We start from the raw sequence: 96,216 nt of genomic DNA on the forward strand, positions 1-96,216 counted from the left end.
CCGCCCGGACCGGTGCCCTCGGCCTGATCATCAGCGACCTCACCAACCCCTTCTTCACCGAGCTGGCCGACGCCGTCGAGGACGAGGCCCGCAGCCTCGGCTACAGCTTGGTCATCGGCAATGCCGGCGAGCGCCCCGCACAGCAGGACGACTACATCCGCACCCTGCTCGACCGCCGGATCGACGGTCTGCTGGTCAGCTCGGCCGGCACCGGCTCGGCGATGCTCCGCGAGGTCGTCGCCTCCGGCACCCCGCTGGTGCTGCTGGACCGCACCGTGCCCGGTATCGACGCCCCCTGCGTACGCGCCGACGGCCGCACCGCGCTCACCGAGCTCGCCGCCCACCTCGCCGCCCACGGCCGCAGCCGGCCCGCGATCATCGTCGCCCCGGCCGGCACCCCGACCGGCGACGAGCGCCTCGCCCTCTTCCGTACGGCGCTGGCCGGATACGGCCTCACCCTGCCCGACGAGCGGGTCGGCGCCACCCCCGACCTCCAGCACACCGGGGGCCGGCAGGTGATGAGCGACTTCCTCGACCTCGCCGAGCCGCCGGACGCGGTGCTGGCCACCGACAACCTGATGGCGCTGGGCGCGATGGACGAACTCCGCGCCCGCGGGCTGCGGGTTCCCGACGATGTGGCGCTGGTGGTCTACGACGACGTGCCGTGGTTCACCCACACCGACCCGCCGCTGACCGCCATCGCCCAGCCCACCCGCGAACTGGGCCGGGCCGCCGTACACACCCTGCTGGAGCGGATCGAGGGCCGGCCCGCCGCCTCGGTGCTGCTGCCGGCCCGGCTGGTCGCCCGCCGCTCCTGCGGCGAGCTGCCCACCCCCTGAGCAGGCCCGCCCGGCGCCCGGACCGGCACTCCGGTCCGGCTCCCCCGGCCGGGCGGGCCACCCGAGCCGGCCTTCACAGGCCACCCGAGTCAGTCACCACACGAGTCATCCGAGGAAGAGAGGGGCAGCGCATGACCGGCGTCAACGACGACGTACCGGGCGGCCGCGAACTGCTGCGCGTCGAGGGGGTGACGAAGTCGTTCCCGGGCGTCCGCGCGCTGGACGGCGTGGACCTGACCCTGCGCACCGGTGAGGTGCATGTCCTGCTCGGCGAGAACGGCGCGGGCAAGAGCACCCTCATCAAGATGCTCTCCGGCGCCCACCGCCCCGACGAGGGCCGCATCCTCGTGGACGGCGACGAGGTCACCATCCGCTCGGCGCAGGACGCCGAACGGCACGGCATCGCCACCATCTACCAGGAGTTCAACCTCGTCCCCGGGCTGACCGTCGCCGAGAACATCTTCCTGGGCCGCCAGCCGCGCACCGCGCTCGGCCTGGTCGACCGGAAGACGATGCGGGCACGGGCCGCCGAACTGCTGCGGCGCGTACGCCTCGACGTCTCCCCGAACACCCCGGTCGCCGAACTGGGCATCGCCCGCCTCCAGATGGTCGAGATCGCCAAGGCGCTCAGCCTGGAAGCACGCGTCCTGATCATGGACGAGCCGACCGCGGTCCTGACCTCCGAGGAGGTCGAGACCCTCTTCGGGATCGTCCGCGAGCTGCGGGACACCGGCGTCGGCATCATCTTCATCACCCACCACCTGGACGAGATCGGCGCGCTCGGCGACCGGGTCACCGTCCTGCGCGACGGCCGGTCCGTCGAGGAGGTACCGGCCTCGACGGACGAGGACGAACTGATCCGCCTCATGGTGGGCCGCGACATCGCCGAGCAGTACCCGAGGCAGCGCCCCGGGACGCCGGGCGCGCCCCTGCTGCGCGTCCGCGGTCTGACGCGCAACGGCTCGGTGGCCGGACCGGTCTTCGAGGGCATCGACTTCGAGGTCCGGGCCGGTGAAGTCGTGGGTCTCGCCGGGCTGGTGGGCGCGGGCCGCACCGAGGTGGTCCGGGCGATCTTCGGCGTGGACCGCTATGACGCCGGTACGGTCGAGATCGACGGCAAGGAACTGGCCCGCGGCGATGTCCGCGCCGCCATGCGCGCCGGGCTCGGCCTCGTACCGGAGGACCGCAAGGGCCAGGGCCTGGTCCTGGACGCCTCGCTCCAGGACAACCTCACCCTCGCCCGGCTCGACCGCGACACCCGCGGCGGGCTGGTGGACCGGGGCGCGCAGCGGCGCGAAGCGGCCACCGTCGCCGAGCAGTTGAAGGTCCGGATGAGCGGCCTGGGACAGAGTGCCCGCACCCTCTCCGGCGGCAACCAGCAGAAGATCGTCATCGGCAAGTGGCTGCTGGCGGACACCAGGCTGCTGATCCTCGACGAGCCGACGCGCGGCATCGACGTCGGCGCCAAGGTCGAGATCTACCAGCTCATCAACGATCTGACGGCGTCCGGCCGCGCGGTGCTGATGATCTCCAGCGATCTGCCCGAGGTGCTCGGTATGAGCGACCGGGTGCTGGTGATGTCGCAGGGCCGGCTGGCCGGTGAGCTGTCGGCCGAACAGGCCACCCAGGACGCCGTGATGGAGCTGGCGCTCCAGTCCCCGCACGGCACGAGCACGAGCACGAGCACGAAGCACCACGACAAGAGCGCGATGGAGGGCTCCGATGTCCACTGAGGTGAAGACAGGAGCCGCCGCCGAGGCGGTGGGACGGGCACCGGACCGGGACGGCGCGGGAGCGTGGTTCTCCCGGGCGGTCCTCAGAAACGGCCCGCTCGGCGGACTGATCGCCCTGGTCGTGGTGATGGCGGTGCTGTCCAGGGACTTCCTCAACGGCCAGAACCTCCTCAATGTCGGTGTCCAGGCGTCGGTCACCGCGATCCTCGCCTTCGGCGTCACCTTCGTGATCGTCTCGGCCGGTATCGATCTGTCGGTCGGCTCGGTCGCCGCGCTCTCCGCCACCGTCGTCGCCTGGGCGGCCACCGGGGAGGGCCTGCCCGTCTGGATGGCGGTGCTGCTCGGCCTGGCCACCGGCGCGGCGGCCGGTCTGGTCTCCGGCGCCCTGGTCTCCTACGGCAAGCTGCCCGCCTTCATCGCCACGCTGGCGATGCTCTCGATCGGCCGCGGTCTGGCCCTGGTCATCTCCGGCGGCTCCCCGATCCCCTTCCCCACCTCGGTCGGGGCGCTCGGTGACACCCTCGGCGGCTGGCTGCCGGTGCCCGTCCTCGTCATGATCGCGATGGGGCTGATCGCCGCGCTGATCCTGGCCCGTACGTACTCCGGCCGGGCGATGTTCGCGATCGGCGGCAACGAGGAGGCGGCCCGGCTCTCCGGCATCAACGTCAAGCGCCGCAAGCTCGCCATCTACGCGCTGTCCGGCGTGTTCGCCGCGGTCGCCGGCATCGTGCTCGCCGCCCGGCTCACCTCCGCGCAGCCGCAGGCCGCCACCGGCTACGAGCTGGACGCCATCGCCGCCGTCGTCATCGGCGGGGCCAGCCTCTCCGGCGGCTCCGGCAAGGCCTCCGGCACCCTCATCGGCGCGCTGATCCTCGCCGTCCTGCGCAACGGCCTCAACCTGCTGAGCGTCTCGGCGTTCTGGCAGCAGGTGGCCACCGGACTGGTGATCGCGCTGGCGGTGCTCCTGGACACGCTGCGCCGCCGGAGCGCGCGATGAAGGCCCGTACGAACGTCCCGAGGAACGCCCGGGGGAACGCCCGGATCAAGGCGTCGCTGGCGGCCGGGCTGGCCGCGACCGTCGCCCTGGGGCTGGCCGGCTGCGACCGCGGCGGCAACACCGACCTGGGGCTCGCGCTGTCCACGATGAACAACCCGTTCTTCGTCGGCATCAAGAAGGGCGCCCAGGCCGAGGCGGACGCCCGCGGTCTGCACCTCAACATCACCGACGCCCAGAACGACCCCACCCAGCAGATCAACCAGATGGAGACGTTCACCAGCCAGAACGTCAAGGCGGCCATCATCAACCCGGTCGACTCCGACGCCGCCGTACCGGCCGTCGGCGTCGCCAACCGGGCGAAGGTGCCGGTCATCTCCATCGACCGCGGGGTCAACGGCGGCAAGGTCGGCTCGACCATCGCCTCCGACAATGTCGCGGGCGGCCGGCTCGCCGCGAAGACGCTGGCCGAATCGCTCGGCGGCAAGGGCAAGGTGGCCTTCCTGGAGGGGCAGGCCGGCACCTCCGCCGCCCGCGAGCGCGGCAAGGGCTTCGAGGAAGGCATCAAGAAGTACCCCGGCATCGAGGTCGTCGCCCGGCAGCCCGCCGACTTCGACCGCACCAAGGGCATGGACGTGATGACCAACATGCTCCAGGCACACCGCGGCATCGGCGGGGTGTTCGCGGCCAACGACGAGATGGCGCTGGGCGCGTCCAAGGCGCTGGGCGGCCGCTCCGGCAAGGACGTGAAGGTGGTGGCGTTCGACGGCACCCCGGACGGCGTCAAGGCGGTGCGGGGCGGCACGCTGACCGCCACCGTCGCCCAGCAGCCGGAACTCCTCGGCAAGCAGGCGGTGGACTGGGCGCTGAAGGCCTCCCGTGGTGAGAAGCTGCCGCAGTCGGTCAGGGTGCCGGTGGTGCTGGTGACGGCGAAGAACGCCGCGAAGTTCGACGGCTGAGAGCGCGGCCCCGGCGGGCCGCACGGCAACGACAGGTGAGTGAAGTGGGAGAGCGGTGCATGTATGACGTCCTGGTGGTCGGCTCGGCCAACGCGGATCTGACGGTTCGGGTCGAGCGGCGGCCCGGCGCGGGCGAGACCGTCACCGGTACGGACCTGGTCGAGTCGGCCGGCGGCAAGGGGGCCAACCAGGCGGCCGCCGCGGCCCGGATCGGCGGGCGCACCGCGCTGCTGGCGCGGGTCGGCGGCGACGCGTACGGCGAACTGCTGCTGCGCGCCCAGCACGACGCGGGCACCGATGTCTCGCCGGTGATCGTGGACGACGCGGCCCGTACCGGCACCGCAATGATCATCGTCGACCCGGACGGCGACAACAGCATCGTGGTCTCGCCCGGCGCCAACGCCGCCCTCACCCCGCAGGACGTGGCCGCCGCGAAGGACACCATCGCCGCCGCCGCGGTGGTCTCCCTCCAGCTGGAGATCCCCATGGAATCCGTACGGGCCGCCGCCACGGCCGCCGAGCAGGCCGGCACCCGCGTCGTCCTCAACCCCTCCCCGACGCCCGAGGCGGCCGCGCTGGCCCCCGAACTCCTCGCGGTCGCCGACCCGTTGGTCGTCAACGAGCACGAGGCGCGGCAGCTCTCCGGGCTCGCCGACGGCACGCCCGCCGAGTGGGCGCAGGCGCTGCGCGAGAGGGGCGCTCGCTCCGTCGTGGTCACCCTCGGCGGCGACGGTGCGCTGGTCCTGGACGCCTCGGGGGCCGCGGAGGTCCCGGGCGTACGGGTCAAGGCCGTGGACACCACCGGCGCCGGCGACGCCTTCACCGGCGCCCTCGCCACCCGCCTGGCCCGCGGCGACGCACTGCCCGAGGCGGCGCGCTTCGCCGTACGGGTGGGCGCTGCCGCCGTCACCAAGCCGGGCGCCCAGCCGTCCTATCCGACCCGGGCGGAACTGGAGGCACTGGCGCCCGAGCTGCCGCAGGGCTGAGCCCCGGCGTGTTCGCCGCGCACGGGCCCGCGCACCGCCGAGCGGTACGAGGGCCGGGTGCGCGGCGGCACGTCACCGCCCGTCCCCCTCCGTCGGCCCGTCTCCCTCCTTCGGCCCGTCCCCCTCCGTCGGCCCGTCCCCCTCCGTCGGCCCGTCCCACTCCTTCGGCCCGTACAGCGCATGGTCCGCGCCGGTCGTCAGGGCCCAGTAGCGGTCGCCGTAGGACCAGTGCCACCACTCGGTCGGGTAGTTGACCAGCCCGGCGGAGTGCAGGGCGGCGTTCAGCACCCGCCGGTGGGTGCGGGCGGCGGGACTCAGATCCGGGGCACCTGTGTAGCAGGCGCCGTTGCTCTCCTCCGGACTGGCATTGATCGGTGTCCCCATGTCGACATCCTCGCCCGCCGTGGTGACGAGGGTGAGGTCCACCGCGCCTCCGGCGCTGTGCGGGGCGATCCCGGGCGGCGACACATAGCGGCTGGCGGCCTGATGGAGACGCCCGGCATCCCGGTCGGGGTGCAGGGCCCGCAGTTCGTCCACGTACCCCTCGAAGTAGCGGCGTTGCAGCTCCAGTGGCCGGTAGCCCTCGACGACCTTCAGCCGCAGCCCGTCCGGCAGGGCCCGCTGCGCCGCCAGCAGCCGCTTCAGCACCCCCTCGCGCAGCTGCGCGTAGGCGCCCCGCTCGTCGTCCCGGAGGTCGGCCACCAGCAGCTCGGGTGCCGCGGTCCGCACATCCACCAGCGGCTCACCGCACTCCTGGACGGGGATCGCGGCCACCGCCGGGTCGGCCATCAGCGTGATCAGGTCGCGGACATCGCTCAGCACCAGCTCCGCGCCGTCACCCGGCACCGGCCCAGTCCACTCGGCGGCCGCCGCCACCCGCTCGCCGGACGGCAGCCAGACGCCGCTGAGGCCGCACCCCGGACCGGAGTGCCCGGTCCCCGTGCCGTTGGCGAGCAGTACGTGCAGCCCGTGCTCGCGCGCCAGTTGCCCGTACTGCGCCACCCGCTGTGCCGAGTCGTGGAAGGAACTGGCGAGATACACCCGGCAGCCGTCCGCCGCGGCCCGCGCCGGCACCTCGGGGAAGCTGTTGTCGAAGCAGGTGGCGAGGGCGAACCGGATGCCGCCCAGGGTGAAGCGGCCGTCGGCGGTGCCCGGCGCGAAGAGCGCGCTCTCGCTCTCCCCTTCGCTCGCTCCTTCGCCCTCTCCCTCGCCCTCGAACAGATGGATCTTGTCGTAACGGGTGAGCAGCGTGCCGTCCGGTCCGAGGACGAACGAGGAGATCGCCGGACGGTCCCCGTCACCGCCGGTCCGACCCGCCGCGTTCACGACCGCCGCGACCCCGGTCGCCCGGCACGCCTCCCGTAGGGGAGCCAGCCGGGCATCGTCCTCCGTGACCGTCAGGCCCGCCGGGTCGGCGGCTATCAGGTGCCGGTCGTAGTGCGTCAGCGCGAGTTCGGAGAAGAGCACCAGGCCCGCGCCGCGCTCGGCGGCCTCGGTGAGGAGCGTGGCCATCCGTGCGGCGTTGGCCTCGATGTCGCCCGGTACGGGGGTGAATTGTGCGGCGGCAATGATCATTCGCCCATGATGCCGGGGGGCGGCACGGGGCGGCACGGGGCGGGATGGAACGGAGCGGACGGGGGCGGCTACGAGGACGGGACGGGGCGGGGGCCGGGCGGGCCGGGCCCCGGGGCAGCATTTCGCCGCGCCCGCCCGCCCGCGCCCGCGCCGTCCCGCCCCCCGCCTCCGGGACGTCCGGCTACCCCCGTGCGCCCCGTGCCGCCGCGGTCTGCGACGCCGCCACCGTCACGATCGCCCGTACCTGCCCGGTGATCGCGACCCGGTTCTGCACGAAGACCGGATCGGTGACCTGCCCGTTCGCCGGGTCCGTGTTGCCGGGGCCGAACTCCAGCACGGGGGTGTGCAGATGCCCGCCAGGGAGCCCCGGGCGCACCGCGTCCCTCAGCAGGGTCGCCCGGTAGGCGATCTCGTTGGACAGATAGTCCCCGCCGCCCCCGGCACGGGCCGTGGAGCCCGGCGTCGGGCCGTCCGGCCGTACGACCGGTCCGGTGCCGCCCGCCGGGATCTCGGTGACCTCGGTGTGGTCGGCCACCGGGAACGGCCCGGTCCCGGCCGCCACGATCCGCGCGTACGGCAGGCTGGTGGTCGTCCACTGCGGCTGCGGCCGTACGGTCGGCACCCCCGCCGGGATCGGCACGGTCTCCGTACGGGAGTCCCGCGCGTTGTCCGGATAGCCGCCCCGCCAGGCCCCGTTGGTCCGCTCGACGTCGAACCGGCCCGGCCGCCCCTGGCTGACCGTCGTGAACAGGTCGGCCTGCCGCGGCCCGCTCCGGAAGTGCGGCAGTAGCGTGCGCTCCACGGTGCCGTCGGCGAAGTCGGCCCACCGTACGGGGAAGACCGCGGTCTCGATCCGGGCCTGCTGCCCCGAGGCGGTGCGCACCGTCGTCCCGTCCAGGGCGAGCGCCGCGGCCCCCGACGGGTTGCTGCGCCGCGCGTCGGCGTCCAGCTGGAACGGGTCGAACCCGGTCACCACGATCCGCAGGATGTGCTTGCCGGCGGGCAGTTCGACGGAGTTCTGGCCGCGCGCACCCCGCTCCAGCGACCCGAGCAGGGTGCGGCGCGCGGACTCGGTCAGTCCGAAGTCCGGCTGCCACTGCCGTAGTTGCTTCGTCATCCCCAGCCGGGCCCAGTACAGCGGCCGGTCGTCGTCCCGGCTCAGGTCGCCGCCGTCGGGCCCGCGCCCCTGCGCCCGGTCCACGGCCCGCCGCCACAGCGCCCGACCCTCGTCCGCGACATAGCGCCGGGCCTGCTCGTACGTGGTCACCCGCGCCAGCCCGCGCCCGAACTCCCGCTCCGCCGCGTCGAATCCACTGCGCCGCAGGATCTCCTGCGGCGCGGCCTGCGACAGCCGGCCCTCCTCCACCGTGACATCCGCCGGGGCGGCCGCGGCGGCCGGCGCCGTCAGGGACAGCGGGACGGTGGCCAGCAGCGCGACACCCAGCGCGCCGATCCTGGTACGTATGCGTCTCATGGGGCGAGTAAAGCGGTGCGCGCCGCGGGGCGGTAGGGGTCCTGGCCTTTGCCCGGCGCCCTGAACCGCACCCGCCGTCCGGCCGCGGATAGGGTTCCTGGTTCAGTCCGCCCCGGTACGCCACCGCGTCCGGCGATATCCACGAGACTCAGGGGGATCTCTGTGGCCACCCCGCCACCACCACACGGCCCGTACCCGCACGCGCAACCGCCCGCGGGGTCCTACCCGCAGCAGCCCGCGGGCCCCTACCCGCAACCGCCCGCGGGGCCCTACGCGCAACAGCCCGCCGGTGCCGCTCCGCACCAGCCGCCGGGTGCCTACCCGCACCAGCCTGCCGGCCCGTACGCCCCGCAGCCGGGACACCCGGCCCAGGCCCCGTACCCGTACGCCCAGCAGCACCCGCACGCGCACCCGCAGCAGCACCCGCAGGCGTACGCCGCCGCCCCGGGGTGCCGGCTCTGCGGTGCTCAGCCCGCCGTGCAGGCCACCGTGCGCGGGCATCAGGGCCTCCTCTTCCTGATGCGGTTCCTCAGCCGCCGCGGCATGTTCTGCCGCTCCTGCGGGCTGGCCACCTACCGCGAGATGTCCGCGAAGACGCTGTGGCAGGGCTGGTGGAGCCCGCTGTCCGTGGCCATCACCCCGCTCACCCTGCTGATGAACCTCGGTCCCCGCAGCCGCTTCCGCAAACTGGCCGCCCCCGTAGGCGGCTTCGGACCCTCGCTCGACCCGGGCAAGTCACTGCTGCGCCGGCCGGAGGCGCTGCTGTTCCTGGTGCCGATGGCCCTCGTGGTGCTGGCGATCCCGACCTTGTTCGTACTCGGCGCGTTCGTCCAGGGGGCCGGTATCGGGAAGGTGCCCACCCTCGCCGTCGGTGACTGCGTACGCAACGAAGGCGACTGGAAGGACCAGGACCTGGAGGTCGTGGACTGCGGTTCGGCCGACGCGGAGTACAAGGTGACCCGCAGGCTCGACGCCCCCAAGGACGAGTGCGCCGACGGTGAGCTGCTCGCCGACCTCGAATACAGCCCGGACAAGATGACGGTTTCCTGTCTCGCCCCCGCCCGCTAGGGGCAGAGCGGCACGGGACACCGCGGCACAGGGCATACGGCTATGGGGTCAGCCCCCGGCCGAATCCTCGCCGGATCCGTCGCCGCCGGATCCGTCGCCGCCGGACCCGTCGCCGTCGGCCTCCCCGCGTCCGAGCAGCGCCAGGAAGTCCCGGAACGCCGCCGGCATGTCCACCTCGTCCGGGTCCAGCAGCCATTGCAGTTGCAGCCCGTCCATCACGGCGGTCAGCAGCGGCGCCGCCCGCTCCGGGGTCAGGCCGCCGGGCAGGGTGTCGCCGTACTCGGCCCGCAGCACCTCGGCCATCGACGCCCGTACGGTGCGGAAACGGGATTCGAAGAAGGCACGGGCGGGGTGGTCCTCGGTGACGCTGTCGGCGGACAGCACCGTGTAGGTCCGGACGATGCCGGGGCGGGTGGCGTTGTAGTCGACGAGCTGGGCGAGGGCGTCGGTGCGCAAGGTGTCGGACGCCGCGGCGGCCGAGGCCAGGTCCCAGCGGTCGCGTGCCTCCAGCACGCCGACCAGCAGCAGTTCCTTCGTCGGGAAGTGGTGCAGCAGCCCCTGCTGGGTCAGTCCGGCGCGCTCGGAGACGGCGGCGAGCGAGGTACGGCGGTAGCCGCGTTCGGCGATGAGCTCCATGGCGGCCTCCAGGAGGGCCTCGCGCCGCTCCGCGCGCTGGGCCTCCCGCCCGCCACCGCCCTGCCGGGTGCCCGCCCCACCGCGGCGGGGTCCGTCCTGGTCGTGTGCAGTCACCGGCCGAGCGTAACTCTCGCGTGGAGATCCCGTACGACTGGTGTAACGGAAAAGTAACGACACCTACCGACCGGGAGGTGGGGCGGCAAGAATCCGGGACAGGGGGCCTGCCCGTCCACTGAGGAAGCACCGGAGAGCCGCATGACCGACGCCCAGCCCCACGATCCCACTGATCCCACTGGTGGTCCTACTCATCCCGCCGATGCCGACGCCGGCCGCCCTGCCCGTGGCCGCGCGCAGGACCACACCGCAGCGGTGGAGCGGGCGCTCGCCGCGCTCGACCTCGACACCAAGGCCGGACTGCTGTCCGGCCAGGACATGTGGACCCTGCCGGCCGTGCCCGCGATCGGGCTGCGGTCGCTGGTGATGTCGGACGGTCCGGTCGGTGTACGGGGCCAGGAGTGGAACGCCGAGGACCCCTCGGTCGCCCTGCCCAGCCCCACCGCGCTGGCCGCCACCTGGGACCCCGGGCTCGCCCGCCGGGCCGGCCACCTCCTCGCCCAGGAAGCCCGCCGCAAGGGCGTGCACGTGCTCCTCGCGCCGACGGTCAATCTCCACCGCTCACCACTGGGCGGCCGCCACTTCGAGTGTTATGCGGAAGACCCGCTGCTCACCGGCGTGATCGGCGCCGGGTATGTGCGCGGTGTGCAGGAAGGCGGTGTGGGTACGACGGTCAAGCACTTCGTCGGCAATGACGCCGAGACCGACCGGTTCACGGTCGACAACCGCATCGCCCCGCGCCCGCTGCGCGAGCTCTATCTCGCACCCTTCGAGCACATCGTCGAACACGCCCGCCCCTGGGGCGTCATGACCGCCTACAACCAGGTCAACGGCGCGACGATGACCGAACACCGCGCGCTCGTGCAGGACGTCCTCCGCGGCGAGTGGGGCTTCGACGGCGTCAACGTCTCCGACTGGACGGCCGCCCGCGACACCGTGCGCGCCCTGCGCGGCGGCCTGGACGTGGCGATGCCGGGGCCCCGTACGGTCTACGGGGCGCCGCTCGCCGAGGCCGTCCGTGCGGGTGAGGTGGCCGAGTCGGAGGTGGACGACGCGGTGCGCCGGGTGCTGCTGCTCGCCGCCCGTACCGGATGCCTGGAAGGGGTGCCGGCCGCGGTCGGCCCGGACGGGGTGCCGCAGGGGATCGACGGCCGGGCGGTGGCCCGCGAGATCGCCCGGCGGGGGTGCGTCCTGCTGCGCAACGAGCCGGTGGGCGCGGCGCGGCGGGCGCTGCCGGTCGACGCCTCGGCCGTCCGCAGGGTCGCCGTCATCGGGGCGGCCGCCGGTGACGCCCGGGTGCTCGGCGGAGGTTCGGCAACGGTCTTCCCGGACGCGGTGGTCTCCCCGCTGGAGGGGCTGCGCGCCGCGCTCCCCGATGACGTCGAGGTCACCTTCGCGCTCGGCGCGGAGCCGCGCACCCGGGTCCCGTACGCCCGCGAAGGCTTCACGCTGCGTGCCCGCTATCTGGCCGCCGACGGCCAACTGCTCGCCGAGATTCCCCAGTTCGACGGCCAGGTGCGGGTAATGGGCCGTCTCCCCGCGGGCGTCACCCGGCAGAACCTGGGCTCCGTCGAGCTGACCGGCGGCTTCACCCCGCGCAGCACCGGCCGCCACACCCTCGCCGTCTCCGGCACCGGCGCGCTGCGGCTGACCGTCGGCGGTGCGGTCCTCTTCGACGACCGCTGCGCGCCGGACGGCAACGACCCGTTCGAGGCGTTCATGCACCCCGTCGAGCGGCGGCTGACGGCGGAGCTGACGGCGGGCGAGAGCGTCGGGGTCACCCTGCGGTTCGTGCCCGGCGGCCCGGACCTCGGCGAGGGCCTGGACGGGCTGAACTTCGCCCTCGGCCACAGCGCACCGCAGCTCGATGACGACGCGGAGATCGTCGAGGCCGTCCGCGCCGCGGCTGCGGCCGATGTCGCGGTCGTGGTCGTCGCCACCACCGACGAGGTCGAGTCCGAGGGCTTCGACCGCCGCGATCTGCGGCTGCCCGGCCGCCAGGACGAGCTGGTCACCCGGGTCGCCGCCGCCAACCCGCACACCGTCGTCGTCGTCAACTCCGGCTCCCCGGTGGAGCTTCCGTGGCGCGAGCAGGTGCCTGCCGTGCTGCTGAGCTGGTTCCCCGGCCAGGAGGCCGGCGCGGCGCTGGCCGACGTCCTGCTCGGCGCCCACGAGCCGGGCGGCCGGCTCCCCACCACCTGGCCGGCCCGCCTCGGCGACGCCCCGGTCACCGCCGTCACCCCGGCGGACGGCCGACTCACGTACTCCGAAGGGGTGCACATCGGCTACCGCGGCTGGCAGCGGTCCGCGCCCGCGCCCGCGTACCCCTTCGGCCACGGACTCGGCTACACCGACTGGGAGTACGAGTCGCTGGACACCACCCCCGACTCGGTGCGGGTGCGGGTGCGCAACACGGGCGACCGGACCGGCCGCGAGGTCGTCCAGATCTATCTGGCGCCCACCGCGGACGCCGCCCCTGACGCTCCGGAGCGCCCGGCCCGCTGGCTGGCCGGCTTCGCCGTCGTCGAGGCCGGTCCCGGTGAGAGCGCGGAGGCCGAGATCCCGCTGCCGGACCGGGCCTTCGCGGTCTGGGACGAGGGCGCCGGCGGCGGAGGAGCGGGGGACGTCGGGGTGGCGGAGGAGGGCGGCTGGCGCCGGGTCAAGGGTGTCTACCTCGTCGAGGCGGCGCACAGCGTCGACGACCGCAGGCTGACGGCCGAGGTCACGGTCGGCTGACGGGGCCGGGTCCGGCGACGGGGCCGGGCGCGGGGCCGGGGTCGAGGCCGGAGACGCGGCCAAGGCCGGAGACGGGGGCGCTCCTCCCCAGGAGAGCCCCCTGCGTCCCTTGCGTTCCCCGCGCTCCCTGCGTCCCCCGAGCCCCCGGCATCCCCCGCGCTCCCTCATGAGGTCACCACCGACACATCACCGCCGCTCGTCCGGGCCGTTACCTTGTGCGCGGAGTTTCCGTCCGTCGGGACGGAGACCTTGCGGGTGCCGCCGCTGGTCGTGGCGTTCACCGCATAGGAGCCCTTCGGGAGGCGGATGGTGACATCGCCTCCGCTGGTCCGGCCCGACACCTCGTCGGGCGCCGCGGACAGCGCGAGGTCTACATCTCCGCCGCTGGTCTTCGCCTTCGCCGTGCGGGCCGTGGAGTCCGCGACGGTGATGTCGCCGCCGCTGGTCTCCGCGGCGATCCCGCCCGCGGCGCCGTGGACGGTGATGTCCCCGCCGCTGGTGTGCAGGTCGACCGAGGCGTTGCGCGGCAGCAGGACCCGGTAGTTCACCTCGCACTTGCGCCCCATGCCGCACTCCTCGGCCTTGAGCGTCAGCCGGCCGTCCTTGACGCCGTGTTCGGGATTCGGCTTCTGGTCGTTGTACACGTACCTCTCCGTCACCTTGACCGACCCGCCGGCGTCGACCGGTACGACCTCGATGTCCCCGCCGTGTGTCGTCGCCCACAGCGCGGTGACCGTGCCGCGCACGGTGTACGTGCGCTCCGCGTCCTTCGTCGGGCCGTAACCCGACAGCGAGCAGCCGGTCGTCAGCACGGTCAACGCCGCACAGGACAGCACGAGATGGGGAACGCGGAGGCGGGCCATGGTGAGAGGTCTCCCGGAGCAGGCAACGGACACGGAGACCGGATATCCGGTCACTGCTCATCGTTCCTTCTCCGCCGCCCCGCGTCGTCGCCGCACAGTATGACCTTGTGCGGCCCCGCCCTTAGGGGTGCCCCGCACTCAGGGGGTCCCCGCACCCCCTGGCCGCACCGAGAACGCGTACACCGTCTCCGAGCGATAGCTCTCGCCGGGCCGCAGCACCGTGCTGGGGAAGTCCGGGCGGTTCGGGGAGTCCGGGAAGTGCTGGGTCTCCAGGGCGAGACCGGCCGCCGGGCCGTAAGGGACGCCCGACGTACCGGTCAGGGTGCCGTCGAGGTGATCTGCGGTGTAGAGCTGGAGTCCGGGCTCGGTGGTGGCCAGCTCCAGAGCGCGGCCCGAGCGCGGGTCGTACAGCTCCGCGACCGTGCGCGGCGCCTCGCACACCCCGCCGTCCAGCGCGAAGTTGTGGTCGTAGGCGCCTGTCACCGCGCGCGCCGCCCGGAAGTCGAAGCGGGTGCCGGTGACGTCGGCGGGCGCGCCGGGCACCGGAATGCCGGTGCCGTCGACCGGCGTGTACCGGGAGGCCGCCAGCCGCAGCTCATGACCGGTGGCGCTGCCGCTGCCGTCCCCGCCCAGATTGAGGTACGTGTGGTTGGTGAGGTTGACGACGGTCGGCGCGTCGGTCGTCGCGCGCGAGACGATACGCAGCGCGCCGGGGGAGAGGGTGTACGTCACGCGCACGTCCAGCGCGCCGGGGAAGCCCTCCTCGCCGTCCGGGCTGACCCGGTGCAGCTGCACACCGCCGTCGACCTCCCGGGCGTCCCACACCACCCGGGAGAAGCCGCCCGGCCCGCCGTGCAGACTGTGGCGCCCGTTGTTCGGCGTCAGCGCGCGGGTCCTGCCGTCGAGGACGAAGGACGCCCCGGCGATCCGGTTCGCGTACCGCCCGACCAGCGCACCGAAGTGCGACCCGCCGTGCGCGGCATACGACGCGAGGTCGGCGAAGCCCAGCGCCAGCTGCCCCCACACCCCGTCCCGGTCCGGCGCCTCCACCGTCTGGACGATCCCGCCGTAGGTGAGGATGCGGACCCGTAGCCCTGCGGGGCCCGACTCCAGGGTCCAGCGGTCGACGCGGGTGCCGTCGTCCAGCGTGCCGAAGGGTTCCCTGCCGACCTGCGTCCTCATGCGCGTGAGCCTATGCCCGCGGCCCGGCGGCCGGTGCCCGGGGAGCGCGCACAGGCGCTACGGCCGTGCCCGGGTGATCGTGCGGAACGCCATTGCCGCCAGCTGCTTCTGACCGTTGGCTCCCGGGTGGAACCAGTCCCAGGTGCTCAACTGGCGCCCCGTGAAGCGGTAGTCGAAGACCGACTGGTCGAAGCGGCACAGCGGGTCCTTGCCGCACACCTCCGCCAGCGCCGAGTTGTAGGCCCTCACCTGCTCCTGCACCGCCGCCCGTCGGTCCTGCGCCGTCTTCGTCAGATCGTCCGGATCGCGCAGCATGGACCCGCAGATGCCCAGCTTCCACACCTGTTTGCCGAGCGGGTTCTTGCGCCCCTCGGACCACAGCCGCAGCAGATCAGGGACCGCCGCGACATACACCTGGGTGTGCGGCAGCGCGCGCCGCAGATACTTCATGGACCGCGCGAAGTCGGCCTGGAAGGCGGCCTTCGGGGTCATCGCCGCGACATCGCGCCGGCAGGCGTCGTTGGCGCCGATGAGGACCGTGACCAGCTCGGGCCGGTGGCCGACGGCCTTGGTGAACTGGTCCGGCAGATCGCTCATCAGCGCACCGGTCCTGGCGAGGTTCCAGCTGTGCGTGGCGGGGTGTTTGACCAGCCGTCGGGTGAGGCTGTCGACCCTGGGATCGGTGCCGGTGGCCCAGGAGACCTGGGGGCAGTCGGAGAGCAACGTACAGGCGTCGAAGCCGACGGTGATCGAGTCGCCGAGTGCCGCGATCGAGCGGGGGGCGGTGCGCCAGACGGGCGCCGGCTCGGCGTGCCGCTTGCCAGGGTCGCCGCCGGAGCTACAGGAGGTGAGGGCGATCACCAGCGCGGACGCGACGGCGACGGTGCGTGAGGATCGGAGGCCGAAACGGCGGTGCCGGGGGCGAAAGGGCCGATCGATCCGCGCCATCCCCTGTCCCCTCCGGCGTGCGAGTGATATCTCTTCGGGTACCGACGGTACGTCACCCCCTCGACCGGCACCGCGCGGTAGCTTTGCCCCGTGCCTGCCGGGCGGTGACCCAATGTGGCCGGTGCAGTCGGCACAGACAAATTACATCACGTCATTTCCTGTCCCTTTTGCGGCAAATTCCGCCCAATGGTGTTTACTGTAGGTCACCAGCATGCTGGTGCCGAAGTGACCACTGGGGCAGAATGACAACTGTCCCGGCCGCAACCGGAACGGGCACGAGGCCGCTGGGGAAGGCGAACCTCGAACCGCACTGGAGGTCCCGGTGACGACACGTGGAGTTCTGTACGTCCACTCCGCTCCGCGCGCGCTGTGCCCGCATGTCGAATGGGCCGTCGCGGGCGTCCTCGGTGTGCGCGTCAATCTCGACTGGATCCGCCAGCCGGCGTCCCCGGGCACCTGGAGAGCCGAGTTCTCCTGGCAGGGGGAGGCCGGCACGGCCTCCAAGCTGGCCTCCGCGCTGCGCGGCTGGCATCTGCTGCGCTTCGAAGTGACCGCGGAACCCTGCTCCACCGCCGAGGGCGAGCGCTACAGCGCCACCCCCGAACTGGGCATCTTCCACGCCGTCACGGGCATCCACGGCGACATCCTCATCCCCGAGGACCGGCTGCGCGCCGCGGCCGCCCGCTCGGCGCGCGGCGAGACCGAGCTGGCCGCCGAGGTCGACAAGCTCCTCGGCAAGCCCTGGGACGACGAACTGGAACCGTTCCGGTACGCGGGCGAGGGCGCCCCCGTCCGCTGGCTCCACCAGGTCGTCTAGGGCCTGTCTTCAAAGTCCCGTCGTTCGCCCGTAGGGCGGGCCTCGCGGCGTCTGGTGCGTGCGATCGCAAGGCGGAGGGTCGTCCCGGTACTGGGTGTACCGGGATGATCCCGACAACGCGGCGAGCGTGCGTGCCAGACGCCGCGAGGCAGGCGGGACTTTGAAGACAGGCCCTAGCCCCCCTGGGTCGCGACACGCGGCAGTGGTCGCCCTGGAGTCCGCTCCACCGCCTAGCGTGCCGTCATGGCCGACAACAACTCTTCCGACGCCCTTTCCGTGGCGGTGCTCGGCACCGGAATCATGGGTGCGGCGATGGCCCGCAACCTCGCCGGGGCGGGCCACGACGTCCGTGCCTGGAACCGCACGCGCGCCAAGGCCGAGCCGCTGGCCGCCGACGGGATCCGCGTCACCGGCACGCCCGCCGAGGCGGTGGACGGCGCCGATGTGGTCCTCACGATGCTGCTCGACGGCGATGCCGTCCTCCAGGCCGTCGGGCAGGCCGCCGCCGCGCTGCCGGCCGGCGCCCTGTGGCTCCAGACGAGCACGGTGGGCACCGAAGCGCTGCCGTCGCTCGCCCGGTTCGCCGACGCGCACCACCTGCGGTTCGTGGACGCCCCCGTGCTCGGCACCAAGGCGCCCGCGGAGAAGGGGGACTTGACGGTCCTGGCGGCCGGCCCGCAGGACGTACGGGAGCGCGCCGGGCGGGTTTTCGACTGCGTCGGGAGCCGGACCCTGTGGGTCGGTGAGGACGCTGCGAGCGGAGCGGCGAGCCGTCTCAAGCTCGTCGTCAACAACTGGGTGCTGACGGTCATCAGCGGTACGGGTGAGTCCGTGGCGCTCGCCCGTGCGCTCGGTGTGGACCCCCGTGACTTCCTCGACGCGGTCGCCGGCGGGGCGCTCGACATGCCGTATCTCCGGCTGAAATCCGAGCTGATCCTGGCCGAGAACTACCCCGCGAGCTTCACGGTGTCCGCGGCCCGCAAGGACGCCCGGCTCATCCTGGAGGCCGCCCGGGACACCGGAGTGCGGATGGATCTGGCGACGGCTGCCGCGGAACGCCTCCGCCGGGCCGAGCAGCAGGGCCACGGCCAAGAGGACGCCGCCGCCGCGTACTTCGCCAGCTTCGACGGCTGAGACATGCACAGGGCCCGTCCCGGTGACGTATCACCGGGACGGGCCCTGACGGTGCGGGTCAGACCGTCCGGAAGGCCAGCACCACGTTGTGGCCGCCGAAGCCGAACGAGTCGTTCAGGGCCGCGATGCGGCCCTCGGCGGGCAGCTTGCGGGGCTCGCCGCGGACGATGTCCGCGTCGACCTCCGGGTCGAGCTCGTCGACGTTGATCGTCGGCGGTGCCACCCGGTGGTACAGCGCCAGGATCGCGGCGACCGTCTCGACACCGCCGGCGCCGCCCAGGAGGTGGCCCGTCATCGACTTCGTGGCGGAGACCGCCATGTGGTCGGTGTCGTCGCCGAAGACCTTGCGCAGCGCCTTCAGTTCGGCCAGGTCGCCCTGCGGCGTGGAGGTGGCGTGCGCGTTCACGTGCACGATCTCCGCCGGGTCGAGGTCGTTGGAGTCCAGGAGGTTCTGGAGGGCGTGTGCGATGCCGTTGCCGGACGGCTCGGGCTGCACGATGTCGTGGCTGTCGGCGGAGATGCCCTGACCGACGGCCTCGGCGTAGACCCGGGCGCCGCGCTTGGCGGCGTGCTCGGCCGACTCCAGGACGATCACGCCGGCGCCCTCGCCCATGACGAAACCGTTGCGCGCGGTGTCGAAGGGCCGGGAGGCGCCCTGCGGGTCGTCGTTGGACTTCGACATCGCCATCATGTTGCCGAAGGCGGCGATCGGCAGCGGGTGGATGGCCGCCTCCGTACCGCCCGCGATGACGATGTCGGCGCGGCCCGTACGGATCATCTCGATGGCGTAGCCGATCGCCTCGGAGCCGGACGCACAGGCGCTGACCGGGGTGTGCACACCGGCGCGGGCGTTCACATCCAGGCCGACGTTGGCGGACGGGCCGTTGGGCATCAGCATCGGCACGGTGTGCGGGGAGACGCGGCGGACGCCCTTCTCCTTGAGCACGTCGTACTGGCCGAGCAGGGTGGTCACGCCGCCGATGCCGGAGGCAATGACGGCGCCGAGCCGGTCGGGGTCCACCGAGGTGTCCTCACCGGCCCTGGCGGTGAAACCGGCGTCCGCCCAGGCCTCGCGGGCCGCGATCAGCGCGAGCTGCGCCGAGCGGTCCAGCTTGCGGGCCTGCGCCCGGGGGAGGACCTCCGACGGGTCCACGGCCGCCTGTGCGGCGATCCGGACGGGAAGCTCGGCCGCCCAGTCCTGGTCGAGCGTGCCGACACCGGAACGTCCGGCGAGCATGGCCTCCCAGGACGAAGCGCTGTCGCCACCCAGCGGTGTGGTTGCGCCGATACCGGTGACGACCACGGTGCGATTGGTCGCGTTCACGGGAATTCTTACTCCACGGGTAGAGGGGTCTGAATCGACGGCGCCACCGCGGGGTGGCGACATGCGCAAGGGCTGGATCAGCCCTGGTGCTTCAGGATGTACTCGGTCGCGTCGCCGACCGTCTTGAGGTTCTTGACGTCGTCGTCCGGGATCTTCACGTCGAAGCGCTCTTCGGCGGCGACGACGACCTCGACCATGGACAGCGAGTCGACGTCCAGGTCGTCGGTGAAGGACTTGTCCACCTGGACGTCCTCGGTGGGGATCCCGGCGATCTCGTTCACGATCTCGGCGAGACCGGCAACGATCTCTTCCTGAGTGGCGGCCATGATGGCGCTCCTTCGGTCATTTTATGGGGAAACTGCGTTACTTGCGGTGAAGATCCGTGCGACGGCCGACACGTCCGAGGACATACGGCGCTGCGCAGATCTTGCCTAGGGGAGGGTAACGACCGTCGCGGCGTAGACGAGACCCGCCCCGAAGCCGATGACCAGCGCGGTGTCGCCGCTCTTGGCCTGTCCGGTCGCCAACAGTCGCTCCATGGCGAGCGGAATGGAGGCGGCCGAGGTGTTGCCGGTGGTCTCCACGTCGCGGGCGACCGTCACGCTCTCCGGCAGCTTCAGAGTCTTCACCATCGAGTCGATGATCCGCATGTTGGCCTGGTGCGGGATGAAGACGTCCAGGTCGTCCGGGCTGACTCCGGCCGCGTCCAGCGCCTGCTGGGCGACCTTCGCCATCTCGAACACCGCCCACCGGAAGACCGCCTGGCCCTCCTGCGTGATGGCGGGGTAACGGATCTCCTCCGGAGCGGGGCGGCCCTCAGGGGCGTCCCCTCCGGGGAGCGGGTGGGAGCGGTAGACGTCCCAGCCCAGGGTCTGCTTGATGGTCTCGGACTTGTCGCCCTCCGAGCCCCACACGGTCGGGCCGATCTCGGGCTCCGTGGCCGGGCCGACGATCACCGCGCCGGCACCGTCACCGAACAGGAAGGCCGTCGCGCGGTCCTCCAGGTCGGTCAGGTCCGAGAGCCGCTCGACGCCGAGGACCAGGACGTACTCCGCCGAGCCCTCGGTCACCAGGCCCTTGGCCAGGGTCAGGCCGTAGCCGAAGCCCGCGCAGCCCGCCGAGATGTCGAACGCGGCCGGCTTGCCGGCACCGATGCGGTGCGCGATCTCGGTCGCGATCGCCGGGGTCTGCTTGAAGTGCGAAACGGTGGAGACGATCACGGCGCCGATCTGCTCGGGCGTGATCCCGGCGTCGGCGATGGCCTTGCCGGACGCCTCGACCGACATGGTCGCGACGGTCTCGTCGGGGCCCGCCCAGTGGCGGGTCGCGATACCGGACCGCGAGCGGATCCACTCGTCGGACGAGTCGATGTGCTTGAGGATCTCCTCGTTGGGCACGACCCGGGTCGGGCGGTAGCCGCCGACGCCCATGATCCGCGCGTACGGGGCGCCCTTCGAGGGCTTGATCTTCGAGGTCATGCGCTTCGGACTCCTATTCGGCCGGTGCAGATTGCTCGGCGATCAGCGTGCGGGCCGCGTCGAGGTCGTCGGGCGTCTTGAGGGCGAGGGTCCGCACGCCGGGCAGCGCGCGCTTGGCCAGGCCGGTGAGCGTGCCACCGGGAGCCGCCTCGATGAGCGCGGTGACCCCGAGCTCCTTGAAGGTCTCCATGCACAGGTCCCAGCGCACGGGGTTGGCCACCTGGCCCACCAGCCGCTGCACCAGTTCCCGGCCGTCGGAGACCAGCTGCCCGTCCTTGTTGGAGACGTAGCGGGTGTGCGGATCGGCGACCGACAGCTCGGTGGTCGCGGATTCCAGGGCGGAGACGGCGGGTGCCATGTGGTGAGTATGGAACGCGCCGGCCACCTTCAGCGGTACGACCCGGCGAGTGCCCTCCGGCTTGTTCTCGACCAGCGCGGCGATCTGCTCGGCGGTGCCCGCGGCGACGATCTGTCCGGCGCCGTTCACATTCGCCGGGGTCAGGCCCAGCTGCTCCAGATGCGGGATGACGACGTCCGCCTCGCCGCCCAGCAGGGCGGCCATCCCGGTCTCGGTGACGGCGGCGGCCTCGGCCATCGCCAGGCCGCGGCGGCGCACCAGCGCCATCGCGGCCTCGTCGGAGACGGTGCCGGTCAGGGCGGCCGCGGCCAGCTCACCGACGCTGTGGCCGGCCGCCGCGCCGACCTGCGCGGCAACGTCGTCGGCCGTCGCGAACAGCTGCCGGGCGGAGATCAGGGCGGACGCCACCAGCAGCGGCTGCGCCACCGCGGTGTCGCGGATCTCCTCCTCGTTCGCCTTGGTGCCGTAGTGGACCAGGTCCAGGTCGATGGCGTCCGACCAGGCACGGAGCTGGTCCTCGACACCGGGGAGGTCGAGCCAGGGAGTCAGGAAGCCGGGCGTCTGAGCGCCTTGGCCGGGAGCGACGAGTACGAGCACCCTCACACTCTCTCTTGTGGGTGGTTCCGCCCGCCCGTGGGGACAGGGACGAAGAACCATCGGGGGAATTGTTGATGTCCGACAAAAGTCTAGGGTTGCGCCTCACCGTCAGCCAGACGCCCCAGAATCAAAGCGATACGGAGGGTGAACGCCGAGCGCACATCGGAGGGTGACCAGCCGGTGACGTCCGTCACACGTCGCAGCCGATAGCGCACGGTGTTGGGGTGCACGAACAGCATCCGGGCGGCGCCCTCCAGACTGCTCGCCTGCTCCAGGTAAACGCTCAGCGTCTCCAGAAGTGCCGACCCGGCTTCCTCCAGCGGTCTGTAGATCTCCTCCACCAGCTGGTCGCGGGCAACCGGATCAGAGGCCATCGCGCGCTCCGGAAGCAGGTCGTCCGCGAGTACCGGCCGCGGGGCGTCGGGCCAGGCGGCACACGCCCGCAGCCCGGCGGCCGCGGCCTGGGCCGAGCGGGTCGCGGCCAGCAGATCGGAGACCACCGGACCGGCCACCACGGCACCGGCGGCATACGGGCCGATCAGCGCCTTCGCGGCCTTCAGCGGATTGTCCGAGCCGCCCGCGATCACCACCAGGCGGGAGCCCAGCACACCGGTCAGCACCTGGAGCTTGGCGTGCCGGGCGGCCCGCCGGATCGCCTCCACGGTCAGTTCGCTGTCCCCGTCCGGGGCGGTGCCCAGCACCACGCACACATGCTCGGGGGAGTTCCAGCCCAGCGCCGCCGCCCGGGAGACCGCGCCCTCGTCGGCCTCGCCCGACAGCACCGCGTTGACCACCAGCGACTCCAGCCGGGCGTCCCACGCGCCGCGGGCCTCGGCGGCCTGGGCGTAGACCTGGGCGGTGGCGAAGGCGATCTCCCGGGCGTAGACCAGCAGCGCCTCGCGCAGCACGGACTCGTCGCCCGGGGCCGCGACCTCGTCGATCGCGGACTCCATGACCTCGATCGTGGTGCGGACCATCTCCACGGTCTGCCGCAGTGTGATCGCCCGGGTCAGCTCGCGCGGCGCCGTGCCGAAGACATCGGTACTGATCGCCTGCGGGGTCTCCGGATGCCGGAACCATTCGGTGAAGGCGGCGATACCGGCCTGGGCCACCAGGCCGATCCAGGAGCGGTTCTCCGGGGGCATCGCGCGGTACCACGGCAGCGTGGCGTCCATGCGGGCGATGGCCGCGGCCGCCAGTTTGCCGGAGGAATTCTCCAGGCGCCGGAGGGTGGCGGAGTGCGGGTGCGCGTCGCGCGATGCGGGTTCAGACACGGGACAAGCCTGCACTATCGGGGCGGGGAGGTGAGGGGGCGGGGCTACGGTGGCCCCATGATTCAGGTGCGTAGAGGCCATGAACGGTATCCGGGCGGGGACGCGGAGGCCGGGATCGAGTCGCGCCACGCGTTCTCCTTCGGGCCTCATTTCGACCCGGAGAATCTGCGCTTCGGCGCGCTGATCGCCTGCAACGAGGAGCGGCTGACGGCCGGCGCCGGCTTCGACGAGCATCCGCACCGCGACACGGAGATCGTGACCTGGGTGGTCGAGGGCGAGCTGACCCACCGCGACTCGGCCGGCCACGAGACCACCGTACGCCCCGGTGATCTCCAGCGGCTCAGCTCGGCCGGTGGCGTACGGCACGTGGAGCGCAACGACGGGGCGCGGCCGCTGCGCTTCGTCCAGATGTGGCTGGCGCCGCTCGAACACGGCGGGGAGCCGTCGTACGAGGTGGTGCGAGGTATCGCCGACGGCACCCCGTATGCGGTCGCACGGGCCGGTGCCCTGCTGCATCTGCGCCGCCTCGCCGAGGACGAGCGCACCGCGGTCCCGGATGCCGCACGGGCGTATGTGCACGTGGTGCGCGGCGCCGTACGGATCGGTGCGGAGCGGCTGGAGGCCGGTGACGCGGCGCGGATCACCGACGGGGTGGGACAGGAGCTGAAGGGGCTGACGGCGGCGGAGTGCCTGGTGTGGGAGATGGGGGCGGAGTCGGCATCGGGGTGAGAGCCGGGCCGACGGACGGGTGAGAGACGGGTGAGAAGGGCCGCGGGCCCGGAGCCCACCGGTACCGCTCCGGGCCGTACGGCGCCGTCAGGCGCTCTGTGCCAGCTCGGCCAGCACCGCGTCGGTCAGCTGCGGCCAGGCCTCGACGGCCCACGGCCCGAAGGCCCGGTCGGTCAGCGCCACACAGGCCGCGCGCGCGTTCGGGTCCACCCACAGGAACGTGCCGGACTGCCCGAAGTGCCCGAAGGTGCGGGGCGAGGAGGCGCTGCCCGTCCAGTGCGGTGACTTGCCGTCGCGGATCTCGAAGCCCAGCCCCCAGTCGTTGGGCTTCTGGTGGCCGTAGCCGGGCAGCACACCGGTCAGGCCGGGGAAGGCCACCTCGGTCGCCGCCGCGAGCGTCTGCGGCGCGAGCAGCCGCGGCGCTTGGAGCTCCGCGGCGAAACGGGCCAGGTCGGCGACGGTGGAGACGCCGTCCTTGGCGGGGGAGCCGGGAAGGTCCGTCGCGGTCATCCCGAGCGGTGCGAGCACCGCCTCGTGCAGATACTGCGGGAAGGGGATGTCGGTGGCCTTGGCTATGTGGTCGCCCAGCGCCTCGAAACCGGTGTTGGAGTAGAGCCTGCGGGTGCCCGGCTCGGCCATCGTGCGCTGCTCGTCGAAGGCCAGCCCCGAGGTGTGGGCGAGGAGATGACGGACCGTGGACCCCTCGGGTCCGGCCGGCTCGTCCAGCTCGACGGCGCCCTCCTCGACGGCCAGCAGGGCGGCGTACGCGGCCAGCGGCTTGGTCACGGACGCCAGCGGGAAGCGGTGCTCCAGGGGGCCGTAGAATCCGGCCACCGATCCATCGGCTCGTACGACGGCGGCCGCAGCGGTGGGCACCGGCCAGTTCTCGATCATCCGCAGGCTCTGCATGCCCACGAGCCTAAAGGCTGTCCGGACCCGGCCCACGGACAGGCCCGCGCTCCCCAATTTCCGGTCAAGTCTGCCCGTGATCCGCACTTGCCTGGAGTGCACTCGAAGTCTCTAGCGTTGAAGACGTCGAGAGGCACCCGGCGAAGAAGCCGGGAGACATCCGGCGATCCAGGGGAGACGGGGCATGACGGTAACGCAGAGCGAACGGGTCACGAGCGGGGCCGCGGCCGGGAGGCTGCCGGCGAGGCCGCGCGACTGCGTTCCCACGCTCTCGCACCCGCGGCCCGCCGGCCGGGACCAGTACACGATCAGCGAGGTGGCGGACCACACCGGGCTCAGTGCGCACACCCTGCGCTGGTACGAGCGCATCGGCCTGATGCCGCACGTGGACCGCACCCACACCGGCCAGCGGCGCTTCACCAACCGCGATCTGGACTGGCTGGGCCTGGTGGCCAAGCTGCGCCTGACCGGCATGCCGGTCGCGGACATGGTCCGCTATGCCGAGCTGGTGCGGGCCGGGGAGTGCACCTTCGCCGAGCGGGAGCAGCTGCTGACCGCGCATCGCGAGGACGTACGGCAGCGGATAGCCGAGCTCCGGAGCACGCTGGACGTACTCGACTACAAGATCGACATCTATGCCGACGCCCGTCGGGCGTCCGAGAGGTTCTGAGATCTCCATGGGTAGCAACAAGATCGAGACGGTCGAGCTGGGCACCGGCGGACCGCGGGTCGGGGTGCAGGGCCTCGGCTGTATGGGCATGAGCTTCGCCTACGGCCCGACGGACGCCGACGAGGCGCGGGCCACGCTGGAGCGGGCCCTGGAGCTGGGCGTGACGCTCTTCGACACGGCCGACATGTACGGCATGGGGGAGAACGAGAAGTTCATCGCCCCGTTCATCCAGGCGCACCGCGACGAGGTCGTGGTGGCCACCAAGTTCGCGATATCCCCCGACCCGGACCACCCGGACGACCCGTACAAGCGCGTCATCCGCAACGACCGGCCGTACATCCGCCAGGCCGTCGAGGGCAGCCTGAAGCGCCTGGGCGTCGACGAGATCGACCTGTACTACATGCACCGGCGCAAGGTGGACGTCCCCCTGGAGGAATCGGTCGGCGCCATGGCCGAGCTGGTGGCCGAGGGCAAGGTCAAGCACCTGGGGCTGAGCGAGGTGACCGGCTCCGAGCTGCGCGCGGCGCAGGCCGTGCACCCGATCGCGGCGCTCCAGTCGGAGTGGTCGCTGTTCAGCCGGGACATCGAGGACGGCGTGGTGCAGACCGCGGCCGAGCTCGGTGTCGGTCTCGTTCCGTATTCGCCGCTCGGCCGGGGCTTTTTGACCGGTGCGTTCGTGAGCGCCGACAAGGAGCTGACGAAGGATGACTTCCGGCGGACCCAGCCCCGCTTCACCGGCGACAACGCGACCGCCAACGCCGCGCTGCTGGAGCCCGTCCGCACGGTCGCCGACGCCCATGGCGCGACCCTCGGCCAGATCGCGCTGGCCTGGTTGCAGCACCAGGCCGCGGCCCGCGGCCTGGCCGTCGTGCCGATCCCCGGCACCCGTAAGCGCAGCCGCGTCGAGGAGAACACCGGGGCGGGCCGGATCGCGCTGACCGAGCAGGACCTGGCGCTGCTGGAGCCGATCGCCGGCCAGGTCGCGGGGGCGCGGTACGCGGACATGACGCTCACCTCGGCGGGACGGGAGTAACACCTCGGGTACGGGGCGGGGCAGGGTTTCCGCCCTGCCCCGCCCCGTTTCGCTGTGGCCCGCCCGGCCGCCTCGGGGGATTCCGCGGCGGGCGAGCGTGCCGCACGGCCGCCCGCCCGGGGTCCCGTCGGGTACGCACGCGGTACTCACGCCAGCCGCAGCGCGAAGACCGCGAACCCGGCGGCCAGCAGCGTCGCGGCAGCCCGGCGGGACCGGGTGACGCCGGTCCAGGGGGCCTCGAAGCGGCGGGTGGTGCGGCCGATGAGGAGCAGTGCCGCGGCGAAGACCGGCAGCCAGGCGAGCCGGGCGAGGAGCCAGCCGAGGCCGGCGGGCGACGCGGTCAGTCCGGGGACCGCGCCCAGGAAGGACGCGGGCACGGCCGCCGAGAGCATCGCCGTCTGGTGCCAGCACAGGACCGTCATCGCGGAGAGGTTGACGATCGTGACCGGTGCCCACAGGGCAGGCCGCCGCAGGAGCCGGCCGAGCCGGTCACGGAGCAGGACGGCGGCGCCGGACTGGGCGGCGGCCAGCGCCAGGACCAGCAGCGACGGCGGGTGGGAGTTCGTCCGGCCCTGACCGGGGACACCGACCATGCTCGCCGGGTAGTGGAAGAACAGCAGCAGCGCGGCGAACAGCGCGGCACCGCCGAGCAGCAGCGACCAGGCCGCGCGCCTGCCGAGCCGCCGCTCGCCCCAGGAGACCCCGAGCTGATACGCGAACAGCCAGCCGGGCAGCAGATTGAGCAGACTCAGCCAGGACGGCATGGCGTCGGCGAACGGCCCGTAGCGCAGGAAGTCCACGACGGCCACGGCCGCCGCCAGCGGTGCCGCGGCCCAGGCGCCCGTCCGCCGGGCGGCACGCACGCAGTACGGCGTCAGCGCGGTGACCGCCGCATACACACCGACGAACCACAGCGGCTGGATCACCAGCGTCGCCCCGCTCCGCAGCGTCGCCTCCGGCACCCCCAGGCCGTACAGGACCGGGAGCAGCATCGCCCAGACGGCCGTCACCCCGAGCACCGGGCGGCCCAGCCGGGCGATCCGGCCGCGCAGCCAAGTGCCGGTGGGCTCCCCCCGCTCGGTGGCGCGCCGCAGGGACAGCACCGACGCATGGCCGCCGACCAGGAAGAAGATGCCCAGCATCTGCAACACCCAACTGGCGGGCGAGAGCGCGCCGAAGGCCGTCAGCAGGCTGGCGTTGTGCAGTCCGCCGTCGGCGTCGCGGGTGAAGCCCTCGATCAGCCAGTGGCCGACGGGCACGGCGACCAGCGCCAGCGCGCGCAGCCCGTCGAGGGCGCGGTCGCGGTCCGCGGGCGTGCGGTCCTCGATCGTGCGGACCGTCGTACGGGCTGCGCCTGTGAGGCGCGCGAGGAAAGCGGTGTCCATGAGGCGTCCTTGAGTCCTTGGACCGGTGGGGTGAGGAGCGGCGGAGGGGCCGGGGAAGGAACGGCCTCCCGGGGCGGCCGGCGTGCGTCGGCGGCCGGCGCACGGGCGCGTCGGTGTCAGTGCACGGCGCCGTAGCGGCCCAGCACGATGGCGGCGAAGTTGCGGAGGGAGTCCGTACCGGGGGCGAGATAGCCGGTGTGGCCCACGGCCCGCTCGGCGGGGACCCGGCGGGCGCCGAAGGCGGGGTCGGTGGGATCCGCGCCGTGGCCCAGGCCCAGCAGTTCGACGTTCGGGATGTCGCCGATCCAGTCGGAGGCGTCCCGTGCCGCCCAGACCCGGGCCGAGGTGTGCAGCTCCGCCACGTTGTCCCGGCGGATACCGGGGGAGCCGAAGACGACCAGGTCGGCTATGCCTCCGCCGTCCAGCCGCGGTACGGCCAGCCCGCAGACCACCGAGCCGTAGCTGTGGCACAGCACGGCCGGTGCCGGCGCGCCGACGGCGGCCAGGCCGGACAGGAAGCGGGCCAGCCGCGGCGCTCCGGCGTCGGCGAGCCGGCCGGTGGTGGCGTCCGGAGCGATGCCGACCGGCGTGGTGTATCCCGCCCAGGCGATGACCGCGGTACGGGCCTGCGGCGCGTCGGCGGCCAGCCGGGTCCGCAGCGACCTGGCCATGCCGGCCGGAGTGCCGTAGGGGTCCCTGGCACGGTCGAAGGAGGAGAGGTCGATGTCCGAGCCCGGCACGATCACGGCGGTGCGTTCGGCGGCGGCCAAGTCGCCGTACACCTCGGCCACTTGGCCGCGGCCGCGGGGGTCGAAGGCGAGGATCCGGCGGCCGGGGGAGAGCAGTGAGGCACAGCGGGCGGCCGCCTTCCTGGCATGCCGGTGGTCCTGTACGGTGCCGGCCGGATCGGTGGCGCGGGCGAGCTGGCGGTCCCGTTCCGCCTTCAGCGCACGGGAGTTGGCCGCGTACCGCAGTGCGGGGGGCGCACCGTCGAGATTGCCGACGGTGAGCGGGTGCCGGGCCACCAGCGCCTGGCGCTGCCCGTCCGTCAGCGTGGTGAAGAAACGGGCGACATCGGCGGGCCGTGCGGTCGCCGGGTCCGGCAGCCGGACGCCGAGGGAACGGTCGGCGCGCCAGGCGGCGGCGCCGGGAGCCGGGCCCGTGACGGCACTCTGGGCGTTGCCGAACGCCCAGCCGCCGGTGGCGGCGACCACGGCCACCGCGAGCGCGGCGCCGATGAAGGTACGCCGGCCGCGTCGAGCGACGGTTCGCAGCCTGGACATGGTGGGGTTCCCTCCCGTTGGTGTGGCGGAGGGAAACGTAGGAAGAGGGCGTATGACGTGGCGTCACACCGCGGAGCCAACTGCCGGGTGATACCGGGGTACGGGGGGAGCGGCCTCCCTCGTCCTCAAGGAGGAGCGGCGCGGAGGGGGCCGTCAGGGGCGCGCCACCACCCCCGTTACCGCTCCTGCCGCGCCCGTTACCGCTCCACCGCTCCTACCGCTCCCCGGGCGACACCAGCCCCGACTCGTACGCGAAGATCACGGCCTGCGCACGGTCCCGCAGCGCCAACTTGGCGAGCACCCGGCTGACATGGGTCTTCACGGTCTGTTCGGCGACGATCAGCGCATCGGCGATCTCCTGGTTGGACAGACCGCGGGCGATCAGCTCCAGGACCTCCGTCTCGCGCGGGGTGAGCCCCTTCAGCCGGAGCGCGTCCCGGCCCTTGCGGGGCGCCGGCCGCCGTCGGGCGAAGTCGGCTATCAGCCGCCGCGTCACGGACGGCGCGAGCAGCGCCTCCCCGGCTGCCACGACCCGGACCGCGGAGATCAGATCGCCCGGCGGCGCATCCTTGAGCAGGAACCCGGACGCCCCCGCGCGCAGCGCCTCGTAGACGTAGTCGTCCACATCGAAGGTGGTCAGCATCAGCACCTTCGGCCGGTGCAGCACACCGGGAGGCGGATCGAGCAGCCGCCGGGCCGCCTCCAGGCCGTCCATCTCCGGCATCCGGACATCCATCAGCACCACATCCGGGTGCGTACGACGGCTCAGCTCCACACCCTGCACCCCGTCCGGCGCGTCGCCCACCACCTCGAAATCGCTCTGCGCGGCGAGGAGGGCGGCGAAGCCCGCGCGCACCATGGCCTGGTCGTCGACGATGATCACGCGCGTGGTCATACGGAGCCGGAGTCCTTCGGTGAAAGGGAAGCCGCCGCGGCGGGCGGCGGGGTGAGGGGGAGCTGCGCGGCGACCCGGAAGCCGCCGTCGGGGAGCGGCCCGGTGTCGAGCGACCCGTCCACCAGCCGCACCCGCTCCCGCATACCGATGAGGCCATGGCCGGTGCCGGTGGTCTCCAGCGGTGCGGACGGTGCGGACGGTGCGGGCGGCGGGGAGTTGACGACCAGCACGGTCAGCCGTGAGCCGTCCGCCGCCGTCGTCACCGACACCCGGGTCCGGGCGCCCGGGGCATGCCGCACGACATTGGCCAGCGCCTCCTGCACGATGCGGTACGCCGACAGATCCACCGCAGGTTCGAGCGGTACCCGGTCCTCGGGCAGCGACAACTCCACCGGCACACCCGCCCGTACGGTCCCCTCGACCAGCTTCGGCAGCATGCCGATACCGGGCTGCGGCGCCTTCTCCGGGCCGCCGTGCCGCTCCGTCTCCTCGCTGCGCAGCACCCCGAGCAGCCGGCGCATCTCCGCCAGCGACTCGCGGGCGGTCGCCGCGATCGACCCGAACTCCTCCTCGGCCTCCCGGGGAAGCCCGCTGAGGCGGTACGGGGCGCTGTCCGCCTGGACCGTGATCACCGACATGTGGTGGGCGACGACATCGTGCAGCTCACGGGCGATGCGGGTGCGCTCCTCCAGCAGCGTGCGACGGGCCCGCTCGGCCTCGCTGATGGTCTCCTGCTCGATCAACTTCCGCTGGGCGTCGCCCCGTTCCCGCAGCGTGGCGCCCATCATCAGCACCACACCGGTGAGGACGAACAGCAGCACCCAGGTGCCGTCGCTCCCGTCCGGTGTCCTCGGTTCGAAGAGGATGCCCGCCACGCCGGTCGTCAGCCAGACGGCGATCAGGGTGCGGCTGCGCTCGCGCAGCGACAGCGCCACCATCAGCGCGAGATAACCGACGATCACCATGGGCGGCCAGGGCCAGGCGCGGCCCGCGACGCCGTCCGCGCCGGTGAGCGCCAGGGCGCAGAGGATGTCCGCCGTGAAGATCACCCACCAGGCCTGGAGCGGCCGGGTCACCGCGAGCAGCAGCGGCGCGGTCTGCGCCGTGGCCAGCGCGCCGGCCAGTCCGCCGTCCAAGCCGTAGTCGTGGCTGAGGATGGTGATCGTCGTCGGCAGCAGGGACACCGCGAACCCGAACGCGACGAGATACGGCAGCCGGCGCAGCCAGGGCTTCTGGACGCCGCCGAACAGCGGGGTGCCGGGCTCGGTCGGGGTGCCGAGTTCGACGACGACGATGTGCAGCGCCTGCCGTGCGGCGCGCAGCACCCGTTGACGGGTCGGCTCGTGTGCTGGGGTGGGAGAGGGTCCGCTCATCGCGCCCTCCATCTAAGCGGAGCCCGGCGGCCACGGCGTCATACCAGGGTCCGGGCTTCCACCCCCTACCACGGTATGAGTCCCCCGGCCGGTCCCCGGCTCCGGCACGTCCCGCAACGCTTCCCCGCCGACTCCGGGAGCCGAGCCGCCATGATCCGTGCGGCGCCCTGGGTGCGTTGTCCGGACCGGCCCTAGAGCTCGGCCAGCAGCTCGGCCTTCTTCGTGCTGAACTCGTCGTCGGTCAGCAGGCCGGCCCCGTGCAGCTCACCGAGGTGCCGTATCCGGTCCGCGATGTCGGCGGGGTCCCGGCGCGCGTCCCCGGTCCGGCGGCGCGGCTCGCCCTCCGGCGTGTCCCCTTCCGGTTCGGCGGCACGTACGGCCTGGAGCACCGCGGCCGCGAACGGCAGCGACTCATGGACGAGGCCGTAGCCCAGTCCGAACACCACCGCGGCCGGATCCTGGTCCGGCTCGCCCGTTCCCGGCTCGTGGGCGCCGCGCTCCAGCAGGCGCAGATAGCCGTTGAGGATCTCCGGTGACCGCCACTCGACCCCGGCCAGCTCGCCGACCGTGAAGCTCTGGTCGCCGCACTTCCACTTCGCCGAGGACGCACCCGTCCAGAACCACCGGAAGGCGACCGAACGCCCGTCGAAGGACGCCTTGCCGTCGTACGCCTTGAAGTGCAGCGGTGGCTCCGGAGCGGCTACCAGATGGCGGTCGGCGGGCTCCTTCGCGTCGGGGCCGAGCACCGTGCGCAGCTCGTCGGCGTAGTACTCGGCCAGCGTCTCGCGCTCGGCCGGCAGCACCAGCCGGTACGGGTCGGAGTCCTCCTTGAGCTGCCCGTCCGCCGCCTCCATCAAAGGATCGGCGCCGGGCCGGGGCACGGCGTGCAGCACCACCGTGCCGCGTCTGCCCCCGGTCACCTCGACGGAGCTCAGCGCCTCGTACGGAATGCGTCGCTCGCCGAGCGCCTGGAACAGCTTCGGCTTACGGATCCCCCGTTCGAAGCGGATGAGTACGGAGTCCGCGTCGAACTCCCAGACGGCATGAAAACCGGCCAGCACATCACCCATGCGGCTCATCGTATGCGGGCGGTTGCCCGCCCGTCCCCCTTCCGGAAAGCTCGGGGGCGTCCGCCGGAGCCGCGCGCCTCGCTCCGGTCTCCCGCCTCGTCCCTTGCCTCGTGGACGTCCCGGGCGCCGCGGACGGTTCCCGCGGGCACGGCCCGTCCCCGGGCGCCGGGCCGTGCCCGCGGCCCGCCGGTCATCGGGCCTTGAGGCCTCAGAGCAGGTCCGAGCGGCAGTGCGGGTCGGCGGAGGCGCAGGCGACCGTGCCGGTCGCGCCGACTCCGAGCAGGGCGAAGTTGCGCAGGCTGCCGGTGCCCGGCGCGAAGTAGCCGGCGTGCCCGACGGCGCCGTCGGCCGACAGGATCCGGGAGCCGAAGGACGGGTCGACCGGGTCGGCGCCGTGGCCGAGACCGCCGACCTCCAGGTAGGGCACGTCCTGGATCCAGTCGTCGGAGTCCCGCATGGCCCAGACACGGGCATGGGTGCCCAGTCCGGCGCGGTTCCCGGCCCGCATGCCGGGGCTGCCGGCCACCGCGATGTCCTCGACGTTGGACGGCAGGTCACGGGCCGCGACGCCGCACACCACGGACCCGTAGCTGTGGCAGAACAGCGAGACGGTGTCGGAGGAGGGCAGCGAGCCCACCAGGGCGCGCAGCCGGACCGCACCGGCCTCGGCGAGCTGCCCGGTGGCGGCCTCGACGCCCATGCCGGCCGGTGAGGTGTAGTCGGCCCAGGCGATCACCGCGGTACGGGTGCCGGGCCGGGCCTCGCGCTCGGCGCCGTAGAGGGACTGCGCCATGCCGACGGGGGCGGTGTTCGCCCGCGCGGTGCGCTCGAAGGTGGAGAGGTTGGTGTCCACACCGGGCACCACGACCGAGACCCGTTGCGCCGCCGGGAGGTTGCCGAAGACCTCGGCGGCCCGGCCGCCGCCCGCCGGATCAAAGGCCAGGATCTGCCGGCCGGAACTCATCATCGACTCGAGGCGGTGCATCAGCCGGCCCGCTTCCTGACGGCCGACGGGCGTGAGCCGGTGGTCGCCCGTCCGCTGTTCCTCGATGCGGCGGGCGTCGTCGATCGCCATCCGGTTGGCGCGGTAGCGCAGCTTCACGGGGGCGCCGTTCATATTGCCCACGACCAGCGGATAGCGGTCGGCGAGCTGCCGCTTCTCGGCCCGGCCGAGCGTGGCGAAGAAGGCCCGCAGCGCGGCCGGCGAACCGTTGGCGTCGGGCAGCGGGCGGCCGTGGAAGGTGGCGTGCTGCCAGGCGGTCTTGGCGGTGGCCAGCGGGTTGGCGTCTCCCTTGGTACCTCTCACGGCAGTCCAGCCGGTCGTGGCAAGCATCACGAACACCACCGCCAGGGCGAGCGCGGCGCGCCAGGGGGAGGACTGGAGGAAGCTGGAGGAGGGGCCGAGGGCCGGGAAAGAAGTCACCGCGAGCCACCCTAGGAGACACGGCAGGCTGCTCGCTGTGACCGTGAGTGAGATCACGTTCCACAGTGGGTATTTCGACCAAACCGGACACTTGTCGGTCGTTTCCGGTGCTCAGCCGTGCATAGGTGGTCTCATGGGACAGCGGAGATGATCGCTTAGCGGTGAATTTCCGTTACGGAGAGTGGGGGCGTCGGCACGGGCCGGCTTTCGGGCGGGTCGGCCACTGGGCCCGCTCACCGGGCCTGTCAGTGGCGTTCGCGCCCCGTCCGCCAGTCGTCGTCCATCGACGGCCCGAGGTGGTCCAGATAGGACTGGGTCAGCTCGCGGATGGACGCCACGGTGCAGTCCTGCCCCTCGCCCCACACCTTGCCCGCCACCCGCATCACCCCGCTGAACGCGGCGACCAGCACCCGCGGCCGCGGATCGGCGTCCACGTCCAGCCCCTCGCGCCCGGCGATCAGCCGCGCTATCTGCTCCTCCAGCTCGGAGGAGCGCCGCAGATGCGCGGCGACCAGCGCGGGCGTCGACTCGATCATCTGGAACGAGCGCATGTACAGCTCCACCGGGATCACCGACTCGATCGCGCTGCCGATGTCGTCCCAGGCCACCATCACGGCGCTGCGCAGGGCGATGAGCGGCGCCTCCGCCGCGGGCCGCGCGCGCAGCTCGTCGAGGAAGCGGGCCTCGACCATTTCCTGGACGGCGAAGGTGACGTCCTCCTTGTTGGCGAAGTAGCGGAAGTACGTCCGCTGGGAGACATCCACCGTCTCCGCGATCTCGTCGATCGTCGTCGCCTCGTAGCCCTGCTCCGTGAACAGTTCGAGCGCCGCGCGGATCAGCGCGTCGCGGGTGCGCTGCTTCTTGCGTTCCCGCAGGCCCGTAGGTGCCGTATGCGGCGTCGGGGTCGCCATCCTGAGCCGCCTCTCCGTGGTGTTCTCGCTGCTCAGGTTACCTGTGAGCGAGATGACAGTTACCGACTCATGAATTGCTTTGTCAACTGTCAGTGGCTGACATTAGCCTCGTCGTATGAGTTCTCAGACCCCGGTTGCCGTCGCTGCGCCGGACCTTCCCGCACCGGAGCCCCCGAAGGGGCTGCGCGGCCATCCGTGGCTGACCCTCTTCTCCGTCGCCATCGGCGTCATGATGGTCGCCCTGGACGGCACGATCGTCGCCATCGCCAACCCCGCCATCAAGGAAGATCTCGGCGCCTCGCTCGCCGACGTGCAGTGGATCACCAACGGCTACATGCTCGCGCTGGCCGTCTCACTGATCACGGCGGGCAAGCTCGGTGACCGCTTCGGCCACCGCCAGACCTTCCTCATCGGCATCCTCGGCTTCGCCGCCGCCTCCGGCGCGATCGGGTTCTCCCACGAGGTCTCGCTGGTCGTCGCCTTCCGCGTGCTGCAAGGCCTGTTCGGCGCGCTGCTGATGCCCGCCGCGCTGGGCCTGCTGCGCGCCACCTTCCCGGCCGAGAAGCTCAACATGGCCATCGGCATCTGGGGCATGGTCATCGGCGCCTCCACCGCCGGCGGCCCGATAGTCGGCGGACTGCTGGTCGAGCACGTCAACTGGCAGTCCGTGTTCTTCATCAACGTCCCGGTCGGCGTGCTGGCCCTGGTCCTCGGCCTGGTGATCCTCAAGGACCACCGCGCGGAGAACGCCCCGCGCTCGTTCGACATCCCGGGCATCGTGCTGCTCTCCGGAGCGATGTTCTGCCTCATCTGGCCGCTGATCAAGGCGTCGGAATGGGGCTGGGGCGACATGAAGACCTGGGGCTTCCTGATCGCCGCGGTGGTCCTCTTCGCGCTGTTCGCCGTACTGGAGACCAAGGTCCGCGAACCGCTCATCCCGCTGCGGATGTTCCGCTCCCTGCCGCTCACCGCCGGCACGGTCCTGATGGTGCTGATGGCCTTCGCCTTCATGGGCGGCCTGTTCTTCGTGACGTTCTACCTTCAGAACGTCCACGGGATGACCCCCGTCGACAGCGGTCTGCACCTCCTTCCGCTCACGGGCATGATGATCGTCGGCTCGCCGCTCGCCGGCGCCCTGATCACCAAGTTCGGCCCGCGCATCCCGCTGGTCGGCGGCATGGTCCTCACCGCCGTCGCCATGTACGGCATGTCCGGCCTCGACACCCACAGCAGCACCGGCCCGATGTCCCTGTGGTTCGCGCTGCTCGGCCTGGGCCTCGCGCCCGTCATGGTCGGCGCCACCGAGGTCATCGTCGGCAACGCCCCGCTGGAGCTCTCCGGCGTCGCCGGCGGTCTCCAGCAGGCCGCGATGCAGGTCGGCGGCAGCCTCGGTACGGCCGTGCTCGGCGCGGTGATGGCCTCCCGTGTCGACAACGACCTCCCGGGCAACTGGAAGGCGGCCGGCCTCCCGCCGGTCCCGCCCGCGAAGATGTCCCAGGCGGCGGACGCCGTCTCGGCCGGTATCGCGCCGGTCCCGAAGGGCACCCCGCCGGAGTTCGCCCAGAAGATCACGTCCGTCGCCCACGACACCTTCGTGTCCGGCATGGGCCTGGCCTTCACGGTCGCCTGCGGTGTGGCGGTCGTCGCCGCCGTCGTCGCCGTCTTCACCAAGCGTGGCGCGAACGCCGAGGCGGGCGCAGGCGTCGGCCACATCTGACCGGCGTCCCGGCCGTAGGGCACTGGAACCGCGGCCGGGTAGTCGCCGCGGGGCGTGGCACGGTCCGCGGCGCCGAGGCACGGCGCGCGGCGTGTGGCACGGCCCCCGGCGCGTGGCACGACCGGCAGGCACCACCGTGCGGCGCCGGCGCGCGGCAGGCACGAGGCTTCTTTCCTCGTCCGGCCGCGCGCCGTCGCATGCCGCCGTCAGCACCGGGCGTCAACCGGCCGTCCCGGACCGCTCCCGGCCCCTCCCGCCGTGCGCCCCGCGGCAGTTGGCCGCCGCCGGAGCGCCGCATCCCTCATCCGGATGAGCCCTTCCGGGAACCGGACCGGGCACCGGCCGCCTCCGGGGACGGCGCACCCTTCCCGAACCCCGGCAGGCCAGGGGACGAACGGTTTCCGCAGCCGGCCGCCGCTCCCTCCCCTTCGTCAACGCCGTGCACCGGCGCCCCGCTCCGCGCCGTGGCGCGTATCCACATACCTGATCCGGGTGGCGGTCCCGCCACGGCCTTGGCAACCGCGCCGCGCCCTCGCGAAGCTCGACACGCAGCACCCGCCGCGGGCAGACCGCCCGCCGCGGAACGTCATCGTCGTACTTCACGGGGGAGATTCCTATGCGTCTGCGTCTGCGCACGTCCCACACCACCGCGCTCCTGACCGGCCTCGCCGCGCTCACCGCGGCCCTCGCCGTCCCGCCCGCCCTCGGCACCCCCGCCGCACACGCGGCCGGCGGCGGCCGTACCGCGGCCGCCGCGGGCGACTGCGCGGCCGGACAGCTGTGCCTCTGGCCGAAGGCCGACTTCGGCGGCGAGCGGCGCACCTACGAGCTGTCCGACACCGACATCGAGAGCTGTGTCCGGCTGCCCGGGAACACCAGCGCCGCCGCGCTCGCCAACCGCACGGGCCGGCCGGTCACCACCTACCAGAGCGCGGAATGCGCCGAGACCGCCGAGTTCGACACCTACCCGGGCGGCGGCAGCTGGGTGCCCCGGTCGCCCTACCAGGTACGGGCGTTCAAGGTGTGGGAGCGCTGAGCCGGCCGCCCGCCGGCCGCCCCGTACGCACCCTCCGGCCCCACCGGACACCACCGCGCCCCCCGACCGGCGGAGAACGCTGGTCGGGGGGCGCGGCGGAAGGGACGCGGCGGACGGCCGCGGAGAGATCAGGCGTCGCCGCCGGCCTCTCCGGCCTCGGCGGCCGAGACGTCCAGCAGCTGGTAGCGGTCGATCGCCTGCTTCAGCAGCGACCGGTCGACCTTGCCCTCCTTGGCGAGCTCGGTGAGCACGCCCAGGACGATGGACTGCACGTCGATGTGGAAGAAGCGACGGGCCGCGCCACGGGTGTCCGCGAAGCCGAAGCCGTCGGCGCCCAGCGACTGGTACGTGCCGGGAACCCAGCGCGCGATCTGGTCCGGCACGGACCGCATCCAGTCCGAGACCGCGACCTTCGGGCCCTCGGCGTCCTGGAGCTTCTGCGTCACATACGGGACGCGCTGCTCCTCCTCCGGGTGCAGAAGGTTGTGCTCCTCGATCTCCACCGCGTCGCGGCGCAGCTCGTTCCAGGACGTCGCCGACCAGACATCGGCCTTGATGTTCCACTCGTCCGCGAGGATCTGCTGGGCCTCGACCGCCCACGGCACCGCGACACCGGAGGCGAGGATCTGGGCCGCGTGCTCGCCCTTCTCCCCGGCCTTGATGCGGTGCAGACCCTTGAGGATGCCCTCGACGTCGGCGTCCGCCGGCTCCGCCGGGTGCTGGATCGGCTCGTTGTAGACGGTCAGGTAGTAGAAGATGTCCTCGGCGTTCTCGCCGTACATCCGCCGCAGACCGTCCTTGACGATGTGCGCGATCTCGTAGCCGTAGGCCGGGTCGTAGGCGACACAGGCCGGGTTGGTCGAGGCCAGCAGCTGGGAGTGGCCGTCGGCGTGCTGGAGACCCTCACCGGTCAGCGTCGTACGGCCGGCGGTCGCGCCGAGCACGAAGCCGCGTGCGAGCTGGTCGGCCATCTGCCAGAACTGGTCGCCGGTGCGCTGGAACCCGAACATCGAGTAGAAGACATAGACCGGGATCAGCGGCTCGCCGTGCGTCGCATAGGCCGAGCCCGCCGCGATCAGCGACGCGGTGCAGCCCGCCTCGGTGATGCCGTCGTGCAGCATCTGGCCGGTCGGCGACTCCTTGTACGCCAGGAGCAGTTCGCGGTCGACCGACTCGTACTGCTGGCCCAGCGGGTTGTAGATCTTGGCCGACGGGAAGAACGCGTCCATACCGAAGGTGCGGTACTCGTCGGGCGCGATCGGCACGAAGCGCTTGCCGATCTCCTTGTCCCGCATGAGGTCCTTCAGGACACGGACGAACGCCATGGTCGTGGCGATCTTCTGCTGCCCCGAGCCCTTCTTGGCACCCGCGTAGGCCTTGTCGTCCGGCAGCTTCAGCGGCTCGGCGCGCACGACACGGGTGGGTACATAGCCCCCCAGCCCCTTGCGGCGGTCGTGCATGTACTGGATCTCTTCGGAGTCGCGGCCCGGGTGGTAGTACGGCGGCAGGCCGTCCTCCAGGTCCTTGTCCGGGATCGGCAGGTGCAGCCGGTCACGGAAGCCCTTGAGGTCCGCGACCGTCAGCTTCTTCATCTGGTGGGTCGCGTTGCGGCCCTCGAAGTTCGGGCCGAGCGTCCAGCCCTTGACGGTCTGCGCGAGGATCACCGTCGGCTGGCCCTTGTGGGCCTTGGCCGCCGCATACGCCGCGTAGATCTTCTTGTGGTCGTGACCGCCGCGGCCCAGGTGCAGGATCTGGTCGTCGGTCATGTTCTCGACCATCGCGCGCAGCCGCTGGTCGTCGCCGAAGAAGTGGTCGCGGATGTACGCACCGGTCTCGGTGGCGTACGTCTGGAACTGACCGTCCGGCGTGCTGTTGAGCTTGTTGACCAGGATGCCGTCGCGGTCCTGCGCGAGCAGCGGGTCCCAGCTGCGGTCCCACACCAGCTTGATGACGTTCCAGCCGGCGCCGCGGAACTGCGACTCCAGCTCCTGCATGATCTTGCCGTTGCCGCGGACCGGGCCGTCCAGCCGCTGGAGGTTGCAGTTCACGACGAAGGTCAGGTTGTCCAGGCCCTCACGGGCGGCGATGGACAGCTGGCCGAGCGACTCGGGCTCGTCCATCTCGCCGTCGCCGAGGTAGGCCCATACGTGCGACTTGGAGGTGTCGGCGATGCCGCGCGCCTCCATGTAGCGGTTCATCCGCGCCTGGTAGATCGCGCCGAGCGGGCCGAGGCCCATCGAGACGGTCGGGAACTCCCAGAAGTCCGGCATCAGCCGCGGGTGCGGGTAGCTGGACAGACCGTTGGGAGCCTTGGACTTCTCCTGCCGGAAGGCGTCGAGCTGCGGCTCGGTCAGCCGGTCCAGGAGGAACGCGCGGGCGTAGACACCGGGCGAGGCATGGCCCTGGAAGAAGATCTGGTCGCCGCCGTCACCCTCGTCCTTGCCCCGGAAGAAGTGGTTGAAGCCCACGTCGTAGAGGGAGGCGGAGGAGGCGAAGGTGGCGATGTGGCCGCCGACGCCGATGCCCGGACGCTGGGCGCGCGAGACCATCACGGCGGCGTTCCAGCGGGTCGCGTTAAGGACCTTGCGCTCGATCTCCTCGTTGCCCGGGAAGAACGGCTCGTCCTTGGTCGCGATGGTGTTGACGTAGTCCGTGCTGCGCATCTCCGGCACGGCCACACGCTTCTCGCGCGCACGCTCGATCAGGCGGAGCATGAGGTAGCGGGCACGTTCCCGGCCCCGCTCGTCGACAGCCGCGTCGAGCGAGTCGAGCCATTCCTGGGTCTCTTCGGGATCGAAGTCCGGGACCTGGCTGGGAAGGCCGCCAATGATGATCGGGTTTCGATCGGATCCGGAAGCCACGCTGTTCCTTCGTGTTCGGTTCGTGTCGTGCTTCGCAAACTATTGATGCTGCACACGGGACGAATGCTGTCGCTGCCTTGGTGTCGCGCCGTCTTCCATCGTGTACCGAGCCACAGGGATACGTCACCTCTACTGATGGGTAACCCATCCGTAGAGAGATGGCGCTGAAAAGGCCGATTTCTCGGGTCGGCCAAATCGCAACCATACGCCCATGTCGAAAGTGCTTCGCGTACGGACGTGCGGCACCCGAAATGAGGTCCGGAACCGGCCGCCGCCCCCCGAAGGGACCAGTCCGGCGCGAGTACCCGATAAACTTCACAGAAAGCTGTGGTGTGAATCACTTCAGCCTGGCCTGCTGGGGTCGCGCTTGCGGCGAGACGCCTCGAAACGTCACCGTTTCGGCGGTCTGAACCGCCGGGTACTTGCGCGATCCGCCCGGCCCGTGTGGACTACGCCCAATGCTCCGCGCACGCGCGGGGTCCCCGAGCATTTCCGAAACATGACAGGAGGCAATCCGTGAGCGCGACCGCGGACCACGCGGAGGAGCGGACCAACCCTGCCGCCAGGCTGGGGTTCGAGCCCGGACAGGTGGTCCAGGAGATCGGATACGACGACGACGTCGATCAGGATCTCCGCGAAGGCATTGAGACCGTGATCGGCCAGGAGCTCGTCGACGAGGACTACGACGACGTGTGTGACGTCGTTCTGCTGTGGTTCCGCGACGAGGACGGCGACCTCACGGACGCGCTGGTGGACGCCATCGGGCTGATCGACGAGGGCGGGCAGATCTGGCTGCTGACCCCGAAGACCGGCCGCGACGGCTACGTCGAGCCGAGCGACATCAATGAGGCCGCGCAGACCGCGGGTCTGTCCCAGACCAAGAGCATCAACGCGGGCAAGGACTGGGCCGGCAGCCGACTGGTCACCCCAAAGGCCGGCAAGCGCTGAGCCGTACCGTCCCCAACATTCGCCACCGAGCCCCCTCCGCCCTGTTCCGGAGGGGGCTCGGCCCTGTTCAGGACAGGTTCCCCGGACGTGCACCCCGGCGCGTAGGGTTGGTCGCGTCCTGTTGCGAGTGAGCGGAAGGGAAGCACCCCATGGCGATCGAGGTCGGCACGAAGGCTCCGGATTTCGAGCTGAAGAACCAGCACGGCGAGCTGGTCAAGCTCTCCGACTTCCGCGGCGAGAAGGCCGTCGTCCTCCTCTTCTACCCCTTCGCCTTCACCGGTGTCTGCACCGGCGAGCTCTGCGCGCTCCGTGACGAGCTGCCGAAGTTCGTCAACGACGACGTCCAGCTGCTGGCCGTCTCCAACGACTCCCCGTTCTCGCTGCGTGTCTTCGCCGAGCAGGAGGGCCTGGAGTACCCGCTGCTGTCGGACTTCTGGCCGCACGGCGAGGCCTCGCGTGCGTACGGCGTCTTCGACGAGGAGAAGGGCTGCGCGGTGCGCGGCACGTTCATCATCGACAAGGAGGGCGTGGTGCGCTGGACGGTCGTCAACGGCCTGCCCGACGCCCGCGACCTGAACGAGTACGCCAAGGCGCTCGACACCCTCTGAGACGGGCGCGCCCCCAGGCACCGCCGCGCCCGCCCGGCCGACATCCGCACCGATCCAGGTGCGATACCTGCGATCGGCGGGAACCGGTCACTAGGATCAATTCGTTGATCCGATGCCATGCACGATGGGGGCGCAAATCTTTACGTACCCCTCGAATCTATGGGAGGACTCGTGGGAGTCAGCCTCAGCAAGGGCGGCAACGTCTCGCTGACGAAGGAAGCCCCCAATCTGACCGCCGTCGTCGTCGGTCTGGGCTGGGATGCGCGTACGACCACCGGTACGGACTTCGACCTGGACGCCAGCGCCCTGCTGGCGAACGACCAGGGCAAGGTGGCCAACGACCAGAACTTCGTGTTCTTCAACAACCTGAAGAGCCCCGACGGTTCGGTCGAGCACACCGGCGACAACATCACCGGTGAGGGCGAAGGCGACGACGAGCAGATCAAGGTGAATCTGGCCGCGGTGCCGGCCGATGTCTCCAAGGTCGTCTTCCCGGTGTCGATCTACGACGCCGAGACCCGCCAGCAGAGCTTCGGCCAGGTCCGTAACGCCTTCATCCGCGTGGTCAACCAGGCCGACAACGTCGAGCTGGCCCGCTACGACCTGAGCGAGGACGCCTCGACCGAGACCGCCATGGTCTTCGGCGAGCTGTACCGCAACGGCGCCGAGTGGAAGTTCCGGGCCATCGGCCAGGGCTACGCCTCGGGCCTGCGCGGCATCGCGCAGGACTTCGGCGTCAACGTCTGACCGAAAGATTCGCCATCTGATCGTCGACGTCCGGGCCGGGCAGCGATGCCGCAGCCGCTGCCCGGCCAAGAGTGACCGCGTCCGGCGCCGTACGCCCCTGCCCGGGGAGTGCGGCGCCGGACGCGCTCGAAGGGTTACGGGCCGCGCCGGACACGGCCCGCACCGACACCGGGGAGGAAGCGAACGATGAGTGTCACGCTTGCCAAGGGGGGCAATGTCTCCCTTTCCAAGGCCGCTCCGAATCTCACACAGATCATGGTCGGCCTCGGCTGGGACGCACGGTCCACGACCGGCGCACCGTTCGACCTCGACGCCAGCGCGCTGCTGTGCCAGTCGGGGCGGGTGCTGGGGGACGAGTACTTCGTCTTCTACAACAACCTCAAGAGCCCCGAGGGCTCCGTCGAGCACACCGGGGACAACCTCACCGGTGAGGGCGAGGGCGACGACGAGTCGGTCCTGCTGGATCTCTCGCAGGTGCCCGAGCAGGTCGACAAGATCGTCTTTCCGGTCTCGATCCATGAGGCCGATGCGCGCGGCCAGAGCTTCGGCCAGGTCAGCAATGCCTTTATCCGCATCGTCAATCAGGCCGACGGCTGTGAACTCGCCCGTTACGACCTCAGCGAGGACGCCTCCGGCGAAACCGCGATGATCTTCGGCGAGGTGTACCGCTACAACGGCGAATGGAAGTTCCGGGCCGTAGGACAGGGGTACGCGTCAGGCCTGCGGGGCATCGCTCTAGACTTCGGGGTCAACGTTTCGTAAAGCGCCGCGCGCACCGCGCGGGGGACCCCATACAGCGAGGGATTGGGTAGGCAGTGATCCTGAAAACCTTTGGCTGGTCGTTCGCCATCACGGTGGCCGGCCTCGCCTTGGCGGGCGTGCTCTGGGGGTGGCAAGGGCTCGCGATTGTCGGGATCCTGTCCATCCTGGAGATCTCGCTCTCGTTCGACAACGCCGTCATCAACGCAGGCATCCTGCGCAAGATGAACGCCTTCTGGCAGAAGATCTTCCTCACCGTCGGCATCCTCATCGCGGTGTTCGGCATGCGGGTCGTGTTCCCGGTCGTCATTGTCGCGATCACCGCGAAGCTGGGGCCGATCGAGGCGGTCAACCTCGCCATCAACGACAAGGCGCACTACGAGGAACTGGTCACCAGCGCCCACCCCGCCATCGCAGCCTTCGGCGGGGTCTTCCTGCTGATGATCTTCCTCGACTTCATATTCGAGGAGCGCGACTACAAGTGGCTGTCGTGGATCGAGAAGCCCATGGCCAAGTTGGGCAAGCTCGACACGCTGTCGGTGATCATCACGCTGGTCGTCCTGATGGTGAGCGCGATGACGGTGGCCACCGCCGCCGCGCACGGCGCCGGTGACAAGAGCGCCACGGTCCTGCTGTCCGGGGTCGCGGGCCTCATCACGTATCTCGTCGTCGCCGGCGTCTCCGGCTACTTCGAGGACAAACTCGAGGACGAGGACGAGGAGAGCGAGGAGCCCGCGGCGGCTCCCGCGAAGAAGGGCAACGGCGCGGTCGTGGGCCTGGCCGGCAAGGCCGCGTTCTTCATGTTCCTCTACCTCGAGGTCATCGACGCGTCCTTCTCCTTCGACGGCGTCATCAGTGCCTTCGCCATCACCAACGACATCTTCGAGATGGCGCTGGGTCTGGGCATCGGCGCGATGTACATCCGTTCGCTGACGGTCTACCTGGTCCGCAAGGGGACCCTGGACGACTACGTCTACCTCGAGCACGGCGCGCACTACGCGATCGGCGCGCTGGCCGTCATCCTGCTCGTCACGATCAAGTACGAGATCCCCGAGGTCATCACCGGCCTGGTGGGCGTCGCCCTGATCGGCCTCTCCTTCGCTTCGTCGGTGATCCGGAACCGGCGCGAGGGCAAACCGGGAGATTCCTCGGGAGCGAAGTCGGAAGTCGCCAGCGGAGTGTGACGCGACGCTGATTGAGGAACGCTCTCTGCGGGGCGGCCCTGAGGTGCAGACCTCGGGCCGCCCCGCAGTGATGTGGGGTCTAGCAATGGGGTGGGCAACGTGTCGTTCCTGGGGAACCTGTGGCGTGGTGGCACGTCGAAGTTCGACTTCGACAGCGGCGGGGCGTCGTATGTCGTCGAGCTGACGAAGCGGAATCCGGCGGTCTCGCTGACCAAGCAGGGGGCGGCGACCGGACATCTGCGGGTCAATCTGCACTGGCAGATGCGGACGTCGGACCTGCATGAGCGGGGCGGACCCGGCAAGGGCAGTCTGCTGCGGCATCCGGGCAAGCTGTTCAAACCCGAGGTGGTGCAGGCGCAGGGGCCTGCCGTGGTCAATGTCGACCTGGACCTGGCCTGTCTGTACGAGCTCAAGGACGGCACCAGGGGCGTGGTGCAGCCGCTGGGCAACTTTCTGGGCGACCTCAACGGGCCGCCCTTCGTCAAGCTCAGCGGTGATGACCGCTTCGGTTCGGGCTCCGGCGAGACGCTCTACATCAACCTGGACCACCGCGATGAGATCAAGCGGCTGCTGATCTTCGTCTACATCTACGACGGCACACCGGCGTTCGACCGTACGCATGCGGTCGTGACGCTCTATCCCAGCAGCGGACCACGGGTGGAGCTCAAGCTGAACGAGCGGGCGCCGCAGGCCCGCTCCTGCGCCGTCTTCATGCTCGAGAACGTCAAGGGCGAGCTGATGGTGCGCCGCGAGGTGAAGTACGTCTACGGCTTCCAGGCGGAGCTCGACCGGCTGTACGGATGGGGGCTCCAGTGGGGGCGGGGTTACAAGACCACCGCGTGAGCCGCGCGTGCTGCGGTCCGCCGGTGCCGCGGACCGCTGCTGCGGCGTCCGGTCCGTCCGGCGTTCCGCCCGCCCCGCGACCGCGCCGTCAGGGGGCCCGGCCGGGTATCCCTAACGGCGCTGGAACTGCGGGCCCTGGGGCGGCAGGACGAAGGACGGGTCCGGCACGAAGGGCTGCTGCAACGGGTAGCCGTACGTCGAGGCCGGGTGCGGCTGTTGTTGCTGCGGCGGAACGCCGTACGGGGCCTGCGTCGGCTGCTGGGGCTGGTACTGGGGTGGCGGCCCCGGGTAGCCGTAGGCGGGCTGGGCCGGGGGCTGCGTGGGCGGTGGCGGAACGTTCTGGGGGTAGCCGTAGCCGCCGTCCGTGGGCGCCGGCGCCGGCGGGGACGTCGTGGCGGACGACGGCAGCGGGGCGGACGAGAACGGCTCCGGCATGGCGTCCGGCACATGCTGGGTGACCGCTTCCGGGTCCGACGCCGGAGGTGCCTGCGGGTCCGCCGCGGACGGGGGACTGGAGGCCTCCTCGGGCCAGGTGCTGGGCGGCGGGGTCGCGGCGGACGCGGGCGGGCTGCTCGCCTCCGCCGGGGCGGCGGTGGCCGGGTCGGTGGAGGGGCCGGGTTCGTCCCGGGGAGCCGGGTCGGCGGGCGCCGCGGGCTCCGAGCCGGGGGGCGCCGACACCGGTGCCTCCGAGGACGGCGGACCGTCGGCGGCCGCTTCGTTCTCGTCCACCGAGATCCCGAACTCGGTCGCCAGACCGACCAGGCCGCTCTCGTACCCCTGGCCCAGGGCGCGGAACTTCCAGCCCTCGGCGCGACGGTACAACTCCCCGCAGATCAGGGCCGTCTCATCGCCCGTCTCGGGCACCACGTCGAAGACCACGAGCGGCTCGCCGTCGCTCGCCGCCGCGTCGTACAGCAGGACCCGCAGATCCGTGACGCCCGCGAACGCGCCACCGTCCGACGACGCGGCCAGCACCACCCGGTCCACCGACGCGTCCAGCGCCGTCAGATCCGCCTCGATGGTGTCGGCAAGACTGTCCTCGACCCGGGTCTTGGGCAGATGCCGCACCCTTCCGCTGGGGTGCCTCGGTTGGTTGTAGAAGACGAAGTCCTCGTCGGATCGCACGCGTCCCTCCGGCCCCACCAGCAGAGCCGAGGCGTCGACATCAGGAACACCGGCGCCGGGCGTCCAGCGCAGGACAGCCCGGACAGCCGTGGCATCGAGGGGTACGTTCGACCCTTTCAGCATCGCGTGCGTCATGCGGCAATCCTGCCTTCCCTGAGGTCGCAGCGACAACGCGGGGGGCCGCGAGCCGTGCCGGGGGCGCGGGAGCGGATACCTGGATGCCTCGTGCGGGTTACGTGATTTTCACTCACGTGGGAACTAACCACGCCCCCACACACGTACGATTACCGGCTGGATCCAGACAGCGAGACGCAGCGGGGGTGCCCGGGTCCCGCATGGAGACGGGGAGAAATATGCGTCATTTTGGGCACCTTCCGCCCGACATCCGGAAGGCACTGTTCCACAAGGAGCCGGTGGAGTTCACCGCCGACTCCCCGGCCCGCACGCTCGCGGTCGCCCTGGGGGCCACGCTCTACAGCCCTGCCACCCGCCCGCGGCTCGCCGCCGATGTCCTCAAGCAGGCCGGTCTTGGCGTGAAGTCCATGGTGCTGTGTCTGGAAGACTCCATAAGCGACGGGGATGTCGAGGCCGGCGAGGAGAACCTCGTGCGGCAGCTCGGCCTTCTCGACGAGGCGGCCACCGCGGGCTCGGACCTGCCGCTGCTGTTCGTCCGCGTCCGCACACCCGGTCAAATGCCGGACCTGGTGCGCCGGATGGGCGCTGCCGTCCACAGGCTGTCCGGATTTGTACTTCCGAAGTTCACCGAGGAGCGTGGAGTCCCCTTCCTTGAGGCGCTGACCACGGCCGAGTCCGACTGCGCCCGGCGGCTGTATGCGATGCCGGTGCTGGAATCCCCGCAGCTGCTGCATCTGGAGAGCCGGGCCGAGACCCTCCAGGGCATCGCCGGGACCGTGGACAAATACCGGGACCGGGTGCTGGCCCTGCGGCTCGGCGTGACGGACTTCTGCTCCGCCTACGGACTGCGCAGAGCCCCCGACATGACGGCGTACGACGTCCAGATCGTCGCCTCGGTGATCTCCGACGTGGTGAACGTGCTGGGGCGGGCGGACGGCACGGGCTTCACGGTCACCGGCCCGGTGTGGGAGTACTTCCGGCTCCAGGAGCGGATGTTCAAGCCGCAGCTGCGACGCAGCCCGTTCCTCGGACGCGCCGAGGAGCTGCGTACGGCGCTGATCGAGCACGACATGGACGGTCTGCTGCGCGAGATCGAACTCGACCGTGCGAACGGCCTCCAGGGCAAGACCTGCATCCACCCCTCGCATGTCGCGCCGGTGCATGCCCTCTCCGTCGTCAGCCATGAGGAGTTCAGCGACGCGGTCGACATCCTGCGGCCCGAACGCGGCGACGGCGGGGTGCTGCGCTCCGCCTATACGAACAAGATGAACGAGGTCAAGCCCCATCGCGCCTGGGCCGAGCGGACCTTGCTGCGCGCGGAGGCGTTCGGGGTCGCCCGGGAGGGCATCGGGTTCGTGGAGCTGCTGACGGCGAGCCTGCCGCAGACGTGAAATGCGGTGGATGACGTGAACGCTACGACGGAGGAGACGGAACGCGTGGTCTGGACAGGAGAATGGGTCGCCGGTCGGCTCGGAGTCTCGCTGAGCGGCGGGGACGAGCTGCCGGAACTGCTGGGACTTGCACTGCGGCGCAACCCCAAGCGGGCCCATCTGCTCGTGTCGAACGTGCTCGGCAAGCACGTGCCACAGCGGCCGGGTGTGGTCCATGGCGCCGGCTACGGGCTGGGGCTTCAAGTGCGGAAGCTGCTGGGTGACGAGGCCGCGGCCCGCTCCGTCGTCCTGGGGTACGCAGAGACCGCCACCGGCCTGGGGCATTCGGTGGCCGACGGCCTGGCGCTCGCGCCGTATCTGCACTCCACCCGCCGGCCCGTGGCGGGCGTGGCGCAGGTGGGCGGGTTCGAGGAGGAGCACAGCCACGCCACCTCGCATCTGCTGCTCCCCGAGGACCGCGAACTCCTCGCCGGGGACGGCCCGTTGGTGCTCGTCGACGACGAGTTCTCCACCGGCAGGACGGTCCTGAACACCATCAAGGCGCTGCATGCGCACTTCCCCCGCGAGCGGTATGTGGTCGTCGCCCTCGTCGATATGCGCTCCGACGCGGACCGCAGCCGTCTGGAGAAGTTCGCCGCGGAACTGGGCGCCCGCGTCGACCTCGTGGCACTGGCCGCCGGCGGCGTACGCCTGCCCGCGGACGTCCTCACCCGCGGCCAGGAACTCGTCGCCGCGCAGGAGGCCCTTGCGGCGCAGGCTGCCCCGGCGCCGGTCACGGGGGGCACGCCAGGGAGCATGTCCGAGGGCGTGGGCGCTGTGTCCGTCGGCTCCGCGCCCCTTGGTTCCGAGCCCGGTTCGGCGGGTGCTCCGCCGGCGGCCGGCGGCCGTGGCGCGGACGTCGTACGGGTGGACCTCGACTGGCCCGCCGGGCTGCCGGACGGCGGGCGGCACGGTTTCACACCGGCGCACCGCGAACGGCTGGAGGCCGCGCTTCCGGGCATGGCGATCCGGATCGCCCAGGAGCTGGACGGCGCCCGCCGCATCCTCGTCCTCGGCAACGAGGAGTTGATGTACGCGCCGCTGCGGATGGCCGAGGCGCTGGACGCTCTCGTGACCGGGGAGGAGCGCGGCGCCACCCCGACGACGACGGACGACGGCACCGGCGCGGGGGACGGCGCCGTCGCGCCACGCCCCGGTCGGCTGTCCGCCTCCACCGGGGGCACTGGCATCTTCTTCTCCACCACCACCCGATCGCCGGTGCTCGCCGTCGACGACCCGGGGTACGCGATACGGACCCGGCTCTCCTTCCCCGCCCACGACAGGCCGGCCGACGGACCGGGGGAGCGGTACGCCTACAACGTCGCGGCCGGCACCGACCCGGAACGCCGCTTCGACGCCATCGTGGCCGTCGTCGACTCGCACGGCGACCTCCCGGAGCTGCACGCCACCGACGGTCTGCTGGACCGGCTCGCCGCACACACCGACCGGCTGCTGCTCGCGGTCGTCCCCTCGTACGCCCCGCAACCACTGGCCGGATCCATGCCCCTCCCCGAGCCGCTGCGCGGCCCCGCCTTCTCCTCCTACACCGCCGACGAGGTCGGCTGGCTGCTCCAGGACCTTTCCGACGTCACCCTGGAAGCGCCGACCGAGGAACGCGAGGAGGCGATTCAGCGCGGTGGTGCCCACTACGCCGAGTCGCTGCCCGTCGAATACCAGCCGAACGAGCAGTACCAGGCGCTGTTCCACAGCGCGCTGGAGACTTCAGCGCGCCGGATCGCGCGGGCCGTCGGGACCGTCACCGAGACCGTGCTCGCGGAACGCAGCCCACGACCCGTGCTGGTGTCGCTGGCGCGGGCCGGCACACCCGTCGGGGTGCTGATGCGCCGCTGGGCGCTGCACGCCCACGGCCTGGAGGTCCCGCACTACGCGGTCTCGATCGTCCGCGGCCGGGGCATCGACACCACCGCGCTGCGCTGGCTGGCCGCCCATCACGACCCGGCGGATGTCGTCTTCGTGGACGGCTGGACCGGCAAGGGCGCCATCACCCGCGAACTCGCCCAGGCCCTGGAGGACTTCCCGGGCTTCGATCCGCGGATCGCGGTGCTCGCCGACCCCGGCGGCTGTGTCGACACCTACGGCACCCGGGACGACTTCCTCATCCCGTCCGCCTGCCTCAACTCCACCGTCTCCGGCCTCATATCCCGCACCGTCCTGCGCGACGACCTCGTGGGGCCGGACGACTTCCACGGCGCGAAGTTCTACCGCGACCTGGCCGCGACCGATGTGTCACGCGCGTTCCTGGACGCGGTCAGCGCCCGTTTCGACGACGTGGCCGCGGAGGTCGCCGCGGAGGTGAAGGAGCTGGCCGCCGCCGACCGGGCTCCCACCTGGGAGGGCTGGGCGGCCGTCGAGCGGATCAGCGAGGAGTACGGCATCCACGACGTCAATCTCGTGAAGCCCGGGGTCGGCGAGACCACGCGCGTCCTGCTGCGCCGGGTCCCCTGGAAGATCCTGGCCCGGCAGGGCGCCGGGGCCGACCTCGATCATGTGCGCCTCCTGGCGGAACAACGGGGCGTGCCCGTCGAAGAGGTCGACGAACTTCCCTATACCTGTGTCGGGCTGATCCACCCCCGCTTCACCCGCGGAGCCACGGGTGCCGACGGCAAGGCGGTGACCTCCTGATGAGCGGCCGGCCCCTCGCCCACCACCCTTCCCTGGAAGCGCTGCGCGCTGCCCCTCTTTTGGTCGCCAGCGACCTGGACCGCACGCTGATCTATTCGGCCGCCGCGCTGGGCCTCGCCATGCCCGACGCCGAGGCCCCCCGGCTCCTGTGCGTCGAGACATATGAGCGCAAGCCGCTGTCCTATATGACGGAGACGGCCGCCGGGCTGCTCGCCGAACTCGCCGGCAGCACCACCTTCGTGCCGGCCACCACCCGCACCCGGGAGCAGTACGGCCGCATTCATCTCCCGGGACCGGCGCCGGAGTTCGCCATCTGCGCCAACGGCGGCCATCTGCTCGTACGGGGCGAGTCGGACCCGGACTGGCAGCGCACCGTCGCCGAGCGCCTCGCCTCGCAGTGCGCCCCTCTGGACGAGATCCGCGCGCACCTCGTCCGCACCGCCGACCCGGCCTGGCTCCTCAAGGAGCGCATCGCCGAGGACCTCTTCGCCTATCTCGTCGTGGAGCGGCCGCTGCTGCCCGACACCTGGGTGAAGGACCTCACCGGCTGGGCGGATGAACGCGGTTGGACCGTGTCCCTGCAAGGCCGCAAGATCTATGCCGTGCCGCGGCCGTTGACCAAGAGCGCGGCCGTGGCGGAGGTGGCGCGCCGTACCGGGGCGTCCGAGATCCTCGCGGCCGGGGACTCTCTTCTCGACGCCGATCTGCTGCTGGCCGCGGACCGCGGATGGCGGCCCGGCCACGGCGAACTGGCGGACTCCGGCTGGCACGCCCCGCATGTCACGGCGCTCGACGAACGGGGTGTCGCGGCGGGCGAGGAGATCGTGCGGGCCTTCCTCCGCGGCGCCGCATCCCCGGCCCACGCCGGCTGACCCGGGCGGCCACAAAGACCGCCACCGCCAGCGCGACCGCCACAAGGGCCACCTTCGAATGCACCTCCACGGGCGAGGGCTCGGCACGCGGGGGCAGCGGGCGAATAGCGGCCGGTGGAGGTGGGCCTCGGGTTAGTCTCGCGAGGAGGTCGGCTGCATCGTCCGGTGACCGGCCGAGACCGCAATCCTTGATCAAGAGGAGAGCCCGTGGCTGAGTCCAAGAGCGCGCCGATCACGGCGGAGATGTACGACTACATCCTCGCCCACAACCCACCGTTGGACGCCGTACAGCGGGACATCGTGGAGATCACCCGCCAGCAGTTTCCCGAGGCGGCGGGGATGCAGTCGGCGGAGGAGCAGGGGCCGCTGCTGGCGTTCCTGGTGCGGCTGATCGGGGCCCGGCATGTCGTCGAGGTGGGGACCTTCACCGGGTTCTCGGCGCTGTCCATGGCTCAGGCGCTGCCCGCGGACGGCACGCTGATCGCCTGCGATGTGTCCGAGGAGTGGACGGCGTACGGCCGGGAGGCATGGGCCAAGGCCGGTGTCGGGGACCGCATTCAGCTGCGGATCGCGCCCGCGCTGGAGACCCTGCGGGCGATGCCGGCCGGCCCTCACATCGATCTCGCCTATCTCGACGCGGACAAGGGCGGCTATATCGCCTACTGGGAAGAGCTGGTGCCCCGGCTGCGGCCGGGGGGCCTGATCGTGGCGGACAACGTGCTGTACCACGGGGAGGTCGCCGACCCGTCCGCGACCGGGAACGCCCTGGCGATCAGGGCGTTCAACGACCACGTCGTGGAGGACCACCGTATGGAGGCGGTGATCCTCACGGTGGCGGACGGCGTGACGCTGGCGCGCAAGCGGTAGCGCGCGGAGGCGTCAGGAGCACGGCAACGGGCATGGCCTCGGACCGCGGTCCTGGCCCTGCCCCGGACAGGGCGGGGCCGCTCCGGGGTGCGCCGCCGGGACGTGTCACGGCCGGGACCCAGGGCGCGCCGTGGCCTCAGCCTCGGGCCTCGACCTCAGCTTCGGGCCTCAGCCGCAGCAACCGCCTCCGCAGCAGCCGCCGCCTCCGCCGCCCCCGCCCTTCGGGGCAGGAGCGGTCGCGGAGCCGCCGACGGCGACCGTGGAGAGGAGCTTCACGGTGTCCTCGTGCCCCTGGGGGCAGACGGCCGGGGCGGAGGACTCGGCCATCGGCCGGTTCAGCTCGAAGGTGGAGCCGCAGGGGCGGCACCGGTATTCGTAACGGGGCATGGGCACAGGTTAGCCGTGGCGCTCCTCAGCGGACGACGGTGCCGGGCGGCGCGCCCAGCATGCCCAGCTCCGAACGGGTCGGCGCGCCTTCCCAGTCGCCGTGGGACGCGACCGCGAACGCTCCGGTGGTGACGGCGCGCTCCAGGCATCCGGCCGGCTCCTCGTCGTCGAGCAGTGCCGACAGATAGCCCGCCACGAAGGCGTCGCCGGCGCCCACGGCATCCACGGCGCGTACCGCCTTGGCGGGCTGGTGCAGGGAGCCGCCGTGGGTGAAGGCCGTCGCCCCGTCCGCGCCGAGTTTGACCACGACCTCGCCGACTCCCAGGTCCAGCAGGAGCTTGGCCTGCGAGGCGAGGGTGGCGGCGGCGCCGTGGGTGGCTCCTTGGGATGCGCTCTCGGCTCCCTGTGCCCCCTCGGCCCCGTGCGCCCCCTCGACTCCCTCTGCCTCTTCGGCTCCCTGTGCCTCGTCGACTCCATGGGACCCGCCCGGCGACCCTGCCTCATCCGGTGGCCCGGCCTCATCCGGCGACCCCGCCCCGCCTGCCCCTTCCGGCAGGCAGAGCGGCAGCTCGTCATCGGAGGCGATCAAGACATCCACGTAGGGAATCCACTCGCGCAGGATTCCGGCGGCCTGCTCGGCAGTCCACAGCCGAGCGCGGAAGTTGACATCGAGGCAGACCAACGAGCCGTGGTCCTTGGCAAGTTGGAGGGCATGCCGGGCCGCCGAGTGGGCCGTGGGGCTCAGGGCCGGGGTGATGCCCGTCAGGTGCAGCACGCGAGGCGGGGCGGCGGCGAAGGCGCGCTCGACCACGCCTGCCGTGAGCCGTGAGCCGGCCGATCCCGCACGGTAGTAGTGCACCCGGGTGACCTCGGGCAGCCGCGGCTCGAAGAGGAGCAGCCCGGTCGGGGCACCGGGATCGGTCGCGGCGCCGGACACCCCGATGCCCTCGGCGCGCAGCGTACGCAGTACCAGCTCCCCGGCCTCGTCCTCGCCGACCGCGCCCGCCCACCGGACGTCGTGCCCGAGCCGGGCCAGGCCGATCGCGACATTGCTTTCCGCTCCGGCGATGGAGACCTGCATCGTGCCGCCGAGCTTCAGCGGTCCGCTGCCGCGGAGCGCGACCATGGTCTCGCCGAAGGTGAGGACATCCGGGCGCCCCGGTTGCCGGGGAATCAGTGGACGGTCAGAGGCGGCCCCGGGGAGGGGAGCGCCGCCGCCTCGCTGCGCATCCTCCCCGCCGCCGGAATGCGGCTGCGCCGTCATCGTGCGCACACCGCCCTGAACTCCGCGGCGCGCTTGCGCAGCCCGTCCAGATCGCCGCCGTCCGCCGCGTCCCCGACCAGCGGCGAACCGACACCCACCGCGACCGCCCCGGCGGCGAAGTACGCCTGTGCGGCGGCCGCGTCCACGCCACCCACCGGCACGAACGGCAGCTCGGGGAAAGGAGCGCGCAGCGCCCGCAGGTACGCGGGCCCGCCGACCGACGCCGGGAACAGCTTCAGTGCCGAGACCCCCAGCGCATCGGCCGCGATCACCTCGGACGGCGTCATCACTCCGGCGAGCGTCGGCAGCCCCTGGCGTACGGACTCCTCCAGACCGGCTCCCAGACCGGGCGTGACGATGAGATTCGCCCCCGCTTCGGCGGCGCGCCGGGCGTCGGATGCGGTCAGGACGGTGCCGGCGCCGAGCCAGGCCGCGTCGCCGAGCTCGGCGCGCGCCCGTCGGATCACGGTCAGGGCGTCGTGTCCGCTGAGCGAGATCTCGATCAGCGGCAGGCCGGCTTCCGCAAGCGCCATGACCGTGCGGAAGGACGCCTCCGCATCCTTGCCCCGGATGATGGCGACCAGCCGCTCGGTCCGGAGCGCTGTGCTGAGGTCCATGGCGTTTCCTGCTTTCTCCTGCACCCCGCCGCGTGCGTACTGCGCGGCTGGGTCGTTCGGGCGCGCGGGTGACACCTTCGATTATTCCGGGCCGGAGGGACGGGCGGGTGGAGTGTGCAGCATGGGACAAGCCTGGAGCGTTCGGGTTGACCTGCGTGTTCGCCGCCGGTACCGGGTCGCGGGTGCTGGGCACCGGGGGCGGTTGCACCGGCGGGCCGGAGTTACGGGTTCCCCACGACGGGGGACAGGCCTTCCCTTACGGGGACAGGTCTTCCCTTACGGCAGCAGGTCTTCCCATACAGGGACAGGTCTTCCCCGGTGGGCGCAGGTCTTCCCCTACGGGGACCCCTCACCATTCCGCGAACGCCCCGTCCTCATGGCGCCACACGGGGTTCCGCCAGGTATGGCCCCGCTCGTCCGCCGCCCGCACCGCGGTCTCGTCCACCTCCACACCGAGCCCGGGGCGGTCGGTCCGCAGCAGTGACCCGCCGTGGAAGCGGAACGGCTCCGGGTCCAGCACATAGTCCAGCAACTCGGCGCCCTGGTTGTAGTGGATCCCGATGGACTGTTCCTGGATGAGGAAGTTCGGGGTGGTGAAGGCGACTTGGAGGCTCGCGGCCAGCGCGACCGGGCCGAGCGGGCAGTGCGGGGCGAGCTGCGCCCCGTACACCTCCGCGAGCGCGGCGATCCGGCGCAGCTCGGAGATGCCGCCCGCATGCGAGATATCGGGCTGGAGGATCGCGACGCCGGCCTGGAGAGGCGCAAGGAACTCCCGCCGGGTGAAGAGACGTTCACCGAGTGCGATCGGGATGCTGGAGGCATTGACCAGATCAGGGAGGGCCTGCATGTGATCGGAGAGGACCGGCTCCTCGACGAACATCGGGGCGCAGTCGGCCAGCAGGGGGAGGAGCCTGCGGGCGTTGGCGGGCGAGACCCGGCCGTGAAAGTCGAGGCCGAAGTCCCGTTCGTCGCCGAGGACTTCGCGGGCGGTCTCGGCGCGCAGCAGGCATTCCCGTACCTCGGCGCGGGTCGCCACGGGCGTCATCCGCCCGCAGCCGTTCATCTTGACGGCGGTGAAGCCCGCCTCGACCTGCGCGGTGACCGCGTCGCGGATGGCATGCGGTTCATCGCCGCCGACCCATGCATAGGCGCGGATCCTCTCGCGGACCGGCCCGCCCAACAGCTGATGGACCGGGACACCGTGCCGCTTCCCTTTGATGTCCCACAGTGCCTGGTCCAGGCCGGCGACGGCGGACGACAGGACGGGCCCGCCGCGGTAGAAGCCGCCCTTGGTCATGACCTGCCAGTGGTCCTCGATGCGCGCCGGATCCTGGTCCAGGAGGTACTCGGACAGCACCTCCACGGCCGCCCTGACCGGCTCGGCCCGCCCCTCGACCACGGGCTCACCCCAGCCGACGACGCCCTCATCGGTCTCCACCCGTACGAACATCCAGCGCGGCGGGGCGAGGAACGTCTCGATGCGGCTGATCTTCATGGACCGGTCCGTCCTTTCGGCGTGCGGCGTGCGGCGGGCGGCGTGCGACGGCGGCGTGCGAGGTGCGGCGTACGGCAGGGCGCGCGCGATGCGTTCCATGCCGTCGGGCCCGTGCGGCGCGTTGCGCCCGGCCCGTGCGCGGTGTTCTGCCCACCGAGGTCATCGCGGTAACCGGTGCCGCCCTGCTGCCGCCCCGGAAGCCCCCCGCCCCCTACGGCCGCCCCCTACGGATGCTCCCGCGCCGACTACGGATGCTCCCGCGCCGACAGATCAAGCAGTTCGAGCATCGCCATATAGGCCCCGTCGACGTCCCGGTTCCGTACGGCCTCGACGACCGCGGCATGGACCGCATGCGGATGCTCGAAGGCGCCGTCCGCGGTGAGCACCGCCCGGTCGCGCTGGACGAGCACCGGCACGATCACCCGGTGCATCTGCGCGTAGAAGCGATTGTTCGACGCGATCAGCATCGCCGTGTGGAACGACGCATCGGCGCGGACGAGCAGCACCGGATCGTTGTCGGTCGCGGCCATCGCGCTGAGTGCGGCGTCCAGTGCCGCCAGATCGTCGTCCGTACGGCGCTCCGCGGCGAGCGCGGCCGCCGCGGGCTCGATGGAACGGCGCAGTTCGAGCACATCGGCGAAGAAGTCGGACGACACACCGGCCGCGAGCTTCCAGCGCAGTACGTCCGCATCCAGGAGGTTCCAGTCCTCGCGGGGGCGGACGAACGTGCCACGCTTCTTGTCGGTATCGAGGAGGCCCTTGGTGGTCAGCACCTTGACCGCCTCACGCAGTACGGTCTGGGTCACGTCCAGCTCCGCCCGCACCTCCGGCATGACGAGGCTGTCGCCCTCGCGGTAGGTGCCCTTCAAGATCCGCCTGGCGAGCGCTTCGACCGCCACACTGTGGCTCCCGTGCCCCATGGAGGAGTCGGCGTCGTGCCCCGAACGGCTCATCGTGTGCTCCCTGCTCCGCTCCCCGTGCTCGCCGGCCCGGCCGTCCCGCCCGCGCCGTCCCGCCCGCGCCACCGTGCCGGACCAGCCGTCAGGGCGTACCGAGCACCCCAATCCCACCTCGGTACGCCCTGACGTCTCCTCGCCCCGGCTCAGGACTTCTTGCCGCCGGTGCCGGTGCCCGTACCGGTACCGGAACCCGTACGGGATCTGCTTCCGCTGGTGCCGGCGCCGAGCGAACCGCGTCCGGCATGCGAGGCGCCCTGCATCTTGACCCGCGCGGCCTGCCGTGCGGCCGTCATGCCGGAGACGGGACGCAGCTGTCCGCGGTCGAACCGCTGCGCTTCCTCCGGGTGCCGGGCGCGCCAGTACGGATTGTCGTGGGGAAGGCCGCCGCTGACCCGTCCGTACATCCCGAAGACCAGCAGCATCAGCCCGACCACGAAGCTGAAGAGGACGTTCTGGAGCTGGAAGGCGAGGAAGTTCGCGTCGGTCTCCAGCAGCGCCAGGTTCACAAAGCCGCTCAGAAGGAAGAGGCAGCCGAACACGATGTTGAGGGTCGAGGCGAAGTTCCCGCCGAGCGCCATGCCCGCGACGAGAATCGCTCCGAAGACGATCGAGAGCACGCTCAGGGCACCGTTGGTGTTCAGCCCGGCCACGGTGTCGCCGCCGGTGTCGAAGAACCCGATGTGGTGGGTCAGTCCGAGCACGCCGAATGCGACCAGGACCAGGCCCATCAGCCCCGCGCCGATGCGGTAGACCTTGCTGAGCCGGTGGTCCACGGGCAGATGCTCATCGAGCCGTGTGTGGTGGGTCTTCACCCGGTGCAATGGGTTCGAGGGCCCGTGCAGGGTCTGGCCAGTAGCCCCTGTAGCCATCTCCGGCCTCCTTTGCGCAGGTGTGCCGCCTGGGCCGTGCTTCTCTCCAGGATCCGTCCACGGGGGACATCACGCCATCGCGCCCGGACAGCGAGCACAGCAGGCCGGGCCCCGCGGGTCCCTCAGCCGTAGGCCGCGGTCCCTCAGCGGTCGGCCGCGGTCCCTCAGCCGTTGGCCCCGGTGCCGCCCCTGGCGTCGCGAATCTCCTGCACCACCCGGGCCGCGGTCTGCCGTACCGCCTCGGTCTCCGTCAGGAAGTGCCACCAGTCCGGATGCCGCCCCTCCAGATCCGCCACGGCACGGTCCAGCCGCGCCACCGCATCGTCCAGGGGCCCGGCATGCCGCGGATCGGGGGTGCTGCGTCCGGCCATCGCCAGCCGCTGCGCGTCCCGGATCGCGAAGCGCGTCCGCTCGATCTCCTTCTGCCGGTCGAACGACACCGCATCCAGCCGCTGCAACCGGTCACCGGCCGCCGACACCGCCTCGTCGGTGCCGTCCAGCAGCGCCCGTACGGTCGCCAGCAGGCTCGTGGCGTCCGCCCAGCGCTGCTCGTCACGCGCCTGCTGCGCCTCCCGCAGTTTGACCTCGGCCTGCTGCACGGACTGTGTGGCCTGCTCCGGTACCTGCTGAAGGTCCTGCCAGCATGCCGCGCTGTACCGCCGGCGCAGCTCGCTGAGGACCGGGTCGACCTTGCCGGCACGCGTCGTGATCGCCTGCGCCCGGGTCCGCAGCGACACCAGCCGCTTGTCGAGCTCCGCCGCCTTCCCCGGCAGCCGCTCGGCCTCGGCCCGTACGCCCTCGGCCTTGCGCAGCACATCGTCGGCGCGCCGGATCGTCTCCTGCACGCCGTGCTGTCCGGCACCCTGATTGAGCTTGGTCAGCTCGGGCCCGAGCGCCGCCAGCCGGGTCGCGAGATCATCGGCCCGCAGCCCCTGCGCACGGACCGCGTCCAGCGCATTGCTCGCCGCCAGCAGGGCCTGCCGCGCCCGCTCCACGGCCGGGGCCAGCCGCGCCAGCTGTGTCTCGGCGGTCTGCATCAGGGGCCCGAGCCCCTGCGCGAACCGTTCGAGCTCGCCCTTGACGCGGTCCAGCTCCTCCTTGGCACGGGTCAGATCGGCGCGGGCCCGCGCCACCGCGGCGCCGTCCAGATCGTCACGGTCCAGATCGTGGGAGTCGACCGCGGTGATGTACCGCTGACTCACCTCGTCGATCCGCCGGCCGAAGCCCTCGTAGTCCTCCGCCGCTTTCCGCGCGGCCGGCGAACTGTCGACCGCGGTGATCGTCTCTATGGAGATCCGCAGGTCACGGTGGGCGGTGTCCAGCTCGTAGAACGCCGCCGCCGCGGCATCCTTGGCGGCCTGCGCATCGGCCCGCTGACTCTCCCCGCGCCCGAACCAGCGCCGGGTCCCGCCGCTCGCGAACGACATCGGCACCATCGCCACCAACAAGGGCAACGGCAGCAACACGAGCCCCACCACATCCCGGAGCGGGCTCCCACGGCCGCGACGGCGTTCTCGCTGCTCGTGCGGCTGCGTGTCTGTCGCCGTCACTTCCCTCTCCCGATCGGATCGCCCCAGAACCGAATGTCATTCTCCCACTCACCGGAAACGAACACACCGGCCGGTAAGTTCGCACTTCGAGCACTGGTTTGCAGTGCAGCCCAGAAGGCAAGGTAGTCTGTCGGCTCGGCCAGGGCGCATAGCTCAGCGGTAGAGCGCTGCTCTTACAAAGCAGATGTCGGCGGTTCAAATCCGTCTGTGCCCACTTACCACGTAAATGACAAAGGCCCAGGTCATCCGGTATGAACCCGGAAACCTGGGCCTTGATCATTTATTCCTCGGAGTGGTCGTGAAAGCTCCTGAAGTGGCTGGAGCCACTCGCCGGACGGGGGCCTCGGCCAGTCGAGGCTCATCCCTCGGGCGTCCCTCGCATGTCCCCCAAGCGTCCGCGCGTCGACGGTCGCCGCTCGCTACCCGAGCGGATACCCCTGCTCGAACGCCCAGCGGTGGGGCGGATAGGCCGCCTCCACGAACTCCAGAGGGTGATCGGTGAGGTCGTAGACGAGGTGGTGCACGATCAGCACCGCCGACCCCGGATTCAGCTCCAGGCCGGAGGCCTCGTTCCCAGTGGCGGGGCGGGCGCACATCCGGTCCTCGGCGTGGCTTCCCTGACGTCCGGTCATGTGCTCGACGTACCTCAGCGGTCCGTCCGGGATCCGGTCGGGATCCAGGAGCTTCGGCGCGCGGTCGCCCACGTCAGGAGCGAACCAGGAGGTGGAGAGGGCGATCGGCCCGGAATCGTTCCTGGTGACCCATTGGCGGTGCACCGCGCGGGCGCCGGCCGTCAGGTTCAGCGACTTCGCCACGTGATCCGGGGCTTCTGAGCGGCCCGCCGACGTCATCACCGCGTGCTCGCCCGGCGGGGAGATCTTCGCGGGCGGCTTGGTGCGGCCGTGCAGGTCATGGGGGCGGCGATGGGCCGACGGGCCCCGGACATAGGTGCCCGATCCCTGCCGCTTCTCGACCAGCCCCTGGTGCCTCAAGGTCTCCAGCGCACGCGCGGCGGTCGGCCGCGACACTCCCCAGTCCGCCGCCAGTTGGCGCTCCGACGGCACTTCGCCGCCGGGCCGCAAGTCGCCCCGCAGGATCTGATCGCGGAGGTGGTGGGCGATCTGAAGGTACTTCGGCCGGGTCTCCTCGATCTTCGGCATCCGTTCCCCTGAGGTAAGTGGCTATGGCCACTGGCCACTATAGAGTGAGTGGCCAGCACGGCAGCCCGTACGCTGACGCACGTGGCGCGCTTGATCGTGGCAGCAGGAGGAGGCGGTGACGCCGTCGCCGCCGCGATGCTGGACGCGGCCCTCTACGGGGGTGAGACTCCGGCGGTGGTGTTCACCTACGCATGGGACCGCCGCCTGGTCGACCCCGTGCCGGGCCCGAGGGGGCCGGCCAACTTCACCGGCCTTCGCCCCCTCACCCGAAGCGTCCGGGCCGTTCCCGCCGACGCCGCCCCGATCGCCCCCGCGGGCTCCACCCTTCCCCGGCTGGCCGCGGAGCTCCCGCAGTCCTTCGCGCTCATCGACCCGCACCATGGCGCCGAGGGCATCATTCGCCAACTCGAAGAGCTCGTTCAGCACCTGGAGCCGGACACCGTGGACCTCCTGGACGTGGGCGGCGACATCCTCGCGCACGGCGACGAACCCACCCTTCGCAGCCCCCTTGCCGACGCGCTCACCCTTGCTGCGTGCTGTGAACTCAACTTTCCGGTACGGCTTCTGGTCGCCGGCCCAGGTCTCGACGGTGAGCTCCCCGCCGACGTCCTGCGCGACCGGCTGGGCCCCGTGGCCCTGACCTTCACCGCCGAGCACGTCCAGCCGGTCGGCCCGGTGCTGGAGTGGCACCCTTCCGAGGCCACGGCCATGCTGGCCGCCACGGCACGGGGCGCGCGAGGTATGTGCGAAGTGCGGGACGCCGGGCTCCCGATCCCGCTCACCGACGAGGGTCCCACCGTGTACGAGGCCGACCTCGACGCGGCCCTCGACCGCAACCAGCTCGCCGGTGCCATCCTCGCGACGGAGAACCTGCACGAGGTCGAGCGGCGCAGCCGCGAGATCTGCGGCTTCTCCGAAATCGACGACGAGCGCGAAAAGGCGGGCCGGTTCGGCAGCCGGCCCGCCCGGCAGCTCGATCCGGAAGCCGTGGGCCGCCGGCTCGACGAGTTCGAGGCCGGGGCGCGGGGCCGCGGCATCACGCACACCACGTTCCGCCGGCTCACCGAGGCGTTCGGGCTCAGCGGCAACCAGCGCCAGGACCTCAGGTCCCTTCTGCTCAGCAGCCGCCCGGAGCAATATCAGGCCCCGCTCTGGCGCATCCCGTCCGGAGCCTGAGTCACCGCAAGCGCAACCTCCTACACCTCGGTTTCCGCGAGTTGCTCGATCAGGAGGTCGGCGAATGCGCTGACCACCGCCGGGAGTTGGCGGCCTGCCATGGCTTGGATCTGGATGGTGCGCAGGTGCATTTCCGGGTTGAGGAGGGGGATGGCTTTCAGGCCTTCGATGCGCAGGCGTTCATGCACGCTGATGTGGCCGGTCAGCGAGACGGCGTTCGTCTCCTTGACGAAGGTCGCCAGGGCGGTGGAACTCGAGCTGACCAGCAGGGGTTCGAAGGTGATGCCCTCGATGGAGCAGCAGAGGTCGAAGAGGCGTCGGTTCGTGGTGCCCACTTCGGTGAGTGCGACCGGGTAGGGGAGGAGGTCGTGGAGGCGGATCTCGTCGAGCTGGGCCAGTGGGTGATCGGATCTGACCATGGCCTGGAGCGGGGCCCGCTGGGCGTGTATGACACGGACGTCGGGTGCCGGGGCGAGGCTGAAGGTGACGGCCAGGTCGACCGAGCCGTCCTGGACCATTTGGGTGGCCAACGAGGGCGCCACCACGGGCAGTTGGAAAGTGGTGCCCGGATTTTCCCTGCGGAATTCGGCCATGACGTGCGGGAGGAATTCCTGCGCGGCGCCCTGTGAACTCGCCACACGGACGACGCTTCCCACCCGGCCGCGACCGCGGATATCCGCGAGCACCTGGTCGGTTTCCAGTGCGGCGCGGCGCGCATAAGCGGCAAGGAGGGCACCTGCCTCACTGGGCACCATTCCGCGTGGCCGGCGCTCGAAGAGCGGGACGCCGATTTCCTGCTCCAGCTTGCCGATCTGCCGGCTGATGGCCGAGCCGGCGACCAGCAGTCGTCTGGACGCCTCGTTGACCGATCCGGTGCGGACCACCTCGAGGAAGTACTCAAGAGCCGGACTGTTCAGCATGGCGCCAGCTTATGGAGCTATTGCATTGAGGGCAACGGTTTGTTCTATAAATTGCGATTGTGCGAATGGTCGGGGCGTGCCTACCGTCGTCCTATGCCCTGCGGGCTCACCGGCCGGGCGGACCACACGGCGAAATGAGCGCCCCTCCTCCTTGCGGCGTCCTCGTCGATCAGCGGTCGGCCCAGGCTCCCTCCGCCGCCCAGGTGTGCATCCTCCCCCGCAGGCAGCCGAGTCAGGGGAAAACGATGAATGCGACAGCCCCCAGTGAATTCACCGGCTCGCACGCGATGCCGTACCGGGACACGGATTTCCTCTGTCCGCTGCCGCATATCCCGGAGGCTGTCGGCTTTGTGCGCCGCCGTGCGCAGACGGTCCTGACCGGCTGGAATCTGCCTCCCGCCACCATTGAGGACGCGGTTTTGGTGATCTCGGAACTGGTGACCAATGCGGTCAGCCATGCCCTTCCCCCGGCTGTGCTGCAACTGTCGCGGACGGGCGCCGAAGGGCCCCGTGCGCTGCGTATCGAGGTCACCGACGCCGGTCCCGCGGCGGGTGCCCGGCGACCGGCCGAGGGCGGGATGCCGGAGGAGCACGGGCGGGGGAGCGGCATCGTCACCGCTCTGTCCGTCCGGCACGGCATCCGGGCCCACCGCGGCTGGATCACGCGCTGGGCGGATCTTCCGGCGGCGTGAGAGCGTTCACCGCCGCGTTGCCGTCTGGGCAATCAGGTGTTCTAGAAGTTGCGATTGTGTGAACGCTCCGGCGCCTCTAGCGTCATCGCTCAGCGAGTTCACGAGTCCCCGTCTTCCGCTTCGGACTCACCCATCGGCGGTACCACCCTGCGCGACAGTTCGCCCTGCTCGATTCGAGGGAGTAACACTCATGACGACCGCTAGAGAGACAGGTCAGATGATTGCCGAAAAGCCCCGGGGCAAGAATCGGGCGAGGCGTGCCGTACTCGCGGCAACGGCCGGAAACACGCTCGAATGGTACGACCTGACCTCGTACGGATTCTTCGCGGTGTCGATCTCCAAAGCGTTCTTCCCGGCCGGCGACCCGGCCGTTTCCCTGATGCTCGCCTTCGGCACGTTCGGGGTGTCGTATCTGGTCAGGCCCTTGGGCGCACTCGTCCTGGGGACTTATGCGGACCGCACCGGGCGTAAGGCCTCGCTGCTGCTCACGATTCGGCTCATGATGATCGGCACCTTGCTGATCGCCTTGATGCCCACCTACGAATCCATCGGCATGGCCGCACCGGTCCTGATTCTGGTGGCCCGCCTGTTGCAGGGATTCTCGGCGGGCGGCGAATTCGGCAGTGCGACGGCCTTCCTGGCCGAACAGGCGCCGGAGCGGCGCGGTTACATGGCGAGCTGGCAGTTTGCCTCTCAGGGCCTGGCGACTCTGCTGGCCGCGACCTTCGGCACCGTACTGAGCCTGACGCTGTCCGGACCGCAGCTGGATTCCTGGGGCTGGCGCATTCCCTTCCTCATCGGCCTGCTGATCGGCCCGGTCGGGTATGTGATTCGCCGCCAGGTCCCGGAGACTCCGGAATTCGTCGATGCCGCCGAGGCGGGGGAGGTCGCGACGACGCCGGTCCGGCAAGTGCTCCGGGACCAGAAGCTGCGGGTGCTCCTCATGGTCGGCGCAATGGTGATGTCCACCGCCGTGACCTACGTGATCGTCTACATGCCGACCTACGCGCACGAGGTCCTCGGTCTGCCGCCCTCCGCCGGCTTCATCGGGGCGGCGGTGTCCGGTGTGGCGCTGACGACCGTGACGCCCCTGGTCGGTCACCTCTCGGACCGGGTCGGCCGTATCAAGATCATGCTCCTTGCCGGGATCGCGATGGTGCTCAGCATCTACCCCCTGTTCCTGCTGCTGTCGGGGAGCCCGTCGCTGCTGGTCATGGGCGTGGTGATGTTCATCCTCGGTGTGCTGAAGGCCTGCTACTTCGGTGCGCTGCCCGCGTTGATGTCCGAGGCGTTCCCGACCGCGACCCGTAGCACCGGTCTGTCCCTGAGCTACAACATCGGCGTGATGTCCTTCGGCGGCTTCGCTCCCGTGATCATCACCTGGATGATCGGCGCGACCGGCAGCCATCTCTCGCCGAGCTTCTACATCATGGTGGCCGGCGTCCTGAGCATCGCCTCCCTGCTGGCGAGCCGGCGCTTCCTCGCCCTGCGCTGACCCGGCAGCCGGGTGCCGCGGCCCCGTGCCCGACGGGACAGCCGACCCCGCCGCCCGACGGGACATCCGGACCCCCGCCCGACGAGGCAGCCGGACCCCGCGCCCCGTCACGCGCGAAGCCCGCGGACCCGCACCCGGTGCCCGACGAACCCACCCCTGCCGGCCCCCGAGCCCGAGGGCGCCCGACGCCCGACGACCCCACGAAAGAAGAGGCCCACCATGACGGACGCTTCCCCGATCCGCGCCCAACTCCCCGGCACACCGCGCTCCCTTGTGGACGCGTGCCAGGACGAGCTGATCGCCGGACTGATGGACTACGTCAGCCAGCCCGCGGTGAGCGCGACCGGCGAAGGGTTTCCCGCCGCGACCGACCGCGCGCTCGAAGAGGTCAAGCGGGCCGGGCTGACCCCGACTGTGCTCGTCGGCGACGGCCGGCCGCTGGTCGTCGGCCATCGTGCCGGGCCCGCCGGAGCGCCGCATGTGCTGATCTACGGCCACTACGACGTCCAGCCGACCGGCCCGCGCGAGTTGTGGGACTCCGACCCCTTCGCCCCGGTCGTACGCGACGGGCGGATCTGGGGGCGCGGCACCGGTGACAACAAGGGGCAGCATTACGCGCACCTCCAGGCGCTGCGCCTGTTCGACGAGCATGTCGGCGCGCTGCCCTGCTCGGTCACGGTGGTGCTCGACGGGGAGGAGGAGATCGGCAGTCCCTCACTGGCGGGCATCCTGCGCGCGCACCCCGAGCGGTTCGACTGCGATCTCGTCGTCTGGAGCGACCGTTCGGTGCACGAGTCCGGGGAATGGTGCGTCTCGCACGGGGTGCGCGGCATGCTCCGTCTCGGGCTCCGGGCGACCGGCGCCGGCCGTCCCCTGCACTCCGGCAACTTCGGCAATGTCGCGCCCAATCCGGCATGGCAGCTGGTCCAGGCGCTGGCCTGCCTGAAGGACGCCGGCGGCCGGGTTCTCGTCGAGGGGTTCGAGGACGGGCGCGAACCGCTGTCCGACACCGACCGTGCCGCGTTCACCGCGCTTCCGCTCGATCTGCCGCAGGTCCTCGGGGACATCGGGCTGACCGAGATGGACCCCGCCTTCAACGGGCTGTCCTTCTACGAGCGGCTGGCCGACCGTCCCACGCTGACGATCAACGGGATCACCACGGGTGACGTGGACCGGACCATCATCCCCGACACCGCCGAGGCGGGCATCGACATCCGGCTGACGGCGGGCCAGGATCCGCAGACCGTCTTCGAGCGCGTGGCCGCACACCTGCGTACCCATGCCCCCGAGGTGACGGTCACCAAGAAGGGTGGCGTACCGGCCTCCCGGACCCCGATCGACAATCCGTACACGCCCAGGGTGGCGCGTGCCATCTCCCGGGTCAGCGGGCGCGACCCGCTGCTGATTCCCGCGTACGGCGGCACCCTTCCCGACTGGATCTTCACCGGGATCCTCGGCGTGCCGAGCATCGGTCTGCCGCTGGCCAACGCCGACCAGGCCAACCACGCGCCCAACGAGAACCTGCGCGTCGACTACTTCCTCGACGCCACCGCCATCTGCATGGAGCTGCTGCTCGAACTGGGCGACTGACCTTCGGACGCGACTGACCTTCCGGACCCCCGGCGACACCACAGGAACAGAACAGAGGCGTGACACCGCAATGCGCACCACACCCCACCCCCCGCCCTGGCTCGTCCACGACGGCGTACTGACCGGTCTGAAGATCCTCGATCTCTCCCGCATCCTGTCCGGGCCGTTCTGCACCATGATGCTGGCCGATCTGGGCGCCGATGTGATCAAGGTCGAGGACACCGTCTCCGGCGACGACACCCGCGCCTGGGGTCCCCCCTTCCAGGGCGAGGACGCGGCGTACTTCCACAGCGTCAACCGCAACAAGCGGGGCATTGCCGTCGACCTCAAGGACCCCGACTGCCTGCGCCTGATACAGGAGCTGGCCGACAGCGCCGATGTGATCGTGGAGAACTTCCGGCCCGGCACCGCGGCCCGCCTCGGCCTGGGCTACGAGGACGTCCGCGTCCGCAATCCCGCCGTCGTGTACGCGTCCATCAGCGGTTACGGGCAGACCGGGCCGTACCGGAGCGAGCCGGGCTACGACGCGATCGCGCAGGCGGTCAGCGGCGTCATGAGCGTGACCGGGGAACCCGCGGGCCCGCCCGTGCGGTTCGGGGTGTCCCCGGCCGATCTCGCCGCCGGGATGTGGGCCGCCATCGGGGTCCTCGCGGCCCTGCGCAACCGCGAGCACACCGGCAGCGGCGAGTGGGTCGATGTCTCGCTGCTGGACGGGCAGGTGGCCTGGCTGAGCTATGTCGCCGCCGGGTACTTCGCCTCCGGCAACGTGCCGCAGCGCTACGGCTCGGCGCATCCGACGATCGTGCCCTACCAGGCGTTCCCCACGGCCGACGGTCACCTCATGGTCGCCGCAGGGAACGACGGCCTGTGGCGCCGCTTCGCCACCGCGATCGGACTCGCCGCGCTGGCCGACGATCCACGGTTCGCGACCAACCCCGACCGGGTCCGCCATCGTGAGGAACTGCTCCCGCTCATCGAACGGGCGCTGAGCGCACGCGGTGCCCAGGAGTGGGCCGAGCTGCTCACCGAGGCGGAGGTGCCGGTCGGCCCGATCAACACCGTCGACCAGGCCCTGCGGCACCCGCAGGTCCTCGCGCGCGAGATGGTCGCCGAGATCGAGCACGCCGACGCCGGCACCCTGCGCACCGTCGCCTCTCCCATCAAGCTGTCCGGCAGTCCGGCGGCCGTGCGCACCCCGCCGCCCCGGCACGGGGAGCACACCGCGCAGGTCCTGACCGGCCTCGGCGTCGGCCCACGGCAGTTGGCCGCTCTCCGCGAGCGGAAGGCCGCGAAGTGACCTCCCGGCCCGCTCCCGAACCCGCCATCGCCACGTCCTGGTCCGGCGGCGTCGCGGAGATCCGCATCGGTGACGGCAGCCGGCGCAACGCCCTTCCCGGCCAGGCCTGGGCGCAACTGGCCCGCCAGGTAGGGGAGTTGGGAGCAGACTCGTCGCTGCGGGTGCTGGTGATCCGTGGGCACGGCGACACGTTCTGCGCCGGCTCGAACATGACCGATTGGGTGGATGCGGATTCCGGATACGTCGAGGAGTCCTTCGCCCACATGGAAGCGGCGTTCACCGCGATCGAGGACTGTCCCGTTCCGGTGATCGCCGAGATCCGCGGTGTCGCCGCCGGGGCGGGCTGTCAGCTCGCTCTCGCCTGCGACCTGCGGTTCATGGCGGACAGTGCACGCATCGGGATGCCGATCGCCCGGCTCGGCATCCTCGCCAGTCCGGCCTTCGCGGCACGCATGGTCGCGCTGGCCGGACCTGCCGCGGCGCGGGAGCTGCTCTACACCGGCCGACTGGTCGATGCCCGTAGCGCGGTGGACCTCGGGCTCGCGGACGACAGCGTGCCCGAGGAGCGCCTCGCCGCCCGCACCTCCGGCCTCGCCGCCGCCGTCGCCGAGCAGCCGCCCGCGGCGATCCGGGCCGCCAAGCTGGCGGTGGCCGCGGCACTGGCGCCGCAGCGGGAGGCGGCCGCCGCCAATCCGCGGCCGGCGGTGGCACGGTCCGACTTCGACCGGGCGATCGCCGCGTTCCTCGGGCAGCGGTCGGCGGCCGCGGCGGTCCCGCCCGCCGCACCCTGACCGGTGCCGGGCCGGGCAGGCGGGGTTCACGGGAGGGCGTGGGGCGGGCGGGGGATGTTCTCGGGGCCGGCGCTACGCGCTGTTATTCGCCATGGGGCCGCTGTGTATCGTCGGGATGTGACTTGAAGTTTCAAGTAATTGTCCGCGGCGCCTCGCGGACCCGTCCCCGACATGCGAAAGAGCGCTCCCCATGACCTCCCCCCTCGGCACTCTCCAGTCCGCCCGTATCGGCACCCCGACGCGCCACGCCCCCTCGCCGCACGGCTACGACACCGGGCTGTTCCTGCTGCGGATCGCGCTCGGACTGACCATGGCCGCCCACGGCGCCCAGAAGCTGTTCGGCTGGTTCGGAGGTCCGGGGCTGGACGGGACCGCGCAGTTCTTCACGATGAGCGGCTATCCGGCGGGCAAGACGATGGCCGTCGTCGCCGGGCTGAGCGAGACGCTCGGCGGGCTGGGGCTCGTGGCCGGGCTGCTCACGCCGCTCGCCGCGGCAGCGGTCGTCGGCACGATGATCAATGCCCTCGCCGTGAAGTGGGGCGGGGGCTTCTTCGCGCCCAAGGGCGTGGAGTACGAGCTGCTGCTGACCGCCGGTGCGGCGGCGCTGGCGCTGACCGGGCCCGGCCGCTACGCCGTCGACCGCGTCCTGCCGGGCCTGCGCGCCCATCGGGCGGGCTACGGCGTGGCCGCGCTGGTGCTGGGCGGGGTGCTGGCAGGCGTGGTGCTTCTGGTCCGGAAGTGACCCGACCCCGGACCTCGGCCCTCGGCCCTCGGGCCGGAGACCCTCCGGATACCGGCCCGGGGATTCCGGGCAGGGACGGGACGGGCGGGGTAGAGCAGTGTGGGGAGGGCGCAGCGGCCCCTGGTCGTACCGCTGCGGCAGAAACGGAGAGCAGGCTTCATGTCCGTACGACGTCTTAACCACGCGGTGCTCTACGTCCGCGATGTGGCGCGGTCGGTCGCTTTCTACACCGACACCCTCGGGCTCGAGGTGGGGACCGAGATTCCGGGACGGGCCGCGTTCCTCCGCGCGCCCGGCTCGCTCAACGACCATGACCTGGCGCTGTTCGCGGTGGGACCGGACGCACCGGGGCCCGAGGCCGGTCGGGTCGGGCTCTACCACCTGGCCTGGGAGACCGGCACGCTCGGCGAACTCGTCGCGGCACATGCACGGCTCGTCGAGCGGGGCGCGCTGGTGGGGTCGAGTGATCACCTCGTCGCCAAGTCGCTGTACGCCAAGGACCCGGACGGCATCGAGTTCGAGGTGATGTGGCGGGTCCCGCGGGAGGACTGGCCGGGCCCGGACCAGCCGGACCGGCTGCTGCCCCTCGACCTGGCGGCGGCGCTGGAGCGCTGGGGGCCGGATCTGATGACGGGCGCGGCGGCCGGTTCGGCCACCTGACCGGGCAGCCGCGCCCGGGCGGCGGTACGGGCACGGGCGGTGATACGGGCGGCGGCTGCGTACGGGGCTGCTGGGGCTGAGGTGCCTCAGGCGCCCGGCGCGGCCTGCTCCACCTGCTCTGCCTGCTCCGCCTGCTCTGCCTGTTCCGTCGGCTCCGCCTGCGGCGTCGGCTTCGTTCGCGCCGCCCAGCGCTTCTCGACGCCGGCCAGTCGCCAGTACGCCAGCGCCGCGGCCCACACCACCACGAAGAGGCCGACGATGAGGAAGCCGACATTGTCGAGGTCGAGGCCGGAAATCCAGCCGGTGAGCGGGTCGTTGAGGGCGAGCTTGTCGTGCAGCACGGTCACCAGCTCGATCGTGCCGATGAAGAAGGCGACGGCGATCGACAGGCCGGTGATGGTGAGGTTGTAGTAGACCTTGCGCACCGGGTTGGAGAACGCCCACTGGTAGGCGAAGTTCATGAAGGTCCCGTCGAGGGTGTCGAACAGGCTCATCCCGGCGGCGAAGAGCAGCGGCAGACACAGCACCGCGTACCAGGGCAGGCCGGCCGCGGCGCCGCTGCCCGCCATCACCATCAGGGTCACCTCGGTCGCGGTGTCGAAGCCGAGCCCGAAGAGGAAGCCGAGCGGGAACATCTGGCCGGGACGGGTGATCGAGCGGGTGAACCGGCCCAGGAAGCGGTTCATGAAGCCGCGTGCGTCGAGGCGCTGTTCCAGCTCGGCCTCGTCGTAGTGGCCGTTGCGCATACCGCGGAAGACCCGCCAGATCCCGGCCAGCGCGATGAGGTTCAGGGCGGCGATGAGGTAGAGGAACGTACCCGAGATCGTCGTGCCGATCGTGCCCAGGATCTGGTGCGTACGGGATTCGTCGTTGAGCAGCGTGCCCGCGAGCTGGGCGCCGCCCGCCACCAGGGCCGCCATCGCGACGACGACACTGGAGTGCCCGAGGGCGAACCAGAAGCCGACCGACACCGGCCGCTTTCCGTCGGCCATCAGCTTGCGGGTGGTGTTGTCGATCGCGGCGATGTGGTCGGCGTCGAAGGCGTGCCGCATGCCGAGGGTGTAGGCGGTGATGCCGAGCCCGACACCGAAGACCTGGCTGCCCACGGCGTAGTGATGGGGGACCACGAGCAGGAAGAGCACGCCGAAGGCGACGACGTGCAGACCGGCTATGACGGCCATCAGGCCCGCGGTGCGGACGGTGTCCTGCCGGCGCCAGCGGAAAGCGGCGGAAGCAGGGGTGTTGCGGGTATCGGTGGACAGGGCCATCCGGCGGTCACGCTCCAGCACCTCGTGGATCAGTTCGTGAGATGCCGTGGCCGGTCTCCTGGCTTGGGGGTACCACCCTGCTCCTTGAGAGCTTGGGGGAGGGTGTACGCGTCCGCCCCCGCCTTCCCGGCCGCGGGCTGCGGTCAGTGGCGCCACCGGCGCGTCGTGCGCCGGTGGAAGGGGCGAAGACTCCCCGATCACAGTGGCGAGGGCCGCTCCGGACTGGGACCACACGGTCCGTCACCGGTCTTCCCGTACACCACGGCCCGGTCACTCTAACTGCCGCCCGGGAGGTGCGAGGTTCGCGGGGCCGGGCCCTGGGCGGTGGGCGATCGGTGGTCGCGGGGCGTCAGTACTCCAGGGCCGAGAGGAAGGCATGGAGTTCGTGGTCGAAGAGCGCGGTGTTCTCCAGATTGACCATGTGGGCCGCGCCCGGTATCCGGACTCTTCGGGCGCCGGGGACGGTCAGCGCTATCGCATGGGCGTTGGCGGAGATGTCGCTGCTGTCGAGGTCACCGTCGAACACGACCGTCGGCACCCGGATCTCGCCGAGGCGGTCGGCGGCGCCGACCTCAAGGGGCATACCGGCGCCCGCCCCGTCGGCATGCACCTCCACATTGGCCTCCGCCGAGGCGCGCATCCGCTCACGGAATCCCGGGTGCACCGCGGACGGTTCGCGATGCGGTCCGTCCACCCACATCCGCAGGAAGTGCTCGACATAGCGTTCCGCGCCGTCGGGGGCGCCGATCGCCGCCACCTGCGCCTTGATGTGCTCCAGGAGGAAGGGGTCGGTGAAGGCGCGGCCGCTGATCCCGGGGGAGGCGAGCGCGAGGGCCGTCACCCGGTCCGGGTGGGCTATGGCGGTGTCGAGCGCGACCCGCGCACCATGGGAGAGGCCGACGAGGACGGCGTCGGGGACATCGAGCGCGTCGAGCAGGGCGCACAGGTCGTCGTGGTTGGCGTAGTCGCCGGCCACGGTGGAGGACAGTCCATGGCCGCGGAAGTCGTAACGGATCGCGCGCAGGCCGGAGTTCACCAGCCAGGCGAACTGCTCGTCCCACATGTGCTGGTCGAGCATGCCGCCGTGGAGCAGCACCACCGCGGGGCCCGAGCCGGCCGTCTCGTAGAACAGCTCGCCGTCGTCGACCGGCACGATGCCGTTGTCGATCTCGGACCAGGCGGTGATTCCTCGGGTCATCTTGCGGGCCGTCCTTTGTGTACCTGATGCGGTGAAGCGGGCGTGATGCCATTGTCATCGCTATTGCCGTCACTGCCGCAACTGCCCTGACTGTCGCTTTCCTCCGGCGCACTGCGCGGGCCGTTCGCCAGATGCCGGAATTCCTCGCCGAGCCGGTCCAGTACATGCAGTGCGGTACGGACGTCCCCGGCGGGCAGATCGGCCAGCCGCCGGCGCAGCTCCGACGCCTCGAACGCCTGGATGCCGCCTATCGCCGCCGTGCCTTCGGCGGTGAGCCGGATCAGGGAGGAGCGGCGGTGTGCGGGGTTCGGGGCCGTCACGACCAGACCCAGCTCCGCGGCGTGGTTCACCCAGCGCTGCACCGGCTGCCGGTCGAGCCCCATGGCGCGCGCCAACTGCGGCACGGTCTGCGGGCCTTCGCTGCGCAGCGCGTCCAGCAGGGCGTGTTCGCCGGCCGTCATGCCCGTGCCCGCCAGCTCGTGCTCCACCGCGCGGACGACCGTGCGGTGCAGTGGCCACAGGCGTCGGATGACGCCGTACAGCAGGTCTTCGGCGGGCGTCGGATCCCCGCCGCCGGCACGCTCGGTATGGCTCGCGACGACACTCACGGCGTCCCCTTCGACATCCTCTTCGGCAACCTCGTCGACGCTCCCTTGCACATCCCCCTCAATGACACTCATGATGTCATGATGACATCGGCGATGTCGTTTGGGAAGAGGGTTGCCGCGGAAAGGAGTTGATGAGGCGGTGGGCATGACGGAGCCCGCTCGGACGGTGGACGAGAAAGGTGGACGGCCCATGAAGGTCGGTCTGTTGCGTGCGGTCGGGGTGGCCACGGCCGTGTACGGAGTGGCGGTGGCGGTGGCGCCCGATCTGCTGGCGCGGCCCTCGGGGCTGGTCGACGCCGAGGGGCGGACCGAGCCGGCGACCCGGACCTCGCTGCGCCCGCTGGCCTGGCGGGATGCGGTGAGCGGGCTGGCGATGGCGCTGGCGCCGGAGGGCCAGGCGCTGCGCACCGCCGCGTATGTGCGGATGGCGGCGGACTTCGGGGACGCCGTACTCCTCGGCGCGACGCTGCCGGGCCGCGACCGCAAGCTGAAGGCGGCCGCGGTGTCCGCGGGGTGGGGCGCGCTGTCGGTGGCCGGGCTGCTCGCCGGAAGACAGCGGCGGGGGAGCGGGGTTATGCGGTCGGCGGAGGTGGGGCCTCTTCGGGTGCGAAGGTGATGACGAGGTCGGCGCGGTCCCGAGTGGCCGCCACGACACGGGCGTTGGCCTCGTCCGAGGCGTGCACGAACCGCTCGGCTTCGGCGCGCGGACGACCGAAGCGCTCATGCCGGTCGACCAGCCGCCGGATCCGCTCCGGCGTGTCCAGCTCCACGTACCAGACCTCGTCGAGCAGCGCCCGGACCCGCGGCCACGGGGCGGATTCCAGGAGGAGGTAGTTGCCCTCGGTGACGATGAGCGGAATGTGGGGTGCCACGGGAATGCTGCCGGCGACCGGCTCCTCGATACGGCGGTCGAAGGCCGGGGCGTAGACGGCGGTGTCCGGCTCAGGGGAGCGCAGGCGCGCCAGCAGTGCGGCATAGCCGGCCGGGTCGAAGGTGTCCGGCGCGCCCTTGCGGTCCGTACGGCCCAGCCGGCGCAACTCCGCCTCGGCGAGATGGAAGCCGTCCATCGGTACGAGCGCCGCCTGCCCGGCCAGCTCCGCCACGAGGTGGGCGGCGAGGGTGGACTTGCCGGCGCCGGGCGGTCCGGTGATGCCGAGCAGCCGGCGCCGGCCGGGAGTCGCGGAGGCGGCGAGCCGACGGGCGCGGGAGAGGAGGTGCCGGGAATCCATGGTGCGTCCATCGTGCCTGAGGGGCGGGGCGCCGGCCGTACGCCCCCGGTCGGTGGCCAGGCCGGTGGCAGGCCGGGATGCTCAGAGGTACGGCAAAACGGGCGGGGCGGCCCCGAGGAGCGTGCCCTCAGGGGGACGGTCCTCGGGGCCGGACGGGCGGGGCATGCCCTACTGGAGAGACGCACCCCGGTCCGCGAGGCCCAGCCGCCACAGGGAGGTGACCTCGGCCGCGCGGGCCACATGCAGCGGGTCGGAGGTGTCGCGGGCGCGCGGATGGCGCGGGGTGATGTCGAGCCGGTCCAGGACCGTGAGGCCGGCCTTGGCGAAGGCGTCGAGGAGTTCGGCGTGCGGGCGCAGGCCGAGGTGTTCGGCCAGGTCGGAGAGGATCAGCCAGCCCTCGCCGTCCGGGGTCAGATGGTCCGCGAGGCCGCTCAGGAAGCCGTGCAGCATCCGGTTGCCCGGGTCGTACACCGCGTGCTCCACGGGGGAGGTCGGTTTTGCGGGCACCCACGGGGGGTTGCAGACGATCAGCGGGGCACGGCCGGCCGGGAACAGGTCGGCCTCGATCACCTCCACCTGACCGGCGACGCCCAGGCGTTCGGTGTTCTCGCGGGCACAGGCCAGCGCCCGCGGATCCTGGTCGGTGGCCACGACCCTGCGCACACCGCGCCGGGCGAGCACCGAGGCCAGTACGCCGGTGCCGGTGCCGATGTCGAACGCCAGCTCGTCGTGGGGCAGCGGCGCCTCGGCCACCAGGTCCACATACTCGCCGCGGGCCGGGGAGAAGACGCCGTAATGCGGGTGGATACGGTCGCCGCCGAGCGCCGGGATCTCGACGCCCTTCCTGCGCCATTCGTTGGCGCCGACGAGCGCGAGGAGTTCGCGCAGCGAGACGAGGGAGGCGGTCGGGTCCGGGCCCTCGGTGCCGTCTGCGGCTTCCGCTGCGGCTTCCGCGGCGGCGGGCTCGCCGGGGCCGTACGCCCTGGCGCAGGCCTCGCGGACGTCGGGGGCGCGGTGCAGCGGGACGGCGAGGGTCGCGTCGAGCGGAACCAGCAGCATGCCCAGGATGCGGGCGCGGTGATTCTGGGCGGCGCGGTGCACATGGAACGCCTGGGTGGCATCGGCGGGCGGCGCCTTGCGCGGGCGGCGGTCGATGCGGCGGGCCAGCGCCGTCAGCAACTGGCGGGCGTTGTGGAAGTCGCCGCGCCACAGCAGCGCGGTGCCCTCGCAGGCGAGTTTGTAGGCGTCGTCGGCCTTCGTCCGGTCGTCCGCGATGACGATGCGGCGGGGTGGCGGGGCGCCGTTCTCGGAGCGCCAACGGGCGGAACGGGCCTCGTCGGCCTCGGTCCATTCGACGACCGGCGGTTGGTTCACCGAAATGTGCCTCGCGTGTGGGTTCGGGCCCGTCCCAGGGGTGCCGCGGCGCGGCGCCGGTCCGGCGCCGGGGCACGGTGAGGCGCTCGCAGGAGTCGGTGGGCGGGGTGGTGTGACGGTTGACTTTACTCCGGATCGGGACCGCCCCTGGCCGTACCGTCGGCAGCACGGGCCGGACCGGGCCAGGTCGGCGCAGGCCGGATGGGCGCAGGCCGGACCGGCACGGCGCAGCGCCGAGGCCTGGAGGGCCCGAAGCCGGGCAGGGCGGAGCCGGCGTCAGGCGATGCCGAACGCCGCGGCGTAGCGCACCGTGCCGCGCGGGGGCAGGGAACCGTCCAGGGGCAGCGCCATGAAGGCCTCGTCCGGCCAGGGCTGTGGGGGCAGGATGCCGAACCGGTCGGCGGCCGGTGCGAAGCCGAAGCGTGGGTAGTACGGCGGATGGCCGAGCACGATCGCGGTCCGCTCACCGGCCGCCCGCGCGGCCTCCAGGAGCGCCCCGATCACCGCACTGCCGGCACCGCACTTCTGGTACGCGGGGAGTACCGCGCACGGGGCGAGCGCGACGGCCGGGACCGTGCCGACATGACAGCGCGTCAGCAGGGCATGGGCGGCGGGCGTGCCGTCCGGTGCCTCGGCGACGTAGGACAGGCCCGGCAGCCAGGCCGCCGGGTCATGGCGCAGGGCATCGACGAGGTCCGCCTCGCCGGCCGTCTCGAAGGCGGCGAGGTTGATCCGGCGGACGGCCGGCACGTCCTCGGCGGCTTCGGGGCGGGGGTGCCAGGTGGCGGGGACCGGGGCGCGCGGCGCGCTGTCGCCGGTGGCGTGCGGGCCGTTGCTTTCGTGGGTGCCGCTCATGCGCTTCATCGTCGCACCGGGGTCCGACAACCGGCCAAGGGTTTTCGCCCCGCCGTGCGGGGGCGGCTGTCCGGGGCCGCGCCTGCCGGCGGCCGCTCCTCCGGACGCCGGGCGGGCGACGGTCCCCGGCCGTCAGTGCGCCGTGCGGCGGTCCGGGCGGCGCATCAGGAAGGCGGCGGCCGACCCGGCGGCGAAGAGGGCGATGACGGAGAGGGCGGTGCCCACCCAGGACGTGCCGAGCCAGTGCCCGCCGAAGTAGCCGAGGCTCACGCTGTAGGCGGCCCAGGCGAGACCCGCGAGTGCGGACCACGGGAGGAACTCGCGGACCGTACGGTGCGCGACGCCGGCGCCCAGGCTGACCACGGAGCGCCCGGCGGGTGCGAAGCGGGCCAGCACGACGATGCCGCCGCCGCCTCGCGTCAGCGCCGCGCCCAGCCGTTCCTGCGCCGCCGTCAGACGACGGGAGCGGCCGATGGCGCGGTCGAAGCGGTCGCCGCCGCGCCAGGCGAGCCGGTAGGCGACCATGTCGCCGAGCACCGAGGCGGTGGCCGCGCACAGCACCAGGGAGACCATCTCGGCCAGGTGGGCGCCGGTGTGCACGGAGGCGGCATGGACGCCGCCGACCGCGTCCGCCGCGGTGCCGGCGCCGGCGGCCGTGGTGGCCGCGGTGATCACCAGGACGCCGCTGGGCAGGATCGGGACGAACACATCGAGGACGATCGAGAGACTGACGATCACATACACCCACGGGGTGCCGCGAAGGGACCCCAGGCTCTCCAGCAACGTCCTACTCCCGGTACGGAACCCCGCCGCGACGTCGCTCGGTGCGGCAGGGGCGGCCCTACAGCCATACAGCGTACGCCTGGCCTTTGCGGGCGGGAGGCCGGGGGGGAATGCGGGAGAAGGCGAGTAAATGCGGGGAAAGTGACGGGGCGTGAGGGGGCGGTATCGCGTCGGGATTCGCCCCGCGGACGCCGCACGGCCCGTACGGCGGCGGTGCCGTACGGGCCGTGCGGGGGCGGGCCGGAAGTGCCGGGCCCGCCGGGGGTGATGCGTCAGGCGGCGGAAGGCTCCTGGTGAGCGGTGGGAGCCTGCGCCTGCTCGCGCTCGCCGAAGAAGACCCGGTCGAGAGCCCACGAGCCGGGGCCTATGAAGAAGATCAGCAGGAAGGCCCAGCAGAACATCGCGGACGCCTCGCCGCCGTTCTGTATCGGCCACAGCGCCGAGCCCTGGTGGGCGGAGAAATACGCGTACGCCATCGAGCCGGAGCTGATGAACGCCGCGGGGCGGGTGCCCAGGCCGAGCATCACGAGGAGGCCGCCGGCCAGCTGGATCACCGCGGCGTACCAGCCGGGCCAGGCGCCGGTCGGGACGGTGCCGCCCTGGCCCATGGCGCCGCCGAGGACGCCGAAGAGCGAGGACGCTCCGTGGCAGGCGAAGAGCAGCCCGACGACGATGCGGAAGAGCGCGTGCGCGTGCGGGGCCGATCTCTGGGTGAAGGACGTCAGAGGTGCGGACATGTGGGGACTCCTACGGTTTCTGGGGACGAGGTCACCGTTGGAGGCGAAGGTTAGGGGAACCTAATCAGTACTTGCAAGTTCAACCTCTGGCCAAATGGGACCTTTGGCCCGAAGCGGCCGGGCCGGCGTCCGGAACCGCGCCGGTGTCCGGAACCGCACCTCCACCCGAGCCCGCCCCCGGCCCCGCACCCGTCACCGCGGCCCGTAGCGCCGCCCGCGCCACCGCGTCCGTGTCGGCCAGGGTGACCGACCCCACCCCGGGGCGCGCCCCCGCTGCCGTCACCCAGTGCACGCCCTCCGTCGGCACCCCGACCGCGAACCGCCGCGGATGGCGCCCGCCGTCGGCCTCGACCAGGTGGTACGGGCTCGCCGACACATCGATCCCGCCCGTTTCGTAGCCGTCCGCGGTGTGCGGCCGGCAGCCGCCGTCGGCCAGCAGCCGGGCCAGCAGCGCGTCCGCGGTGCGCCGGACGTCCGGTTCCGGCAGCCGCGCCTCGATCAGTGCCGTCGCCGTCACCTCCGACCCCGGAACCTCCGGTGAATGCGCCGTGAAACCGGGCCCGTTGCCGTCGGCGGCGCCGAGCCGGACCGTCATCCGGGGGCCGATCACCTCCAGCACCCCCGCCTCGATCAGCGCGGTCATCTCCTCGATCCGGCGCCGCGGCGGCCCGATGGACAAGAAGGCGTTGAGCGGGGTGTACCAGCGGTCCAGGTGGTTGCGGCGGGATACGCCGGCCAGCCCGCCGTGGTCGACGATCTGCCGCAGCTCGTTGCGCAGATCGCGCAGCACGTCGAGGGCCGCCTTGAGCGGTCCGGAGACATTGTCCTGCCGGGCGTGTGCGACGTCCTCGCGCAGATGCTCCAGCAACCACGCACGGAAGGCCGGGCGGCCGGCGAACGACCGGTCCACGTGCGGCCGGGCGACCCGGTCCCAGTCCCAGCGTTCGGCCGGCGCGATCCCGCAGGCGTCCAGCGCCGCGGCCTCGTCGGTGCCGCGGTGTGCGCCGGCCAGGAAACGCTCCCGGAAGCGGAGCCGCGCCGCACCGTCCGCACCGCGCCGCACCAGCAGCGCCTCGTAGTAGACCGCCTCCACCTCCTTGGCCACCAGAGGCCAGACCTCGGCCAGGAAGTCGGGCAGATCGCCGGAGTCCGCGCGCTTGCGGAAGGCCGCTATCACGTCCGGTGTGAGCAGCAGCGGCAGATGACGGCCGTGCGCGCCCTTCGCGTTGTCACCGCGCGCGTGGTACGGGATGCCGCGCCGGGAGCCCGCGTACAACCGGGGTTCGCGTCCGGACGGCAGATAGCTCAGCGACCCGTCGCCGCCGCGGACGAACCGGCCGCCGCGGGCCGTCGTCAACAGCGCCATGTGGTCGAAGAAGTTGAGGCCGAGGCCGCGCAGCAGTACCGGGCGGCCCGGGGCCAGCGCCTCCAGGGCGGCGGAGAGATCGGCGGGGTTGGCGGGCGGCAGATAGCGCAGACCGTGCCCGGCGGCGTAGTCGGCCAGGCGCCGTTGCTCCGGGTCCGCGACGGCCGGCAGATGCCCCTGCGCGAGGACCACCGCCCCCAGGCCGTCCAGCGTCCGGCCGTCGTCGAGGGTCAGCGACTGTGAGCCGTCGGGCCCCTCGGCCAGCCGCACGGCACAGGCCCGGTGCGCCACGACCGTCACCTCCTCGGGCGCGGTACGGACCGTGTGGCGGAAGACCCACTCCAGATAGCGGCCGTACAGCGCGCGCCCCGGATAGTCGTCCGGGCCGACCTCGCACCCCTCCCACGCGTAGAGGCTCGGCCCGGTACGTATCGGACCTGCGCACTCGACGCTGTCGTCGGTGAACAGCGTGACCTGCGACGCCACGGTGTTCATCAGCAGCTCGGGCGGCTGGGCGGTGCGCCACACCTGGCCGGCGCCGGGCGGCGCGGGATCGATGACATGGACGGTGAGACAGGCGCCCGGGGCCAGTTCGGCGGCCGAGGCACAGATCCGCTCCAGAACGCTCGTCCCGCGCGGCCCCGCGCCGACGATGGCGAGGGCGGGCCGGGTCCGGCGGTCGGCGGGATGGTCGGCTGCCAAGAGGGGCTCTCCCTGGGGCGGTGGACGGCCGGCGCGCGGGCGCGGCCGCCCGAGAGTGCGGGTGACGGGCAAAGGTGCGCCCCATCATCACCGCCCGATCCGCCGATGCGGCACCGGGGGGTGGGCAAAAAAATGCCGGATACCCGGGGCAATTGCCCGGCGCCCGGAGCCCGCCGGCCGTTCACCGGCGCCGGAGCGCCCGCATCATCCGGACTTGGAACGTTCGGTTCCCGGTGCAGGGCCGCCCGTACCACCGGATTTCCCGGCAACCCGCGCATCGGACAACGCCGCCCGCCAGACCGTGACGAGCCGGACGCCGCCGCTCTTCTCCCGGCGGGCCTGGTCCAGGGCGAGGCGCGCCGTACGGCCCGCCAGGGTCAGCGTCATCAGCTGGTTGCCGAACCACGGGCCGCCCGTACGCCGCCACTTCACCGCCGGCCGGGTCAGCCGCCCGTGCCGGGCCAGCAGCTTCCCCAGCCAGCGGCCCGACCGGCTCCAGCCGAAGCGGAAACCGGCCTGGAGCGAGCCGGGAATGCTGTTGTGGACGGGCGAGCAGGTCAGCTGGAGCACCCGGCTCGCGGGGTGCGGTCCCGCGCCGCGCCAGTGCGGCTCCGCCACGTAGGCGTGGTGCACATCGCCGGACAGCACACAGACCGTCGTCGGCGCCTCCGGGCCGGAACCGGCCTCGGCGATCAGCTCGGTGAGCGCGGTGAACGAACCGGGGAAGGCCGCCCAGTGCTCCAAGTCGGCGCGCTGGCGCAGGAACTCGCCCCGGCGGGCCCAGCGGGGGCCGCGCTCGCCGGCGCACAGCGCGGCGTTCCAGCCCTCCGCGGCATGGATGAGGTGCGGCAGCAGCCACGGCAGCGAACTGCCGAGCAGCAGATGGTCGTAGCTGCCGCGCCCCTCCAGCACGGCCTGCCGCAGCCATTCGCCCTCGGTCTTGTCGAGCATCGCGCGGTTGCTCTCGTCCAGCACGCGGGTGGCCCTGGTGTCGATCATGACCAGTCGCACCCGGCCGAACTCGCGGCGGTAGCTCCAGCGCGCGCAGGCCGGATCGGTGTCCGCGTCGGCCGCGAACTCCCGCACCGCGTCCGTCCCGTCCGGCACCGCCCGCACCCGCGCGTACAGCGCGTCGGCGGCCAGCTCCGCGGGCGAGAGATTGCCCAGATGCTGGTACACCCAGTACGACATCAGGCCGCCGAGTATCCGCTCGCGCCACCAAGGGGTCGCCCGCATCCGGGCCAGCCAGGCCGCCGAGGTGTTCCAGTCGTCGATCACATCGTGATCGTCGAAGATCATGCAGCTGGGGACCGTGGACAGCAGCCAGCGGACCTCCGGGTCGAGCCAGGACTCGTCGTAGAGGTGGGTGTACTCCTCGTAGTCGGCGACCTGCTTCCCGGGCGGCTCGCTGATGTCGCGGCGGGCGGCCAGCACCTGGGCGGTCGCGTCGGAGGTCTGGTCGGCGTAGACCTGGTCGCCCAGCAGGAGCAGCACGTGGGGGCGCGGCCGGCCGGGATCGGCGGCCAGTGTGGCGGCGAGGGTGTCCAGGGCGTCCGGGCCGACCGGGTCGTGCGCCGCTTTCGAGGGCGTCGCCGACCAGCGGCAGGAACCGAAGGCGAAACGCAGCGGCTCGTCGGCGGAGGCGGGGAGGGTGCGGATCGTGCTCGCGGGGAAGCGGCTGCCGGGCGGCGGCCAGACCTGCTCCCCACTACTGCCGGGAGGGGCCCCCGGCTCGTCGAGCAGGACCTGGTAGGGCGTCTCGCTGCCGGGCGCCAGACCGGTCACCGCGACCAGCGCGTAGTGGTGCCCGGCCACCTGCCAGGTGCGTTCCGTGCCGACCGGCCCGTCGTCGCAGCGGACCCGCACCACGCACGGCTCGTCGGTCTCCACCCACACCGTCGCGCTCTGCGCGTCGACGTAGCGCAGCAGCGGCCCCAAGCGCAGTCCGGCCATCGTGCCTCCCCACTTGTCGTGGTCAGAGGATAGGAGCACAACGGGGACGGTGGGGGACCGGGGCGGCGGCGCGCCCGCCGGCCGGTGGTTTCCGGTCGGCGGGCGCGCAGGGCCGGCAGCGCCGGGGAGCGCGGCTCAGCAGCCGTCGAGGATCTTCTTCAGTGCGGCCTTCTCGGCGGAGTCCGCGGTCATGCCGTACTCATGCTTCACCCAGACCCACATCCGGGCGTACTCGCAGTGGTACGAGGTCTTCGGCGGCAGCCACTTCGCCGGGTCCTTGTCGCCCTTTTCCTGGTTGAGGTTGTCGGTGACGGCGATCAGCTGGGAGTGGGTGAGATCGTTCGCCAGCTCCTTGCGGCGCTCGGTGGTCCACTGCGCGGCGCCGGACTTCCAGGCCTCGGACAGCGGCACGACATGGTCGATGTCGAGGTCGGCCGCGTTGGTCCAGGTCGCGTCGTCGTAGGCCGAGACCCACTTGCCGCTCTTCGCCGCACAGCTGTCGTCCTGCTGCACGTCCGTGCCGTCGCGCTTGAGCACCACCTCGCGGGTGTTGCAGTTCTTGCCCTGCTCGATCCAGTGCGGGAACTTGTCGCGGCTGTAGCCGTCCTGGGGGCCCTCGGCCTGTTCCTTGATGTCGGCGAGGTACGTCCGTGCGGTGGCCGCGTCCGGCGGGCTGGGCGGTGCTGCCTGGGCGGTCTGTCCGCTGAGTACCAGCGTGCAGACCAGTGCCGCGGCCGATCCGGCGGCGAGCGAAACTCGACGCGCGTAGACCTTTTTCATCGAAACTCCCGGAATGTGGGGGGAAGTTGCCGTGCGGTGCCGACCCATGGTGGCGATGTGGGGTTTCCACAGGATGGGCACCAGGTAACAGAGTGGCGACATGCCCACGTCAGTTCAAGGGGAGCTGACGGGGCACCACAAATGCATCACGGCACTCCGGTTGAGTCGCCCCCGCGCACGCGCCCCTGTCGCCGCCCTACAGTGAGCGCGTGCTGCTGCCGGTCAACGCCACCCTCGGGGTCGTTCTCGCCGTCCTGCTCGCCGCCGCCGTGGCCCTCGCCGCGGTGGCGCGCCTCGGCCATGCCCGGGCCATCGCCGTCGCCGGACTGCGCGCGGCCGCCCAACTGGCCGCCGTCTCCTACCTCATCGGCTGGGTGGTGCACGCCCTCCCCTGGCTGCTGTGTTTCCTCGCGCTGATGTTCGGGGTGGCCGTATGGACCGCCGGCCGCCGGATCACCCGGAACCACACCTGGTGGTGGGCCGCCGCGCCGATCGCCGCCGGGGTCGTGCCGGTCGTCGCTCTGCTGCTGCTCACCGGCCTGGTGCCGCCGCGCGGTCTGACCCTTATCCCCGTCGCGGGCATCCTGATCGGCGGCGCGCTGACCGCCACCGTCCTGGGCGGACGGCGGGCGCTGGACGAGCTGGAGACCCGGCGCGGCGAGTTCGAGGCGGGTCTCGCGCTGGGGCTGCCGGACCGCGACGCGCGGATGGAGGTCGCCCGCCCGGCCGCCTCGGACGCCCTGCTGCCGGGGCTCGACCAGACCCGGACCGTGGGATTGGTCACACTGCCCGGTGCGTTCGTCGGCATGCTGCTGGGCGGCGCGTCCCCCGTACAGGCCGGTGCGGTGCAGTTGTTCGTGCTGGTCGCCCTGCTGGCGGTGCAGGCGGCGGCCTGTGCGACGGTGCTGGAACTGGTCGCGCGCGGACGGCTGCGCCGCGTACCCTTGACGGCAGCAGAAGGGGAGTAGCTCTCTGCCGGACCGTCGACATACTGCCCTCCCGTCGCCCGACCACCTCTGGTGGAGCGCGTTCCGCGCGCTGAGACGACGTGGAGAGCCGGCGCCCGGAGCCCGGTACGGACACGTACCGCGCCAGCGAGACCTTCGGCCGCAGTGTTTGACGCTGCCGTGCCGAAGCGACCCCTTTCCCGGGCCCCTTTGGTGCGGCCCGACCGATCGAGGTATGCCACCCCGTGTTCAGCCTTACCGTCGCCGCCGTCGTCTTCGGCGTCGTCTTCCTCGCCGAGCTGCCCGACAAGACCGCCCTGGCGGGTCTGATGCTCGGCACCCGCTACCGCGCTTCGTACGTCTTCGTCGGCGTCGCCGCGGCCTTCCTCGTGCATGTGGCGCTCGCCATCGCCGCCGGCAGCGTGCTGACGCTGCTGCCGCACCGCCTGGTACAGGGTGTGGTCGGCGTCCTCTTCCTGGCCGGCGCCGCCGTGCTGCTGTTCCGGAAGGGCGATGACGAGGAAGAGGTGAAGAAGCCCGCCGACCAGAGCTTCTGGAAGGTCTCCGGGGCGGGCTTCATGATGATCCTGGTCGCCGAGTTCGGTGATCTGACCCAGATCATGACCGCCAACCTCGCGGCCCGTTACGACGACCCGCTCTCGGTCGGTGTCGGTGCCGTCCTGGCCCTGTGGGCGGTGGCGGGCCTGGGCATCCTGGGCGGCCGTACGCTCATGAAGTATGTGCCGCTGGGGCTGATCACGAAGATCGCGGCGGGTGTGATGCTGCTGCTGGCGGGCTTCAGCCTGTACGAGGCGATCGCCGGCTGAGACGTTCGTCGGCCGAGTCGCAGGACGCAACGGGCGAGGGGGCCGGGGACGCGCTTTGCCGGCGTCCCCGGCCCCCTCGCCCCGCGTCGGGTGTGGGCTCTCAGCCCGTGATGTGCACGGCGATCATGCCGTCCGGCAGCGCCTCGACGCGGACGCCGGTGAGGTCGCGTACCTGCGCGGTGGGCGCGAAGGCGGCGGCCCGGTCGCCGACGCCGACCACGCGCATCCCGGCCGCCCGCCCCGCCTCGATGCCCGCCTGGGAGTCCTCGAACACCAGGCAGTCCTCCGGGGCGTACCCCAGCTCGGCGGCGCCCTTGAGGAAGCCGTCCGGATCGGGCTTGCTGGCGCTCACGCTCTCCGCCGTGATCCGCACGGCCGGCATGGGCAGCCCGGCCGCGCCCATCCGGGCGTCGGAGAGCGGGATGTCGGCGGAGGTCACCAGGGCGTGCGGGAGGGTGGCGAGGGCGGCCATGAAGGCAGGCGCGCCGGGGACCGGCACCACGCCGTCCGTGTCCGAGGTCTCCTGCGCCAGCATCCGGCGGTTGTCCGCCATGTTGAGGTCCATCGGGCGGTCCGGGAGCAGCGCGGCCATGGTGGCCCAGCCCTGCCGGCCGTGGACGACCTTGAGGACCTCGTCCACGTCCAGCTCCTGCTCGGCCGCCCAGCGGCGCCAGCAGCGCTCGACGACGGCCTCGGAGTTCACGATCGTGCTGTCCATGTCCAGCAGCAGGGCGCGGGCGGTGAGCGTGGTGGTGGCCGTCATCGGCGGGCTCCTGGGCGCTACGGGCATACGGACGGTGCGGCCGCATGCGGACGGGGCGGATCGCGCATGGGAAAACAACGTGGCCCCGCCCGCCGGTCAGGGAGTGCGGGCGGAGCCACTTTGTTTCTTCACGATACAAAACGGATCCGGGTCTCGACAACCGGGCCTGGTCAGCGCGGCGCCACGGGCCGTCCGGCCCCGGCCCGCCGGGCAGCCCCTACGGCTCGTGCGTACGGGACTCCAGGGATGCCCTGGTCCGCGTGCCGTAGACGCCGTCGGGGTCGCCCGTCACTCCGTAGGCCTGCTGATAGCGGGATACGGCGGCCCGTACCTCCGCGCCGTAGTGCCCGTCGTCCGGGCCTGTATAGACGGCCAGTTGGCGCAGCCGCCCCTGTAGCTCCGCCACCTCCGGGCCGTCGGCTCCCTCGCGCAGCACGATCGGCCCCGTGGGCGGGGCGCTGGGGCCGTGGCTGCCGGGGGAGTCCGTGACGCTGCCGGATGCCCGGGTGGGAGCGGGAGGCGCGGGGCTCGTGGTGCGGTGGCGCTGCACGGTGGCCGTGGGGGAGCGGAGCCCGGTCGCGTCCGGTGACGGTGAGCGGGCCGCGGAGCGGGAGGGGGCGGCGTCGCTCCGGGTGGGGGCGGCCGCGCCGTCGGTGGGGAATCCGGCGCTGGGGGAGACGGTGCCGAGGCCGGGCGGCGCCGCCCGGTCGTGGGCGTCGCCGGACAGCGCATCGGTGGTGATCAGGACCGCGGCGGCGGCCACCGCGGCTACGGCGGCCGCCAGTGCGGCCGATAACGCGCGCGGACGGCGAGGGGGCCGGAGCAAGGGGCCGGCGGACGGCTCCCCCTCCGACGCGCGGAACGTCCGGGAGGCCGGGCCGGGGCGGCGGCGCGCACGGGGCAGCAGGGGCGGCCCGGAGGCGGAGTCGGAGTCGGAGCTGGCGGAGGCGGGAGGGGCGGAAGAGGCGGGAGGGGCGGACGCCGGGGCCGCGGTGTCCGACGGGCCGGACGAGGGGAACGGTCCGGTGACGGAATCGCCGGCGGGCGAGGGGGTGTCGGCGGGTGAGGGCGCGTCGGCTCGGTGCACGGCCGCGTCCACCCCGGGTAAGTCCTCCAGCCGGTCACCCCCGCTGAGGGAGGGCCGGCCCCTCCCGTCGTCGTACGGGGCGCCGCCCGAGTCGCTGTCCCCGCCCTCGTCCTCGTCCTCGCCCTCGTCCGGCAGTGACACGTACGGCCGAATGCGCAGTGGCTCAAAGTCCTCCGCGTCGACCGCCGCACACAGGCAGGTGGGGTGGCCGCCGCCGCGTACGGGGGCGGAGCAGTGCGGGCATGTCCGTGCCGTCACGAGCGGTCCCCTCCCTGGAGGCCTCGAACCGGCAGCGATTATCCAGAGGCCGCACCCGTTCGCGCAGGCACTCGAACACATCCGTACGACAGGCCCCGGGTGTCCCCTGAACGGCCCCGGATACCGGACGCCGTTCGGCGGGCCATATCGGGCCGAACCGCCCAGGATGGAAGAAGCCCGAACGGCGGTCCACTACGGAAAGGGCAGCCTGGCGGAACACAGAGGGAGAGCTCATGGCGCAGGACACCAGCGCTCCTGCCGTCCCTGGGGAGGAGCGGTCCCGGCGGACGGTCCTCGTCGCGATCGGCGCGCTGTTGCTCGGCATGCTCCTCGCGGCGCTCGACCAGACCATCGTCGCCACCGCACTGCCCACGATCGTCAGCGAGCTCGGCGGCCTGGACCACCTCTCCTGGGTGGTCACCGCCTACCTGCTGGCCGCGACGGCCGCGACACCCCTGTGGGGCAAGCTCGGTGACCAGTACGGCCGGAAGAAGCTGTTCCAGACCGCCATCGTGATCTTCCTGATCGGCTCGGTGCTGTGCGGTGTCGCGCAGAACATGGGGGAGCTGATCGTCTTCCGGGCCCTCCAGGGGCTGGGCGGCGGCGGTCTGATCGTGCTGTCGATGGCGATCGTCGGCGATATCGTTCCGCCCCGCGAACGCGGCAAGTACCAGGGCCTGTTCGGTGGCGTCTTCGGCGCTTCGAGCGTCCTCGGACCGCTGCTCGGCGGGCTGTTCGTGGACCACCTCAGCTGGCGCTGGGTGTTCTACATCAACATCCCCGTCGGCATCGTCGCGCTCGCCGTCATCGCCGCCGTGCTGCACATTCCGCGCCGCCGCACCCGGCACCGGATCGACTACCTGGGCACCGCCCTGATCGCCGCGGTCGCCGCCTGCTTCGTCCTGATGACCTCGCTCGGCGGCGTCAGCTACCCCTGGGGCTCCTGGCAGATCGTGGGATGCGGCGTGCTCGGCGTCGTGCTGCTGGGCGCGTTCCTCGCCGTCGAGAGCCGGGCCGCCGAACCCGTACTGCCGCTGCGCCTGTTCCGGAGCCGCAGCTTCACACTGACCTCCGTCATCGGCTTCATCGTCGGCTTCGCGATGTTCGGATCGATGACGTATCTGCCGACGTTCCTACAGGTCGTGCAGGGGGTTTCCCCGACGCTGTCCGGGGTCCACATGCTGCCCATGGTGGTCGGCATGCTGCTGGCCTCCACCGGCTCCGGGCACATCGTCAGCCGCACCGGCCACTACAAGGTCTTCCCGATCGCCGGCACCGGCGTCGTGGCCCTGGGCCTGCTGCTTCTGCACCAGCTCGACCGGTCCAGCGGCTTCGGCGAAATGAGCGCCTACTTCTTCGTCTTCGGCTTCGGACTCGGCCTGGTCATGCAGGTGCTGGTGCTCATCGCGCAGAACGCCGTCGCCTACCAGGACCTGGGTGTCGCCACCTCCGGCGCCACGTTCTTCCGCTCCATCGGCGGCTCGTTCGGGGTGTCCCTCTTCGGCACGGTCTTCACCAACCACCTCCGTCCGCGGATCGCCGAGGCGCTCTCCGGGGCGCAACTGCCGCCGGGCATCGCCCCGTCCACGATCGCCGAGGACCCGCGGACCGTCGCCCGGCTGCCGGCCGGGCAGGCGGCCGGGGTCCTCAACGCCTACGCGGTCTCGATCACCGATGTCTTCCTCTACGCCGTCCCGGTCGTCCTGGTCGCGTTCGCCCTGGCCTGGTTCCTCAGGGAGGAGCCGCTGCGCAGCAGCGTCACCGCCCCCGACACCAGCGAGGTGCTCTCCTCCAACCCCGTCGAACGGTCCTCGCGCGACGAATGCGCCCGCGCGCTGTCCAAACTCGGCAGCAGGGAAGGCCGTAAGCACATCTACGAGAAGATCACCGCACGGGCCGGACTGGACCTCAAACCGGCCGCCGGCTGGCTGATCCTGCGCATCCACCGCCACGGCACGGTGGAACCGGCGCTGCTCGCCGAACGCAGCACGGTGCCGCTCGGCGTGATCGCCGAGAGCATCCGCCAGATCGAGGAACGCGGACTCGCCACCCGTGACGGGCTGCTGCTGCGGCTCACCGACCGCGGCCGGGAGACCGCCGGCCGGCTCTCGGCGGCCCGCCAGCAGTCGCTCGCGGAGATGCTGGGCGACTGGTGGACCAGGGACCGGCCCACCGACCTCACCGAACTCGTCCGGGAGCTGACGGCGGAACTGTGCGGCTCGGACGCGGAAGAGCCGCACAACGGCGACGCCCGCCCGCCGTTGCCGCGCACCCATCCGCCGGCGCCACAGCCGCCGGACCTGGCGAAGTGAGGGTGAGTGAGGTGGGGGTGATGGCTGCGGAGGCATGACCGTGGTGGTGATCTGACGATGGTCGTGAACTGACCACGGCCGGTGGGTAGATGGAGGTCCGGTCAGCCCGTCAACGGGCCCGCGTCCATGTCCGCGTCCGCGTCCAGCCGCTTCTCGAAGTAGATCTCCGCGTAAGGGTCGTCGTGGTACGGATCGATCTCCGTGAAGCCGTGCCGCCGGTAGAGCGCGACGGCCTCCACCAGGTCCAGCCGGGTGTCGAGCCGGACCCGCTCGGCGCCCAGCTGCGCCGCGGCCCTCTGGGCGGCCGTGAGCAGCGCGCCCGCTCCGCCCCGGCCGCGCCGGGCGGCCCGTACGTACATCTGCTTGAGCTCCGCGGTCCGTGCGTCCAGCAGCCGCACTCCGACGCAGCCCGCCACCGCCTCGCCGTGGCGGGCCACCAGCAGCACGCCGTTCGGCGGCGTCAGATCGGCGCTGGGATACTCCGCCACGCCCTCGTCGATCTCCTCCGGCGTCGAGCGGCGGCCCTCGTGCAGCGCGAAATAGCGGTCGGCCACCTCGGTGTAGTACTCGCGCAGCAGCGCTTCGGCGTCCGGCGAGCCGACCGGCTCGGCGGAGACGGTCCAGGGGAGACGGAGGGTGGCGGCGTCACTCATGGCGCCATTGTCGCGGCCGGGGTGGCCCGCGGCGCAACAGATTTGAGTGACGCCGCCGAGGGCGGGTCAGCCCTGCTTCGGCCCGGTCTGCTGCACCACCTCGAAGGACCACAGGGTGGAACCGGACGCGGCGGGCTTTGGACGCTCGCCGCCCTCGGCGGCGCCGCCCTGCTGGTGCGCGGCCTTCATCGGGCCCTCCATCCACGCCTGGAACGACTCCTCGTCCCGCCACCGGGTGTAGACGAGGTACTGGTCGGTGCCCTCCACGGGGCGCAGCAGCTCGAACCACTCGAAGCCGTCCGAGGAGTCCACCGTGCCGGCACGGGACGCGAAGCGCTTCTCCAGGACCTCGCGCTGCTCGGCGGGCACGGACAGTACATTGATCTTCACGATGCTCATACCGCCCATCGTGCCGCATGGTGCGAAAGGGCCGCAGGCCAGGGCCGGAAGGCACGGCCGCTCAGCCGTGCAGCTTCAGCCCCTTGGTGATTTTGTCGACGATGCCGCGCGGGCCGTATACGGCGAGTCCCACCAGATCGAGGTTGTCGGCGGTCACTGCCCGCACGGCCGCCCGGTTGTCGTCGTCGTTGCCCGTCGTGAACATGTCGGCGGTGTACAGCGCGGTCGGCACGGCACGGCTGAGCGCACGGGCATGCGTACGGGTCAGCGCGCCGGCATCGGCGGTGTAGCACAGCACCGGCTCCCGGAGCAGCGCCAGATAGTCGTGGCCGGAGGCGTCCTCGTAGCGCTTGCCCATGATGTCGCCGGAGGCGTGTGCGATACCGCTCGCGAGGAACGCGGTGACGTTCAGCTTCTGCCAGACGGCGAGGTCGTCCCGGACGATCACGGCGATCTTGGTGTCGAAGCGGGGAGCGGCCGGGGCCGTGCGGGGGGTTGCGGTTGCGGTCGGTGCGCTCGGTGTGGTCGGTGCGGTCGTCATAGGGGGAGTCTCGTCCGGCATCCGGACTGCCGTATTGAACGCTGGTGCGGCGCGGCAGACTGGGGCGATGAGCACGAAGCAGGACGGGGACTGGGCGCGGTACTGGCGCGATCCGGACCGGCCCCTGGAGGCGATGCACGCGCACTTCGTCCGGCATGTCTTCCACCCGCACAGCCATGACGCCTATTCGTTCGCCGTGACGGAGACCGGCGCCCAGCGCTTCACCTGCCGCGGTGCGGGCCACACCAGCGCCGCCGGCATGGTGATGGCGTTCAACCCGGACGACCCGCACGACGGGGAGTCCGCCGTCGAACTCGGCTTCACCTACCGGATCATGCACATCGGCCCGGACGTCGTACGCGCCGTGCTCGACGATGTGACCGACGGCCGGGGCGCCATGCCGCTGTTCGACCGCCCGGTGGTCGACGATCCGGTGCTGGCCCGCGCCCTGCGCAGACTGCATCCGGCGCTCGTCGGCGGGGCGGATCCCCTCGTACGGGAGGAGCGGCTCACCGCGGCCGTCGAGGCCATGGTGCGGCGCAATGCGTCCCGCGGCGTCGCGAGTGCCGGGCCGCGCGAACTGCCCGTGGGTGCACAGGCCGGGGCGGCCCGCCGGGTGCGCGATCTGCTCATGGCGGCCTACGACCAGCCGCTGACCGCCCAGGAACTCGCCGGCGCCGCGGGATGCAGCCGCTTTGCGCTCTACCGGGCGTTCCGGGCCGAGTACGGCATGGCGCCCAGTGACTTCCAGCGGCTGCTGCGACTGCGCCGTGCCCGCGCCCTCCTCGTCGACGGCCGTGCCACGTCCGAAGCCGCCACCGAAGCGGGCTTCGCCGACCAGGCCCATTTCCACCGCTGGTTCGTGCGCTGCTTCGGCGTCACACCGGGGGTGTTCCGCCGGGCCGGTGCGCGGGCCTGAGACGGGGCGCGGGGGCGAGGGGCGCCGTGCGTGGGCGTAGGGGGCGGGCCGGCGGGTGGACGTAGGGCACGGACAGGCGCACGGACAGACGCACGGAGGTGAAGGAACCGGCCCGTTGCGCCGGTGCGTTGCGCCGGCTCGGTACGTCGGCCCCGTCACCCCAGCGGCGGCGGCACCCGCACCGCAGCGGGCGGCGGGGCGTTGCGGGATCGGCGTCTGCGCAGGGCGATCAGCAGGGCGGCAGCCGTGAGCAGCAGCACCTGTAGGCCGCCGGCCGTCAGCAGCCAGGCCGGGACACCGCCCACCACCAGCAGCGAATCGGTGTAAGTGATCCGTTGGTACGGGGTGTCCCCGGCGGCGCGGAGGAGTTCGTGGTCGCCGGTGATGCGACGGGGCTGCGGGAAACGCTGGTCGATGGCGGTCAGGAACGTCCGGCGCGGGCCGCTGAGGTCACGCAGCGCCCCCTCGGGTGTGATCCGCCCCGCGAAGAAGACTTCGGGCCTGGTCCCGCCGATGGCGCTGCGCGGCTCCATCCGGTGGGGTGCGAGCACGTAAAGACCCAGCGACTGCGGTGTCTTGGCGAGACGGGAGAGCCGCATGGGGTAGACGAGCCGGTCGCTGGCGAAGGACAGCCGCAACGGTTCGAGGGCCCCCGTCAGCGGGCGGTCGGCTTCGGCCGGGGCCAGCCGGATGGCCACGTACTCCCATCGCTGCTGCACATACGGGCGCAGCGCGCTCGCGAGGGAGGCGGGGAGCTGGAAACCATGTGATTTCAGCCAGTTGCGCAATGCCGCCGGGTCGGTGGCGGTCAGCCGGGCGACGTCGAAGGGCCCCAGCCGCTCACGGCCGACCACGCCGACTCCCGGGCCGCGGGCGCCGGGAGCGGGCGCCGCGGCGCCGTCGTACGTCCCGCCGAACGGCCAGTCGCCGCTGCGGGGCCAGAAGTAGTGGCGCTCCTCGACGGCCGGTGCGGTCAGCGCGCTGAGCCGGTCGAACAGCTCGCGGTCGCCGAGCCGGACGGTGGCCCGGTGCGGTACCGGCATGATCCACGCGGCGTCCGGCGCCGTGCCGTCCACCGTCAGGCTCATGACGATCTGCTCGGACTTGCCGTCCCAGTGCACCACCGAGGTCTCGCGGTTCACCGCCATGGTCGTCTTCGGGTCGTGCACCATGGCGCCGCAACCACAGGCGTACGCCGGCCTGGCCAGCGACACCAGCTGCACGGCCAGCAACATCAGCACCACCAGCAGCGCCCGCCGCCGTCCCGTAGTGGCACACATCGCGGCAGCCGCGTCCGTCCCCCTGCCCCTCATCCGTCCCCCCGATCAGCACTCGCCGCTCCACGTGGTCGGCAGCGACACAGACGGCGACGGTGGTATGGCTGGTTCCGCCCGGTCGTGACGCTCCTGAACTCCGCGCCGTGCCATGGAAGAACGCCGAGGGCCCGGCCGGAAAGATCCGGCCGGGCCCTCGTATGCCCAAAGGGGAGTGCTGCGCGTCAGACAGCCGAGTCGGCCGTGGCCGGACGGCGGGCCGCATTGCGGATCTCGCGCGCCTCCGCCTCGGTCTCGACGGCCGGCGGGGAGCCGGGCAGCGGCTTGCGGGCGCTCTCCGACATCAGCAGAACGGCGATGCCGCCGATCACGGCCGCCGCCATCATGTAGTAGGCGGGCATCATCTTGTTGCCGGTCGCGCCGATCAGGGCCGTGACCACCAGCGGCGTCGTACCGCCGAAGAGCGACACGGAGACGTTGAAGCCGATCGACAGCGAGCCGTAGCGGACCTTGGTCGGGAACAGCGCGGGCAGCGTGGACGGCATCGACGAGGTGAAGGTGACCAGCAGCAGTCCGAGCGCGGCCATGCCCAGCGCGATGGCGACCAGCGACCCCTGCCGGATCAGCAGCAGGGCGGGGACGGACAGCACCAGGAAGCCGATGCAGCCCGCGGCGATGACCGGGCGGCGGCCGAAGCGGTCGGTGAGCCGGCCCGCGAACGGCTGGACGCCCATCATCAGGACCATCACCGCCAGCACGACCAGCAGCCCGTGCGTCTCGTCGTACTTCAGCTCCGAGGTCAGGTAGCTCGGCATGTACGACAGCAGCATGTAGTCCGTGACGTTGAAGACCAGGACCAGTCCGACGCACAGCAGCAGCGACCGCCACTGACCGAAGATCATCTCGCGGACGCCGATCCGCTTCTCGGCCTCGCGGCGCGCCTTCTCCTTCGTCCGCGCTTCCTTCTCCAACTGGGCGAAGGCCGGGGTCTCTTCGAGTCGCATCCGCAGGTAGAGGCCGATGATGCCCATCGGTCCGGCGATCAGGAACGGGATGCGCCAGCCCCAGGAGTTCAGGTCCTCGGTGGACAGCAGCGCGGTCATCAGCGTGACCAGGCCGGCACCGCCGACATAGCCGGCGAGGGTACCGAACTCCAGCCAGCTGCCGAGGAATCCGCGCTTCTTGTCGGGCGCGTACTCGGCGATGAAGGTGGAGGCGCCACCGTATTCGCCACCGGTGGAGAAGCCCTGTACCAGGCGGGCGACGAGCAGCAGGATGGGCGCCCCGACGCCGATGGAGGCGTAGGACGGGATCAGGCCGATGGCGAAGGTGCCCGCCGCCATCATGATCATGGTGATCGCGAGGATCTTCTGCCGGCCGATCCGGTCACCGAGCGGCCCGAAGACCATGCCGCCGATGGGGCGTACCAGGAACGCCGCCGCGAACGCTCCGAACGTCGACAGCAACTGCGCGGTCGGATTCCCGGACGGGAAGAAGACGTGTCCGAGGGTGACCGCGATGTAGCTGTACACGCCGAAGTCGAACCACTCCATCGCATTGCCGAGCGCGGCCGCCGACACGGCACGTTTGACCATCGCGGGGTCGACGACGGTCACGTCGCCCGATGTCTGGTACGCCGGATCCGCCTTCCGGTCCTCCTGGGGATCGGGTGCGGTATCGGCACGGCTGCCGACGGGGTGACGGGGCCCGGGTGCGACGGGGGAATGCGTCGGCACGTGTTCGCTCGCCTGCGCTCTCTTTGGACGACAACATGACTACGCCCGCCATGGGGTGGCGGGCCGCGGCCCGCCATGCGGCGGCGGGCAAAGGTCGACCATAGGGGCAGACCGGATCATCACGGACAGTGCGCGGTCGACCGCGCAGGTGGCCGTATACCCGCTCCTTGCAGGGGAAACGCCCTTTCGCGAAGCAATCCACGGCACTTATGCCTGTGATCCATATCGCGGTGATCCGCTGCAACCGTCGGGCGATTGTGAGGTGCGTCACGGGATGTGTCGCCGGATATGTCGCGGGGTGGGGTGCGTGCCGTAGGGCGACCCGGGGCGCTAGCGGGAGTGCCGTGGCAAGGGCGGTATGTGTGGGATGTGCGTGTGGTCCGGACGTGAAAACGGCGCGGCGGCATAGTCCTGACCGCCGCGCCGATGTGGATCGTCGCGTTCCCTCAAGGATCAGCCATGACCGCCCGCCCCGCCACTCGGGGCCGGCGCGCAGGCCGGGCCCCGGAACGGACCTCGGGACGGGCCTCGGCCGGCCCCGCGGGGGCGTTACCCGGCCGGGCCCGCGGCACTCCGCCGCCTCACGGCATCACACCCCGGTACTCCGCCGCCTCACGGCATCCACGCCTCGTACGACATCACCTCCCCCGACTTGATCTTGAACTCCGGCTCGTCCTTGGTGAAGGTCACCTCCAGCCCCAGGAGTTCGCCGGTGCGCGGATCGAAGATCACCATCTGGCGGGTGGAGTTCGTGGCGCCGTCGGGGCCGTCGTACACATACGCCTGCCCGCGCCGGCCCAGCCGGTCGGTGACCACACCCGCCTGCCGCAGCCCGCCCGCATCGGCCAGCATCCGGACGACGGCGGCCGTCTCCCGCGGGCCCGGGGTCCACTCCTGGCGGAAGGAGGAGAGTGCCGACAGGAGCTGCGGAGTCGTGCGGGTGCCGCCCGGCCCGCCGTACAGCCACGACAGCTGTTCGCGCAGCGCCGCGGGGTCGGTCGACGGCCTCGTACGGGAGGCGAGGCCGCTGTGCTGGGCTTCCGAGCCCGCCGGATAGGTCTTCCGGTGCAGGACCTTCCCGTCACGGACGGTCTGCCAGTGCCCGTCGTTGTCGTGGATCACCGGGCGGCCCGGATGCCGCGGGTCGGTGGCCACGACCAGCTCCGAGCCGCTGCCGTCGTCGTTCCAGTGGGTGATGCGCTCCTCGGGCACGGTGACGGGGGGCGCGGCGTCCGGGCCCGACTCCATGCTCATGTACCAGCTCTGGAGATGGCTGCCCCGGAGCGGGCCGTCCGCGGCACCGGCCGTGCGCGCCCTGGCCTCCGCCCTGCGGGCGAGGACGTCCAGCGAGACGGACGGCGCATCGGCGTGCAGGGGGAGGGCGACGGGCGCGGCGACGGCGGGGCTGCTGCCGGCGCCGGAAAAGGTGAGCGCCACA

Annotated in this window: 84 protein-coding genes, 1 tRNA gene, 1 pseudogene and 1 riboswitch (1 of these 87 running past the window's edge); of the genes and pseudogenes, 37 read left to right on the forward strand and 49 right to left on the reverse strand. The window is 71.9% G+C overall.

Translation table 11 applies throughout. The features are described from left to right. From M8I34_RS17955 to M8I34_RS17975, 4 genes and pseudogenes are all read left to right on the forward strand, one after another. Nucleotides 1-839, forward strand: partial view of a LacI family DNA-binding transcriptional regulator gene (locus M8I34_RS17955; RefSeq protein WP_250050440.1) — the 3' portion only. The gene continues 163 nt to the left of window position 1, outside the view; the window shows 839 of its 1,002 coding nt (coding positions 164-1,002); the start codon falls outside the window, past its left edge; the stop codon is at nucleotides 837-839. 131 nt (nucleotides 840-970) lie between these two features. Next, on the forward strand, nucleotides 971-2,572 hold the full coding sequence (locus tag M8I34_RS17960) for a sugar ABC transporter ATP-binding protein (protein WP_250050441.1): 1,602 nt from the start codon (nucleotides 971-973) through the stop codon (nucleotides 2,570-2,572). Continuing rightward, a pseudogene (locus M8I34_RS41635) lies at nucleotides 2,562-4,525 on the forward strand (substrate-binding domain-containing protein). Before M8I34_RS17960 ends, M8I34_RS41635 begins: the two are co-directional and overlap by 11 nt. A gap of 59 nt (nucleotides 4,526-4,584) precedes the next feature. After that, nucleotides 4,585-5,511 (forward strand): ribokinase, encoded by a 927-nt coding sequence (locus tag M8I34_RS17975; RefSeq protein WP_250050443.1) that lies wholly within the window; start codon nucleotides 4,585-4,587, stop codon nucleotides 5,509-5,511. A gap of 72 nt (nucleotides 5,512-5,583) precedes the next feature. On the opposite strand, the gene M8I34_RS17980 is transcribed toward M8I34_RS17975, so the two are convergent. Together M8I34_RS17980 and M8I34_RS17985 are read right to left on the reverse strand one after the other, a co-directional pair. Further along, entirely contained in the window at nucleotides 5,584-7,086 is a 1,503-nt protein-coding gene (locus tag M8I34_RS17980) for a nitrilase-related carbon-nitrogen hydrolase (protein WP_250050444.1), read from the reverse strand. A gap of 181 nt (nucleotides 7,087-7,267) precedes the next feature. Continuing rightward, nucleotides 7,268-8,560 carry a pyroglutamyl peptidase gene (locus M8I34_RS17985; RefSeq protein WP_250050445.1) on the reverse strand — a complete coding sequence of 431 codons (1,293 nt, stop codon included), beginning with the start codon at nucleotides 8,558-8,560 and terminating at the stop codon, nucleotides 7,268-7,270. Nucleotides 8,561-8,722: 162 nt separating this feature from the next. Between M8I34_RS17985 and M8I34_RS17990 the strand changes: the two genes are divergently transcribed. Then, complete coding sequence (locus M8I34_RS17990; protein WP_250050446.1) at nucleotides 8,723-9,628, forward strand: hypothetical protein; 906 nt, start codon at nucleotides 8,723-8,725, stop codon at nucleotides 9,626-9,628. 48 nt (nucleotides 9,629-9,676) lie between these two features. Here M8I34_RS17990 and M8I34_RS17995 read toward each other — a convergent pair whose 3' ends face one another. Beyond that, the gene (locus M8I34_RS17995; RefSeq protein ID WP_250050447.1) at nucleotides 9,677-10,378 is read right to left on the reverse strand and encodes a TetR/AcrR family transcriptional regulator; all 702 of its coding nucleotides are present in this window, start codon (nucleotides 10,376-10,378) and stop codon (nucleotides 9,677-9,679) included. Nucleotides 10,379-10,519: 141 nt separating this feature from the next. On the opposite strand from M8I34_RS17995, the gene M8I34_RS18000 reads away from it, so the two are divergent. After that, the gene (locus M8I34_RS18000) at nucleotides 10,520-13,114 is read left to right on the forward strand and encodes a beta-glucosidase (protein WP_250050448.1); all 2,595 of its coding nucleotides are present in this window, start codon (nucleotides 10,520-10,522) and stop codon (nucleotides 13,112-13,114) included. A gap of 164 nt (nucleotides 13,115-13,278) precedes the next feature. Here M8I34_RS18000 and M8I34_RS18005 read toward each other — a convergent pair whose 3' ends face one another. From M8I34_RS18005 to M8I34_RS18015, 3 genes are all read right to left on the reverse strand, one after another. Continuing rightward, nucleotides 13,279-13,977, reverse strand: coding sequence for a DUF4097 family beta strand repeat-containing protein (locus M8I34_RS18005; protein WP_250050449.1), 699 nt, complete (start codon nucleotides 13,975-13,977; stop codon nucleotides 13,279-13,281). A 138-nt stretch (nucleotides 13,978-14,115) separates the two neighbouring features. After that, nucleotides 14,116-15,159: an aldose epimerase family protein gene (locus M8I34_RS18010; RefSeq protein ID WP_250050450.1), complete on the reverse strand. Its 1,044-nt coding sequence runs from the start codon at nucleotides 15,157-15,159 to the stop codon at nucleotides 14,116-14,118. Between the two features lie 57 nt (nucleotides 15,160-15,216). Then, the gene (locus M8I34_RS18015; RefSeq protein WP_250050451.1) at nucleotides 15,217-16,107 is read right to left on the reverse strand and encodes a GDSL-type esterase/lipase family protein; all 891 of its coding nucleotides are present in this window, start codon (nucleotides 16,105-16,107) and stop codon (nucleotides 15,217-15,219) included. Nucleotides 16,108-16,429: 322 nt separating this feature from the next. Between M8I34_RS18015 and M8I34_RS18020 the strand changes: the two genes are divergently transcribed. Together M8I34_RS18020 and M8I34_RS18025 are read left to right on the forward strand one after the other, a co-directional pair. Continuing rightward, nucleotides 16,430-16,924: a DUF3145 domain-containing protein gene (locus tag M8I34_RS18020; RefSeq protein ID WP_250050452.1), complete on the forward strand. Its 495-nt coding sequence runs from the start codon at nucleotides 16,430-16,432 to the stop codon at nucleotides 16,922-16,924. Nucleotides 16,925-17,167: 243 nt separating this feature from the next. Further along, nucleotides 17,168-18,058: an NAD(P)-dependent oxidoreductase gene (locus M8I34_RS18025; protein ID WP_250050453.1), complete on the forward strand. Its 891-nt coding sequence runs from the start codon at nucleotides 17,168-17,170 to the stop codon at nucleotides 18,056-18,058. A 58-nt stretch (nucleotides 18,059-18,116) separates the two neighbouring features. On the opposite strand, the gene M8I34_RS18030 is transcribed toward M8I34_RS18025, so the two are convergent. From M8I34_RS18030 to M8I34_RS18050, 5 genes are all read right to left on the reverse strand, one after another. Further along, complete coding sequence (locus tag M8I34_RS18030) at nucleotides 18,117-19,382, reverse strand: beta-ketoacyl synthase (protein ID WP_244414953.1); 1,266 nt, start codon at nucleotides 19,380-19,382, stop codon at nucleotides 18,117-18,119. Nucleotides 19,383-19,459: 77 nt separating this feature from the next. Further along, a complete protein-coding gene (locus M8I34_RS18035) occupies nucleotides 19,460-19,708 on the reverse strand; it encodes an acyl carrier protein (protein WP_018088056.1) in 249 nt (82 codons plus the stop codon). Between the two features lie 105 nt (nucleotides 19,709-19,813). Next, nucleotides 19,814-20,860 carry a ketoacyl-ACP synthase III gene (locus M8I34_RS18040; protein ID WP_244414954.1) on the reverse strand — a complete coding sequence of 349 codons (1,047 nt, stop codon included), beginning with the start codon at nucleotides 20,858-20,860 and terminating at the stop codon, nucleotides 19,814-19,816. 13 nt (nucleotides 20,861-20,873) lie between these two features. Then, the gene (locus M8I34_RS18045; protein WP_250050454.1) at nucleotides 20,874-21,815 is read right to left on the reverse strand and encodes an ACP S-malonyltransferase; all 942 of its coding nucleotides are present in this window, start codon (nucleotides 21,813-21,815) and stop codon (nucleotides 20,874-20,876) included. 89 nt (nucleotides 21,816-21,904) lie between these two features. Then, nucleotides 21,905-23,089, reverse strand: a complete 1,185-nt coding sequence (locus tag M8I34_RS18050; protein WP_129296582.1) for a CdaR family transcriptional regulator — start codon at nucleotides 23,087-23,089, stop codon at nucleotides 21,905-21,907. A 57-nt stretch (nucleotides 23,090-23,146) separates the two neighbouring features. On the opposite strand from M8I34_RS18050, the gene M8I34_RS18055 reads away from it, so the two are divergent. Then, complete coding sequence (locus M8I34_RS18055; protein WP_250050455.1) at nucleotides 23,147-23,818, forward strand: pirin family protein; 672 nt, start codon at nucleotides 23,147-23,149, stop codon at nucleotides 23,816-23,818. 87 nt (nucleotides 23,819-23,905) lie between these two features. Here the strand turns inward: M8I34_RS18055 and M8I34_RS18060 are convergent, their stop codons facing one another. Then, nucleotides 23,906-24,727, reverse strand: a complete 822-nt coding sequence (locus tag M8I34_RS18060; RefSeq protein ID WP_250050456.1) for a serine hydrolase — start codon at nucleotides 24,725-24,727, stop codon at nucleotides 23,906-23,908. Between the two features lie 184 nt (nucleotides 24,728-24,911). Here M8I34_RS18060 and M8I34_RS18065 point away from each other — a divergent pair, with 184 nt between their 5' ends. Next, nucleotides 24,912-25,397 carry a MerR family transcriptional regulator gene (locus M8I34_RS18065; RefSeq protein WP_250050457.1) on the forward strand — a complete coding sequence of 162 codons (486 nt, stop codon included), beginning with the start codon at nucleotides 24,912-24,914 and terminating at the stop codon, nucleotides 25,395-25,397. Between the two features lie 7 nt (nucleotides 25,398-25,404). Further along, complete coding sequence (locus M8I34_RS18070; protein WP_250050458.1) at nucleotides 25,405-26,430, forward strand: aldo/keto reductase; 1,026 nt, start codon at nucleotides 25,405-25,407, stop codon at nucleotides 26,428-26,430. A gap of 146 nt (nucleotides 26,431-26,576) precedes the next feature. Here M8I34_RS18070 and M8I34_RS18075 read toward each other — a convergent pair whose 3' ends face one another. The 7 genes from M8I34_RS18075 to M8I34_RS18105 all read right to left on the reverse strand — a co-directional run bounded on the left by M8I34_RS18075 (nucleotide 26,577) and on the right by M8I34_RS18105 (nucleotide 34,770). Next, a complete protein-coding gene (locus tag M8I34_RS18075; RefSeq protein ID WP_250050459.1) occupies nucleotides 26,577-27,815 on the reverse strand; it encodes an acyltransferase in 1,239 nt (412 codons plus the stop codon). Between the two features lie 116 nt (nucleotides 27,816-27,931). Beyond that, nucleotides 27,932-29,098 carry an alpha/beta hydrolase gene (locus M8I34_RS18080; protein WP_250050460.1) on the reverse strand — a complete coding sequence of 389 codons (1,167 nt, stop codon included), beginning with the start codon at nucleotides 29,096-29,098 and terminating at the stop codon, nucleotides 27,932-27,934. Between the two features lie 214 nt (nucleotides 29,099-29,312). Then, the gene (locus M8I34_RS18085; protein WP_250050461.1) at nucleotides 29,313-29,993 is read right to left on the reverse strand and encodes a response regulator transcription factor; all 681 of its coding nucleotides are present in this window, start codon (nucleotides 29,991-29,993) and stop codon (nucleotides 29,313-29,315) included. Further along, nucleotides 29,990-31,366, reverse strand: a complete 1,377-nt coding sequence (locus M8I34_RS18090) for a sensor histidine kinase (RefSeq protein WP_250050462.1) — start codon at nucleotides 31,364-31,366, stop codon at nucleotides 29,990-29,992. Before M8I34_RS18090 ends, M8I34_RS18085 begins: the two co-directional genes overlap by 4 nt. Nucleotides 31,367-31,557: 191 nt before the next feature. After that, complete coding sequence (locus tag M8I34_RS18095; RefSeq protein WP_250050463.1) at nucleotides 31,558-32,436, reverse strand: DUF4429 domain-containing protein; 879 nt, start codon at nucleotides 32,434-32,436, stop codon at nucleotides 31,558-31,560. A 208-nt stretch (nucleotides 32,437-32,644) separates the two neighbouring features. Further along, the gene (locus M8I34_RS18100; RefSeq protein WP_250050464.1) at nucleotides 32,645-33,859 is read right to left on the reverse strand and encodes an alpha/beta hydrolase; all 1,215 of its coding nucleotides are present in this window, start codon (nucleotides 33,857-33,859) and stop codon (nucleotides 32,645-32,647) included. A 245-nt stretch (nucleotides 33,860-34,104) separates the two neighbouring features. Further along, the gene (locus tag M8I34_RS18105) at nucleotides 34,105-34,770 is read right to left on the reverse strand and encodes a TetR/AcrR family transcriptional regulator (RefSeq protein WP_250050465.1); all 666 of its coding nucleotides are present in this window, start codon (nucleotides 34,768-34,770) and stop codon (nucleotides 34,105-34,107) included. A 115-nt stretch (nucleotides 34,771-34,885) separates the two neighbouring features. Between M8I34_RS18105 and M8I34_RS18110 the strand changes: the two genes are divergently transcribed. Then, nucleotides 34,886-36,487: an MFS transporter gene (locus tag M8I34_RS18110; protein ID WP_250050466.1), complete on the forward strand. Its 1,602-nt coding sequence runs from the start codon at nucleotides 34,886-34,888 to the stop codon at nucleotides 36,485-36,487. A 616-nt stretch (nucleotides 36,488-37,103) separates the two neighbouring features. Next, the gene (locus M8I34_RS18115) at nucleotides 37,104-37,523 is read left to right on the forward strand and encodes a peptidase inhibitor family I36 protein (RefSeq protein WP_250050467.1); all 420 of its coding nucleotides are present in this window, start codon (nucleotides 37,104-37,106) and stop codon (nucleotides 37,521-37,523) included. 128 nt (nucleotides 37,524-37,651) lie between these two features. On the opposite strand, the gene aceE is transcribed toward M8I34_RS18115, so the two are convergent. Beyond that, nucleotides 37,652-40,384: a pyruvate dehydrogenase (acetyl-transferring), homodimeric type gene (gene aceE / locus M8I34_RS18120; protein WP_244414967.1), complete on the reverse strand. Its 2,733-nt coding sequence runs from the start codon at nucleotides 40,382-40,384 to the stop codon at nucleotides 37,652-37,654. A 516-nt stretch (nucleotides 40,385-40,900) separates the two neighbouring features. Here aceE and M8I34_RS18125 point away from each other — a divergent pair. From M8I34_RS18125 to M8I34_RS18150, 6 genes are all read left to right on the forward strand, one after another. Next, complete coding sequence (locus M8I34_RS18125) at nucleotides 40,901-41,332, forward strand: DUF3052 domain-containing protein (protein ID WP_250050468.1); 432 nt, start codon at nucleotides 40,901-40,903, stop codon at nucleotides 41,330-41,332. A gap of 149 nt (nucleotides 41,333-41,481) precedes the next feature. Next, complete coding sequence (locus M8I34_RS18130) at nucleotides 41,482-41,940, forward strand: peroxiredoxin (protein ID WP_030081426.1); 459 nt, start codon at nucleotides 41,482-41,484, stop codon at nucleotides 41,938-41,940. 171 nt (nucleotides 41,941-42,111) lie between these two features. Further along, entirely contained in the window at nucleotides 42,112-42,687 is a 576-nt protein-coding gene (locus M8I34_RS18135; protein WP_030991457.1) for a TerD family protein, read from the forward strand. A gap of 186 nt (nucleotides 42,688-42,873) precedes the next feature. Further along, nucleotides 42,874-43,449 (forward strand): TerD family protein, encoded by a 576-nt coding sequence (locus M8I34_RS18140; protein ID WP_030991459.1) that lies wholly within the window; start codon nucleotides 42,874-42,876, stop codon nucleotides 43,447-43,449. Between the two features lie 53 nt (nucleotides 43,450-43,502). Beyond that, nucleotides 43,503-44,630 (forward strand): DUF475 domain-containing protein, encoded by a 1,128-nt coding sequence (locus tag M8I34_RS18145; protein ID WP_250050469.1) that lies wholly within the window; start codon nucleotides 43,503-43,505, stop codon nucleotides 44,628-44,630. A 99-nt stretch (nucleotides 44,631-44,729) separates the two neighbouring features. Then, the gene (locus M8I34_RS18150) at nucleotides 44,730-45,473 is read left to right on the forward strand and encodes a Tellurium resistance (protein WP_250050470.1); all 744 of its coding nucleotides are present in this window, start codon (nucleotides 44,730-44,732) and stop codon (nucleotides 45,471-45,473) included. Between the two features lie 111 nt (nucleotides 45,474-45,584). On the opposite strand, the gene M8I34_RS18155 is transcribed toward M8I34_RS18150, so the two are convergent. Continuing rightward, a complete protein-coding gene (locus M8I34_RS18155; RefSeq protein ID WP_250050471.1) occupies nucleotides 45,585-46,733 on the reverse strand; it encodes a TerD family protein in 1,149 nt (382 codons plus the stop codon). A 218-nt stretch (nucleotides 46,734-46,951) separates the two neighbouring features. Between M8I34_RS18155 and M8I34_RS18160 the strand changes: the two genes are divergently transcribed. The 4 genes from M8I34_RS18160 to M8I34_RS18175 all read left to right on the forward strand — a co-directional run bounded on the left by M8I34_RS18160 (nucleotide 46,952) and on the right by M8I34_RS18175 (nucleotide 52,545). Next, nucleotides 46,952-48,124, forward strand: coding sequence for an HpcH/HpaI aldolase/citrate lyase family protein (locus M8I34_RS18160; RefSeq protein WP_250050472.1), 1,173 nt, complete (start codon nucleotides 46,952-46,954; stop codon nucleotides 48,122-48,124). Nucleotides 48,125-48,139: 15 nt separating this feature from the next. Further along, nucleotides 48,140-50,806 carry a phosphoribosyltransferase gene (locus M8I34_RS18165; protein ID WP_250050473.1) on the forward strand — a complete coding sequence of 889 codons (2,667 nt, stop codon included), beginning with the start codon at nucleotides 48,140-48,142 and terminating at the stop codon, nucleotides 50,804-50,806. Continuing rightward, nucleotides 50,806-51,678: an HAD family hydrolase gene (locus M8I34_RS18170; RefSeq protein ID WP_250050474.1), complete on the forward strand. Its 873-nt coding sequence runs from the start codon at nucleotides 50,806-50,808 to the stop codon at nucleotides 51,676-51,678. Before M8I34_RS18165 ends, M8I34_RS18170 begins: the two co-directional genes overlap by 1 nt. 243 nt (nucleotides 51,679-51,921) lie before the next feature. Beyond that, nucleotides 51,922-52,545 (forward strand): O-methyltransferase, encoded by a 624-nt coding sequence (locus tag M8I34_RS18175; RefSeq protein WP_250050506.1) that lies wholly within the window; start codon nucleotides 51,922-51,924, stop codon nucleotides 52,543-52,545. A gap of 168 nt (nucleotides 52,546-52,713) precedes the next feature. Here the strand turns inward: M8I34_RS18175 and M8I34_RS18180 are convergent, their stop codons facing one another. The 7 genes from M8I34_RS18180 to M8I34_RS18210 form a co-directional block, all read right to left on the reverse strand. Further along, nucleotides 52,714-52,932: a zinc ribbon domain-containing protein gene (locus M8I34_RS18180; RefSeq protein ID WP_030991474.1), complete on the reverse strand. Its 219-nt coding sequence runs from the start codon at nucleotides 52,930-52,932 to the stop codon at nucleotides 52,714-52,716. 25 nt (nucleotides 52,933-52,957) lie between these two features. Further along, complete coding sequence (locus M8I34_RS18185; protein ID WP_374210933.1) at nucleotides 52,958-54,196, reverse strand: sugar kinase; 1,239 nt, start codon at nucleotides 54,194-54,196, stop codon at nucleotides 52,958-52,960. Further along, a complete protein-coding gene (locus tag M8I34_RS18190; protein WP_030991478.1) occupies nucleotides 54,193-54,813 on the reverse strand; it encodes a bifunctional 4-hydroxy-2-oxoglutarate aldolase/2-dehydro-3-deoxy-phosphogluconate aldolase in 621 nt (206 codons plus the stop codon). The genes M8I34_RS18185 and M8I34_RS18190 overlap by 4 nt, the downstream gene beginning before the upstream one ends. 349 nt (nucleotides 54,814-55,162) lie before the next feature. After that, complete coding sequence (gene dgoD / locus M8I34_RS18195) at nucleotides 55,163-56,308, reverse strand: galactonate dehydratase (RefSeq protein ID WP_250050476.1); 1,146 nt, start codon at nucleotides 56,306-56,308, stop codon at nucleotides 55,163-55,165. A gap of 245 nt (nucleotides 56,309-56,553) precedes the next feature. After that, nucleotides 56,554-57,261, reverse strand: coding sequence for a FadR/GntR family transcriptional regulator (locus tag M8I34_RS18200; protein WP_244414975.1), 708 nt, complete (start codon nucleotides 57,259-57,261; stop codon nucleotides 56,554-56,556). A gap of 149 nt (nucleotides 57,262-57,410) precedes the next feature. Then, the gene (locus M8I34_RS18205; protein WP_250050477.1) at nucleotides 57,411-58,136 is read right to left on the reverse strand and encodes a DUF4383 domain-containing protein; all 726 of its coding nucleotides are present in this window, start codon (nucleotides 58,134-58,136) and stop codon (nucleotides 57,411-57,413) included. Between the two features lie 164 nt (nucleotides 58,137-58,300). Further along, a complete protein-coding gene (locus M8I34_RS18210) occupies nucleotides 58,301-59,686 on the reverse strand; it encodes a hypothetical protein (protein WP_308372395.1) in 1,386 nt (461 codons plus the stop codon). A 142-nt stretch (nucleotides 59,687-59,828) separates the two neighbouring features. On the opposite strand from M8I34_RS18210, the gene M8I34_RS18215 reads away from it, so the two are divergent. Further along, a tRNA-Val gene (locus tag M8I34_RS18215) sits at nucleotides 59,829-59,900 on the forward strand. A gap of 205 nt (nucleotides 59,901-60,105) precedes the next feature. Here the strand turns inward: M8I34_RS18215 and M8I34_RS18220 are convergent. Further along, the gene (locus tag M8I34_RS18220) at nucleotides 60,106-60,846 is read right to left on the reverse strand and encodes a GntR family transcriptional regulator (protein ID WP_250050478.1); all 741 of its coding nucleotides are present in this window, start codon (nucleotides 60,844-60,846) and stop codon (nucleotides 60,106-60,108) included. Between the two features lie 81 nt (nucleotides 60,847-60,927). On the opposite strand from M8I34_RS18220, the gene M8I34_RS18225 reads away from it, so the two are divergent. Further along, nucleotides 60,928-62,022, forward strand: coding sequence for a DUF1152 domain-containing protein (locus tag M8I34_RS18225; protein ID WP_308372396.1), 1,095 nt, complete (start codon nucleotides 60,928-60,930; stop codon nucleotides 62,020-62,022). Nucleotides 62,023-62,042: 20 nt separating this feature from the next. Here the strand turns inward: M8I34_RS18225 and M8I34_RS18230 are convergent, their stop codons facing one another. Next, a complete protein-coding gene (locus tag M8I34_RS18230) occupies nucleotides 62,043-62,942 on the reverse strand; it encodes a LysR family transcriptional regulator (RefSeq protein WP_250050479.1) in 900 nt (299 codons plus the stop codon). A gap of 245 nt (nucleotides 62,943-63,187) precedes the next feature. Here M8I34_RS18230 and M8I34_RS18235 point away from each other — a divergent pair, with 245 nt between their 5' ends. The 7 genes from M8I34_RS18235 to M8I34_RS18265 all read left to right on the forward strand — a co-directional run bounded on the left by M8I34_RS18235 (nucleotide 63,188) and on the right by M8I34_RS18265 (nucleotide 70,209). Beyond that, the gene (locus M8I34_RS18235) at nucleotides 63,188-63,634 is read left to right on the forward strand and encodes an ATP-binding protein (protein WP_250050480.1); all 447 of its coding nucleotides are present in this window, start codon (nucleotides 63,188-63,190) and stop codon (nucleotides 63,632-63,634) included. 190 nt (nucleotides 63,635-63,824) lie between these two features. Beyond that, the gene (locus M8I34_RS18240; RefSeq protein WP_250050481.1) at nucleotides 63,825-65,129 is read left to right on the forward strand and encodes an MFS transporter; all 1,305 of its coding nucleotides are present in this window, start codon (nucleotides 63,825-63,827) and stop codon (nucleotides 65,127-65,129) included. Nucleotides 65,130-65,348: 219 nt separating this feature from the next. After that, complete coding sequence (locus tag M8I34_RS18245) at nucleotides 65,349-66,719, forward strand: M20/M25/M40 family metallo-hydrolase (RefSeq protein WP_250050482.1); 1,371 nt, start codon at nucleotides 65,349-65,351, stop codon at nucleotides 66,717-66,719. Nucleotides 66,720-66,789: 70 nt separating this feature from the next. Then, nucleotides 66,790-68,016: a CaiB/BaiF CoA-transferase family protein gene (locus M8I34_RS18250; protein ID WP_244414981.1), complete on the forward strand. Its 1,227-nt coding sequence runs from the start codon at nucleotides 66,790-66,792 to the stop codon at nucleotides 68,014-68,016. Further along, nucleotides 68,013-68,807: an enoyl-CoA hydratase/isomerase family protein gene (locus M8I34_RS18255; protein WP_250050483.1), complete on the forward strand. Its 795-nt coding sequence runs from the start codon at nucleotides 68,013-68,015 to the stop codon at nucleotides 68,805-68,807. Before M8I34_RS18250 ends, M8I34_RS18255 begins: the two co-directional genes overlap by 4 nt. A gap of 190 nt (nucleotides 68,808-68,997) precedes the next feature. Continuing rightward, complete coding sequence (locus M8I34_RS18260; RefSeq protein ID WP_250050484.1) at nucleotides 68,998-69,549, forward strand: DoxX family protein; 552 nt, start codon at nucleotides 68,998-69,000, stop codon at nucleotides 69,547-69,549. 159 nt (nucleotides 69,550-69,708) lie between these two features. Beyond that, nucleotides 69,709-70,209 (forward strand): VOC family protein, encoded by a 501-nt coding sequence (locus tag M8I34_RS18265; protein ID WP_250050485.1) that lies wholly within the window; start codon nucleotides 69,709-69,711, stop codon nucleotides 70,207-70,209. A gap of 86 nt (nucleotides 70,210-70,295) precedes the next feature. Here the strand turns inward: M8I34_RS18265 and M8I34_RS18270 are convergent, their stop codons facing one another. The 3 genes from M8I34_RS18270 to M8I34_RS18280 form a co-directional block, all read right to left on the reverse strand. Next, a complete protein-coding gene (locus M8I34_RS18270) occupies nucleotides 70,296-71,477 on the reverse strand; it encodes a HoxN/HupN/NixA family nickel/cobalt transporter (RefSeq protein WP_250050509.1) in 1,182 nt (393 codons plus the stop codon). Between the two features lie 30 nt (nucleotides 71,478-71,507). Then, nucleotides 71,508-71,756, reverse strand: a riboswitch (cobalamin riboswitch). Nucleotides 71,757-71,826: 70 nt separating this feature from the next. After that, on the reverse strand, nucleotides 71,827-72,675 hold the full coding sequence (locus M8I34_RS18275) for an alpha/beta fold hydrolase (RefSeq protein WP_250050486.1): 849 nt from the start codon (nucleotides 72,673-72,675) through the stop codon (nucleotides 71,827-71,829). Further along, entirely contained in the window at nucleotides 72,672-73,355 is a 684-nt protein-coding gene (locus tag M8I34_RS18280) for a MarR family winged helix-turn-helix transcriptional regulator (RefSeq protein WP_250050487.1), read from the reverse strand. Before M8I34_RS18280 ends, M8I34_RS18275 begins: the two co-directional genes overlap by 4 nt. A gap of 118 nt (nucleotides 73,356-73,473) precedes the next feature. On the opposite strand from M8I34_RS18280, the gene M8I34_RS18285 reads away from it, so the two are divergent. Beyond that, the gene (locus M8I34_RS18285; protein WP_250050488.1) at nucleotides 73,474-73,899 is read left to right on the forward strand and encodes a hypothetical protein; all 426 of its coding nucleotides are present in this window, start codon (nucleotides 73,474-73,476) and stop codon (nucleotides 73,897-73,899) included. On the opposite strand, the gene M8I34_RS18290 is transcribed toward M8I34_RS18285, so the two are convergent. From M8I34_RS18290 to M8I34_RS18325, 8 genes are all read right to left on the reverse strand, one after another. Continuing rightward, nucleotides 73,856-74,512 carry a nucleoside/nucleotide kinase family protein gene (locus M8I34_RS18290; RefSeq protein ID WP_250050489.1) on the reverse strand — a complete coding sequence of 219 codons (657 nt, stop codon included), beginning with the start codon at nucleotides 74,510-74,512 and terminating at the stop codon, nucleotides 73,856-73,858. The two genes, M8I34_RS18285 and M8I34_RS18290, sit on opposite strands and share 44 nt — an antisense overlap. Before the next feature lie 168 nt (nucleotides 74,513-74,680). After that, complete coding sequence (locus tag M8I34_RS18295; protein WP_250050490.1) at nucleotides 74,681-75,886, reverse strand: class I SAM-dependent methyltransferase; 1,206 nt, start codon at nucleotides 75,884-75,886, stop codon at nucleotides 74,681-74,683. Between the two features lie 276 nt (nucleotides 75,887-76,162). Continuing rightward, a complete protein-coding gene (locus M8I34_RS18300; protein ID WP_250050491.1) occupies nucleotides 76,163-76,741 on the reverse strand; it encodes a GNAT family N-acetyltransferase in 579 nt (192 codons plus the stop codon). Between the two features lie 132 nt (nucleotides 76,742-76,873). Further along, nucleotides 76,874-77,524, reverse strand: coding sequence for a DedA family protein (locus M8I34_RS18305; RefSeq protein ID WP_250050492.1), 651 nt, complete (start codon nucleotides 77,522-77,524; stop codon nucleotides 76,874-76,876). Nucleotides 77,525-77,796: 272 nt separating this feature from the next. Continuing rightward, a complete protein-coding gene (locus tag M8I34_RS18310) occupies nucleotides 77,797-78,261 on the reverse strand; it encodes a DoxX family protein (protein ID WP_244414992.1) in 465 nt (154 codons plus the stop codon). A gap of 79 nt (nucleotides 78,262-78,340) precedes the next feature. Continuing rightward, on the reverse strand, nucleotides 78,341-80,329 hold the full coding sequence (locus tag M8I34_RS18315; RefSeq protein WP_250050493.1) for an FAD/NAD(P)-binding domain-containing protein: 1,989 nt from the start codon (nucleotides 80,327-80,329) through the stop codon (nucleotides 78,341-78,343). A 204-nt stretch (nucleotides 80,330-80,533) separates the two neighbouring features. After that, nucleotides 80,534-82,282 carry an alkaline phosphatase D family protein gene (locus M8I34_RS18320; protein WP_250050510.1) on the reverse strand — a complete coding sequence of 583 codons (1,749 nt, stop codon included), beginning with the start codon at nucleotides 82,280-82,282 and terminating at the stop codon, nucleotides 80,534-80,536. Between the two features lie 135 nt (nucleotides 82,283-82,417). Beyond that, nucleotides 82,418-83,062 carry an HNH endonuclease family protein gene (locus M8I34_RS18325; protein ID WP_030991533.1) on the reverse strand — a complete coding sequence of 215 codons (645 nt, stop codon included), beginning with the start codon at nucleotides 83,060-83,062 and terminating at the stop codon, nucleotides 82,418-82,420. Between the two features lie 209 nt (nucleotides 83,063-83,271). Here M8I34_RS18325 and M8I34_RS18330 point away from each other — a divergent pair, with 209 nt between their 5' ends. Further along, nucleotides 83,272-84,030 carry an ABC transporter permease gene (locus M8I34_RS18330; protein WP_250050494.1) on the forward strand — a complete coding sequence of 253 codons (759 nt, stop codon included), beginning with the start codon at nucleotides 83,272-83,274 and terminating at the stop codon, nucleotides 84,028-84,030. A gap of 224 nt (nucleotides 84,031-84,254) precedes the next feature. After that, entirely contained in the window at nucleotides 84,255-84,836 is a 582-nt protein-coding gene (locus M8I34_RS18335) for a TMEM165/GDT1 family protein (protein ID WP_030991537.1), read from the forward strand. Between the two features lie 100 nt (nucleotides 84,837-84,936). Here the strand turns inward: M8I34_RS18335 and M8I34_RS18340 are convergent, their stop codons facing one another. Beyond that, nucleotides 84,937-85,599: an HAD-IA family hydrolase gene (locus M8I34_RS18340; RefSeq protein WP_250050495.1), complete on the reverse strand. Its 663-nt coding sequence runs from the start codon at nucleotides 85,597-85,599 to the stop codon at nucleotides 84,937-84,939. A 217-nt stretch (nucleotides 85,600-85,816) separates the two neighbouring features. Then, complete coding sequence (locus M8I34_RS18345; RefSeq protein ID WP_250050496.1) at nucleotides 85,817-86,944, reverse strand: peptidoglycan-binding protein; 1,128 nt, start codon at nucleotides 86,942-86,944, stop codon at nucleotides 85,817-85,819. Nucleotides 86,945-87,177: 233 nt separating this feature from the next. Here M8I34_RS18345 and M8I34_RS18350 point away from each other — a divergent pair, with 233 nt between their 5' ends. Next, the gene (locus M8I34_RS18350; RefSeq protein ID WP_250050497.1) at nucleotides 87,178-89,256 is read left to right on the forward strand and encodes an MDR family MFS transporter; all 2,079 of its coding nucleotides are present in this window, start codon (nucleotides 87,178-87,180) and stop codon (nucleotides 89,254-89,256) included. A 101-nt stretch (nucleotides 89,257-89,357) separates the two neighbouring features. Here M8I34_RS18350 and M8I34_RS18355 read toward each other — a convergent pair whose 3' ends face one another. The 3 genes from M8I34_RS18355 to M8I34_RS18365 form a co-directional block, all read right to left on the reverse strand. After that, the gene (locus M8I34_RS18355) at nucleotides 89,358-89,909 is read right to left on the reverse strand and encodes a GNAT family N-acetyltransferase (protein WP_250050498.1); all 552 of its coding nucleotides are present in this window, start codon (nucleotides 89,907-89,909) and stop codon (nucleotides 89,358-89,360) included. Nucleotides 89,910-89,975: 66 nt separating this feature from the next. Then, entirely contained in the window at nucleotides 89,976-90,308 is a 333-nt protein-coding gene (locus M8I34_RS18360; RefSeq protein WP_244415000.1) for an antibiotic biosynthesis monooxygenase, read from the reverse strand. A gap of 61 nt (nucleotides 90,309-90,369) precedes the next feature. Further along, nucleotides 90,370-90,849: a DUF2000 family protein gene (locus M8I34_RS18365; protein WP_250050499.1), complete on the reverse strand. Its 480-nt coding sequence runs from the start codon at nucleotides 90,847-90,849 to the stop codon at nucleotides 90,370-90,372. A gap of 67 nt (nucleotides 90,850-90,916) precedes the next feature. Between M8I34_RS18365 and M8I34_RS18370 the strand changes: the two genes are divergently transcribed. Next, a complete protein-coding gene (locus M8I34_RS18370) occupies nucleotides 90,917-91,768 on the forward strand; it encodes an AraC family transcriptional regulator (RefSeq protein WP_250050500.1) in 852 nt (283 codons plus the stop codon). Between the two features lie 155 nt (nucleotides 91,769-91,923). Here M8I34_RS18370 and M8I34_RS18375 read toward each other — a convergent pair whose 3' ends face one another. From M8I34_RS18375 to M8I34_RS18385, 3 genes are all read right to left on the reverse strand, one after another. After that, on the reverse strand, nucleotides 91,924-93,048 hold the full coding sequence (locus M8I34_RS18375; RefSeq protein ID WP_250050501.1) for a DUF2330 domain-containing protein: 1,125 nt from the start codon (nucleotides 93,046-93,048) through the stop codon (nucleotides 91,924-91,926). A 218-nt stretch (nucleotides 93,049-93,266) separates the two neighbouring features. After that, entirely contained in the window at nucleotides 93,267-94,778 is a 1,512-nt protein-coding gene (gene proP, locus M8I34_RS18380; RefSeq protein WP_250050502.1) for a glycine betaine/L-proline transporter ProP, read from the reverse strand. 612 nt (nucleotides 94,779-95,390) lie between these two features. Further along, nucleotides 95,391-96,216 (reverse strand): CU044_5270 family protein (locus M8I34_RS18385; RefSeq protein WP_250050503.1); only part of this gene is annotated, 826 nt, incomplete at its 5' end.

This window comes from Streptomyces sp. MCA2, from assembly GCF_023544705.1.
Lineage (GTDB): Bacteria > Actinomycetota > Actinomycetes > Streptomycetales > Streptomycetaceae > Streptomyces > Streptomyces decoyicus.

Excerpts from the sequence above, each read along its gene's own strand:
- M8I34_RS17960 (WP_250050441.1), top strand. The coding sequence starts at position 971 with ATGACCGGCGTCAACGACGACGTACCGGGCGGCCGCGAACTGCTGCGC.
- M8I34_RS17975 (WP_250050443.1), top strand. The coding sequence starts at position 4,585 with ATGTATGACGTCCTGGTGGTCGGCTCGGCCAACGCGGATCTGACGGTT.
- M8I34_RS17980 (WP_250050444.1), bottom strand. The coding sequence starts at position 7,086 with ATGATCATTGCCGCCGCACAATTCACCCCCGTACCGGGCGACATCGAG.
- M8I34_RS17985 (WP_250050445.1), bottom strand. The coding sequence starts at position 8,560 with ATGAGACGCATACGTACCAGGATCGGCGCGCTGGGTGTCGCGCTGCTG.
- M8I34_RS18000 (WP_250050448.1), top strand. The coding sequence starts at position 10,520 with ATGACCGACGCCCAGCCCCACGATCCCACTGATCCCACTGGTGGTCCT.
- M8I34_RS18005 (WP_250050449.1), bottom strand. The coding sequence starts at position 13,977 with ATGGCCCGCCTCCGCGTTCCCCATCTCGTGCTGTCCTGTGCGGCGTTG.
- M8I34_RS18010 (WP_250050450.1), bottom strand. The coding sequence starts at position 15,159 with ATGAGGACGCAGGTCGGCAGGGAACCCTTCGGCACGCTGGACGACGGC.
- M8I34_RS18015 (WP_250050451.1), bottom strand. The coding sequence starts at position 16,107 with ATGGCGCGGATCGATCGGCCCTTTCGCCCCCGGCACCGCCGTTTCGGC.
- M8I34_RS18025 (WP_250050453.1), top strand. The coding sequence starts at position 17,168 with ATGGCCGACAACAACTCTTCCGACGCCCTTTCCGTGGCGGTGCTCGGC.
- M8I34_RS18035 (WP_018088056.1), bottom strand. The coding sequence starts at position 19,708 with ATGGCCGCCACTCAGGAAGAGATCGTTGCCGGTCTCGCCGAGATCGTG.
- M8I34_RS18040 (WP_244414954.1), bottom strand. The coding sequence starts at position 20,860 with ATGACCTCGAAGATCAAGCCCTCGAAGGGCGCCCCGTACGCGCGGATC.
- M8I34_RS18055 (WP_250050455.1), top strand. The coding sequence starts at position 23,147 with ATGATTCAGGTGCGTAGAGGCCATGAACGGTATCCGGGCGGGGACGCG.
- M8I34_RS18060 (WP_250050456.1), bottom strand. The coding sequence starts at position 24,727 with ATGCAGAGCCTGCGGATGATCGAGAACTGGCCGGTGCCCACCGCTGCG.
- M8I34_RS18065 (WP_250050457.1), top strand. The coding sequence starts at position 24,912 with ATGACGGTAACGCAGAGCGAACGGGTCACGAGCGGGGCCGCGGCCGGG.
- M8I34_RS18070 (WP_250050458.1), top strand. The coding sequence starts at position 25,405 with ATGGGTAGCAACAAGATCGAGACGGTCGAGCTGGGCACCGGCGGACCG.
- M8I34_RS18075 (WP_250050459.1), bottom strand. The coding sequence starts at position 27,815 with ATGGACACCGCTTTCCTCGCGCGCCTCACAGGCGCAGCCCGTACGACG.
- M8I34_RS18080 (WP_250050460.1), bottom strand. The coding sequence starts at position 29,098 with ATGTCCAGGCTGCGAACCGTCGCTCGACGCGGCCGGCGTACCTTCATC.
- M8I34_RS18085 (WP_250050461.1), bottom strand. The coding sequence starts at position 29,993 with ATGACCACGCGCGTGATCATCGTCGACGACCAGGCCATGGTGCGCGCG.
- M8I34_RS18090 (WP_250050462.1), bottom strand. The coding sequence starts at position 31,366 with ATGAGCGGACCCTCTCCCACCCCAGCACACGAGCCGACCCGTCAACGG.
- M8I34_RS18095 (WP_250050463.1), bottom strand. The coding sequence starts at position 32,436 with ATGGGTGATGTGCTGGCCGGTTTTCATGCCGTCTGGGAGTTCGACGCG.
- M8I34_RS18105 (WP_250050465.1), bottom strand. The coding sequence starts at position 34,770 with ATGGCGACCCCGACGCCGCATACGGCACCTACGGGCCTGCGGGAACGC.
- M8I34_RS18110 (WP_250050466.1), top strand. The coding sequence starts at position 34,886 with ATGAGTTCTCAGACCCCGGTTGCCGTCGCTGCGCCGGACCTTCCCGCA.
- M8I34_RS18115 (WP_250050467.1), top strand. The coding sequence starts at position 37,104 with ATGCGTCTGCGTCTGCGCACGTCCCACACCACCGCGCTCCTGACCGGC.
- M8I34_RS18130 (WP_030081426.1), top strand. The coding sequence starts at position 41,482 with ATGGCGATCGAGGTCGGCACGAAGGCTCCGGATTTCGAGCTGAAGAAC.
- M8I34_RS18140 (WP_030991459.1), top strand. The coding sequence starts at position 42,874 with ATGAGTGTCACGCTTGCCAAGGGGGGCAATGTCTCCCTTTCCAAGGCC.
- M8I34_RS18155 (WP_250050471.1), bottom strand. The coding sequence starts at position 46,733 with ATGACGCACGCGATGCTGAAAGGGTCGAACGTACCCCTCGATGCCACG.
- M8I34_RS18160 (WP_250050472.1), top strand. The coding sequence starts at position 46,952 with ATGCGTCATTTTGGGCACCTTCCGCCCGACATCCGGAAGGCACTGTTC.
- M8I34_RS18170 (WP_250050474.1), top strand. The coding sequence starts at position 50,806 with ATGAGCGGCCGGCCCCTCGCCCACCACCCTTCCCTGGAAGCGCTGCGC.
- M8I34_RS18175 (WP_250050506.1), top strand. The coding sequence starts at position 51,922 with ATGTACGACTACATCCTCGCCCACAACCCACCGTTGGACGCCGTACAG.
- M8I34_RS18180 (WP_030991474.1), bottom strand. The coding sequence starts at position 52,932 with ATGCCCCGTTACGAATACCGGTGCCGCCCCTGCGGCTCCACCTTCGAG.
- M8I34_RS18185 (WP_374210933.1), bottom strand. The coding sequence starts at position 54,196 with ATGACGGCGCAGCCGCATTCCGGCGGCGGGGAGGATGCGCAGCGAGGC.
- M8I34_RS18190 (WP_030991478.1), bottom strand. The coding sequence starts at position 54,813 with ATGGACCTCAGCACAGCGCTCCGGACCGAGCGGCTGGTCGCCATCATC.
- dgoD (WP_250050476.1), bottom strand. The coding sequence starts at position 56,308 with ATGAAGATCAGCCGCATCGAGACGTTCCTCGCCCCGCCGCGCTGGATG.
- M8I34_RS18200 (WP_244414975.1), bottom strand. The coding sequence starts at position 57,261 with ATGAGCCGTTCGGGGCACGACGCCGACTCCTCCATGGGGCACGGGAGC.
- M8I34_RS18205 (WP_250050477.1), bottom strand. The coding sequence starts at position 58,136 with ATGGCTACAGGGGCTACTGGCCAGACCCTGCACGGGCCCTCGAACCCA.
- M8I34_RS18220 (WP_250050478.1), bottom strand. The coding sequence starts at position 60,846 with ATGCCGAAGATCGAGGAGACCCGGCCGAAGTACCTTCAGATCGCCCAC.
- M8I34_RS18230 (WP_250050479.1), bottom strand. The coding sequence starts at position 62,942 with ATGCTGAACAGTCCGGCTCTTGAGTACTTCCTCGAGGTGGTCCGCACC.
- M8I34_RS18235 (WP_250050480.1), top strand. The coding sequence starts at position 63,188 with ATGAATGCGACAGCCCCCAGTGAATTCACCGGCTCGCACGCGATGCCG.
- M8I34_RS18240 (WP_250050481.1), top strand. The coding sequence starts at position 63,825 with ATGACGACCGCTAGAGAGACAGGTCAGATGATTGCCGAAAAGCCCCGG.
- M8I34_RS18245 (WP_250050482.1), top strand. The coding sequence starts at position 65,349 with ATGACGGACGCTTCCCCGATCCGCGCCCAACTCCCCGGCACACCGCGC.
- M8I34_RS18250 (WP_244414981.1), top strand. The coding sequence starts at position 66,790 with ATGCGCACCACACCCCACCCCCCGCCCTGGCTCGTCCACGACGGCGTA.
- M8I34_RS18260 (WP_250050484.1), top strand. The coding sequence starts at position 68,998 with ATGACCTCCCCCCTCGGCACTCTCCAGTCCGCCCGTATCGGCACCCCG.
- M8I34_RS18265 (WP_250050485.1), top strand. The coding sequence starts at position 69,709 with ATGTCCGTACGACGTCTTAACCACGCGGTGCTCTACGTCCGCGATGTG.
- M8I34_RS18270 (WP_250050509.1), bottom strand. The coding sequence starts at position 71,477 with ATGGCCCTGTCCACCGATACCCGCAACACCCCTGCTTCCGCCGCTTTC.
- M8I34_RS18275 (WP_250050486.1), bottom strand. The coding sequence starts at position 72,675 with ATGACCCGAGGAATCACCGCCTGGTCCGAGATCGACAACGGCATCGTG.
- M8I34_RS18280 (WP_250050487.1), bottom strand. The coding sequence starts at position 73,355 with ATGAGTGTCATTGAGGGGGATGTGCAAGGGAGCGTCGACGAGGTTGCC.
- M8I34_RS18285 (WP_250050488.1), top strand. The coding sequence starts at position 73,474 with ATGAAGGTCGGTCTGTTGCGTGCGGTCGGGGTGGCCACGGCCGTGTAC.
- M8I34_RS18290 (WP_250050489.1), bottom strand. The coding sequence starts at position 74,512 with ATGGATTCCCGGCACCTCCTCTCCCGCGCCCGTCGGCTCGCCGCCTCC.
- M8I34_RS18300 (WP_250050491.1), bottom strand. The coding sequence starts at position 76,741 with ATGAGCGGCACCCACGAAAGCAACGGCCCGCACGCCACCGGCGACAGC.
- M8I34_RS18310 (WP_244414992.1), bottom strand. The coding sequence starts at position 78,261 with ATGTCCGCACCTCTGACGTCCTTCACCCAGAGATCGGCCCCGCACGCG.
- M8I34_RS18320 (WP_250050510.1), bottom strand. The coding sequence starts at position 82,282 with ATGGCCGGACTGCGCTTGGGGCCGCTGCTGCGCTACGTCGACGCGCAG.
- M8I34_RS18325 (WP_030991533.1), bottom strand. The coding sequence starts at position 83,062 with ATGAAAAAGGTCTACGCGCGTCGAGTTTCGCTCGCCGCCGGATCGGCC.
- M8I34_RS18340 (WP_250050495.1), bottom strand. The coding sequence starts at position 85,599 with ATGACGGCCACCACCACGCTCACCGCCCGCGCCCTGCTGCTGGACATG.
- M8I34_RS18350 (WP_250050497.1), top strand. The coding sequence starts at position 87,178 with ATGGCGCAGGACACCAGCGCTCCTGCCGTCCCTGGGGAGGAGCGGTCC.
- M8I34_RS18355 (WP_250050498.1), bottom strand. The coding sequence starts at position 89,909 with ATGAGTGACGCCGCCACCCTCCGTCTCCCCTGGACCGTCTCCGCCGAG.
- M8I34_RS18360 (WP_244415000.1), bottom strand. The coding sequence starts at position 90,308 with ATGAGCATCGTGAAGATCAATGTACTGTCCGTGCCCGCCGAGCAGCGC.
- M8I34_RS18365 (WP_250050499.1), bottom strand. The coding sequence starts at position 90,849 with ATGACGACCGCACCGACCACACCGAGCGCACCGACCGCAACCGCAACC.
- M8I34_RS18370 (WP_250050500.1), top strand. The coding sequence starts at position 90,917 with ATGAGCACGAAGCAGGACGGGGACTGGGCGCGGTACTGGCGCGATCCG.
- M8I34_RS18375 (WP_250050501.1), bottom strand. The coding sequence starts at position 93,048 with ATGTGTGCCACTACGGGACGGCGGCGGGCGCTGCTGGTGGTGCTGATG.